Source organism: Novosphingobium sp., assembly GCF_020852455.1.
Taxonomy (GTDB): Bacteria; Pseudomonadota; Alphaproteobacteria; order Sphingomonadales; family Sphingomonadaceae; genus Novosphingobium.
In genome coordinates this window covers 1-103199 of sequence record NZ_JADZAT010000017.1, presented here as the reverse complement: position 1 = coordinate 103199, position 103199 = coordinate 1, and the positions used below count along the sequence as shown (strand labels likewise).

Sequence of the window (103199 nt, the reverse complement as noted above, 5' to 3'; positions counted from 1 at the left end):
GCATCAGGAAGGCCGCTGGCGGCGTCGCGTCGCTTGCAGGGGCAACCAGCCCCTGCTGCACGCCGCTCCTATCCAGCGGCCTTCCTGATGCGATGACGATGCCTCCACCTAATCAGGACAGGCTCTAGCCTGCGAGCTGGCTGAAATCGGTCAGCGCGGCATCCTTCAGGCCGCGCCAGATCCGCACGGCCTGCACGGTTTCGGGCACGTCGTGGACGCGCAGCAATTGCACCCCGGCGTCCATCCCCTTGACCGCCAGCGCGACACTGCCCCCCAGCCGCTGGTGCGCGGGGGCCTCGTTCGACAGCGCGCCGATCATCCGCTTGCGGCTGGCGCCCAGCAGGATCGGCTGGCCCAGCGCATGGAACAACGGCAGGGCATTGAGCAGGGCCAGATTGTCTGCCACCGATTTGCCGAAGCCGATGCCGGGATCGAGCACGATCTTCTCGCGCGCGATCCCCGCCGCCAGCGCGGCATCGCGCCGCGCGGCCAGCCAGTCGAACACGTCGAGCGCCACATCGGCATAGGCCGCGTTGGCATGCAGGTCCTCACCCTCGCCCGGCGCGTGCATCAGCACCACCGGCGCGCCGCTGCGCGCGGCAAATTCCAGGCTGCGCGGATCGTGGCGCAGCGCCGAAACGTCATTGATCACATGGGCTCCGGCCTTGAGCGCGGCCTCCATCACCCCCGGGCGGCGCGTATCGATGCTGATCGCCGCGCCGGCAGCAGCCAGCCGCTCGATCGCCGGGATCACGCGCTTCAGCTCGTCACCTTCCCACACTGCGGCCGCGCCCGGCCGGGTGCTTTCGCCGCCAACGTCGATCAAGGCCGCGCCAGCCTCAAGCATGGCGGCGGCATGGGTATTGGCAACTTCGGGATCGTCCATGAACTGCCCGCCGTCCGAAAAACTGTCGGGCGTGACGTTGAGGATCCCCATCACTTGCGGCTGGTCGAGCCGGATCGTGCGTTCCCCGCATTGCAGCGGGGCATGGCTGTGCTGGAGGTCTTCAAATTGTTGCTGCACCGCATCGGGCAGGCCCGGCAGCGCGGCGCGCAGTTCGCCCAGCGAATAGCGCGTGCGCGCGGCAACCTTGCCGCCGCTGCGTTCGATCAGCGCGAACCGGCTGGCATAGACCAGCCCGCCCGCCAGCCGCAGCGCCTCGCCCTCTTCGGACTGCGGCGATTCAGCCAGCGCGATGGGGCGGAGGTAGTGGGTAATAGTCATGTGCCTGCCTTACCAACCAATCTCGTCACCCTGAACTTGTTTCAGGGTCCATCGTGAGGCCAGCTCCTTGGCCAAGAGAGACAGCAAACCGTGAGGATAGCATCCTTACACCGGGCTTTGAACGATGCTGAACCATGGACCCTGAAACAAGTTCAGGGTGACGATGACTTTCAGAGGTGAAAATGACCTCAATCCTCGGTCGCCAGCAGATAGAGCTGCCGGATCGCGTCGATCGGCTTGAGCTCGCCCTCGTGCTCGATGTGCCAGAAGGTCCAGCCGTTGCAGCTGGGCGCGCCTTGCAGCTTGGCGCCAAGCCCGTGGATTGAGCCGCTGTCGGTACCGCTGACCAGCGAGCCATCGGCCCGCACGGTCGCTTTCATCCGCCGCTTCTTGTCGGTGATGATCGTGCCGGCAGCGATCCAGCCGGTTTCGATCAGCGTGCCGAAGGCCACCTTGGGCGCGGCCTTGGGGCTTTGCATGGTGGTCAGCGCGCTTTCGTCGAGCGGCAGCGCCAGTTCGATCCGTTCCAGTGCGGCTTCGCGGTAATTGCTCTCACGCTCGCAGCCGATCCATTCGCGGCCCAGCCGCTTGGCCACCGCGCCGGTGGTGCCGGTGCCAAAGAACGGATCGAGCACCACATCGCCCTTGTTGGTGGTGGCCAGCATCACCCGGTAGAGCAGCGCCTCAGGCTTTTGGGTCGGGTGGACCTTGGAGCCGCCCTTCTTGAGCCGTTCCTGGCCCGAGCAGATCGGCAGCACCCAGTCCGAGCGCATCTGCAGCTCGTCATTGAGCGTCTTCATCGCGCGGTAGTTGAAAGTGTACTTGGCCTTTTCCCCCATCGAGCACCAGATCAGCGTTTCATGCGCGTTGGTGAAGCGGGTACCCTTGAAATTGGGCATCGGGTTGGACTTGCGCCAGACGATGTCGTTGAGGATCCAGAACCCCATGTCCTGCATCATCGCGCCCAGGCGGAAGATGTTGTGATAGCTGCCGATCACCCAGATCGAGCCATTGGGCTTCAGCACCCGGCGCGCTTCGGTCAGCCATTCGCGGCTGAACTTGTCATAGGCGGCAAAGCTGTCGAACTGGTCCCAGTGATCGGTCACGGCATCGACATGGCTGCCATCCGGACGCGAAAGATCGCCGCCCAGCTGCAGGTTGTAGGGCGGATCGGCAAAGATCATGTCAACGCTGTCGGTCGGCAGTGAGCGCATCGCCTCCACGCAGTCGCCATCGAGGATCCGGCCGACCGGCAGATCGGGCCGCACCACCTCTTTCGCGGCGCGCAGGCGCGCCTTCTCACCGACCAAAAGCTGTCCCATAGTACTCTGCAATTCCCCAAAAGTTATCCACAGGGTGAGTCCTCGGGAGTCCCGCGTCAAGCGGAAACTCGCTGGAATCCTAGGGATTCATGGTCACCAAAAGGTTAACAAGGGGCGGAACGGAACGGGACCGGCACAGGATGTGGAGTCTCTGGATTCGCGCGGGACTCTAGATGTGGTGGTGTGGCTTTGCGGACTCGATCTGCATTTTTCTTCACCTCCCCCTTGATGGGGGAGGGATACCATAGCTTGGCAGCTTGCTGCCTAGCGCAGGTTGGGTGGGGGTGATTTGGCGAACGAGCGCAGGGCCTGTCGGCGAAATCACCCCCATCCAGGCTACGCTAGCGGGCAAGCCCGCAAGCTGCGCCATCCTTCCCCCATCAAGGGGGAAGGAGACTTAGAACATCACCAGTTGCGCCACCGGGGCAAAGCTCTTGCGGTGAAGCGGCGTCGGCCCATGCCGGCGAAGCGCCGCCAGGTGTTCGGCGGTGCCATAGCCCATGTTGCGCTCCCAGCCGTAGTGCGGATGCGCCAGCGCGGCGGCCTGCATCACCCGGTCGCGGTGCTCCTTGGCCAGGATCGAGGCGGCGGAAATGCACGGCTCCAGCGCATCCCCGCCAACGATCGCGCGGGCTTGCCAGCGCCATTCGGGCACCCGCCCGGCGGGGGTCTTGTTGCCGTCGATCAGCACTTCGCCGGGTTCATCCCCCAGCTCGGCCACCAGCGCGCCGACCGCGCGGGTCATCGCCAGCATGGTCGCGGCGAAGATGTTGATCCGGTCGATCTCGTCCGCCTCGATCACCCCCAGCGCCCAGCGGCAGCTCTGCTGGATCAGCGGCTCAAGCCGCGCGCGCTTTTTGGCCGACAGCTTCTTGGAATCGTCGAGCCCGGCGGGCGCATCGGGACCGAGCAGACAGGCAGCCGCCACCACCGGCCCCGCCAGCGGCCCGCGCCCGGCCTCATCGACGCCGATCACATATGCCCCCTTGGCAAGCGATTGAATGTGACCCAGATTGGCAGCCATGCGCAGCAAACTCCTGACCGCCCTATCCCCCCTCGCCCTCTTCGCCGCAAGTTGCGGCCAAAGCGCCGCCGGGGATAGCCCGCCCGTGGTGCGCGTTGAGGAAGACGCCTTCAAGGTTGAGGTGCTGGGCACTTTCGATGAGCCATGGGCCATGGCGGTTCTGCCGCGTGGGACGAATATCCTGGTCACCGAAAAGGCCGGCAGACTAAAGCACTGGGACGGAAGCCGCGTAGCGACCACGCTGGAACTTCCCGGCATCGACTATGGCGGCCAGGGCGGACTGGGCGACGTTGCCCTTGCTCCGGATTTCGAACGCAGCGGCCTGATTTACCTCAGCTGGGTCGAAGCCGGGCCGGACAATACGCGCGGCGCCGTTGTTGCGCTGGCCCAGCTGGACAAGGATCGGCTGGCCTGGCTCCAGCCGCCCAGGATCATCTGGCGCCAGACTCCCAAGGTTACCGGCAAAGGCCACTATTCGCACCGCATCGCCTTTTCGCCCGATGGCAAATACCTGTTCGTCTCCTCGGGCGATCGGCAGAAGTTCACGCCTGCCCAGGATCTCTCGGTCAACCTGGGCAAGATCGTCCGCCTCAATCTCGACGGCACGCCTGCCCCCGGCAATCCCTTTGCCGACAAGGGCGGGGTTTCGGCTGAGATCTGGTCCTATGGCCACCGCAACGTGCTGGGCCTGCAGTTCGATGCCCAAGGCCGCCTGTGGGATCTTGAACATGGTCCGGCGGGCGGGGACGAGCTCAATCTGGTCAAGCCCGGGCAGAACTATGGCTGGCCGCTGGTTTCGGACGGTGATCATTATGACGGCAAGCCGATCCCGCGCAATGCCACCCGCCCCGATCTGGCCCAGCCGGGGATCAGCTGGAACCCGGTGATCGCACCGGGCGATTTCATCTTCTATTCGGGCAAGATGTGGCCCGAATGGCAAGGCCAGGCTCTGATCGCGGGCCTGGGCAGCGGCGGTCTGGTCCGGGTGCGGATCGATGGCGAGAAGGCCAGCGAGCAGGCGCGCTATCCGCTGGGCAACCGGATCCGCGAAATTCGCGAGGCGCCCGATGGCTCGCTCTACGTGCTGGAAGACGGCAAGGGCGGCCGCCTGCTGCGGCTTTCGCGCAAATAGCATCGACAAAGCCCCCCCGTGCCCCTAACGCGCGCGGCCAATGTCCCAGGCCACGCTCATCCCGCTCGACAATGTCGATCCCGCGCTGATCGAAGCGCTGCTCGACCGTGCGTTCGAGCCGGAGCGCCGCCAGCGCACCGCCTACAAGCTGCGCGACGGGGTGGACTGGCTGCCCGGCCTGTCATTCGCCGCGATCGATGCGAGCGAACACCTGGTCGGCACGATCCAGTGCTGGCCGGTGGCGCTGACCGATCCCGAAGGGCGCCGGCATCCGCTGATCCTGGTCGGTCCGGTCGCGGTCGATCCGGCGGCGCAGGGCGCGGGCTATGGCAAGGCGTTGATGAGCGCGAGCCTTGCCGCGCTCGATCCGCGCGCGCCCTTGCCGCAGGTGATGATCGGCGATCCCGAATACTATGGCCGCTTCTGGGGCTTTACTGCCGAACATACCGGCGGCTGGCAGCTCCCCGGTCCGTGGGAGCCGCGCCGCCTGCTGGTGCGCTGCGACAATCCGGCGGTGCTGCCGCGCGAAGGCGCGCTGGGGCCCTGGGTGGGTTAGAGAATACTCGCACAAAGACACAAAGGCACAAAGAAGACTGCCGCGACCGAAGGTTGCCGTCAGCATCTGCTAAAGGCCAGCAATGGATTGGAAACCGGCTTCGCCGGATCGCCTTTGTGCCTTTGTGTCTTTGTGTCTTTGTGCGAGTATCATTGTCCCCAGCGCAACGATCTGGCATCGCCCTTTCGTGCCCTATGAACCGCCGCCCGAACTTGCCTCGCTTTCGCTGGAGGAAATTGCCGCGCTGCAGGCGCAGCGCAAGCTGCCGCCGGTCGAGCAGTGGCGGCCCACGAATGTCTCGGACAGCCTGATGACGATCCGCGCCGATGGGCGCTGGTTTCATGATGGCGGCGAGATCAGGCGCGCGGCGATGGTTCGCGCTTTCGCCAGCCTGCTGTGGCGCGACCCGGAGGGGCAGCACTGGCTGGTCACCCCGCACGAAAAACAGGCGATCGCGGTCGAGGACGCGGCCTTCATGGCCACCGATGTGATGCGCCAGGGTGATGCGCTGGCCTTTCGGCTCAACACCGACGATCTGGTGCTGGCCGGGCCCGACCACCCGCTGGTGGCGCGCGGCGATCCCGAGCTGCCGGCGCTTTACCTGAGCGTGCGCCACGGCACCGATGCCCGGATCAACCGCAGCACCTGGCTGCAACTGGTCGAACTGGCCGATGCCGATCTGGCAGTCACCAGCCAGGGCGCAACCTTTTCACTGGTTCCGGCATGAGCCTGATCGAACGCCTCACCCGGCTCCACGCCGAAGGCCATGCCGCGCCGATCGAGCACCGCGACGAGGTGGAGTTTGCCGCCGAAACGCTGCGCCCCGCCGCCGTGCTGGCAGCGATGACCGAACGCGACGATCGCCCTGGCTTCCTGCTGATCCACCGTCCGTCCAACATGCGCTCGCACCCCGGCCAGGTCGCCTTTCCCGGCGGCAAGATCGATCCCGGTGAAAGCCCGGAGGAGGCCGCGCTGCGCGAAGCCTATGAGGAACTGGGCATCCGGGAGCGCGACGTGACCGTGATCGGCACCAGCGATACCTATCGCACCGGATCGGGCTATGCGATCACTCCGGTACTGGCGGTGGTCCCGCCCGATATCGAACTGCACCCCAGCCCGACCGAAGTGGCGGCCTGGTTCGAGGCCCCGGTCGATTTCGTGTTCGATCCCGCCAACCACACGCATCATTCGGGATTTTGGCAGGGTCGAACAAGAAGCTATATCGAGATCCTATGGCAGGAACACCGGATCTGGGGCGTGACCGCGGGGATCATCGCCAACCTGGCGAAAAGGATCGCGTGGTGATGGAATTAGTGCACGCGGAGACGCGGAGACGCGGAGGCTTCCTTGTCGCGGCGGAGCCGCTTGAAATTCATCTGACGTCGCCTGATCAACCAGTCCATTCGGGTAGAGGCCTGCGGCCAGCCCCAAACCCTCCGCGCCTCCGCGCCTCCGCGTGAACCCGCCCATGACCATCCTCCCCCCCGCCCCCTGGCGCGAACGCAAGGATCTGGCCGCGCTGATCGCTGCATTGGGCCCGGGCCAGGCGCGCTATGTTGGCGGGGCGGTGCGCGATACCCTGCTGGGCCAGCCGGTGAAGGACATCGACGTCGCGACCCCGCTGGAACCCAAAGAGGTTATGCGGCGGCTCAAGGCGCATGCGATCCAGGCGATCCCCACCGGGATCGAACACGGCACCGTCACCGCGGTACTGCCTGAGGGCAATGTCGAGATCACCACGCTGCGCCATGACGTTTCAACCGATGGCCGCCGCGCCACGGTGGCCTTCGCGCAGGACTGGCAGGACGACGCCGCCCGGCGCGATTTTACCATCAACGCGCTCTATGCCGATCCCGCCAGCGGCGAGCTGTTTGACTGGTTCGGCGGTCTCGCCGATCTTGAAGCACGCCGGGTGCGCTTCATCGGCGATGCCCATCAGCGGATCCGCGAGGATCACTTGCGGATCCTGCGCTACTTCCGGTTCCAGGCGAGGTTTGGCTCGCAACCTGCCGATGCAGAAGCGGAATTGGCGATTTCAAACCTCAAGGCCACGCTCAAGGGCCTGTCGCGCGAGCGCGTGGGCATGGAGATGATGAACCTGCTCGGCCTGCCCGATCCGGCCCCCACCGTGGCGCGGATGGCGCAGCTGGGGGTGCTGGATGTGGTCCTGCCCGAAGCTGATGTTGCCGCACTGGCCGCGCTGACCGCCGAAGAACGCAAGCAGGAGATCGCGCCCGATGCGCTGCGCCGCCTGGCCGCGCTGTTGCCGCCCGAGGCGCCGCTGGCCGAGGCCGTCGCCAGCCGCTTTCGCCTGTCCGGCGCGCAGAAAAAGCGTCTGGCCCTGGCGGCAGGGCGAAACTCAGATCCTCCCCCTGTGGGGGAGGTGGCATCGCGCAGCGATGACGGAGGGGGCAAGCCGGGCAACACTCCCACTCCGTCAGGCCTGCGGCCTGCCACCTCCCCCACAGGGGGAGGATCGATCGATCCCCGCGCCCTGGCCTATCGCCTGGGCCGCGACGCCGCGCTTGACCGGCTGCTGCTCGCGGGCGCCAGCGTGGCCGCGCTGAAAGACTGGCAAATTCCCGCCTTCTCCCTGAAGGGCGGCGCGATCGTCGCGCGCGGGGTCAAGGCCGGACCCGAAGTGGCCCGCGTCCTCCAGGCGGTCGAAGCGCGCTGGGTGGCCGAAGGCTTCCCCGATGACACCCGCATCGCCGCGTTGCTCGATGCCGAACTGGAAGGCCGAAAATGAAGGGCGAACCACCGCTCCACGAATGGCTGCTGGGCCAGCCGCTGGTGCTGCTGGCACTGGCCGGACTGGTCATGGCCGCGCTCGGCTGGCGGCTTGAGGCGCGGCAGAGCCGGCTGGGCGATCACCTGCGCACACTGGGCTTTGGCGCGCTGGGGCTGGCCGTGGCGCTGATCGTGATCGACGCCGCGCGCAGCACCAGGGGTTCGGACTTTGCCCTGCAGCTGACCCCGGCCAGCGAGGTGCAGGTGGTGGGCCAGGAAACCGTGATCCCGCTGGGACCGGACGGGCATTACCGCGCCATCGCCCGGATCAACGGCCACGACATTGCAGTGATGATCGATACCGGTGCGACCTTCACCAGCCTTGAGGAAAGTCAGGCCGCGCAGCTGGGCCTGGCTCCCAATCCCGGGCGGCTGCCCAGTCAGATGGAAACCGCCAACGGCACGGTTTTTGCCCGTTTTGGTCTGGCGCAGGACTTCCAGCTCGGCTCGATCAAGGCGCGCAATCTTGATGTGGCGATCATGCCGGATACCAACAGCACGCTGGCAGTGGTGGGGATGAACCTGCTCTCGCAGCTATCCACCTGGCGGGTCGAGAACGACCGGCTGGTGCTGACCCCCAAGCGCTAGGCTTGCCTAGCCGAACTTGTTATCCCGCGGGAAGCCGGTCGGCGGCAGGCGTCCCGCTGCGCCGCGGGCGACCTTCCACAACCGCATGTCGCTTTCGGTGCGGGTCCGGCCGCTGTCGCCGCCCATCTTCCAGCTGAGCCCGTCTTCCAGCTTGAGCGTGGTCGCATCGGCCAGTCCGCCGTCGCGGTAACGCTGGAGCGTGACGCCCTGCCCCTTGGCCAGCACCGGCAGCTCCTCAAGGCTGAAGATCACCAGCTTGCGGTTGTCGCCCACCACGGCGACGTGATCGTGCTCGGCGGGGACTTCGCGCACCACCGCCAGCTTGACCCCCGGCTTGGTGGTCATCACCCCCCGGCCCTTGCGGGTTTCGGCCAGCAATTCATCCGCCTCGGCGGCAAAGCCGCGGCCCATGTTGCTGGCCAGCAGCAGCTGCGCCTTGGGCCGATAGACCAGCAGCGCGACGATTTCCGCGCCGGCATCGATATCAAGCATGGTCCGGATCGGCTCGCCAAAGCCGCGTGCCGAGGGCAGCTTGTCGCAGCCCAAGGTATAGAACCGGCCGTTGTCGCAGGCGACCAGCAGCTTGTCGGTGGTCTGCGCGTGCAGCGCATAGGCCGGGCCATCGCCTTCCTTGAACTTGAATTCCTTGTCGAGCGCTTCGTGCCCCGAAGCGCCGCGGATCCAGCCCTTGGCCGAAAGGATCACCGTGACCGGCGCCTTTTCGATCATCGCGTCCATGCTGAATTCGACCGTCGGCGCGGCTTCGGCAATGGTGGTGCGGCGGCGGCCCAGCGCGGTATCCTCGGCATAGTCCTTGCGCAGCGTCGCCAGGTCGCGCTTCAGCCGGGTGCGCTGGCGGGCCGGGCTGTCGAGCAGCTTCTGCAGCTCTTCCTGTTCGGCCAGCAGTTCGCTGTGTTCGCGCCGCAGTTCCATTTCCTCAAGCTTGCGCAAGCTGCGCAGCCGCATGTTGAGGATCGCTTCGGCCTGGCGATCGGTCAGCATGAATTCGGCCATCATCACCGGCTTGGGCTCATCCTCGGTGCGGATGATCTCGATGATCCGGTCAAGGTTGAGGTAGGCGATGATATAGCCGTCAAGCAGTTCGAGCCGCGCGGCGATCTTGTCCAGCCGGTGCTGGCTGCGACGGATCAGGATGTCGATCTGGCTCTTGATCCATTCGAGCAGCAGCAGCCGCAGCGAAAGCACGCCGGGGGTACGGGTATCATCCAGCACGTTGAGGTTGAGCCCGAAGCGGCTTTCAAGGTCGGTCAGCTTGAACAGCGATTCCTTGAGCAGTTCGGGATCGACGTTGCGGCTTTTGGGGACGAAGACGATGCGGATCTGCTCGTCGCTTTCGTCGCGCACGTCTTCCAGGATCGGCAGCTTCTTGTCCGCAATCAGCTGGGCGACCTGCTCGATCAGCTTGCCCTTGGCCAGCTGATAGGGGATTTCGGAGATCACCAGCTGCCACTGGCCGCCGCCCAGCCGCTCGATCCCGGTCTCTTCCCAGCTGCCATCGGGATTGCGCCCGGTCGAGAAGCGCCCGCGCACGCGCAGCGCGCCCTTGCCGGTTTCGTAGGCCTTCGAAATCGCCGCAGCGCTTTCCACCACCAGCCCGCCGGTGGCGAAATCCGGCCCCTTGAAGTGCTGCATCAGCTCTTCGTGTTCGGCGCTGGGGTTGTCGATCAGCAGCAGCGTGGTGTCGATGATCTCGGCCACGTTGTGGCTGGGGATGTTGGTGGCCATGCCCACCGCGATCCCGCTCGATCCGTTGGCGAGCAGATTGGGGAACAGCCCGGGGAAGATCTCGGGCTCTTCCTCCTCGCCGTTGTAGGTCGGGATGAAATTGACCGTGCCTTCATCCAGCCCGGCCATCAGCTGGATCGCGGTCTTGGTCAGCCGCGCTTCGGTATAGCGATAGGCGGCAGCGTTATCGCCGTCGATGTTGCCGAAGTTGCCCTGCCCCTCGACCAGCGGATAGCGCAGGCTGAAATCCTGGGCGAGCCGGACCATCGCGTCATAGACCGAGGCATCGCCGTGCGGGTGGTACTTGCCGATCACGTCGCCAACCACGCGGGCCGACTTCTTGAAGGCATCGTTGGGGTTGAGCTTGAGCTGCCGCATCGCCCACAGCAGGCGGCGGTGCACCGGCTTCAGCCCGTCGCGCAGATCGGGCAGCGAGCGCGCGGTGATCGTCGAAAGCGCATAGACCAGGTAGCGCTCGGACAGCGCCTTGTCGAAGGAGACGGGTTCGATCGGATCTGAATCGGAGGGGGTGTCGGCAGTCATTGGCCAAGGCCCCTAGCAGGAGCGGATTCCCGGCCCAAGCGGGACTTGGCCCTTTTCCATAGGGAATTGGTGGCACCGGCCTGCTTGCATCACAATCTCAACTAATGTAATAGTATCTCATTACATAACTACAGGAGGGATGCGATGAGAGCCAAATTGATTGGAGGATTGGTGGCGCTGGGTGCGGTTTCGGCAATCGCGCTGGCCTTTTCGAGCAGCTTTCGCCCGGCAGAAGCCCCGCAGATGATGCGCGCGGCCACGATGGACGTTGCCGCGCCGCAGAACAAGTTCGGCTTTGCCGAGGCAATGAACCCCGTCTCTGCCCCCCCGGCCGTGGCCGCGCAGGCAGCGGCAGCCGATGCCACTGCTGCAGCAGAGGAAGCCGCGGCGGCGCTCGATATTCCCAAGAGCGACATCCCCAAGGGGATCGAACCGGGTTCCCTCGTGAGCGGACTGCCCAGGATCGCCTACACCTACAACTATGCCTACCGCCTCGGCACCGACGAGATTTCCGGGGTCCAGCGCCGCCATGCCGATCTGTGCGAACGGCAGGGGCCGCGGGTCTGCCGGATTCTGGCGCTCGAACAGGGCGGCGATGAAGGCGACTATGCGCGCGGCACCTTGGTGCTGGCGGTCGCATCCGATCGGGCGCGCGGTTTTGGCAGCGAACTGGCGCGCAGCGTCGAAGCGGCGGGCGGCAAGGAAGTGGGCGCTTCGATCAGCGGCGAAGACCTGTCGAAGCAGATCGTCGATACCCAGGCCCGACTGCGCGCCCGCACGCTGCTGCGCGACCGGCTGATGGAAGTGCTGGCCACCCGGCGCGGCACGGTTGCCGAACTGGTCGAGGCCGAGCGCGGCGTTGCCCAGGTCAACGAGGAGATCGACGAAGCCCGCAGCTGGCTGACAGAGATGCAGGGCCGGGTCGAATTCAGCCGGCTGACGATCGCCTATTCCGCCACAGTCCCCAGCGAGGGCGGGTTCGCCGCGCCGGTGCGCAGCACGCTTGGCTCGCTTGGTTCGATCCTGGGCACCATGCTGGCCATGGCGATCGTGCTGGCGACAGTTCTGGTCCCGGTCGGCCTGGTCGTCTGGGGCGGTCGCAAGCTGTGGCTGCGCTATCGTCCTGCGCCGGTGGCCGTGGCCGAGGGCTGATCAGCGCCGCTGCATGTCGCGGCTTTCGCCGGGGATCCGCACTTCCAGTCCGTCCAGCGCCTCGCCCAGCACGATCTGGCAGGCCAGCCGGCTGGTCGGGCGGACCCCGGCGGCCAGATCGAGCATGTCTTCCTCGTCCTCGCTGGCGGGGTCCAGCCGGTCAAACCATTCGCGCAGGACGATGACGTGGCAGGTCGAGCAGGCCATCTGCCCTTCACAGGTGCCCTCCAGCGGCATGCCGGCGGCCTGCGCCACCTCGAGCAGCCGGTCACCCGCGCGGCCCTCGGCCTCGACGCGCTGCCCTTCGGCGGTGACGAATGCAACCTTGACCATCAGACCCCCTGTGCCTCTGCTGCCGCCTCAATCGCACGGCAGGCCGTTTCGACTTCCTCGGCCGTGGTATAACGCCCGAAGCCCAGCCGGATCGAATTGCGCGCCTGCCTGGCCTCCAGCCCGATCGCGCTCAGCACCCGGCTCGGCGCGCCGGTGCCGCTGCCGCAGGCCGATCCGGCCGAGAACGCCAGATTGCGGCAATCGCTGAGCAGGCGCGGAAAATTGAGTCCATCGAGCCGCAGGTTGAGATTGCCCGGCCAGCGCGACTGTTCGCTGCCGTTGACGGTCCAGCGCTGCAGGACCGAACGGGCCAGCGCCGCCAGCCCCGCAAGGTGCTGGAAATCGAGCCCCATCCGTTCCTGCGCCAGCCTGGCCGCCGCGCCGAACCCGGCACAGAGCGCGGGGCTGAGCGTGCCCGAACGCAGCCCGCCTTCCTGGCCGCCGCCGTGGATCAGTTCGCCGATCTTCACCCCGTCGCGCACCCACAGCGCGCCGATCCCCTTGGGACCATAGAGCTTGTGCGCGGTCACCGCGATCAGGTCGGCCCCTTCCGGCGGGGCCAGCTTGCCCGCGCCCTGCACCGCATCGCACAGGAACAGCGCGCCCACCGCATGCGCGCGTTCCGCCAGCCGATCGACCGGCTGGATCGTGCCGATCTCGTTGTTGACCTGCATCACCGCGACCAGCCCGGTCCCTTCGGCGAACGCGACCTCGGGATCGACCAGTCCTTCCGCGCTGACCGGCAGCACCTGCACCGGCGCGCCGGTTGCGATCGCCGGATTGACCACCGCCGAATGTTCGATCGCCGAATAGGCGATTGGTCCGCGCGGGACCGAGCGAATCGCCTGGTTGAGCGCTTCGGTCGCGCCGCTGGTAAAGATCACCCGCCCGCCCTTGGGCAGCAGCGCGGCAACCTGTTCGCGCGCTACCTCTACCGCGGCGGCCGCCGCGCGGCCCGCGCGGTGCATCGAATGCGGGTTGGCAAAGCCCAGACTTTCCGGCCCGGACAGCCACGGCAGCATCGCATCGCGCGCTTCGGGAGCGAGCGGTGTGGTGGCCTGATGGTCAAGATAGATGGAATCGGCGGGCATTGTTCACAAAAGTTGCTTTTCGGACCAGCGTTTCTATATAGCGCCTCTCTCCCGATCCTAGCCCTAAGCGGCCCGGCATCCGCGAAAATCTCGCGGCGCCGCGCAACGGGCGCAGAGCCAGGTGCCAAGACAATGCCCGCAGTGATCTTTCCCGGCCCCGAAGGCCGCCTCGAAGGCCGGTTCCAGCCCGCTTCGCGTCCGCGCGCGCCGGTGGCGATGATCCTTCATCCGCACCCGCAGGCCGGGGGCACGATGAACGAGCGGATCACCCAGTCGCTCTACAAGACCTTTGCGAACCGCGGCTTTGCCACGCTGCGCTTCAATTTCCGCGGGGTTGGCCGCAGCCAGGGCAGCTTTGACAACGGGATCGGCGAACTGTCCGATGCCGCCGCCGCGCTCGACTGGGTCCAGTCGATCCACCCCGAAGCCAGCACCACCTGGGTCGCGGGCTTCAGCTTTGGCGCGCTGATCGGCATGCAGCTGCTGATGCGCCGTCCGGAAATTCGCGGCTTCATCTCGGTCGCTCCGCCGGCCAACATGTACGATTTCAGCTTCCTGGCCCCGTGCCCGGCCTCTGGCATCCTGATCCAGGGCGCCAGCGATACGGTGGTGACGCCCAATTCGGTGCAGAAGCTGGTCGACAAGCTGCGCACGCAGAAGCACATCACGATCCACCACGAGGAAATCCCCCGGGCCAACCATTTCTTCGAAAGTGAAATGGGCGATCTGATGCGCTCGGTCGATAATTACCTCGACATGCGGCTCTCACCGGACTGCCCGATCAGGTAAATCCTCCCCCTTGGGGGAGGACCTACTTCAGCTCCTGCTTGACCGGGGCCTGACCGCCGCCATCCGGCACCAGCCAGATCGCGACATTGCCCGCCAGCACCAGCGCCAGGACCAGCATCAGCCAGACCTGGCGCGTGGCGCCGCGCCTGCGCCACAGCGCAAAGGCGCCCAGCACCATGGCCAGGCAGCCCAGCACCATGATCGACAGGACGGTGTCGAGCGTCATCAGCGCGCCAGCTTGCCGGCCATGCCCAGGATATCGTCAAGCGGGTTGCCGTCGCCGTCCATGTCGAGCAGCGAGCCCAGGCCGCCCAGCCCGCCGCCGCCAGCCGGAGCAGCCTGCTGGCCGCCGCCGCCCAGCACCGAACCCAGCACCGAGCCCAGTATTCCGCCGGCACCGCCTTGCTGACCGCCGCCCAGGACCGAACCGAGTACCGAACCGAGCATGCCGCCGGCACCGCCCTGCTGACCGCCGCCCTGATGCGAGAGGTAACCACCCACCAGCATGGCCAGGATCGGCAGCATCTTCTTGAGGATCGACGGATCGATCCCGGTCTGGCTGGCGGCGTGACCCGCCACCGTGCGGCTGACGTCCTTCGATCCGAAAATCTGCCCCAGCACGTCATTGCCCTTGCTGACGTCGGTCGGTTCCGGGCCCAGCACATTGCCGGCCAGGCCGCCGCCGCCCAGCGAGCCCAGGATATCCATCAGCCCGCCCAGCCCGGCTTCGCCCTCAACCTGGGCCTTGGCCTTCTTGTTGAACCCGCCGACCACCGCCGGCAGCAGCGCCCCGGCGCCGGCCTGGGCCTGTTCGGGCGAGATGCCCAGTTGTTCGGCGATGGCGGAAATTCCGCCGCTTTGTTGCAGCATGCCCATCAGATCGGCTGACATCGACTTTGACCCTCCAGCGGCCGGGACTGGCCGCGAACCGCACGGGTCTAGCCCCATGCCAACGCGGCGAACAGACCAATAATTTGGGCGTTTGACTTGCCGCGCGCCACACCGCATCACTTGGCCCATGTTCGATCTGACCTCTCCCACCCGCCGCCAGGCGCTGGCCCTGCTGGGCGGCGCTGCCACCACCTTCGCGCTTGACGCCCAGCCCGCGCTGGCTGCGGCCAAACGCCTGAAAAGTGCCGAGCTGTTTCTTGATGAGGTTGCCTGGCAGATGCTGGGTCTTTCCCCCGAAAGCGCGACTTCGCTGGGGGTTGATACCGGCGCGCGGGCGGCGCTGCGTTACAAGCTGGGCGATCGTTCGCAGGCCGGGCAGGACCGCGTGGCCGCGCTGCTGCGCACGACGCTGGGGCAGCTGGGCCGGTTCCCGGTGGACAAGCTCGATCCCGCCACCCGCACCAGCCTGGCAGTGGTCAAGAGCGCCTTTTCGACCGCGCTGGATGGCTTTGCCCTGCCCTATGGCGACATCGCGGTGGGGGGCTGGCGCAACACGCCCTATGTGGTGATCCAGAATGTCGGCGGCTATCTCGACATTCCGCGCTTCCTTGACAGCGAGCATCCGGTTCGGAACCGCGCCGATGCCGAGGCCTATCTGGCGCGGCTGGCCAGGTTCCCCGCGCTGCTCGATGGGGAAACCGCGCGGATCCGTGCGGCGCGGGGCAAGGGTCTGGTGCCGCCGGCCTTCCTGCTCGACAAGGCGATCCGGCAGCTTGAACTGACGCTCAAGGATGCGAGCGCGGGCGGCGGGCTGGTGTCATCGCTGGTCGGCCGGACCAAGGCGATCCCCGGCAACTGGGGCGCCCGCGCCAAGGTGCTGGCCACCGGGCCGGTCGCCGCCGCGCTGGCACGCCAGCTGCGCGAACTGAAGACCCAGCGCCAGGTGGCGACCATGGACGCCGGGCTGTGGGCGCGTCCGCACGGCGATGAATGGTATGCCTGGGGCCTGCGCGCCAGCACCACCACCCGCCGCACGCCCGAGGAAATCCACCAGATCGGGCTGGAAGCACTGAAGGACCTGCAAGGTCAGATGGACCCGATCCTGCGCAGTCTGGGCTTCACCCAGGGCACGGTGGGCGAACGGATGACCGCGCTGGGCAACGATCCGCGTTTCCTGTTCAGCAACGATGACAAGGGCCGCGCCGAAGTGATCGCCACCATGCAGGGCAAGATCGACTTCATCCGCACCAAGCTGCCCCAGGCGTTCCGCACCCAGATGCCGGGCAACCTTGAAATCCGCCGGCTGCCGATTGCCGAGGAAGACGGCGCGCCCGGTGCCTATGGCGGCGCGGGATCGAAGGATGGCAAGATCCCCGGCAAGATCTGGCTGAACCTGGGCGATGTGAACCGCCACAGCCGCTATTCGCTGGCCACGCTGGGCTTCCACGAAGGCATTCCCGGCCACGTCTGGCAGGGCGAATATGCCAATGCCCTGCCGATGATCCGCACCTTGCTGGCCTTCAACGCCTATAGCGAAGGCTGGGCGCTTTATGCCGAGACGCTGGGCGATGAACTGGGTGCCTATGAAGGCGATCCGGTCGGGCGGCTCGGCTATCTCCAGTCGATCGCGTTCCGCGCCTGCCGGCTGGTGGTCGATACCGGCCTCCACGCCAAGCGCTGGACCCGCGAGCAGGCGATCAAGTGGTTTGCCGAGACCAACGGTTCGGGACTGTCCGAGGTCACACCAGAGGTCGATCGCTATTGCTCATGGCCGGGCCAGGCCTGCGGCTACAAGATGGGTCACAGCGAAATCCTGGCCCAGCGGGCGCGGGCCAGGGCCGAACTGGGCGCGAAGTACGACCTGCGCGATTTTGACGATGCGGTGGTGGGCGGCGGCAACGTGCCGCTGGATGTGCTGGGCGACAACGTCTCGCGCTATATCGCCGAGACCAAGGCCCGCTGAGCCAAGGCCACCCGCTAAAGCAACGGGGCTCCGCGCCATCCGGCCCGGAGCCCCGTTTTGTCTTGCCCTTGCGGGCTTACTTCTTGCCGAACAGGCCCGATGCCATCCCGGCAATATCGTCGAGCGGATTGCCGTCACCGTCACGGTCAAGCATGCCGGTCAGCCCCGACAGCGCCGAATTGCCCTGGAGCATTTCCGACAGCTTGCCCAGGCCGCCTTCGCCGCCCAGCTGCTGGGCCATCTGGCTCAGCGTCGAAGCGTCGAGCCCGGTCTTGGCCGCCGCCCCTTCGATCGTGTCACCCGGTTCGGCATGGCTCTGCCCCAGCGCGGCCACGGCCTTTTCAGCCATTTCCGGCGGCAGGCCGAACTTTTCCGCCAGACCGCCGATATCGGCTCCGCCCAGCTGGCTCATGATTCCGTCAAGCATTCCCATAGTAGCGACTCCTAACTGCGAAGCAGAGAACATGGACCCTGCCCTGCCCTCCACCAAGTCAAATCGCCGCAAGGTCCGGTTCAACCCAGCCCCGCCGCGCGGCGAGCGAAAACAGCACTGCGCGTGAGTAGAACCTGAACGGCCAGTCGCGCGGGGCCATGTCGCTGGCCAGCAGGGCGTTGACCTTGGACAGCAGCCCGGCCTCGGCGCAGCCATCAAGGAAGCGCCGCACGCCGATGATGTAGAGCTGGGTCAGCGTTTCATGATAGCCGGCCGTATCGGTGTTCTCACCGCCGGCCGCGATATTATAGCTCGAAATGATCCCGGGCAGTTCGCGCTCCAGCGCGATCTGCGGACGTTCCAGCACCAGCCAGGCACAGGCGGCCAGATGCGCCTCGTGGGTCCATTCAGCCTTGGGCAGGGTGCGGGCCAGCAGCCCTTCGCCGACGTGGCGAATGGCCTCTTCAGAAGCAAACAAGCGGATCGGATGGTCGGTCATGATCGGAAACTCCCGGGTCAATGGCGACCCGGGGTTTCCGGGTCAGGTCAGGCGGCCTTGGGGGCCGATTCGAGCACGCCCTGATCGACGTAGTCGACGAACTGGGCGAAGTTGGCGACGAACTTGCCGACCAGTTCCTGCGCGGTCGCATCGTAGGCCTGCGGATCGGCCCAGGCGCTGCGCGGATCGAGCAGCTTGCTGTCCACGCCCGGCACCGCCACCGGCACTTCGAAGCCGAAGTTGGGATCGCGGACGAATTCGGCATTGTTCAGGCTGCCATCCAGCGCGGCGTTGAGCAGCGCGCGGGTGGCCTTGATCGGCATGCGGCTGATCCCCTCATCGGTGGCCTTGCCGCCGCTCCAGCCGGTGTTGACCAGCCAGCACTGCGCCCCGCCATCGGCGATCCGCTTCTTGAGCAGGTTGCCATAGACGCTGGGGTGACGCGGCATGAAGGCCGCGCCGAAGCAGGTGCTGAAGGTCGCTTCGGGATGGGTCACGCCGATTTCGGTACCGGCGACCTTGGCGGTATAGCCCGACAGGAAGTGGTACATCGCCTGGTCCGGGGTCAGCCGCGCGATCGGCGGCAGCACGCCAAAGGCATCGGCGGTCAGCAGGATGATGTTCGAGGGCGGCGGGCCGAGGTTCTTCTCGCTGGTGTTGGGGATGAACTCGATCGGATAGGCGCCGCGGGTGTTCTCGGTCTTGCTGGCGTCGGTGAAGTCCAGTTCACGCGTCGCTTCGTCCATCGCCACGTTTTCCAGGATCGTGCCGAACATCTGCGTCGTCGCGTAGATTTCGGGCTCACCCTCGGCCGAAAGGTTGATCATCTTGGCGTAGCAGCCGCCTTCGAAGTTGAACACCGCCTGGTCCGACCAGCCATGCTCGTCATCGCCGATCAGCGTGCGGCTGGCATCGGCCGACAGCGTGGTCTTGCCGGTGCCCGACAGGCCGAAGAAGATCGCACTCTTGCCATCGGCGCCGATATTGGCGCTGCAGTGCATCGGCATCACGCCCTGCGCGGGCAGCAGGAAGTTGAGCAGGCCGAACACGCCCTTCTTCATTTCGCCCGAATATTCGGTGTTGCCGATCAGGATCAGCTTTTCGGTGAAGTTGACCGCGATCACCGTATCGCTGCGGCAGCCGTGGCGTTCCGGGTTCGCCTTGAAGCTGGGCAGGTTGATGATGGTGTATTCGGGCACGAAGCCGGCCAGCTCTTCGGCCGAGGGGCGCACCAGCAGGGTACGCACGAACAGGCTGTGCCAGGCCATCTGCGTGACCACGCGCACGTTGACGCGGTATTCCGGCTGGCTGCCGCCGAACAGGTCGGCCACGAACAGCTCGTCCTTGTCCTTCAGCGCGGCCAGGAAATCGGCCTTGAGGTTGGCCCAGTGCTCACCGGTCATCGGCTGGTTGATCGCGCCCCAGTTGATCTGGTCTTCGGTGATGGCATCGCGCACCACGAACTTGTCCTTGACGCTGCGCCCGGTGAACTTGCCGGTATCGACCAGCAGCGCGCCGTGCTTGGTCAGCTGCCCTTCACCGCGCTGCAGCGCATGCTCCACCAGCGGCGCGGTGCCGAGGTTGGCAAAAATCGTCGCATTGGTGGCGAAACCCTGCTTGTCGAGCGGGTAGGAAAGCGAAGCGGTCAAGGTTTTCTCCGTATCAGCGCGGGGGCCGTTGAGTTTGTTCCGCATACGAATGCGGAGGAATCGCCCGGCGCGCATAGAGGTTGCAGCCGATTCCGTCAAATCGGCCCGATTGCGGATAAATCCGGCGTATTATCATACCATTAAACGCCTGTTCTGGCACGATTGCACCGCTGCGCGTAACCGGCTAACCCCATATTCCCGCCAGGCAGCCCGGAAAAAGCCGCAAGTCGCGCCATGATCGATCCCGCCACCCCCGCTCCGCCCGCGCAGCAAGTGATCGCGCTGGTTGACGATGATCGCAACATCCTGACCACGGTTTCGATCGGGCTGCAGGCCGAAGGCTTTGCAACGCGGGTCTATTCGGACGGCGCAACCGCACTGAAGGCGCTGCTCGAAAATCCGCCGGATCTGGCGGTCTGCGATATCAAGATGCCGCGGATGGACGGGCTCGAACTGCTCCAGAAACTGCGCGCCAAAAGCGTGCTGCCGGTGATCTTCCTGACCAGCAAGGACGAGGAACCGGACGAGGCGCTGGGCCTGGCGATGGGCGCTGACGACTATATCACCAAGCCGTTCAGCCAGCGCCTGCTGGTCGCGCGGATCAGGGCGATCCTGCGCCGCAGCGAACTGGTGAAGGGCGAGGCCGAGGCGCAGGACAGCATGCCCGCCGGCGAAGTGCTGCAACGCGGGCGGCTGAGCATGGACCCGGCGCGCCATGTGGTGAGCTGGGCCGGCGAGCCGGTTTCGCTGACCGTCACCGAATTCCTGATCCTGGAAGCGCTGGCCCAGCGCCCCGGGGTGATCAAGAACCGCAACCAGCTGATGGACGCGGCCTATTCGGACGACGTCTTCGTCGACGATCGCACCATCGACAGCCACATCAAGCGCCTGCGCCGCAAGTTCCGCGCGGTCGATCCGCAGTTCGCCGGGATCGAGACGCTTTACGGCGCCGGCTATTCCTTCACCGATGGCTGATCCGCACGCCACCGGCAGCGCGCGCCGCCAATGGACCCGGCGGACCTCGCTGACGGTCCGGATCCTGGCGGTCAACGTGATCGCGCTGGGGCTGATGGCGGGCAGCCTGTTCTACATCGACAGCTATCGCAAGGGCCTGCTGGCCGAACGGTTCCAGCTGGCCCGGGCCGAAGCCGAGATCGCCGCCGAGGCGATGGCCGCCGCCGCGCCGCGCCAGCGCGCGCCGCTCGCCGGGCGGATCGGGCTGGACCAGAACCTGCGGCTGCGGCTTTACGATCCCACCGGCAAGCTGCTGATCGACAGCTTCAAGGTGACCGGGCCCTCGTTCATCCTGGCCGATCCCAATGCCGATCCCCGGCTGATCAAGGCCGCGCGCACGCTGGATCACACGATGAACTGGATCCTGGGCAGCGCGGCGATCCCGCCCTACCGCGATCCGGCGATCGACAACTCGCAGGCCTGGCCCGAGCTGGCGCGGTCGGTACAAAGCGACGAGACGATCATCGTCCAGCGCGCTGCGCCCGATGAAACCCCGGTGATCAACGCCGCCACCCGGGTGGGCAATACCGGCGAAGTGCTGCTGCTGACCCGCAACGCACCCGACATTACCCAGGCGGTGCGCGATGCACGCCAGACGCTGGCGATCGTGCTGGCGGTGACCTTCCTGATCTCGATCCAGCTCAGCCTGTTCCTGGCCCGCACGATCGTCCAGCCGCTGCGCGCGCTGGTCCGCGCGGCGGTGCGGGTGCGACTGGGCCGCGACCGCGCGGTTGAGGTTCCGCGCCTGCCCGAACGCCGCGACGAAATCGGCCTGCTGGCCCGCGCGCTGTCCGACATGAGCGGCGCGCTGCGCCAGCGGATCGACGCGGTCGAGCACTTCGCTGCCGATGTCGCGCATGAAATCAAGAACCCGCTGGCCAGCCTGCGCAGCGCGCTGGAAAGCCTGGAAAAGGTCAAGGACGACGACCTGCGCAAGGAATTGACCGCGATCGCCGCGCATGACGTCAAGCGGATCGACCGGCTGGTGACCGAGATCGCCGAAGCCAGCCGGATTGACGCCGAGCTGAGCCGCACCCAGTTTGACGAACTGGATCTGATGACGCTGGCCCAGACGCTGGTCGCCGCCCGCAGCGAACGCGGCGACAACCTGGGCTGCAAGGTCAGGGTGGAACCGCACGATGCCGGCCCGTGGAGCGTACGTGGCGATGCGGCGCGGCTGGAGCGGGTGCTGGTCAACCTGCTCGACAACGCCTGCACGTTCTCACCGCCGGGCGGCGCGGTGACCGTGGCGATCGAACGCAGCGGCGATCGGATCGCGCTGTCGGTCAGCGACGAAGGGCCCGGTATCCCGGTGGAAGAACGCGAAAAGATCTTCGACCGCTTCCACTCGCTGCGACCCGAAGGCGAACAGTTCGGCAGCCATTCGGGGCTGGGCCTGGCGATTGCCCGGACCATTGCCGAAGCGCACGACGGCACGCTGACCGCCGAAGACCGCCCCGATGGCAAGCCCGGCGCCTGCCTGGTGCTGGAACTGCCGCTGCCCGATGACGGGGAAGAGGAAGAGTGAGGCCGGACTTGCTGACTCAAGCTCTCTCCGACCCCCGTCACCCTGAACCTGTTTCAGGGTCCATCGTGCCGCCCGCTCTGCCCTTTGCCGGGCCGAACCGAATAGTCGCTCCGGTGCCCGATGCGCCGGGCCAAGCCGGGAAATGGACCCTGAAACACGTTCAGGGTGACGAATTTGGAATGACGGGGATCGGATGACCGCTGCGTTGCTCCATCAGGCCAGCTGCGTTGCGATCGGCGGGCGGGCGCTGCTGATCGAAGGCGCGCCGGGCAGCGGCAAGAGCACGCTGGCGCTGGCGCTGATCGATCGCGGGGCCGTGCTGGTCGGCGATGATGGCGTGGCTCTGGCGGCACGCAGCAGCCGCCTCTACGCCAGCCCCCCGCCCCGGATCACCGGCCTGCTTGAAGTCCGCAACCTGGGGCTGATCGAATTCCCGGTTTCGGGCGAAGTCCCGGTCGGCCTCGTGCTGCGGCTCGATCCCGACGCCGAACGCTTCATCGACGCCGCCGAACAGACCGAACTGGCCGGCGTAACGCTGCCGCTGATCCGGATCTGGCCGGGCGGCAGCGAAGCGGTGCTGAAGGCCGAACTGGCGCTGCAGCGCTACGGACTGGGCTGACCCGGCAAACTCCCGGTCTGCCGCAGCGCCTCACCCAGCGCCAGTCCGGCTGCCATGGCGAGGTTCATCGAGCGGACCTCGGCCCGGATCGGCAGGCGGATCTGCTCGCTGCAGGCGGCGGCCACTTCGCCCGGCACCCCGGCGCTTTCCTTGCCGAACAGCAGAACGTCGTCGGCGCGGAAGGCAAAGTCATAGGCCGAGTGGCTGGCCTTGGTGGTGAACAGCACCAGCCGGCGCTGGCCCAGGCCGGCCTGAAAGGCGGCGAAGCTGGCGTGGCGGGTCACCTCGACATGGTCGATATAGTCCATCGCCGCGCGGCGCACCCGCTTGTCATCCCAGGTGAAGCCCAGCGGCTCGATCAGGTCCACGCCCACCCCCAGGCAGGCCCCCAGCCGCAGCACGGCGCCGACGTTTCCGGCGATTTCGGGTTCGAACAGGGCAATCCGCATCGGGCCTGCTTGGCGCGGGCCATGGCCGCTGGCAAGTGGGCGGGGTCGCTTCGGCCCGCTTTCCTACACTTGCGCGATCTGTCATCGTGCCGGGATGACCCGAAAAGCCCGCGCGCGATGATCCGCGCCTGCCCCCTTCCCGCCCCTGCAAGGCCGCGCCCAGTGCGCGGCCTTGGCGCATCCGGGGACCGCCTGTATGGCTCTTTCAACAAGCCCGCAGGATGTGTTTCATCAACTAACCCGGCCAGCCGCATCCGTCCCGGCGGTGGACACCCCGGCCCCGGCGCTTCACATTCCGGCCATCTCACCCCATCTATGCCGGTGAAGCGATGACCGAATCTGCCGCCCCTCCTCGCCAACGCCTGCTGCTGGTCACCGGCCTGCTTGGCGCGGGCAAATCCACCGCGCTCAATGTGCTGGAAGACCTGGGCTGGGAAGTGATCGACAATTTCCCGATCCGCCTGCTCGACCGGCTGATCGACAAGGCCGATGCCCCGGCCAGCGACATGCGCACCCCGCTGGCGATCGGGTTTGACAGCCGCACCCGCGAATTCGATCCGAACAAGGTGATCCAGCGGGTCAAACTGCTCAACCAGCGTGCCGACTTGGAAGTGACCACCCTGTTCCTCGACTGCGCCGGGCGCGAGCTGGAACGCCGCTATAACGAGACCCGCCGCCGCCATGCCCTGGCCCAGGACCTGCCGGTGGCCAGCGGGATCGCCGCCGAGCGCGAGCTGATGGAACCGCTGCGGCGCTGGGCCGACATGGTGATTTCGACCACCGACTTCACCAGCAACGACCTGCAGCAGGCGATCCGTGAGCGGTTTGGCAGCGAGGCGCCGGCCGATACCACGGTCAGCGTCACCAGCTTTGGCTTTGCCCGCGGCATGCCGCCGATCGCCGATCTGGTGTTCGACATGCGGTTCCTCGACAACCCGCACTGGGACCCTGAACTGCGCGAGCAAACCGGCAAGGACCCGGCGGTGGCCGCGCATATCCGCCAGGATCCCGCCTGGGACGAGGCCTTTGCCCGGATCCGCGATCTCGTGCTGCTGCTGCTGCCGCGCTACAAGGCGCAGGGCAAGGCCTACGTCAATGTGGCCTTCGGCTGCACCGGCGGGCGGCACCGTTCGGTCTTCACGGCCGAGCAGCTGGCCGAAGCGCTGCGCGCGGCGGGCTATGCCCCCAGCGTGCTCCACCGCAACCTGTCCGCGCGGGCGGCGGACATGGTCGAAGGAAAGCATTGACCGTGAGGACGCATGGCGTCATGGCGCTCCGCCATTGTCCCGCGCGAATCGCGGCAACAGGGATTCGGAGCGCACCCCCCTCATGATCGGCATGATCCTGGTAACGCACGGCAAGCTGGCCGAGGAATTCGTCAGCGCGATGACGCATGTCGTCGGCCGGCAGGACAACGTCGCCACCGTCTGCATCGGCCCCAACGACGATATGGAAGCCCGCCGGGCCGAAATCGGCGCGGCGGTGGCTGCGGTCGATAGCGGCGCGGGCGCGATCATCCTGACCGACCTGTTCGGCGGCACCCCTTCGAACCTGGCGATCTCGCTGATGAAGAAGGGCAAGGTCGAAGTGATCGCCGGGATCAACCTGCCGATGCTGATCCGCCTTGCCAAGGCCCGCGGCTGCATGGATCTGGAAAAGGCCGTGACCGCCGCGCGCGATGCGGGCCGCAACTATATCACCGTCGCCTCGGAGTTCCTTGGCCAGGACGCATAACCATCAGGGGACCAGGGAGCAGCATGACCGAGCAGAGCGCCAGCGTAGAGATCGTCAACAACCGCGGACTCCACGCGCGTGCCAGCGCCAAGTTCGTCAACGCCGTCACCAAGCTGGGCGATGCCGTGCAGGTCAAGGTGCTGAAGGACGGCAACGAAGCCGCCGGCGCTTCGATCCTTGGGCTGATGATGCTGGGCGCGGCCAAGGGTGACAGCGTTGATATCGTGGTCTCGGGCGAAGGCGCGGATCTGGCGCTGCTCAAGCTGGTGGGCCTCGTCAAGGACGGGTTCGGCGAGGATTGAGCCGTGGCTGAGCGCCGCCTGATCACCGGGTTTTCCAACCCCACCGTCAAGTTCCTGCGCAGCCTGCGCGAAAAGAAGCACCGCAAGGCCGCCGGAAAGTTCCTGGCCGAAGGGCTGCGCCTGCTGACCGATGCCCGCGAATGCGGCCGCCTGCCCGAACTGCTGGTGATGGCCAGCGGGCGCGAGAGCCATCCGCTGCTCGATGCGCTGGAGGCCGAGGTTGCGCGGGCCGGCGGCGAAGTGATCGAAATGGCGCCCGACCTGCTCGCCAAGGTCACCGGCAAGGACAACCCGCAGGCGGTCTGCGGGGTCTTCGCCGAATTCGATACCTGCCTGGCCGCACTCGATCGGTCCGGCGCGAAGATCTGGCTGGTCGCCCAGGCGCTGCGCGATCCGGGCAATCTGGGCACCATGCTGCGCACCGGCGACGCGGTGGGTGCTGGCGGGCTGATCCTGATCGACGACTGCGCCGATCCGTTCAGCGTCGAAGCCGTCCGCGCCAGCATGGGCGCAGTCTTCACCCAGGCGATTGCCCAGGCGCGCTGGGAAGAATTCCTGCCCTGGCTGCGCTTGGGCGCAGGACAACTGGTCGCCGCATCATTGCGCGATGCGGTGGACTACCGCGGCGCTCCGTATCAAGCGCCGTGCTTCGTGCTGGTCGGCAACGAAAGCCGCGGCCTGCCCGAGGACTACGAACGGGCCTGTGACCTGCGCGTCACCATGCCGATGAAAGGCCGCGCCGACAGCCTCAACGCCGCTGTGGCGGGCGCCGTGCTGGCATACGAAGTGCTCGCCGCGCTCGACTGATTCGTTCAGCCTGCGATCAGATGCGAATTGCCATCAGTTCGTCATGATCAACCGTCTTTCCTTACCCCTGCTGGTCCTCCTGGCCGCCTGTTCAGCCACCACGCCGATCGCGGCCGAACCGGGCAGCAGCAGTTGGACCTTCGTTGCCATCGACGGCAAGCCGCCGGTGTCCTCGAAGACTTCGCTGACACTCAGCGAAACGCGGATCGGCGCAAACGTCGGCTGCAACGGCATGGGCGGCGACCTCAAGTTCGAACCGGGCCGGCTGGTGACCAGCGGGATCTTTTCGACCATGATGTACTGCGACGGACTGATGGAACAGGAACGCGCGGTGGTCGAACTGCTCGAAGCCTCGCCGACCTTCTTCATCGAGGGTGACCGGCTGGGGATCAAGTCCGACCAGCACAGCGCCCTGCTGGTGAAAAAGCGGGACTAGCCCTCGGCCGTTTCGTCCGAACTCTCGATCGCCAGCGCCCCGCCCTCGGCATGGCGCGGCAGGGATTCGACCAGGGGGACGTCTTCGATCTCACGCTTGCCGATCTCGATCCCCTTGTCGCGCAGCCGCCGTCCCGAAGTCAGCACATTGCGTTCAAAACTGCCGACGAAATCATTGTACTTGCGCACTGCCCGATCAAGCCCGGCGCCCATCCCCTTGAGGTGATCAGCAGCAACCGCCAACCGGTCGTACAATTCGGCACCGGACTTGCCGATCTCGACCGCTTCACGTGCCAGCTGATCCTGCTTCCAGACCATTGCCACGGTCCGGGCAATCGCCACCAGATTGGTCGGTGTTGCGAGCAGAACCTTGTTGTGAAACGCGAAATCCCACAGTTCGGGATCGTGTTCCAGCGCAGCGGCAACGAAGTGCTCGCCCGGAACGAACATCACCACATAGTCGGGCGCTTCATCGAACTGGCTTTGATAACTCTTCGCCCCAAGCGTCTGCACATGGTTGCGCATTGATCGCGCATGCAGATCGAGATGGCGCTTGCGTTCGGCATCGTCGCTGCTTTCAAACGCCGCCTGATAGGCGTTGAGCGAGACCTTGGCGTCGATCACCAGCTTTTTCTGGCCCGGAACGTGGACCACGGCGTCGGGCCGCAATCGCCCCTCTTCGGTTTCAAGCGAATGTTCGAGATTGAAGTCTGTATGCTCGCTAAGGCCGCACTGCTCGAGCACGTTCTGCAGCGCCCGTTCACCCCAGCGGCCGCGCGCCTTGGGCGCATTGGTCAGCGAATTTCCCAGTCGCGCCGCTTCGGCCCGGACCTGTTCCTGCCCTTCGCGCAGCGACTGGATCAACCCGCCCAGCTGGCCAAAGGCATCGACGCGTTCCTTCTCCAGCTTGCTGACCTGCGCTTCATAGCTGGCGAGCCGCTGGCCCACCGGATCGAGCAGCGCCTTGATCCGCGCCTCGCTTTTCTCCTCGGAATGCGAAAAGCGCTGCTGCGCCTGGGCCAGGAACTGCTCCTGCGCCTGTGCCAGCACTTTCGCCCCGGCGTTCTCGAACTCCTTCTTCAAACTCTCCTGCGCAGCGATCAGCGCAGCCTTCTGTTCTTCGAAATGGCTTTCGTTCGCTTCCAGCGTGGCCACCCGGATCGAGGCTTCGCCCAGATCCTTCACCGCCTGGCGAAAGCGCGCATCAAGCTCCTTCGCCTCCGTCTCGGCATCGCTCAGCCGTGCCCGCAGTTCCTCTGCAGGACGCGAGCCCGCAAACCAGCCGCCCAAGGCGCCCAGCGCCAAGCCCAGCAAGAGCAATACAATCGCGAGAATCTGTCCGTCCATTCGGACACGCTAACCGGAACGGAGCAGGAACACCAGCCCTATCAAGCTGCCTTGCGCAGCTTTTCCAGCTTCTTGAGCGCCATGCCGCGCTTGAGCCGGCTGAGGTGGTCGATAAACAGGATCCCTTGGAGGTGGTCCATCTCGTGCTGCAGGCAGGTTGCCAGCAGGCCTTCGATCACCTCATCAAAGTGCTTGCCGTCAAGATCCTGCCACTGCGCGCGGATCCGCGAAGGGCGCTCCACGTCGGCGTAGATCTCCGGCACCGAGAGGCAGCCTTCCTGATAGACGGTGTGTTCGTCCGAAGGATCGGAGAGCACCGGGTTGATGAACACCCGGGGTTCCTTCTTGGTCGGCTGGTGGTGGTGGTGATGGCCGTCATGGTTGCACGGCTCGGGCTCGGCGTCCTCGTCCTCGGGCTGGAGGTCGATCACCAGCACCCGCAATGGCACGCCAACCTGGATCGCAGCCAGGCCTATGCCGGGCGCATCGTACATGGTCTCGAACATATCCTCGACCAGCGTGCGCAGTTCAGCGTTGAACTCGGTGACGGGGGCCGAGACCTGCTTGAGCACGGGATCGGGAACTTCAAGGATTTCGAGGATAGCCATGGAGGGGCAGATAGTCGCGATGTCGGCGATTCTCAACCCACCGGCCGCCGGGCGCGCAAAGCCTGCGCCAAAGTCCCTTCGTCGAGGTAGTCCAACTCTCCCCCCACGGGCAGGCCGTGGGCCAGCTGGGTGATCCGTACCGGATAGTTTTCCAGCCGTTCGGCTATGTAGTGCGCAGTGGTCTGGCCTTCGAGGGTGGCGTTCATCGCCAGTACCACTTCGTCGATCCCGCCTTGCGAAACGCGTTCGATCAGGCGGCCGATCGTCAGGTCTTCGGGCCGCACGCCTTCCAGCGCGGAAAGCCGCCCGCCCAGGACGTGATACTTGCCGGCAAACAGCTTGGCCCGGTCAAGCGCCCAGAGATCGGCCACGTCCTCCACCACGCACAGCGCGCGGGCATCGCGGCGCGGATCGGCGCAGATCCCGCAAGGGTTTGCGGTATCGACATTGCCGCAGGTGGCGCATTCGACCAGGCTTTCGCGCACCGCGCCCAGCGCATCGAGCAGCGCGACCAGCGAAGTCTCGCGCCGCTTGATCAGCCACAGCACCGCACGCCGTGCCGAACGCGGGCCAAGGCCGGGCAGGCGGCTGAGCGCGGTGGCGAGTGCTTCGATCTCTTGCGATGCCATGACGCGACAGATAGGGCGCGGTTTCAGGAAAGGCAAAGCCACCATGCGCGTGATTTTCATGGGAACCCCGGATTTCGCTGTCCCGGCGCTCAAGGCGCTGGTCGCGGCGGGGCATGATGTGGTCTGCGCCTATACCCAACCGCCCCGCCCCGGCGGCCGGCGCGGCAAGGAGCTGACCCCCACTCCGGTCCACAAGGCGGCGCAGGAACTGGGGATCGCGGTGCGCCATCCGACAAGCCTGAAGGGCACGGACGAACAGGCCGCCTTCGCCGCGCTGCAGGCCGACGTCGCGATAGTCGCTGCCTATGGCCTGATCCTGCCGCAAGCGGTGCTCGATGCGCCCAAGCATGGCTGCCTCAACATCCACGCTTCGCTGCTGCCTCGCTGGCGCGGCGCGGCGCCGATCCATCGCGCAATCCTGGCCGGGGACGAACAGACCGGCGTCACCATCATGCAGATGGAGGCCGGGCTCGATACCGGGCCGATGCTGGCAACGGTGAGGACACCGGTGGATAGCAAGACCACCGGCGAACTGACCGAGGAACTGGCCGAACTGGGCGGCAATCTGATGGTCGAGGTACTGGCCGACCTGCCTAACTACGCGGCGGTGGTCCAGCCGGACGACGGCGTCACCTATGCCCACAAGATCGACAAGGTCGAGACGCGGATCGATTGGGGCCTGAGTGCCGCAGAGATCGAACGTCAGGTCCGCGCCTTCGCCCCGGCACCCGGCGCATGGTTCGAATACGACAGTGAGCGCTGCAAGGTTCTGGCGGCGGAATTGGCCGAGGACGAAGGGGTGCCGGGCGAGGTGCTGGACGACAACCTGACCATCGCCTGCGGTAGCGGCGCGCTGCGCCCCACGCTGGTCCAGCGCGCCGGGCGTCCGGCGATGGCGGCCCGCGACATGCTGCGCGGCTGGGCGATGGCGGCAGGAGCCGTGCTGGCTTGACCCGCTTCGCCCTCACCCTTGAATTCGACGGTACCCCGTTCTTCGGCCTGCAACGCCAGGCCCATGGACCCAGCGTCCAGCAGGCGGTCGAGGAAGCCGTCCATGCCACCACCGGCGAGACGGTGACGCTGCATGCCGCCGGGCGCACCGATGCCGGGGTCCATGCGCTTGGCATGCGGGTGCATGTCGATGTTGCGAAGGACATCGATGCGTTCCGGCTGATGGAAGCGCTCAACCACCACCTCCGCCCCGATCCGATCGCGGTGCTGGACTGCGTTGTCGTGCCGGATGACTGGCACGCCCGGTTCAGCTGCATCGGCCGCGAATATCTCTACCGGATCGCCAACCGCCGTGCACCGCTGACGCTGGATGCCAATCACCTGTGGCAAGTGCCGCAGCCGCTTGATGCAGAGGCCATGCACCGCGCAGCGCAGGCTTTGGTCGGGCGGCACGATTTCACCACCTTCCGCTCGGTCCATTGCCAGGCGCAGAGCCCGGAAAAGACGCTCGACCTGCTCAGCGTTGAGCGGCTGGGCGATGAGGTGCGGATCCGGGCCGCGGCGCGCTCGTTCCTGCACCATCAGGTCCGTTCGATGGTCGGCTGCCTGGCACTGGTCGGCATGGGCCGCTGGCGCGAGGAGCAGGTGGGTGAGGCCCTGGCCGCGCGTGACCGGCAGGCGCTCGGCCTCAATGCCCCCAGCGAAGGGCTCTATTTCGTTCGAGCGCTTTACCCCGGCGAATGAGTGACTAGGTTGCATTCCGAAACGATAGATTCGGGAGACGACCAATGACCTTCACCGGCAAGCAGCTCACCACCCAGCTCGATGCGGACGGCACGCTGACCGTTCAGCTCAACGACAAGACCTGGGAAGCGCCCACGGGCACGCAGGTGCTGGTCAAGGTCGAAGCAACCCCGATCAACCCGTCAGACCTGGGCCTGCTGTTCGCCAGCGCCGATACCGACAATGCGCAGTATTCGCCAGGCAAGGTGGTGGCACAGATGCCCGAAGCCGCGACCCGCGCGTTCAAGGCGCGTCACGGCATGGCCATGCCCGCCGGCAACGAGTGCGCCGGGATCGTGGTTGCCGCGGGTGAGGCCCCGGCGGCGCAAGCGCTGCTGGGCAAGCGCTATGCCTGTGTACCCGGCACGGCCTATGCCAGCTATGCCTATGGCGATGCCAACATGGGCTTTGCGGTGGATGACAGCGTGACTGCCGAACAGGCCGCAAGTTCGTTCGTCAACCCCATGACCGCACTGGGTTTTGTCGAAACCATGAAGATGGAAGGCTACAGCGGCATCGTCCACGCGGCGGCTGCATCGAACCTGGGCCAGATGCTGGTCAAGATCTGCCTTGAGGACGGTATCCCGCTGGTCAACGTGGTCCGCAGTGAAGCCCAGGTACAGCTGCTCAAGGATCTTGGCGCTACCCATGTGCTCAACATGACCGACGCCGATTACATGCCCAGGCTGATCGACGCGATCGCTGAAACCAAGGCGATGATCGGGTTCGATCCGATTGGCGGTGGCACGGTGGCAAGCCAGATGCTGACCGCGATGGAAGCCGCCGCCAGCCGCGGCGCGGCCTTCAGCCGCTATGGCTCGTCCGAACCCAAAAAGGTCTGCATCTATGGTGCACTCGATCTTGGCCCGACGATCCTCAACCGCGCCTTCGGCCTGACCTGGGATCTCTCCGGCTGGCTGCTGACCCCGTTCATGATGAAGGCCGGGATGGAAGTGGTCGGGCGGATGCGCGCGCGGGTGATGAAGGACCTGACCACCACCTTTGCCAGCCACTATGCCAGGAAGGGCAACCTTGAGGACATGCTAACCAAGGACGCGGTCAGCATGTACAACGCCCGCCGCACCGGCGAGAAGTACCTGGTGACGCCACACGACTAACGCTTCGTCCAGCCGTAAAGTCGTTCACCGAACGATTGATTGACAGCGCGGCTTCTCCCTCGATGGTCGCGCCACGATCCTTGGGGGAGAATTTTGCGATGAAGTCACCTGCACGCACCGCCTCACGCCTGGCTCTGGCACTGAGCCTGGCCGCCCTGCCCGCCACGGCGCAGGCCGAAGATGCCGCAAAGTGGGATGTCGCCAATCCTCCGGGAATGACCCAGCGCCAGGTCCCGATCAATGTCGATGAAGGCACCTGGATGAATCTCGATGTCAGCCCCGATGGGCAGACGATCGTGTTTGACCTGCTGGGCGATATCTACACCATGCCGATCACCGGCGGCACCCCGGCCCGGATCGCGGAAGGGCTGCCCTATGAAACGCAGCCGCGCTTCTCGCCCGATGGCAGGCGGATCGCCTTCACCTCTGATCGCGGCGGCGGCGACAACATCTGGATCATGAACCGCGATGGCAGCGACAAGCGGCAGCTGACCAAGGAAGACTTCCGCCTGCTCAACCAGCCAAGCTGGAGCCCGGACGGCCGCTTCATCGTTGCCAAGAAGCACTTCACCACCCAGCGCTCGCTGGGCACCGGTGAGGTCTGGCTCTACCACGTTTCAGGCGGCGACGGGGTCCAGCTGGTCAAGAAGCCCAGCGAGCAGCACCAGAAGGAACTGGGCGAACCGATCTTTGCCCCCGATGGCAAGCATGTCTATTTCACCCGCAACACCACTCCCGGACCGATTTTCCAGTACGCACAGGATTCGAACGGCCAGATCTTTGCGATCGATCGCTATGATCTTGAGACCGGCAAGACCGAACGGGTGATCGGCGGCGAAGGCGGCGCGGTGCGCCCCACCCCGTCACCCGATGGCAAGAAGATTGCCTATGTCCGGCGCGAGCGGACCCGCTCGAAGCTCTACGTGCGCGATTTGGCGAGCGGCGAGGATCGCAAGGTCTTCGATATGCTGGATCAGGACGTACAGGAAACCTGGGCGGTGACCGGGGTCTATCCGAACATGGCCTGGTCGCCGGATTCGGCCAGCGTGGTGGTCTGGGCTGGCGGCAAGCTCAACCGCGTGGATGTGACATCGGGCAAGAGCCAGGTGATCCCGTTCCGCGTCAGCGACAGCCGCGCGGTGATCGATCCACCGCGTCCGGCGATTGCTGTGGCGCCGGACAGCTTTGAAACCAGGATGCCGCGCGGCGCGGCGGTTTCGCCCGATGGCCGTCAGGTGGTGTTCGAAACATTAGGCAAGCTGTGGGTCAAGTCGATGGCCGGCGGCGAACCGCGCCGTCTGACCGCTGACGATGCCGCGATGGAAGCCTATCCATCGTGGTCGGCAGACGGCAAGCGGATTGCCTTTGTGCGCTGGACCGACGCCGGGCTGGGCGAGATCCGCACGATCGCACCCGCTGGCGGCAAGGCCAGCACGGTCACTGCGGCGCCCGGTCACTATGCCCGCCCGCGCTTTTCGCCCGATGGCAAGACCATCGTGTTCGAACGCCTGGGCGGCGGCGGGCTGACCAGTCCGCGTGGCGGCGGCGATACCGGGATTTACCGCGTGCCGGCCGCCGGCGGTGCGGCGGTTCAGGTGGCCGATAGCGGCGCGGTTCCACAATTCGCCGGATCGAACGACCGCCTGTTCGTGGTCGAGGGCAATGGCAAGGAAACCCAGCTGGTCAGCATGGATCTGAACGGCGAAGCACGCCGGGTTCATGCCAAGGGCGAACTGGTAACCGATTTTCGCGTTTCGCCCGATGGGCAATATCTAGCTTTTCGCCAGAACTATCAGGCATTCGTGATGCCCTTGTTGCCCGGCACGCAGGAAGTCTCGGTTTCCCCGCGGGGCGGCGCTCTGCCAGTGACCAAGGCCAGCGGCGACGGCGCGGAATGGATCCACTGGAGCGGCAATGGCCAGCAGCTGCACTGGTCGCTTGGCCCGACGCTGTTCAGCGCGAACAGGGCGGCGATGTTTGCCGATGCACCGCTGGCAAAGGATGGCAAGCCGGCCAAATTCGAACCGCCCAAGACCGGCGTCTCGCTGTCGATGCGCGTAACCGCCGATAAGCCTGCTGGCAGCATAGCGATCGTCGGTGCGCGGATCGTGACGATGAAGGGCACCGATGGCGGCGCGATCGATGACGGCGTGATCCTGATCGAGGGCAACCGGATCAAGGCCGTGGGCAAGCGCGGCGAAGTAGCGCTGCCGGCCGGTGTGCCGACGCTGGACGCCGCCGGCAAGACGATCATCCCCGGGCTGGTCGATGCCCATGCCCACGGCCCCTATGGCGTCGATGAACTGACCCCGCAGGCCAACTGGGCCGAAATGGTCAACCTGGCGCTGGGCGTCACCACCCGGCATGATCCGTCATCCAGCGCAACCACCGTGTTCCCCGCGCTGGAAATGGTCCGCGCCGGCAAGCTGATCGGTCCGCGCAGCTTTTCGACTGCCGAGATCGTCTATGGCGCCAAGGCGCCCGACGTCTATGCCCAGATCGACAGCTATGACGATGCGCTGGCGCATGTGCGCAGGCTCAAGGCGCAGGGCGCGCATTCGATCAAGAACTACAACCAGCCGCGCCGCGAACAGCGCCAGCAGGTGACCCGGGCCGCGTTGGCCGAGGGCATGCGTTCGGTGGCCGAGGGCGGATCGCTCTATGGCTTTGACATGACGCTGATCGCCGATGGCAACACCACGGTCGAACACAATCTGCCGCTGGGCGTGTTCTATGAAGATGTGCTGCAGTTCTTCAGCCAATCGAAGACCGGCTACACCCCGACCCTGGTGGTGACCTATGGCGGGCCGGCCGGCGATCCCTATTGGCGTTCGCATACCGAAGTGTGGAAGCACCCGCTGTTGCAGAAGCACGAACCCGCCGCCGCGCTGACCGCCGGCAGCGCCCGCCGCGAAATCGCGCCCGAGGAAGACTATCGTGACGGCGAAAGCGCGCGCGAAGCCGCCAAGCTGGCCCGGCGCGGGGTGCCGGTCGCGATCGGTGCGCACGGGCAGGAACCCGGTATCGCCGCCCATTGGGAACTGTGGTCGTTCGTGCGCGGCGGGATGAGCCCGGTCGAAGCGCTGCGGGCGGGTACGATCGAATCCGCGCGTTCGCTGGGCTATGATGCCGATATTGGCTCGCTCGAACCGGGCAAGCTGGCCGACCTGGTGGTACTAGATGCCGATCCGACCAAGGACATCCGCAATTCGGACAAGATCTCGAAGGTGATGATCAACGGCCGGCTCTATGACGCCGCGACGCTCAACGAGGAACTGACCGGCACCCGCAAGCGCCCCGCCTATTGGTGGGAGGGCAAGGACGGAACATCAGGCTATACCGGACCGACCGGCGGCGGCATCACCGCCCATGCCGATCAGGACGATGGCTGAACGGAGGACAGGATGAGCAATCACGTGGAAGGCAAGTCGATCGTCATCACCGGCGGTGGCGGCGGGTTTGGGAAACTGGTGGCCGAAAGGTGCGCCCGGCTGGGCGCGGCGATCACCCTTGGTGATATCGACGGGGCTGCTGCCGAGGCTGCCGCTGCGGCCATTCGTGACGGCGGTGGCCAGGCCCAGGCGCTCGCAACCGACGTGACCCAGCCCGATCAGTGCAAGGCGCTGGTCAAGGCAGCGGTTGACCGGTTCGGCCGGATCGACGTGATGGTCAACAATGCCGGGATCATGCCACTGGCCTTCTTTGCCGATCACGAAGCCGCCCATCCGGCCTGGCTTCGCTGCATCGACATCAACATCAAGGGCGTGCTCAACGGCATGGTCGCGGCCTATGATCCGATGATCGCGCAAGGCCGCGGCCAGGTGATCAACATCAGTTCGATCTATGGCAACTTCCCGGTGGTGGGTGCGGCGGTCTATGGCGCCAGCAAGGCCGCGGTGAACACGCTGGGCGAAAGCCTCCGGCTTGAATCGCGCGGCAAGATCAAGGTCACCACGATCAAGCCCACCGGCGTTCCCGCCACCGGCCTGTCAGCCAGCGTGGTCAATCCGGCGGCCAGTGTCGGCATTCTGGGCCAGAACGCGCCGGATTTCATGGCGATGGTGGCCGAGTTGCAGGCCGGGACCTTCCCCCCTGCACGGCTTGATCCCGAAAATATCGACTATGCCAGCCTGGCGCCCGAGCACATCGCTGACGCGGTCGTGTACGCAATCAACCAGCCCTGGGGGGTGTCGCTGGGTGAGATCACGGTCCGCGCTGCGGGCGATCATTTCATCCTCTAGGCGGGCTAGTCCGGATTAGTAATAGATGTAGACCACCTGCGGCGGGTACTGGATCACGAAGCCTGAGCGGGTCCAGTCCCGCTCAAGCTTGACCGTGCCGACCTTGCGGGCCTTGTCGAAGGCCAGAACCCTGATCCGGGTTGGGCCAAAGCCAAGCAGCTGGGGCAGTTTCTTTTCCTTGAAGCCCTGATACGGCAGGACGCGCATCCGCCCGGCCAGGCCGAAGCGATTCAGTTCAAACATGTGGAGCGCGGCGAAACCCACGTTGCCGCCATTGATCCGCAGCACCAGGCCCAGGCTGGGCCCAGACAGCACGCCGCCATCATAGAAGCGGACCTGCAGATAGCTGTCGCCCGCCACCGGATCGAACCGAGTCACGGTGTACTTGACCGGCGTCACATCGACCATGTGCCGATCGGGCGCCTTCTTCGTGCCGACGATGAACCCCTTTTCGAAGTCGCCGTTGGCATCGCCGTCAACCAGACAGACCTGCATCTCCTTGGCCAGCCGGGATCCCAATGCCGACAGCCCCAGCGTGGCCAGCTGGCCGAGCGCCTTCAGCCGGTCAGTCCGCAATTCGTCGCAATAGGTGATCGCACCGCGCCCCAGTGTGGCCAGATCTCCGCCGGTTGCACTGGCCGCCAGGCGCAGCGTGGTCTCCTTGGCAACCGGGAAATCGGTGTCAACCGCGTGCACTGTTGCCGGTGCTTCCAGCTTGGCTGTGGCAAACCAGCTGAGCTTGCCCTGCGCGATCACGTCGTGCTCCTTGACCTCGCGCTCTTCGCCGACCGGGAGCGATTTACCGTCGGGTTCAACCACCAGTCCGGTCAGGGTGACGTCAAACTTTTGCGGATCCCCCGCCGCAGCTATTGCCGAACTGGACGGTGCAAGCAAAGATGCGCTCACCGCGACGGCGACAAGCGTTCTGGTCCGACAAAAGAATTTCATAGCGCGCCCCGATTGATCCCTGAATTGCCGCCAGCACTACTTCGGCCAAGACAGCAATTGCAAGTACCTGTCCTAATTGGCCTTTGCGGGCGCGCTCGCGGCGGGTTTGAGATCGTAGAAATACCGCATGATCGACAGGATTGGGCGATCCCCGGCATTGCGCCAACTGTGGGCATCCTCGATCGAATTGATCGGTTTGCCATCCTTGCCGATCACCAGCACTTCGGGAGTCCCGGTCATCTTCTCGATCCCGTAGCGAGCTATCAGGTCCTGGTTGCGTCCATCGCCCTTGGTCGGGCGGTTCACGTCGATGAAGGTCACGCTGTAGCGATTGCCAAGGTAGCCCTTGAACATGTCGGAAGTCAGCACTGCAGCCAGCGCGGTGCTGTCACTGCACCAGTCTGCCCCGAACACCAGGATTGCCTGGCGCCCGCCAGCCTTGGCCTCGGCCACCGCGCCTTCAACCTGCGCAGCGGCATTGGCATCGCGGCGATAGTAATTGGTCATGATCTGCGGCGCGGACGCAGCCGGCGCGACGGTGATGGCAGGCGCCGGTTTGGCCGCCGGCTCAGGAGCGGCGGCCGGCTTGGGCGCGGTCTGGCCAGACGCCATCAGGCCGGCAACAATTGCTGTAACGATTTTTGCCGATTGGGTCATGGCTCTGCTCACTTCGTCTGTGCCAGTCGCTTCAGAACTTCCTTCTGCTCGAACTGGTCGATCACCAGCTGGTCCGGCTTGGCACGGCATTTCGAAATCGCCTTGTTCCATTCCTTGTCCGACTGCGCGATCAGGTTCTTGAGGCCATCGGCAGTGCGGGCGGCGGGGTTGGTGACGAACCTCAGGCCGACCAGCACTTCGCGCAGGGAAGGCTTGGCCTTGGGCGTATCCGCATAGGCGGTTTCCCACCACTGGTTCTCACGAACGAAATCGGCGCAGCGATAAGTCAGCAGGTTGCCGCCCTTGCCATCGTCTGTCCACCGCTCAAATTCGACCGGGGCGCGGAAAGTGTATTCGATCGGCTTGCCCGCCGCATCGAGTGCGGGCGAAAATTTCGTTCCGGCCAGCAGATCGCCCGCCGCCTTGTCGAGCACGGCGGAGCGCGAGGAGGTAATCAGCTTGATCTCGCGGATCGAACCGTCAGGGTTGAGCGTGACCGCATGAACCGGCGTCCCATGATGGCCCTGCGCCAGTGCCTCTTCCGGGAACACGAACTTCGGCGTTTCAAGCGTTTTGGGCCGGGTAATCCTGGGCGGTGCGGGTAGCGGCGCAGGCTTGGCCGGCGAAGCGGCCGGATCCTGCGCCAGCGCGGGCCGCGCGGTCGGCAGAGCGAGCGCCAGGGCGATCAGCGCCAGGCGCGTCTTCACCCCTTGGCCACCACGCTCTCGGGCAGGTCGGTGCCGAACACCCGCTGGTAGTATTCAGCCACCAGCATCCGCTCGGTCTCGTCACACTTGTTGAGGAACGAGAGCCGGAAGGCGAAACCGGGATCCTTGAAGATCGCGGTGTTCTGCGCCCAGGTGATCACGGTGCGCGGGCTCATCACGGTCGAGATATCGCCGTTGATAAAGCCGTGGCGGGTAAGGTCCGCGACCTTGACCATATTGGCAACCAGTTCGGGTGCCGTGTCCGTCACCTTCTTGAGCACGATCTCGCTCTCCACCTGGGCAGGCAGATAATTGAGCGCGACGACGATGTTCCAGCGGTCCATCTGTGCCTGGTTGATCGCCTGGGTGCCGTGGTACAGGCCCGAGGTATCGCCCAGCCCCACCGTGTTGGCGGTGGCGAACAGGCGGAAGAACTTGTTCGGGCGGATCACCCGGTTCTGGTCAAGCAGGGTCAGCTTTCCTTCGGTTTCCAGCACGCGCTGGATCACGAACATCACGTCGGGCCGGCCCGCGTCGTATTCGTCGAACACCAGCGCCACCGGGTGCTGCAACGCCCAGGGCAGCAGCCCTTCGCGGAATTCGGTGACCTGCAGCCCATCGCGCAGCACGATCGCATCGCGCCCGATCAGGTCGATACGGCTGATGTGCGCGTCCAGGTTGATCCGCACGCAAGGCCAGTTCAGCCGCGCGGCAACCTGTTCGATATGGGTCGATTTGCCGGTGCCGTGATAGCCCTGGACGATCACCCGCCGGTTGAAGGCAAAGCCGGCCAGGATCGCCAGCGTGGTATCCGGATCGAAGACATAGGCCTCGTCCACATCGGGCGTGCGTTCGTCGGGCTGGCTGAAGGCCGGAACCTTCATGTCGATATCGATCCCGAACATCTCGCGCACATCGACTTCGGTGTCGGGCGCGGGCAGGATCGTGTGGCCGCTGGTATCGAGCTGGATGTTCGGAATATCGGTCATGACCCGCCCCGCCTATACGGCACGAGGCGGCGGCGCAATATGGATTGGTTGCATTTCGCGACCAGAATGGTCAGGCGGCGCCCACAGCGGCAAAGTCGGTCGCACGGCAGGCCCGGTCGCGGCCATCGGCCTTGGCACGGTAGAGCGCGGCATCGGCCAGTCGGTACAGCCGTTTCCAGTCCTCTTCGCTGGAAACCTTGCCATCGGCAAAGCCCAGACTGACTGTAACCTTCCAATCAAGCGGCATGGCCTTGGCGCGGATCGCAGCAAGGATGCGTTCGGGCGGACAATCGCGCTGGTGCTGCAAGGGCACCAGCAGCGCGAATTCCTCTCCGCCCAATCGCACGGCCAGGCTTTCGGGCGGGCGGCAGTCCTGCAGCACTTCGGCAACCGCACGCAGCACATCGTCACCGGCATCGTGGCCCAGCCGGTCGTTGATCGCCTTGAAGTGATCGATATCGACCAGAAACAGGCGATGCGCCGCCGCCCGACCGACGGCCTTGTGGATGAACGCGCGCCGGTTGAGCAGCCCTGTCAAAGGATCGGAATTGGCCAGCCGCAGTGCCGATTGCTCGCTCGCCCGGGCCTGATCGCGTTCGCGCGCCAGATCGCGCAGGCGGCCAACGATCAGCATTGTCGAGAGCACCGATTCGATCGAAAGCGCGATCATGTTGCCATTGTCGAGCCAGAAGCTGTAGCCAATCAGACCCAGGCCATGAGCCGACCGCAAGATCGACACCCCGATCGGTGCCGACCAGGCAAGCATGAACAGCCAGAAGTAATGCACCCGCGCCCGCCAGGCCGACCAGATCACCGGGAATAGCAAGACCAGCAGGGCGCCGCCCGAAACGAAATAGAGCTTGTCGAGCAGGCGGCCGTAGGTCGGCGCCAGCACGGCAAAGGCCAATGCGGTCAGCAGGCTGGCAATCGAAGCAATTGCCACCAGCCGTCGCAGCCGCGCCGAGATCACACGCGGCCCGAAGAAGTCCTGCAGGAACCGAAGTCCGCAAATCGCTGCCAGCGACAGCAGGATATAGTTGATCCGCAAGCGGTCGTTGTTGTCGAGCCAGGGAAAGACCATCATCACCACCGCACTGGAGGTGAAAGTGTAGGCCGCCAGCGAACCGACCATTGCGCAATAGGTCAGCTGGAAACGATGGCGCAGCGCGCGCCACAGCGCCAGGTTATAGCCAAGCAAGGCAAACGAAAGACCGGCAAACCCGGCATAAAGCGCAATCAGCCAATCCTCGAGCCGGTCCGCCTCGCTGCGCTTCATCAATTCTGCGCCCAGCACCACTCCGCGCCAGTTGGCGCTGCCAGTAACCTCGATGTAGGCGCCTTCGAGCGCGGCAGGCCGGGCCGGGACCGGAAATTCGAAGATCGCCCCGATACTCAGAAATTGTGCAGCTTGGGCCGAACTGAACCGATGGGTCACGGTGGTGCCATCAGCATAGCGAAACACGATCCGTTGAGACTGCTGCCAGACGCTGGTGGTGCGCAGGATCAGCGGATCTGCGGCTTGCGAAACCTGCGGCGCGAACCGCAGCTGGACAGCAAAATCGCCCGATCCGTAGCGGCTCTGCGATCCCTCGCAGTCAAAGTGCGGCAACAGTGCGCGGTTTTCGGAAAGCGGGGCAATACAGGTTTCGACCGGCGTCGCAGCCCGCGCCGGTGCGCTCGCAACGAAAGCGAGTGACAGCGCCAGGCACAGCCTGATCAGGATCCTGCGGAGAGCCCCCATGGATCGATCATAGTCCGCCAAGGACAATTAGGCGTTAACGCGCGCCGATCTTGTCAACATACCAACCGGTCGGTATGTTGTTGGGCATGATCCCGAATCAGCCCTTCCGCCCGGCGCCGGTTTCAGCGCGTGACAAGCTGCTCGAAGCCGGGGTCTATCTGGTTCGAAAACAGGGATTTTCGGCTACGTCGGTGGATCAGCTGTGCGCCCGGGCCGGGGTCACCAAGGGGGCGTTCTTTCACCACTTTGAGTCGAAGGAGGCGCTGGGTGTGGCGCTGGCGCAGTACTGGTCGGCCAGCACCGGCGCATTTTTTGCCAGCGCGCCGTTCCATCACCTGCCCGATCCGCTCGACCGGGTGCTGGGCTACATCGACCTCAGAATCGCCCTGCTGGCGGGACCGGTCGAAAGCTTCAGCTGCGTTGCCGGGACCATGGTGCAGGAAGCGTTCCTGACCAGCGATCCGATCCGCGCTGCCTGCCAGGCCAGCATTATGGGCAACGCCGCCGCACTGGAACAGGACCTGGCCGCAGCCCTTGCCCGCAGCGGCGCAAAGGGCGTGACAGCCGCCAGCCTGGCCCGGCATGTTCAGGCGGTTCTCCAGGGCACCTTCATACTGGCCAAGACCGAAGGTGGCGAAAGCGCAGCCGAGACCGCCCGCGAAGAGCTTGGCCACTTGCGCCGATATTTCGAAATTCTTCTTAAACCACTGAATTAAAACAAATTGGGAGAATGGCCGTGAGCCGCATGATATTCGTGAACCTGCCGGTGGCGAACCTGCCACGGGCAATGCGGTTCTATGCCGCGCTGGGTTTCACCAACAATCCGAAGTTCTCTGACGAGAACGGCGCCTGCATGGTCTGGTCTGATGCGATCTATGTCATGCTGTTGACCCACGCCAAGTGGAGCAGCTTTACCTCGCGGCCGATCTGCCCGCCGGGATCCAGCGAGGTTTCGCTGGCGCTTGCCTGCGATGACAGGGCTGAAGTAACCCGACTGGTCGAGGCTGGCGCGGCCGCTGGCGGCAGGGCCGATGTCAATCCGCCTGAAGATCACGGCTTCATGTACCAGCGCACGATCGCCGATCCAGACGGCCACATCTGGGAACCGTTCTGGATGGATCCGGCGGTGGCTGCGGGCGATGCGCAAATTTCGGAAGCGAGCGCCTGACCGTGACCGACCCGATCGTCGCCTACCATCGCAGTCTGACTACTGTAGATCAGGCAATCTGCGAAGCCCTGCGGGCCGAGATCGAAGCCGCGCTGCCCGATGCCGAAGGCAAAGTCTGGCATGCCCACCCTGTCTGGTTCCTGGCCGGGAATCCGATTGTCGGGTATTCGAAACTGAAGGGTGATGTGCGCCTCTTGTTCTGGAGTGGGCAGGATTTTTCCGAGCCAGATCTCAAGCCAGAGGGCAAGTTCAAGGCTGCCGAGGCGCGATTCGGGCATGCCGGAGAAATCGAGATCGAAGACCTGCGCCGCTGGCTCCAAAAGTCACGCGAAATCCAGTGGGATTACAAGAATATCGTCAAACGTAAGGGTGTGCTTGAGCGCCTGTTGTGATCGGGAGAAGACAATGAGTTATGTTGACGGGTTTGTCCTGCCCGTTCCCAAGGGCAACAAACAGCGCTTCATCGAATTCGCCAACTACACCGATTCGATGTTCATCGAACTCGGCGCGACCCGCATTCTGGAGTGCTGGGCCGATGAGGTGCCGGACGGCACGGTCACCGACTTTCGCATGGCGGTAAAGGCAGAACCCGATGAGGACGTGGTTTTCGCCTGGGTCGAATGGCCCGACAAGGAAACGCGCGACGCGGCCATGGCCAGGATGATGGAGCCGGACAATCCTGACCCGCGGATGGACCAGGACAAGAACCCGGTCCCGTTTAACGGCAAGCGCATGATTTTCGGCGGGTTCCGTCCCGTCGTGCACCTCGAGAAATAGGATAGACCGATGGCCACCCTGCAAGGCAGCTGGATCTGGTATGAACTGATGACCCCCGACGTGGCGGGGGCAAAGGCCTTCTATGACGCGGTGGTCGGCTGGTCGATGGCCGCCGGCACGCCCGAAACCAACGGTTACGGCTTCATCACCGCCGCTGATGGCGCGATGATCGGCGGGGTGCTGGAATTGACCGGCGACATGACCGCCAACGGCGCACGGCCCTGCTGGCTGGGCTATGTCGGGGTCGATGATGTCGATGCCAGCGTTGCCGCGATCGAGGCGTCGGGCGGCAAGGTGCTGATGCCAGCCCGAGACGTGCAGATGGCCGGCCGCATCGCCATGATGGCCGACTGCTGCGGTGCGCCGTTCTATGTCATGACCCCGACCCCGACCCCCGGCGGCGGCGAGAGCACGAGCTTTGCCGCCCTGCCCAACCCCGGCCATTGCGGCTGGAACGAGCTGCTGGCCGGCAACCAGCAGAACGCGATCGGGTTCTACACCGGCCAGTTCGGCTGGACCCTGCCCGATCCGATGGACATGGGCCCGATGGGCACATACCAGTTCATCGCCCATGACGGGGTGATGGTCGGCGCGATCATGGCCAGGCCCGAAGCGGTGCCCGCGCCGCTGTGGTGCCACTATTTCTGGGTTGACGGGATCGAGGCCGCGAAAGGCCGGATCGAGGCTGCCGGCGGTCAGATCGTCAACGGCCCGCATGAGGTTCCGGGGCCACTGTGGGTCGTGCAGGGCGTCGATCCGCAGGGCGCCTTGTTCAGTCTGGTAGGCCCGCGTTAGCAAGGCTTGACCAGGCCTGACGCAAAGCGCATGTTCAACATTTGTTCCATTTTGCATGCGGAGTTGATCCATGGCTGCCTACACCTTCTTCACCAATCCGATGAGCCGCGGCCAGATCGCGCGCTGGGCCCTGCACGAAGCGGGCGCCGATTACGATCAGGTGCTGGTTGACTGGGCCGACAAGCCCGCAGCGCTGCTGGCGGCCAATCCGATGGGCAAGGTACCGACAATCGTCCACCACACCCCCGGCGGTGAACGGGTGGTGACCGAATGCGCGGCGATCTGCGCCTATCTTGGCCATGTCCACCCAGAGGCCGGCCTTGCCCCGCTGGAGGACGAGGCTGCGGACTATTACCGCTGGTTGTTCTTCGCTGCCGGGCCGGTCGAGCAAGCGGTGGTCGGCCGCTCGATGGGCTGGGAAGTGCCCGCCGACCGGCAGGGCATGGTCGGCTTTGGCAGCTACGAGCGGGTCCTCGATGCTTTGGAAGGCCATTTCTCGGACCATGCCTTCACCTGCGGCGAGCGGTTCACCATGGCCGACGTCTATGTCGGCAGCCAGATCGACTGGGGGCTGACTTTCGGATCAATTCCCCCGCGCCCGGCGTTTGTTGCCTATACCGAACGGCTGCAGGCACGCGATGCCTACAAGGCCGCCAAAAGCATCGACAACGCCCTGATCCAAGAGCAACGGAAATGAGCAAGGCGACCCTGTGCCTGTGGTATGATGGGGCGGCAGAAGCGGCCGCCGCCTTTTATGCCGCGACCTTTCCCGAAACCGCGATCGGCAAGGTCAATCGCGCTCCGGCCAGCAACCCATCGACCAGTGAAGGCGCGGTGCTGGTGGTTGAAATGACGCTGCTGGGGATGCCCGCGATCCTGCTCAACGGCGGGCCGATGTTCAAGCACAGCGAGGCCTTCTCGATTCAGGTCCACACCGATGACCAGGCCGAAACCGACCGGCTGTGGAATGCGATCGTCGCGGATGGCGGCGCGGAAAGCATGTTCGGCTGGTGCAAGGACAGGTGGGGGATCAGCTGGCAGATCACCCCGCACGCGCTGACCCGCTGGATGTCGCACCCTGATCCTGCCGCACAGAAGCGCGCGTTCGAGGCGATGATGACGATGAAGAAGATCGACATTGCCGCGATCGAAGCAGCGATGGCGGGCTAACGTCATGCTCAGGCTCTATGGCCACCCCTTTTCCAGCTACACCTGGAAGGTACTGATCGCGCTCTATGCCAATGGGACCGCGTTCGAATTTGCCGAACTCGGCCCGGATGCCGAAGTGCACACCAAGTTCGTCGCCGCTGCCAGTCCGCAGGGCAAGTTCCCGGTGCTGGTCGATGGTGAGGCAGTGGTGTTCGAGGCGACCGCGATCGTCGAACACCTCCATCTCCATCACCCCGGCCCGGCCCCGCTGCTGCCCGCCGATCCCGCCGAGGCGGTGCAGGTGCGGATGTGGGACCGGGTGTTCGACAACTATGTGATGGCGATCATGCAGGAAAGCGTGGCCGAAGCGATCCGCACCGGCACGCTGTCCGCCGCCACCCGCACCGATGTCGAGATGCGGCTTGATCGGTCTTATGCCTGGATCGATCACTGGCTGGCCGGCTATGGCCAGCCGGAGGCGATCAGCCTGGTCGAATGCGCCGCTGCGCCCAGCCTGTTCTATGCCGACTGGGTCTGTCCGATCCCCGATCACTACCCGCGCCTCAAGGCCTGGCGCGCGCACCTGCTGGCGCTGCCGGCAGTTTCGCGTTGCGTCGAAGATGCCAGGCCCTATCGTCAATTCTTCCCGCTCGGCGCGCCAGACCGGGATTGAGAGAGGACCAAGAATGTACGAGCTTTCCGTTACCCGCCTGATCGATGCCGCACCGGACAAAGTCTGGCAGGTGATGACCGAGCGCACCAACGAGTGGTGGTGCCCGAAGCCGTGGCGGGCCGAGGTCAACTGGGGTGAGCGCAAGCCGGGTGGCAAGACCCACACCACGATGCATGGCCCCAACGGAGAAAAGAACGAGCATCCCGGGTTTATCCTGGCATGGGACGAAGGCCGCCGGATCGCCGTGACGGACGCGATCGAGGGCGATTTGCAGCCCGCAGGCCCCTTCATGCTGGGCATCTGGGAAATCGCACCCGAAGGCACCGGCACGCGCTATACGGGCCGCGCCCGACACTGGACACCCGAAACGATGGCGCACCATCGCGAAATGGGTTTCGACGAAGGCTGGGGGATCATGGCCGACCAGTTCAAGGCGCTGTGCGAGGCAGGCTGAGATGTTGCGTCGGCTGTTCATGCAGCTGTGGCTGCTGTGCGGCACGCTTGACGCACTCTACGCCAGCGCACTGACGCTGCTGCGCGGCAACGGCGATGTCGCCGCGATGTGGCGCGGGGTCGCTGCCGGGCCGTTTGGTGCAGGCGCCGATGGCTGGGGCCTGGCCGGTAGCCTCACCGGCCTTGCCGTCCACTTCGCAATCATGGCCGTGATGATCGCAGTGGGGATCTGGCTGGCGCGGCAGACCATGCTGGGCGAAGTCGCGCCGTGGAAGGCCGGCACGCTCTATGGCCTGATCCTCTACGCGGTGATGTACGGGATCGTGCTCCACCTGCGCTTCGGCGCGCCCTTCCCTAACCCGGACCGGGTCAAGCTGGCGCTCGGCCTGTTCCCGCACGTGTTCTTCGTTGGCCTGCCGATCTTCTACCTGGTCAGGCGAACGCCGCGGCCTTCCTGAGCAGCTGGTAGGCCTCGACCACCGCCTGCAGCCGCTTTTCGCTCGATCGGTCACCGCCGTTGCGATCGGGATGCAGCGCGTGGACCAGTTCGCTGTAGCGCTTGCGCAGCGCCTTGCGGTCGGCCTCAATCTCCAGTCCCAGCACTTCGAGCGCGCGGCGTTCGTCGGGGGTGAACACCTTGCCATCGGCGCGGCTGACCGGACGCCGGGCCCGCGCCCGGCCGCTGATCGCTTCCAAGGGATCCTTGAAATCGGCCCAGCGCGGCGCGGCATCGATCCCGGCGGTGGGCGAAAAGGCCCGCGTCTGCCGGTCCCAGCCGTGGATCGGGTTCTGCGCGGCCATGATCTCTTCGGCGCTCATCCCCTCGAACCAGTCGTAGCCGGCGTTGAATTCGCGGACATGATCGAGGCAGAACCAGCGGTATTGGCCCGGCCCATCAAAACTGGCGCCGTTTGAACCAGGCGCGCGAAACTCCCCCGGCGCGGGGCAGCCCGGCCATTCGCAGGGGCGCCGCGCATCCCGCACCCGGCCATGAAATCGATCCTGCTTCACCGCTTCCCCATGCCGCCAGTTCGGCTAGAAGGGAAGGCATGACCGGAACAATCGCCTCTGAAATCGAAGCGCTGCTTCGCGCCGCCTTCGCCCCAACCAGCCTGGCCGTGATCAACGACAGTGCCCGCCACCACGGCCATGCCGGCGATGACGGATCGGGCGAAAGCCACTTCACGGTCGAGATCGAAAGCGCGGCCTTTACCGGGGTTTCGCGGCTGGAACGCCAGCGCATGGTCAACCGCGCGCTGGGCGACATCCCGGGCCAGCGGGTCCACGCCCTGGCGGTCAAGGCGCGGGCCCCGGGCGAATGAGCGGCGCGATCCTGCGCACGGTCACACCAGTCCAGCATGACCTTGGCGGGATGTACGTGCGCCGCGCCCTGCCCGCACCGGGGGTGGGCATGGTCGGGCCGTTTATCTTCGTTGACCAGTTCGGCCCGGCCGAATTTATCGCCGGATCAGGCATGGCGATCACCCCGCATCCGCACGCCGGCCTGTCCACGGTGACCTGGCTGTTCGACGGCGCGATCCACCACCGTGACAGCCTGGGCACCAGCGCGCTGATCCGCCCGGGGCAGGTCAATCTGATGACCGCCGGCAAGGGCATCACCCATTCCGAACGCAGCCCCGAAGACCTGCACGGCCAGCGCCAGCGGGTCTGGGGCATACAGACCTGGCTGGCCTTGCCCGACGAACTGGAAGACATGCACCCGGCCTTCGAACAGGTTGCCGATCTGCCGGTGATCGAGGAGCGCGGGGCCCGCGCCACCGTGATCATGGGAACGCTGTGGGGGATGCGCGCCGCAACCACCTGCCATGCGCCAACGATCTATGCCGATATCGCGCTGGAGCCGGGCGGGGAAATCCCGATCAACCCCGATGCCACCGAACGCGCGGTGATGCTGGTCAACGGCGGGGCGAGCCTGGATGGCCAGCCCTTGCGCCCCTATGACCTCAACCTGCTGGACGCGGGCGACCAGTTGCGACTGACCTCCGATCATGGCGGGCGGGTGATGCTGCTGGGCGGAGAGCCGCTTTACACGCCGCGCTACATCTGGTGGAATTTCGTTTCATCCTCGCCCGAGCGGATCCGCCAGTGGACCCGTGACTGGCAGGACGGAAAGTTTCCGCCGGTTCCCGGCGATCCGGACAACTAGACGAGACAAGTGGAGAGCATGACCATGGATTACGCAGGCAAGGCAGTCTGGATTACCGGCGCTTCATCGGGAATCGGCGCGGCGCTGGCGCGGGCCTATGCCAAACGCGGGGCGCGACTGATCCTTTCCGGCCGCAACCACGCGGCGCTGGACGAGGTGGCGGCGGCCTGCGGCGTCGATCACCTGATCCTGCCGTTCGACACCGCCGACTTTGCCGCTGCGCAAGCCGCCGCCGACCAGGCCTGGGACTGGAGCGGCGGGATCGACGTGCTGGTCAACAATGCCGGGATCAGCCAGCGCAGCCTGGCGATCGACACCGATTTCGCGGTTTACCAGAAGATGATCGACATCGACCTGCTGGGTCCGATCTGCCTGACCCAGGCGCTGGTCAAGCGGATGGCCGGGCGCAAGACCGGGCAGATCATCATGATCTCCAGCCTGGCGGGCAAGATCGGCTCGCCGCTGCGCACCGCCTATTGCGCGGCCAAGCACGGGCTGATCGGCTATGCCGACGCGCTGCGGCTGGAATTGAGCCCGCACAACATCACCGTGATCGGGGTCACCCCGGGATCAATCCGCACCGATGTTTCGCGCAATGCGATCACCGCCGATGGGGGCCGCCGCGGCGAAAGCGACAAGGCGATCGACAACGGGATCGATCCCGACGATTTCGCACAGCGGATGATCGGGATGATCGATGAAGGCCAGCGAGAAGTGATGATCGCCGATGCGCCGACTGAAAAAATGATCGGCGAAGCCCGCCGCACCCCCGAAGCGCTGATCGACCAGATGATCGCGATGTTCCAATCGGGCTATGCCGCCCAGATGGGGGTCCGCGAGCAATGAGCATGGCGCAGACCCGCATAACGCTGGCCAGTGGAATCGAACTCGACGTGGTCGATGCGGGGCCGCGTGATGCTCCGGCGCTGATCTTCCTGCACGGCTTTCCCGAAAGCCACCGCACCTGGCGCCACCAGATCGCGCACCTGTCTGGCCGCTATCGCTGCATTGCGCCTGACCAGCGCGGCTATCGCGGATCGTCGAAGCCGCAGGATGTCGCGAGCTATACCCCGGACAAGCTGATCGGTGATGTGTTCCAGCTGGCCGATGCGCTGGGTGTGGGCACGTTCACGATAGTCGGGCACGATTGGGGCGGCGCGATTGCCTGGGGCACGGCCCTGATGGGCCAGTTGAACGGGCGGGTGACGCGGGCGGTGATTGCCAATGCTCCGCACCCGGTCGGCTTTTCGCGGCTGGTCTGGACCAACCGCCACCAGCGCGAATCGAGCCAGTACATGCGCGTTTTCCGCGATGTGGCGAATGACCAGCTGATCCGCGATTTCGGTCTGGCCGGGATGCTGATGAAGGGCTTCGAAGGCCGCGAAATGGGCGAGGACAAGATAGAGCCCGCCGAACGGGAGCAGCTGACCCGCGAGTGGGAAAATCGCGACGCCGCCTTCGCGATGATCAACTGGTACCGTGCCAGCCCGCTCTATGTCCCGGCGATGGATGAACCCTATGAAATGCCGGCCGACAAGGCACCCCCGGTGCTGCCGCCGCTGACCATCCCGACACTGGTGATCTGGGCGCTGGAAGACCTGGCCCTGCCGCCTGAAAACCTTGATGGCCTGGCGGACATGGTGCCCAACATGACGCTGGTTGAAGTGCCGGACTGCGGCCACTTCGTGCCGTGGGAGGCACCGGGCGCGGTCAACGCGGCGCTGGACGAGTTCCTTGGCCGGACCGAGTGAACCCGGGCGACCGCACGGCGGGATCGGCGCGGCGCTGGCCGCCGCCGAAGCGCGCCAGCGCCGCTCGTTGCTGCGCAACCATGGTGGCGGACATGCCCCGGTCACCAACCTTGAACTGTTCTTCGACCTGGTGTTCGTCTTCGCGATCACTCAGCTTTCGCATTACCTGATCGCCGAGCTGACCCCGCTGGGGGCGCTGCGCACTGCGGTGCTGTTCGGTGCGGTCTGGTGGGCCTGGATGTGGACCACCTGGGCCACCAACTGGATCGATCCTGACAAGGTCGAGGTGCGCCTGCTGCTGGGGGTGCTGATGCTGCTCAGCCTGGCCATGGCGGCGGCGATACCGCAGGGGTTCGGCGCCGGTGCGTTGTTGTTCGCGGCCGCCTATGTGACCTTGCAGGTTGGCCGCTGCCTGTTCGTGGCCTGGGCGATGGAGCGCGAGGATCCGGGCCGCGGACGCAACATGATCCGGGCCGCTGCCTGGTTCCTGACCGCCGCGCCATTCTGGCTGGGCGGCGCGCTGATCGGCGAGCCTGGCTGGCAATTGGGACTGTGGCTGGCTGCGCTGGCAATCGAATATACCGCGCCGATGGTGTTCCTGCGCTATCCGGGGCTGGGCCGTTCAAGTCCGGCAGACTGGATCATTTCGGGCGCGCACATGGCCGAACGCTGCAGCCTGTTCATCATCATCGCGCTGGGCGAAGGGCTGGTGATCACTGGAGCGACCTATTCGGCGGCCCGGTCGCAGAGCTGGCTTGATGCTGCGCTGGTCATGGCCTTCGTCAGCTCGTTCATGATGTGGTGGCTCTATTTCGACATGGGCGCCAAGCGCGGAGCCCGGCATATCGAGAGCCACAGCCTGCCCGGCCTGGTTGGGCGGCAGGCGTTCACCTATTGGCACATCCCGATCGTAGCCGGGATCATCGTGCTGGCGGTAGCCGACGAACTGGTGCTGGCCCATCCGCATGAGCCCCTGCACCTCGACCTGCTGGCGATCGTGATCGGCGGCACTGTACTGTTCCTGGGCGGACTGGCCGGCTTCAAGCGGATTTCCAGCGGCAACCCGTGGTTCCCGGCCAGCCATGCCTATGGCCTCTATGCACTGGTCCCGCTGGCCCTGTGGGGCTGGCTGGCGCATCCGCCTGGCCTGATCTTCTTTGCTGCGCTGGTGGCGATCTTTGCGGTGATCGCGGTGTGGGAATGGGGCAGCTTCAACGGCGGCTGGCTGGAACGCATGGAGCGCCGCAACTGGTGGCTGGGCCGCGCGATGCGCCGCGAGCTGGAGCGGCGGCGCGACAAGCGGCTGGCACGCGAAGTGGCCAAGGGGCGCTAGATCATTCGGTCGCTGCCGCCCCAGCCGATCCACGCGCCATGCGGATGCGCCCGGGTGACTACCACGCCCGCCTCGCCGCCGGGCCAGTAGCGCACCACCATTTCGTGGATGTGCAGCACCCGGTTGGCTTCCAGCGCGACCCAGGCAAGCGGCTGGTCGGGTGTCGCCCTGGCCCCCGCCGCTTCCATCGCCGCAGTCACCCGCGCCTGCTGTTCTTCCGGCACATATTGCCAGACGATCGAATGCATCAGCATTCGGGTGGTTCCGGGTGTTTGAGGCTTGGCTAGCTCGGCCTCGATGAAATCGGCGGCGTTCATCTGCACCAGATCGGGCGGGCGTTTCTTCGCTTCGGCAATCGCGGCCTCCATCCGCTCGAACCGCACCGTGTGTTCGGGCCAGATATAGGCCCTGAGCCGCAGGGCCTCGTCCGGATCGGTCAGATCGACCGGAGCGACATCGCAGCCTTTGGTTGAGGTGAGCTCGATCGCATGGCGCGGCGGGGCATCGCCCTGCCATTCGGGCTTGAACCGCATCGCACCGGGATCTGGCCCAACCTCGGTCCCGCCCAGATTGTAGTGATAGCGATCGAGCATCAGGTTGATTCCGGCGCTCGATCCGATCTCAAGGCATTCGAACCGGGCGGGCAGTCCCTTGTCGGCCAGCCACAGCATTGCAGCAATGAAGTTGGCCGAACGCCCGGCTTCGTTGGTTTGTGGCGGGCTATCAAGCCAGGGCAGCAGCTCGGTCTCGTGGGTGTGCAGTGCACTGGCGACGATCTGTGCGTCGTCCGCCCCTTGAGTGTCATTGTAGATACATCCAAGTGACGGTTGAGTGCCCTTGAGGTGCAGCGCATGGAGCCCCCCTGCCAGGCGCAGCGGCAGGGCATCGGCAAGCGGTGGACCAGACCAGTTGCGCACTCGGTCGAGCACCGCGCCGCCCTCACCCGCTTCGATCAGATCCCGCAGTGCAGCACAAATTCGTGCGGTCACCGTGGCGCCGGATGCGGTGCAATAGGCCACCTGGTTGTCGAAGGCTGCGGCTATGATGCCCGGACCGGTCGCATTTATGTCGATAAACTGGTAGTTCTCCGCCATCGCGTGTTCTCCTGCTTATTGTTGCAGATGCGAACAGGCTGCGCCTCTTTGCTGCATTGCACAAGAGAAATCCGCTTGGCTTCTTGCCCTTTTGGCCCCCGCGCCGTAAGGGCCGCAGCCGATGGCCAAGCCGCTGACCTTTGCCGTGCCCAAGGGCCGTATCCTCGACGAGGCGCTGCCGCTGATGGCGCGCGCCGGAGTGGTTCCCGAGGCTGCCTTTCACGACAAGAAAAACCGTTCACTTTCATTCGGTTGCGAAGGATCGGAGATCCGGATCATCCGCGTCCGGGCGTTCGATGTGGCGACTTTCGTGGCCCACGGTGCGGCGCAGGCGGGGATTGTCGGGTCCGATGTGGTCGAGGAATTCGGCTATCCCGACCTCTACGCACCGGTCGATCTGGACATCGGCCACTGCCGTCTGTCGGTCGCAGAGCCACACGACAGCGTCACACAACAGGCCCACAACAGTCACTTGCGGGTGGCCAGCAAGTACCCAAACCTCACCCGCAGGCACTTCGAGGCACAGGGCGTGCAGGCCGAGGTCGTAAAGCTCAACGGCGCGATGGAACTGGCCCCCGGGCTGGGCCTCGCCAGCCGGATCGTTGACCTGGTTTCCTCGGGCCAGACGCTCAAGGACAACGGCCTGGTCGAGACCGCAACGATCCTGCAAATCTCGGCCCGGCTGATCGTCAACCGCGCCGCGCTCAAGACCGACGAACGGGTCGCCGCACTGGTCGAGCGGTTCCGCGCGCTGGTCGCAAAGCGGGAAGCAGCCTGATGCTGCGCCTCAACACCCGTGATCCGGGCTTTGAGCAAGCCTTCCGCCGGCTGGTCGCCGACCGGCGCGAAAGCGATGAAAACCTGGCCCGCGACGTCCAGGTGATCCTGAGCGACGTCAAGAACCGCGGCGATGCAGCGCTGGTCGAAATGACCTCGCGCTGGGACCAGTATGCGCTGGCGCAGGACAGTGACTGGCAGGTGTCGAAGGAAGCCTGCCGCGAAGCCTTCGACGCGCTCAAGCCCGACCTGCGCGCCGCGCTGGAACTGGCCGCCCAGCGGATCCGCGCCTTTCACGAAAAGCAGGTTCCCAAGAACCGCGACGAAACCGACGAACTGGGCGTCCGCATGGGGGCCAAATGGCGCCCGGTCGATGCCGCCGGGCTCTATGTCCCGGGCGGCCGCGCGGCCTACCCTTCGTCACTGTTGATGAACGCTATCCCGGCCAAGGTTGCCGGGGTCGAGCGACTGGTGGTGGTCACCCCCACCCCCAAGGGCGCGCTCAACCCGCTGGTCATGGCCGCCGCGCACCTGGCCGGCGTGGACGAAATCTGGCGGATCGGCGGGGCCCAGGCCGTGGCGGCGCTGGCCTATGGCACGCAGCGGATCAGCCCGGTCGATGTCGTGGTCGGCCCCGGCAATGCCTGGGTCGCCGAGGCCAAGCGCCAGCTTTACGGCGTGGTCGGAATCGACATGGTCGCCGGGCCCAGCGAGATCCTGCTGATCGCCGATGGCCAGAACGATCCCGAGTGGACTGCGGCCGACCTGCTGAGCCAGGCCGAACACGATCCCTCCGCCCAGTCGATCCTGATCACCGACGATCCGCTGTTCGCCGATGTGGTGGCCGACCGGATCGGGGTGGAGCTGGCCATGCTGCCAACCGCGCGGGTCGCGAACGAAAGCTGGAACACCCACGGCACGATCATCGAGGTGGCGAGCCTTGATGAAGCCCCGGCGCTGGCAAATGCGCTGGCCGCCGAACATGTCCAGATCGCCACCGATAAGCCCGAGGCACTGTTCAAGCAGATCCGCCACGCCGGCTCGGTCTTCCTGGGCCGGATGACCCCCGAAGCGGTCGGTGACTATGTCGCCGGGCCCAACCACGTGCTGCCCACGGGGCGCCGCGCGCGGTTTTCTTCGGGTCTGTCGGTACTCGATTTCATGAAACGCACCAGCTTCATTCAGCTTGACGAAGCGGCGCTGAAGGCCATCGGCCCGGCCGCGATCGAGCTGGCCGAAGCTGAAGGCCTGCAGGCCCACGCCCGCTCGATCGAAGTGAGACTAGGAATATGAAGGCCAGAAGCCAGGCCCGCGCCGCCGCGCGGCTCGCCGCCGTCCAGGCGCTCTACCAGCTTGAGATGGAAGGCACCGCCCTCGCCCAGCTGATTGACGAGTTCCACCGCCACCGGCTTGGCGCAGAGATCGAGGGCGACCAGTACGCCGAGGCCGAACAGGCCTTCTTCGACGACACCGTCAAGGGCGTCGCCGCGCGCCGCGACGAGATCGATGCGCTGCTCGATGCCAAGCTGGCCGAAGGCTGGAAGCTGGAGCGGCTCGACAAGACCATGCTCCAGGTGCTGCGCGCCGGCGCCTGGGAACTGATGGCCCGTGCCGACGTGCCGACCGCCAGCACGATCAGCGAATACGTTGATGTCGCCCACGCCTTTTTCGAAGCGCGCGAGGCCAAGTTCGTCAACGGCGTGCTAGATGCCGTGGCGAAGGAAGTGCGATCGTCGTAAGATCGGCCCCATCAAGGGGGAAGGTGCTGATATCTGTTCCTTCCCCCTTGATGGGGGAAGGATACGGAAACTTGGTCGCAAAGCGACCTAGTTGCAGTTGGATGGGGGTGATCCATCAGCTATGACAAACCCCCGTGAAAAAGCACCCACCTGCGATATCTGTCATTCGGGCACGCAGTTTAAGGCGTAACCCGACAGATGCTGCCAAGCGAATGTGGCAACTTCTGCGCGAATTCTATCCTCATGCCCGATGGCGCAGAGAGGTTCCCATCCGGCATTTCATCGTCGATTTCATCAGCCATCGGTACAAGCTGGCAATTGAAGTTGATGGCGGTCAGCATGATGCCGACAAAGATGCACAGCGCAGTGCCATGATTGAGAAAGAAGGCTATCGGGTGGTTCGCTTCTGGAACAACGAGGTTCTTACGAACGGTGAAGGCTGTATGATCCGACTAGGGCAGCTTGTGTCGCATGATCACCCCCTTCCAACTTCGACTAGGCGTTCTTCGAACGCCAAGTCTGCGTATCCTTCCCCCATCGAGGGGGAAGAAGAGTCATGATCGAACATGCCTTCATCAACGCCTTGCAAGCCCTCGCCACCCACCCCTCTGCCCGTGGCCTGCAGGATGATTGCGCAGTGCTGGATCTGGGCGGTGAAACACTGGTCCTGACCCACGATGCGATGGCCGAAGGGCTGCATTTCCTGCCCGGGCAGGATCCGGCTGACGTGGCCTGGAAGCTGGTCGCCACCAACCTTTCAGACCTGGCCGCCAAGGGTGCCGAGCCATTGGGCGTGCTGCTGGGTTATCAGCTGGCACAGGATGACCTGCGCTTTCTCGAAGGACTGCGCGAGGTGCTGGAGCATTACCAGGTCCCTTTGCTGGGCGGCGACACGATCGGGCGCAGCGGCCCGCAGGTGCTGGGCCTGACTGCGCTGGGCCGGGCAACGCATCGTCCGGTTCCGTCGCGCAGCGGTGCGCGGGCGGGCGACCGGGTGTGGATCACCGGGCCGGTCGGCGGCGCGATGCTGGCCCTGGAAGCACTGAAGGCCGGATCGGGAGATAGTCTGGCCTATCGCCGCCCGCAGGCCTTGCTGCGCGAGGGACAAGCGCTGGCACCGGTGGTCAGCGCGATGATGGACATTTCGGACGGGCTGCTGCTCGATGCCAGCCGCCTTGCCGTGGCTTCGGGCGTGACATTGGCGCTCGACAGCCTTGCCGTTCCGATCGCAGCTCCTGAGGCACGCCGCGACGCGGCACTGCGCTGGGGCGAGGACTATCAACTGCTGTTTACCGCGTCCGCAGAAGCCGTGATTCCGGTCCCTGCGGAGCCGATCGGCACGGTCCTGACGGACGGCGGGGAACCGCTGCTGCTCGACGGCGTACCGCCAGCGGGACACCTGGGCTACGAACACGGCTGATTGCACGGCAAAAGTGGCTTTCCGGCGTTGCATTGCCGCGAATCCTGCCTATAGCTCTGCCCGGCTGCCCCGCGGATGAGCGGGGCTTTCGCTATGGGAACAACAAGAGGGGGAGCGTCCCGTGAATCTTGTCACGATCGCAATTCTGCTGGGACTTTTGGCCATCGTCTATGGCTTCGTCACCAGCCGCCAGGTGCTTGGCGCACCGGCAGGTAATGAAAAGATGCAGGAAATCGCTGCGGCAATTCAGGAAGGCGCACAGGCCTACCTGAAGCGCCAGTACACCACCATCGCCGGTGTCGGCGTGGTCGTGGCGGTGATTGTCGCCTGGGCGCTGGGGCCGATTTCGGCTTCCGGCTTCCTGATCGGCGCGGTGCTTTCGGGCGTTGCGGGCTTCATCGGGATGAACATCTCGGTCCGCTCGAACGTGCGTACTGCTGCTGCGGCGCAGAAGGGCCTGCAGGCCGGCCTGACCCTGGCGTTCCGCGCCGGCGCGATCACCGGCATGCTGGTGGCCGGCCTTGCGCTGCTCGCCATCGCGGTATTCTACTGGTACCTTACCGGTCCAGCCGGCTACAGCGTCGGCGGCGAAGACCGCACCGTGGTTGACGGCCTGGTGGCCCTCGCCTTTGGCGCTTCGCTGATTTCGATCTTCGCGCGTCTGGGCGGCGGGATCTTCACCAAGGCTGCCGACGTCGGCGCCGACCTGGTCGGCAAGGTCGAAGCGGGCATCCCCGAAGACGATCCACGCAACCCGGCCGTGATTGCCGATAACGTGGGCGACAACGTGGGTGACTGCGCCGGCATGGCTGCCGACCTGTTCGAAACCTATGTCGTCACCGTCGGTGCCACCATGGTGCTGACCGCGCTGCTGCTGAAGGGCGCGGGCGACCTGCTGCCCAACCTGATGGCGCTGCCGCTGCTGATCGGCGGCGTCTGCATCGTCACCTCGATCGTCGGCACCTACTTCGTGAAGCTGGGTTCGTCGAACAACGTCATGGGCGCAATGTACAAGGGCTTCCTGGTTTCCGCCGTGCTGGCCATTCCGGCCATCTGGTGGGCCACTGGCCACGCGCTGGGCGGTATGGAAACGGCAATCGCGGGAACCGACATCACCGGTCGTGACCTGTTCTACTGCTCGTTCCTGGGCCTGGCGCTGACCGGCCTGATCATCTGGATCACCGAGTATTACACCGGCACCAGCTATCGTCCGGTCCGCTCGATCGCCAAGGCTTCGGAAACCGGCCACGGCACCAACGTGATCCAGGGCCTGGCAATCAGCCTTGAATCGACCGCGCTGCCGACCCTGGCAATCGTGGTCAGCATCATCGTTGCGTTCCAGATCGCGGGCCTGATGGGCATTGCCTATGCCGCCACTGCCATGCTGGCACTGGCCGGGATGGTCGTTGCGCTCGACGCCTACGGTCCGGTCACCGACAATGCCGGCGGCATTGCCGAAATGGCTGGCCTTGATGACAGCGTGCGTGAAAAGACCGACCTGCTCGACGCAGTCGGCAATACCACCAAGGCTGTGACCAAGGGCTATGCCATCGGTTCGGCCGGTCTGGCCGCGCTGGTGCTGTTCGCTGCCTACACCACCGACCTCAGGGAATTCTTCCCGCTGCTGTCGGATGGCGACCTGAGCAACGGTGAAGTCAGCTTCAGCCTGGAAAACCCCTATGTCATCGTTGGCCTGCTGCTCGGCGCGCTGCTCCCGTACCTGTTCGGTGCGATGGGCATGACCGCCGTGGGCCGCGCCGCGGGTGACGTGGTGGTCGACGTGCGCGACCAGTTCGCCAACGACAAGGGGATCATGGCCGGCACTTCGAAGCCGAACTATGCCCGCACCGTTGACCTGGTCACCAAGGCCGCGATCAAGGAAATGATCATCCCGTCGCTGCTGCCGGTGCTGGCACCGATTGCTGTCTATTACCTGGTCAGCATGGTCGCCGGTGAAGCCAATGGCTTTGCCGCGCTGGGTGCGCTGCTCCTGGGCGTGATCGTTGGCGGTCTGTTCGTCGCGCTGTCGATGACGGCCGGCGGCGGTGCCTGGGACAACGCCAAGAAGTACATCGAAGACGGCAACCACGGCGGCAAGGGTTCTGAAGCCCACAAGGCCGCAGTGACCGGCGACACCGTGGGCGATCCCTACAAGGATACCGCGGGTCCGGCCGTGAACCCGATGATCAAGATCACCAACATCGTGGCGCTGCTGCTGCTCGCCGCGCTGGCCAGCGCCCACTAAGCGCCAGCCTTTGGTGAAATCGAATCCCCGCCCGGAGCATTCCGGGCGGGGTTTTCATTTGCGGTCAAGCCACACTGACCATTGCACTGAAATGACAATGCGTTAGAACTTGGGATCAGTCAGGAATACCTGAACCAAGGGGCTAAAACGTGTTGAAGACCAAAATCTTTTCGTGCGGCCTTGCCGCGATTACGCTCAGCTTTGCGCTTGCCGCGGCTGCACCCGCACAGCAGGCCAAGACTGACTTGGTGGTGACCGGGATCAAGGGCCGCGTCCCGACCGAAGTGTTCGGCAAACGCCCGTTCATGCGCAGTCCGCAGATCTCGCCCGATGGCACCAAGATCGCCGTGATGATGAGCCGCAACGGCGTCGACAACCTGGGGATCATCGACCTGACCAAGCCGGGTTCGCCGCCCAAGTTCTTCGTCCGCGCCGAAGAATTCCGTGAGGCAGGCGATCGCACCGTTGGCTCGTGGAATTGGGTTGGCAACCGTACGGTTATCTTCACGCTGGCATCGCGCGAACATATCTTCGGTCAGCTCCGCGACTTGCGCCGGCTGGTCGCCTATGACCTCGAAAGCGGCAAGCTGACCCCGCTGGCCTGGGAAGATGCCTCGACCGACGCCGGCGATGTGATCCACCGGGACCACAAGAAGGAAACGATCCTCCTCCAGCGCCGCTCGCTGCGCAACAAGCAGATGGAATTCGATCCCGAGGTCGTCTCGGTCGATGTGCGCACCGGCAAGTTCACCACCGTGGTCCGGCCGAATGTGTTGGTCGATGACTGGATTCCGGACGGCAACGGGGTGATCCGGGTCGGCCTGGGCAGCAGTGAGGATGGGAAGCAGCGCCTGATGTATCGTTCGAATGAGAACGAGCAGTTCAAGACCATCTCGAATGAGAAGGACACAACCTATACCGGTGCCCAGATTGTCCCGGAGATCTTCACCAAGGAACCCGACATTGTCTATGCGACCAGCAACCGCGACAATTATCGCCGGGTTTACCGCTTCAATATCAAGACGATGGAAGTGGTTGGCAATCCGGTCTTCCAGGTCCCCGGTTATGACGTGGGCGATCTGGTGGCCAGCAAGGATGGCAGCCGCCTGATCGGCGTGCGTTACACCTCGAACAAGGAACGCACTAAATGGTTCGATCCGCGCCTGGCTGAAATCCAGAAGTTCTTCGATGAAGACTTCGGCGTCGGCGATGCGCAGATTCTCTCGACCAGCGAGGATGAAACCAAGCTGACCCTGCATGTCGGCAAGACGTCCGATCCGGGCGCCTACTATCTATTCGACACGGTAAGCGGCAAGCTGACCGTGCTGGGGTATTACCACCCCGAGCTCAAGGACGCACAGATGAACCCGACCGAGACGGTCCGGTACAAGGCATCGGACGGGCTTGAGATCGAAGCGATCATCACTTACCCGCGCCACCGTCCGCACCGCAAGAATCTGCCGGTGATCGTCATGCCGCATGGCGGTCCATTCGGGGTGCGTGATCAGGAAGAGTTCGGGTTCTTCCCCTGGCACCAGTCCATGGCCGAACTGGGCTATGTCGTGATCCAGCCGAACTATCGCGGTTCGGGCGGATATGGCCGTGATTTCGTCAAGGAAGGCCGCAAGTCGAATGGCTATGGCCTGCGGATGCAGGACGACCTCAACGATGCGCTGACCTGGTTCGGGCAGAAGGGCCTGATCGATCCCAGCCGCGCCTGCATCATGGGCTGGTCTTACGGCGGCTATGCCACGGCCCGCGGTGCGCAGCGCGATCCCAAGCTGTGGAAGTGCGCGATCGCCGGCGCCGGGGTCTATGACTTCCCGATGATGAAGGCCTACGATACCGATCAGTTCGGCAGCTTCGGAGCCAGCTATCAGGCAACTTCGGACAACCTGGTGGCGATCTCGTCGGCCCGCAACACCGATGGCCCCTGGTCGCCGATCCTGATCCTGGCGGCCGAACGCGATGCCCGCATCCCGATGAGCCAGTCGAAAACGCTGGTCTCGCGCCTCAAGGGTTCGGGCAAGGTCGAAGGCAAGGACTTCCGCTATGTCGTCCAGCCCAAGGGCACGCACAACCTGCCCTACGAGGACGTCCATATCGAATGGCTGGTCGAAGCCGAAAAATGGTCGGACCGGTTCAACCCGGCCTATATCCCCTCGGATGTGGACTATGCCACCAAACCGGCGATCGACCCGCGGTTCCAGAGCGGCGCCAGCGCAGCGAAGCGCTGATACCGCGCGTTAGCCATTCCTTGGCTTTTCGCGGCTAGAGCTTTCACCCGGCGGCCAGGTGCCGCCGGGTTCGAAAGGTTCAGCTTTGGCCAGCAAGGCACTGCCCGGGAACAGCGCAGCGCGGCATTCCGCCGCGCCTGTTGCCGTGCCCGCCGCGCGGATCCAGGCGGTTTCCTGGCAGGCCTTTGAAGCGCCCGAGAGCCGACTGGCCTGGGATGCGCTGGCGCAATGTGCGGCCGAGCCCAACCCGTTCCACGAAAGCTGGTACCTGCTGCCCGCGCTGCGCGCGCTCGATCCGGCGGGTGAAGTCAGGGTACTGCGCTTCGAAGCAGGCGGCGAACTGGCCGGACTGCTGCCGGTGCGGCATGAGAAGCGCTATTACCGCTGGCCAATCCGGCAGCTGTGCACCTGGATCCACGGCAACTGCTTCCTGGGAGCGCCGCTGGTCGCCCGCGGGCTGGAGCGCGAGTTCTGGCGCGCAATGCTCGACTGGGCCGATCGCAATGCCGGCGGCGGGCTGTTCCTACACCTGGCCCAGGTTCCACTCGAAGGGCCGCTCCATGCCGCACTCCAGGCAGTGCTGGCCGAACAGGGCCGCCTGGCCGCGCTGGTTCACCGCGAGGAACGGGCCATGCTCGCCTCTGACCTTTCCGCCGAGGCCTATTTCGAAGCCAGCCTTTCGGGCAAGAAGCGCAAGGAACTGCGCCGCCAGTTCGCCCGGTTGTCCGAACAGGGCGAGCTGACGTTCGAACGCAGCACGGATGATGACCGGCTGGCCCGCTGGATCGAGGACTTCCTCGCGCTGGAACATTCCGGCTGGAAGGGCTCGCAGGGCTCGGCCCTCGCCTCGCACCAGGCCACCACCCGATTGTTCAAGGAAGCGCTGTTTGGCGCCGCTAGCCAGGGAAAACTTGAACGCCTGACGCTCAGCCTCGATGGTGAGCCGATCGCGATGCTCGCCAACTTCCTCACCCCGCCCGGCGCCTTTTCCTACAAGACCGCCTTTGACGAGCGCTTTGCCCGCTTTTCCCCCGGTGTGCTGGTCCAGCGCGAGAACCTCGCCCTGCTCGACCGAAGCGAGATCGCCTGGTGTGACAGCTGCGCCGCCGCCGACCATCCGATGATCGACCACATCTGGCGCGAGCGGCGCGCCGTGGGCCGCATCTCGGTCGCGATCGGAGGCAAGCTGCGCCGCGCGCTGTTCGCCCGGGTCGTTCGCGCCGAACTGGGCCGCAATCCCGCCGGGATCTAGCCACGGTTGACGCGTTCGCTTTTGCAACGCAAAGGCAGGCGCGATGGACAACCAACGCACCCCCGAACAGATGGTCGCCGGCCTGGTCAAGCTGCTGGAACCGACGCCCAATGGTGACGATCACTTCACCGGCCGCAAGAAGCGCGGCGGGGTGGGCCGCGTGTTCGGCGGGCAAGTGATCGCCCAGGGGCTGCTGGCGGCCGAATGCACTGTCGATCCCGATCGCCCCGCGCATTCGCTCCACGCCTACTTCCTGCGCGGCGGGAGCGAGGATTTCGAGATCGACTACCAGGTGATGCGCGACTTTGATGGTGGCTCGTTCTCCAACCGCCGGGTCGTGGCGAGCCAGCAGGATCGGCCGATCCTGAACCTTACCGCCAGTTTCCAGAAGCAGCAGCCGGGTCTGCATCACGTCGATGCCGAAATGCCCGATGTGCCCCCACCCGAAGAGCTTGAGCCCGAGGTCGAAGTGCGCCGCCGTTTTGCCGAACAGGCCCGGCCCGAAGCGCGCCACCATTTCCTGTCGGAACGCCCGGTGGAAATGCGCGCGGTCGAAGGACGGCACTGGATGAACCCCAAGCCGGCCCCGCCGCGCAGCCATTCGTGGTTCAAGACCGTGGCCCCCCTGCCCGACGATCCCCGCATCCACCGCGCCGTACTGGCCTTTACCAGCGACATGACACTGCTGGGCACCTGCGCCCTACCCCATGGCCTGTCGTGGGCGCGCGGCGAGGTGGTCAGCGCCAGCCTTGATCATGCGGTGTGGTTCCATGAAGAGTTCCGGGCCGACGAATGGCTGCTTTATGCCACCGACAGCCCGTGGAGCGGTGGCGGGCGCGGCTTCAATCGCGGCCGGATCTTCACCCGCGATGGCCGCCTGGTGGCCAGCGTCGCGCAGGAAGGCATGATCCGCAGGGTCGCCCCCAAGGTCTAGCACCACTCGACATCTTCGGTTCCGGGTGCTTCAATGCCCTCTTCAGGGAGGGACACAGGATGCGCAAACGGACCATTGCATTGGGCGCGGCGGCAGCACTGCTGGCGGCAGGTGGCGGCTGGTATGCCAGCCTCGACAAGGAAACGCGCGGGCTGCTGGCAGCGATGCCAACCGACCGCGACGTGCTGATGTGGAAACAGGACCAGCGCGACGCCGCCTTCCGGGCGATGGACCGGCTGCCGGTGCTGGCCGAAGCGCGGACCTTCCCGGCCGCCAAGACCCCGACCCCGCTGCCGGCTGGCAAGCCGCTTTCCATTCCCGGGTTCGACAAATACGCGAAGGACCAGCGGTTGGCCGGGATCGTGATCCTGCAGGACGGTAAGGTTCGCTTCGAACACTATGGCCTGGGTTTCGACGCCAAGGGCCGCTGGACCAGCTTCTCGGTCGCCAAGAGCTTTACCTCGACGCTGGTCGGAGCGGCGATCAAGGATGGCAAGATCAAGAGCCTAGAGGACAAGGTCAGCCAGTACGTGCCGGGCCTGCGCGGTTCGGCCTATGATTATGTAACCGTCCAGCAGCTGTTGATGATGAGTTCCGGCGTCAAGTGGAATGAAGACTACGAAGACCCGCAGGCCGACGTTGCCAAGTTCAACAATGCCAAGCCCGAAGCCGGGATGGACGCGACGGTCAGCTACCTGCGCCACCTGCCGCGCGCGCATCCGCCGGGTGAAGTCTGGCACTACAACACCGGCGAAACCAACCTGATCGGGGTGCTGGTTTCCTCCGCCGTCGGGCGTCCCTTGTCAGACTACATGGCCGAAAAGATCTGGGCGCCGGCCGGGATGGAGCAGCAAGGCACCTGGCTGCTGGGCCAGACCGGGCACGAAATCGCCGGCTGCTGCATCCAGGCCGCGACCCGCGACTTTGCCCGCTTCGGCCTGTTCGTGCTGAACGGTGCCAAGGGCCCGGACGGGGTCAGCATTGTCCCTGATGGCTGGTTCGGCCAGGCCACGGTCAAGCAGAAGTACTATGGCGAACCCGGGCGCGGCTATGGCTTCCAGTGGTGGACCTATGACGACGGCAGCTTCGCCGCACAGGGCATCTTCGGCCAGGGCATCTTCATCGATCCCAAACGCAAGCTGGTAATCGCCAGCAATGCCGACTGGACCCGCGCGACCGAGGGCCCCGAAGGCGAATGGCGCGAGGCGTTCTACAAGCAGGTGCAGGGGCTGATCGACGCGGGTGGGTGAACGGGTGACATCGATCAAGCTGTTGTGCGTTTGCGGAGCAATTGCAATTCAGGCCGAGCGCAAGCCCGACTACATCTTCGAGTGTAATTGCTCACTGTGCAGCAAGACAGGCGCTCGTTGGGGTTACTACCGGCCCGACGAGGTCGACGTCACTGGCGAGACAAGGACATTCACGCGTCCAGATAAGGTCGATCCCGCAACCGCAGTTCATTTTTGCCCCGATTGCGGCTGCACGACGCATTTCACCCTTACTCCGTCGGCGGCAGCACGACATGGCAATACCTTGCTCGGGATCAACATGTGGCTGGCGGAGCCGAGCGATCTGGCAGGATTGGAAGTCCAATTTCCCGATGGCCGTGCCTGGTCGGGAGATGGACCCTTCGGCTTTGTTCGGGAACCGGTAATTCTGGGCTAGGAATACTCAGGCGATCTTACCCACCCGGATGGTAGAAATCATAAACCGCCTGCGCCACCGCGGCTGACACGCCTGGAGCGCGCTGCAAATCCTCCAGCGCGGCCGCCCTCACCTTGCTGGCGGTGCCGAAATGCAGCAGCAGCGCGCGTTTCCGCGCCGGCCCGATCCCGGGGATTTCGTCCAGCGGACTGGCCGAGATCGCGCGGCTGCGCTTTTCGCGGTGGGCTCCGATCGCGAAGCGGTGGACTTCGTCGCGCAGGCGCTGAAGGTGGAAGAGCAGCGGGGAATTGATCGGCAGCATCCGCTCGCGCCCATCAGGGAAATGAAACACCTCGCGTCCATCACGCCCGTGGTGTGGGCCCTTGGCGATGGCGATCAGGGGAACGTGCTCGATCCCCATTTCCTCCAGCGTATCGCGCGCCGCGCTCATCTGGCCCTTGCCGCCGTCGATCAGCACCAGATCGGGCCACATCCCGCCGTCACGATCGGGGTCTTCTTCAGCCGCGCGGGCGAAGCGGCGGGTGAAGACTTCGCGCATCATACCAAAATCGTCGTTGCTCTGGGCCTGCTTGATGTTCCACTTGCGGTATTGGCCCTTGATGAAGCCTTCGGGCCCGGCCACCACCATTGCGCCCAGGGCATGTGCGCCCTGGACGTGGCTGTTGTCATAGACCTCGACCCGCTGCGGCTCTTCACCCAGTTCGAAGAATTCGGTCATCTCACGCCAGATCCGCGCCTTGGCGCCGCTTTCGGCCTGGCGGCGTTCGAGCGCTTCGATCGCGTTGCGGCTAGCCTGCTCCATCAGCCGTCGCCGGTCGCCGCGCTGCGGCACCGAAATCTCGACCTTGCCGCCCGCCGGCCCGGCCAGCGCTTCGGCCAAAAGGTCGCCTTCGGGCAGTGCGCGATCGACCAGCACCAGCCGGGGCGGCGGCACCTCCTCATAGAACTGGGCAAGGAAAGCGGTGAGTACTTCGGCTTCGTCCAACCCGTCGGTATGACTGGGGAAGAAGGCGCGGTGCCCCCAGTTCTGCCCGCCGCGAATAAAGAAGGCCTGCACCCCGAACTGCCCATTGCGGCTGGCAATCGCGAAGACATCGGCATTGCCTACCCCTTCGGCGTTCACTGCCTGGCTGCCCTGGATGAAAGTTGCGGCGCGGAGGCGGTCACGCAGCATCGCGGCGCGTTCGAAATCGAGTGCCTCGGCGGCCTCGGCCATCTGCGCCTCGATCTTCTTCTGGACCGCGCTGGAGCGTCCGCCAAGGAAGTCCTTGGCCTCGCCCACCAGTTCGGCATAGCCGGGTTCGTCGATCCTGCCCACGCAGGGCGCCGAACAGCGCTTGATCTGATAGAGCAGACAGGGCCGGTCGCGTCGGCTGAAAAAGCTGTCTGTGCAGCTTCTTAGCAGGAACAGTTTCTGCAGCGCGTTAATCGTGGTGTTGACCGATCCGGCACTGGCGAAGGGGCCATAGTAATAGCCCTTGGCCTTGCGCGCGCCGCGATGCTTGGTGATCCGGGGATAGGCATGATCGGCGCGCAGCAGGATGAAGGGAAAGCTCTTGTCATCGCGCAGCAGCACGTTGAAGGCCGGGCGGAACCGCTTGATCAGCTGCGCTTCCAGCAGCAGCGCCTCAGCCTCGCTGTTGGTGGTGACGATCACCATCGACCGGGTCTGCGCCACCATCCGCTTGAGCCGCAGCGGCAGCCGCTCGACCTGGGTGTAATTGGCCACCCGGTTGCGGAGCACCCGCGCCTTGCCGACATAGAGCACGTCGCCGCGCGCATCGAGCATCCGGTACACGCCCGGCTTGGGCTTGAGCGTCGCCAGCACCTCGCGGATCGCGGCCACCCCGGCTCCCAGATCGGGCTGCCCGGCCTTGACCGCATAGGTCGCCCGCTCCTCGTTGAAGCGTTCGGCGGCATTGGGCTGGTCGGGGCGGCCACTCTTGGACATCACCTGCCCGAATACAGACCGTCCCGCATGTGCGAAAGGTGCTTGTTGACGCCCATCCCCACTGTGTTACGCTGCACCGCACAAGACCCGTAACAGCGGGCGGCAGGAGGGGAGAGAGATCGCTTGCGCCAGCTGCAGGGAATGGATGCATCGTTCGTTGCGTTGGAAACACGCACTTCGCCGATGCACATCGGCTCGATCCTGATCTATAACCCCGCAACCGCGCCAGGCGGCTTTGTCCGCTACAAGGATATCCTGCGCTTTTTCGAAAGCCGGATGCAGCTTTCCAAGACCATGCGGCAGAAGCTGGTGCGGGTGCCGTTTGACCTCGACTATCCCTATTGGGTCGAGGACAAGGATTTCGACCTCGAATACCATGTCCGTCACGTTGCCCTGCCCAAGCCCGGGGACTGGCGGCAGCTGTGCATCCAGGCGGCGCGGATCTTTGCCCGCCCGCTCGACCTGTCGCGTCCGCCGTGGGAATTCACGATTGTCGAAGGGATCGACAATGTGCCTGGCGTGGCACCCGGCAGCTACGCCATGGTCACCAAGGTGCACCACGCCGCGATCGACGGGATGAGCGGGATCGACCTGATGGAGGCGCTCCACACGCTCGATCCCAATGCCCCGCCGCCGAACGAGCCCGATACCTGGAAGGGTGAAGAGGTTCCCAATTTCGCCGAGCTGCTGGCCAAGAGCTGGGTCAACAACGTCGCCAACCCGCTGCGCCAGCTTGACGTTGCCGCCAAGGCGATGCCCGGTGTGGCCAAGGCGATCAAGGGACTGGTCAGCAAGGACTTCAAGCTTCACGGCGAGATGCTGGCCCCGCGCACCCGGTTCAACGCGGTGATCTCTCCCAACCGGGTGGTTGAGGGACGCTCGATCCCGCTGGCCGATATCAAGGCGATCCGCGAGGCGGTGCCCGGCGCCAAGGTCAACGATGCCTTCCTCGCGATCATCGGCGGGGCACTGCGCAAGTACCTTGCGGCGCATGGCGACCTGCCCGACAAGACGCTGACCGCGATGGCGCCGATTTCGGTCCGCTCGTCGGGCGAAAAGGGCGACATGGGCAACCAGGTCGCCGCAATGATCGCGCCGCTGGGCACGCATATCGCCGACCCGCTGGAGCGGCTGGCCTATGTCCACGGCCAGACGGTCAATTCCAAGGCGATGACCGACGCGATCGGGGCGCGCAACATGACCGAGATCAGCAAGATTTCCCCTGCGCTGTTCATGGCGCTGGGTGCGCAGCTCTATACCCGGCTGGGGCTCGCCAACCGGGTCGGTCCGCCCTTCTCGACCGTGGTGACCAATGTCCCCGGTCCGCCGGTGCCGATCTATTCCAGCGGCGCGCGGCTGGAAAGCATGATGGGCCTGCTGTGCCTGACCGACGGGCTGGGCCTGGGCCACGTGGTGCAAAGCTATTGCAAGGAAGCCACGATCACCTTCACCGCCTGCCGCAACCTGATGCCCGATCCGGACTTCTACGCGCAGTGCATGGAAGACAGTTTCACCGAATTGCGCGATGCTGCCAAGGCGGCTCCCGCACCCAAGGCAGCCGAAGCTGCCGAAAAGCCATCCAAGAAAGCCGCCAGGAAGAGCGGCGCCAAAACCGGGAAGAGCAAGAAGAAATGACCGCAACCACCGCCGCGCGCGAAGCGCTGGAAATCGAAGCCCGCCCGCCGCACCCTCTGCTGGCGTTGACCGAGGGCCGCGCCGTGTTCGAACTGGCCGCCTTCTATGCCACCCGGCACCTGCTGGGCATGCTGCCCAAGGGCGATGGGCATCCGGTGCTGGTGCTACCCGGGTTCCTCGCCTCTGACAGTTCGACCAAGCCGATGCGCCGGCTGCTGAACCAGCTGGGCTATGACGCCTATGGCTGGAAGCTGGGTCGCAACGTCCGGGTCGATCTGGCCCGCGTGCATGAAATGGAGCGCCTGCTGCTAGACATTCATGCCAAGACCGGCCGCAAGGTCTCGATCGTCGGGTGGAGCCTGGGCGGGGTCTTTGCCCGCGAACTGGCCAAGCTGCATCCCGAAGCGGTGCGCCAGGTGATCTCGCTTGGCAGCCCGATCCATGACGATCGCCGTCACACCAATGCCAGCCGCCTGTTCGAAATGCTCAACGGCAAGGAACCCGAGCCGATCAAGCACGGCCGGTTCACCGGGCTCGACGAAGCACCGCCGGTGCCGACCACCTCGATCCTCACCCGCACCGACGGGATCGTCCACTGGCGTGGATCGGTCCAGCACCCGCAGGCCGGCAATCAGCAAACCGAGAATATCGAGGTTCATGCCAGCCACTGCGGGCTTGGCGTCAATCCCAGCGTGATGGTCGCGCTGGCCGATCGGCTGAAGCAGCCCGAAGGCGAATGGACCCCGTTCAAGCCCAGGCTGTCACAGCGCTGGATGTTCCCGCAGTCGCGGCTGCATTGACGGGCACGCCCTCCGCACTAGACAGGCTGCCATGTCCACCCGCCACCTGATCGCGCCCGATCTGCTGCCGCTGCTCGAAATGATGCCGGCGGCCACGTTCAATGCCGAAACCCTGCCGCTGATCCGGCAGATGTCGGAAGGCCGGTTCGACATTCTGGGCGAGCCGGCGATGCGGCCCGAGGTGAAGGTGATCGAAGGCCCGGCAGGCCCGCTTGAGGTGCTGTGGTACGATCCCGCGCCGGGCGGCAGGGATCGCCCTGCGCTGCTCCACATCCATGGTGGCGGGATGATCATCGGTTCGGCCAAGTCGATGCAGCATGGCCCGGCGGCGATGGCCAAGGCGCTGGGCCTGCCGATCGCCTCGGTCGAATATCGGCTGGCCCCGGAGCACCCCTTCCCCGCCCCGCAGGAAGATTGCCTGGCCGGGCTCAGCTGGCTTGCGGCCCATGCGGATGAACTGGGCGTCGATCCCCTGCGGATCGGGATCATCGGCGAGAGTGCTGGCGGCGGACTGGCAGCGGCGGTGGCGCTGATGGCGCGCGATCAGAGCGGGCCGCAACTGGCAGCCCAGTTCCTGGTCTTCCCGATGCTCGATCATCGCACCGGCGGGCCGCAGTGCCGTTACAACAATCCCTGCACGGGCGAGTTCGTCTGGACCAAGGACAGCAACCGGTTCGGCTGGGCCAGCCTGCAGGGCAGCTATGCGCCCGATGACCACCGCAAGGGCTGGTTCTCGCCGGCATTGGCCGAGAGTCTGGATGGTCTGCCCCCGACGTGGATCGGCACTGGCGCACTTGACCTGTTTGTCGATGAGAACCTCGACTACGCCCGGCGCCTGACTGCAGCCGGTGTGCCGGTTGAACTCCACGTCTATACAGGAGCGCCGCACGCGTTCCAGCTGGTGGCTGAATCGCGCGCGGCGCAAATGTTCTACCGCGACTTGTTCGGCGCAGTTTCAGCCTGGCTTGCTCAATAGGCCTTGCCGTCGACGCTCACGTCGCGAACCCGGCCTGAACCGTCAACCGCGCAGGCGAAGTCTCCGCCCTTGATGGTCTTGCCCTGCACCCGCCAGCCCTGGCCTTCACGATTGACCTGATCCACCGCTTCGACCCGAGCCGAACCGCGCGCGACTTCATCAATGCAGGCGTTGACCGCATCGTCGATGTTCACACCCGATGCCGAACCGGTGCCCGACCGCTCGCGCCATTCGGGGCGGTTGTCCTGGCCATAGTCGGCCGAGCGCTGACGCGGATATTCCTGATCGGGGTACCGGCGTTCCTCAACCCGGCGGCGATCGTTCTTGTTTGAATTGCTGGCCGCGCTGGCGATGGCTGCGATCCCGCCGATGATCAGGATCCCGGTCAGGATGTCGCCGGCGTCAACCCGGTCGCGATGACGATAATGATGGCCACCCCAGCCGCCACCCCAGCCCCAGCCCTGGGCCATGGCGGGCGTTGCTGCCATTGAAAATGCGGCGACTGAAGCCAGCGCCGCAGCGATGCGTGAACTCTTGCGGGTCATGTCCCATATCTCCAGCGGGCTAGCCCACCGGCCCGGTGCCGACGCATGCATTGCCCCATTGCACGACAGACTAGGCGGTCCAGGCTTGCTGGGGCCTGAACCGCCTGTCTTCATTGGATCTTTGGCTTAGAAGCCGCGGATCCCATCGATATCGACATCGACCACCCGGCCGCGTTCATACTTGCACTTGAACGAACCGCTGTCATAGCCGCGCATCGACTGGTTCCAGCCGCGGTAGTCACCGCCCCAGCCCTGGCCGTAGGCGTTGTCGCCACGGTTCCAGCCACGACCCCGGGTGTTGACCGCGATCCGGCCCTTCACTTCGAAGCCATAGCGGGTGTCCTTGACCTGCCGGATATCGACCACATCGGCCCGGCCATAGCTGTACTGGCTGCCGTACTGTTCAGCCGCACGAACGCACTGTTCCACAGCCTGACGGGGGTTGCCGCGCCAGCGGGCATCATTGTCGTAGCCGCGGTCATAGCCGTAGTCACCGGGGTAGCCGCGGTAATCGCGATAGTTGCGATCGTTCTTGCTTGCAGCCGAGGCAATCGCGGCGATCCCGCCGATCACCAAGGCGCCGGCAATGACGTCGCCCGCGCTGATCCCGTCGCGGTCACGATGACCGGCATAGGCAGGGGTCGCCGAAGAGATCGCCATCGCGCCAGCCGCGATGCTGGCAATAGTGCCCTTGGCCAGAGCTTTGGAGAGGGTCTTCATGACTTTCATCCTTCACAGTTCCGAACGGGGATGTCCGGGTATGAGGATGGTCTACCGATTCGCCCTTGGCCCAAGCCTGAACTGTGCAGACAGGAACTGTTCAGCTAACAGGCGCGTTTTCTGAACAGTCGCTCAGTCCCTATTTCACTGTCAGGCCGGTCCATTGTGCCAGGAAGCTGAGCACGTCAGCGCCTTCGGCCACCACCTTGTCGGTCGGCTTGCCCGATCCGTGCCCGGCCCGGGTTTCGATCCGGATCAGGTGCGGCTTGCTGCCGGTTGCGGCGGCCTGCAGCGCGGCGGTGTACTTGAAGCTGTGTCCAGGCACCACCCGGTCATCGGTATCAGCGGTCGTCACCAGCATCGCCGGATAGGCCACCCCGGTGCGGATGTTGTGATAGGGTGAATAGGCGCGCAGCACCTTCCAGTCGGCCTCCTTTGAGGGATAGCCATAGTCATCCACCCAATAGCGTCCGGCGGTGAAACGATCGAAGCGCAGCATGTCCATCACGCCCACGGCGGCGTTGCCGGCGGCAAACAGGTCTGGCCGCTGGTTGACTACTGCCCCAATTAGCAGTCCGCCATTGGACCCACCCTGGATCGCCAGACCATCCCTTGGCGTGATCCCCTGGGCGATCAGGTATTCCCCCGCCGCGATAAAATCGTCGAACACGTTCTGCTTGTTTTGCAGGCGTCCGGCGTCGTGCCAGGCCTTGCCGTATTCGCCCCCGCCGCGCAGGTTGGCCATGGCGAAGGCCCCGCCCGCTTCCAGCCAGGCCATCCGGGTGGCGGAGAAGCTGGGGGTCATCGCGACATCGAACCCGCCATAGCCATAGAGCAGCGTCGGCACGGCTGTTCCGGCTGCGGCGACGCTCTTCTTGCGAACCAGGAACATGGGCACCCGGGTGCCGTCTTTCGAGGTGTAGAAGCGCTGTTCGACCAGGTAGTCGTCGGGATTGAAAGTGAGCTTGGGTTTGGCAAACGGCGTGCTCTGGCCAGTCTCGCTGTCGAATCGATATATCGCCGCCGGCTGGTTGAAGCTGGTGAAGGCATAGAAGGTTTCCGGATCGCCCGGCTTGCCCGAAAAGCCTGCGGCCTTGCCGATCGCATTCAGTGTGATCTCACGTACCGGCTTGCCATCGAGCGACAGGACCTGCGCAGTCGAACTGGCGTCCTTGAGGTAGGACAAGATCAAACGGTTACCGACGATCTTGGCGCTTTCGAGGGTTTCGGCGCGCTCGGCGACGATCGTCTTTGAGATCGCGGGATAGATCAGGCAGGGTTGGCCTTGCTGATCGGTGCACGGGGTTGGCTCGTGCGCCTTGGGCGAAAGGTCAAACTTCACAACCTTCAGCTTGGGCGCATCCTTGTTGGTCATGAAGTAGAGTGTGTCACCCACGCCTTCGATCAGCCGCCAATCATTCTCCAACCCTGAAATCAACCGGTACGCTATCCAGTCGCGGGTGACCTTTCTGCGCTTTGGGGCATCGAATATCGGCAGGTTTGCAGGCGCCGCCAGATGCGGAGGTGGCACCTGGCCCACCAAAGGTATCAGATGCACTTCATATTTGCTGTCGGTCCCCTCGGCCGTGGTGATTACCATCCAGCGGCCATCGTGTGTCACTTCGGCGCTGTGGCCATAGTCCGGGCTTTGCGGTGTGGAGTAGACCAACTCATCGGCGCTCTGCGGTGTGCCGATGCGGTGGAAGCGTACTTCCTGGTTCTTGTTGAGCTGCTGGAATGCCTGCCCCTCCACCGGCGCGGGGAAGCGTGAATAGAGGAATCCCGTGTCGCCGATCCAGGCGATGTTGGTGAACTTGGCCCATTTGATCTCGTCCTTCAGGACCTTGCCGCTGGCTACATCGAGCACCTTTATCGTGCGCCAGTCGCTGCCACCATCCTGCACCGCATAGGCCAGCAGCTTGCCGCCCTTCGAAGGTTCCCACGCGTCGAGCGCAGTGGCGCCATCCTTGGCCCAGGTGTTGGGATCAATCAGCAGCCTGGCTGTGCCGTCGAGCCCCTTGCGCACGAACAGCTGCGACTGGTTCTGCAATCCCGAATTGCGGGTGTAGAAATAGAACTTGCCGGCCTTCTGCGGCAGACCAAAGCGTTCATAGTCCATCAGCGCCCGGATCCGCTGGGCAAACCAGCCGCGCTGCGGCAGCGTGGCGAAGTACCCTTGGGTCACGCGGTTCTGTTCCGCCACCCAGCCAGCGACGTCCTGATCGGTGCGTACGTCGTTTTCGAGCCAGCGATAAGGATCGGCGACCTTTTCGCCAAACTGCTCTTCAACCACATCGCCCTTGCGCGTGGCGGGGTAAGTCAGCTTCATATCTTCAGCCAGTACGGAAACGGCACACAGGCCAAGCAGGGCGCCAAGGGCGGCGCGGGCGCGACGGGTCACTTATGGTTCTCCCCCAAGAATGCAAAAGGCGGCGACAGGGTAGAGCCTGCCGCCGCCTTTGCAATTCGTCGTTCGACGAACGTCAGCGATTATTCGCCGTCGTCCTCCGAGAAGACCGGGCCCGAATCCTGACCCTTGGCCGACACATCGCGATCGACCAGTTCGATCACCGCCATCGGCGCAGCGTCCGAAGCGCGGATACCGGCCTTGATCACGCGGGTATAGCCACCGGCACGGTCAGCGTAACGCGCGGCCAGGACGTCGAACAGCTTCACCAGCTGGGCATCGTCGAGCAGGCGGGCATGCGCCAGACGGCGGTTCGACAGGCCGCCATGCTTGGCCAGCGTGATCAGCTTTTCGACATAGGGACGCAGTTCGCGCGCCTTGGGCAGCGTGGTGGTGATCTGTTCGTGCTTGATCAGCGCCGCGGCCATATTGCGGAACAGGGCCTTGCGGTGGCTGGAAGTGCGGTTGAGCTTACGCCCGCCAAGTTTGTGACGCATTTGTCTTTCCTTCGTTCGTTAAGGGCCCGTGTGAGGTAGCCCAGACCTGGCAACACTTGCGGTGGCCGCCGGTACCGTGGCGGGGCGCCCGAAGGCGCCCCGGATTGCTTAGCCCAGCAGCTCCTGTTCGAGCTTCTTGGCCATTTCCTCGATGTTTTCAGGCGGCCAGCCGGGGATGTCCATGCCCAGACGCAGGCCCATCGAGCTCAGGACTTCCTTGATCTCGTTGAGGCTCTTGCGGCCGAAGTTCGGGGTGCGGAGCATCTCGGCCTCGGTCTTCTGGACCAGGTCGCCGATGTAGATGATGTTGTCGTTCTTGAGGCAGTTGGCCGAACGCACCGACAGTTCCAGCTCGTCCACCTTCTTGAGCAGGTAGCGGTTGAGCTGGTTGGTGTCGCCTTCTTCGGCAGCCGGAGCGGCCATGCCGATCATCGGCGAGGAGCCCATCGGCACTGCATCTTCGAAGTGGACGAACAGCGAGAGCTGGTCCTGCAGGATCCGCGCGGCATAGGCCACGGCGTCTTCCGGCGTGACGGTGCCATCGGTTTCGACCGAGAGGCTGAGCTTGTCATAGTCAAGCTCCTGCCCGATGCGGGCGTTCTCGACCTTGTAGCTGACCTGGCGGACCGGCGAATAGAGCGAGTCGACCGGGATCAGCCCGATCGGCGCATCAATCGGACGGTTGCCGACGGCCGGGACATAGCCCTTGCCGGTGTCAGCGGTCAGTTCCATGTTCAGCGTCGCGCCTTCGTCGAGATGGCAGATCACCAGATCCTTGTTCATCACCTCGATGTCGCCCGAAACGGCGATGTCACCGGCGGTCACTTCGCCCGGACCGGTGGCCGAGAGCTGGAGCCGCTTGGGGCCTTCGCCCTGCATCTTGAGCGCGATCTGCTTCACGTTGAGCACGATGTCGGTCACGTCTTCGCGCACACCGGCCAGCGAGCTGAATTCGTGCAGCACGTTCTCGATCTTGATCGAGGTGATCGCGGCGCCCTGCAGCGACGAGAGCAGAACGCGGCGCAGCGCGTTACCCAGCGTCAGACCAAAACCACGCTCAAGCGGTTCGGCCACGAAGGTCGCGCGGCGCTTGGCGTCGCTGCCGCTCTTCACTTCGAGGCTGTTGGGCTTCTTCAGTTCCTGCCAGTTCTTGATATTGACGGACATATGGTTCCCCTTGGGGTTTTGTTCTGGCGGGAACGGCTGCTTTGCCTGCAGGCTGGGCAGCCGATCCGAAAGCGCGGGCGGGAAAGCCCCACCCGCGAACGGCAAATCAGACGCGGCGACGCTTTGAAGGACGGACCCCGTTGTGCGGGATCGGCGTCACGTCGCGGATCGAAGTGATGGTGAAGCCGACCGCCTGCAGCGCACGCAGTGCGCTTTCGCGGCCCGAGCCCGGGCCCTTCACTTCAACCTCAAGGGTGCGCACGCCGTGTTCGGCGGCCTTCTTGCCGGCGTCGTCCGCAGCCACCTGGGCGGCATAGGGGGTCGACTTGCGGCTGCCCTTGAAGCCCATCATGCCGGCGCTCGACCAGGAAATCGCATTGCCCTGGGCGTCGGTGATGGTGATCATGGTGTTGTTGAAGCTGGCATTCACATGCGCGATGCCGCTGGTGATGTTCTTACGCTCGCGGCGCTTGATGCGCTGGGGTTCGCGTGCCATTTTTCTCGTCCTACTCGAATTCGGGAAGGGAAAGCCTGAGGGGTTACCCCTGGCTTACTTCTTCTTGCCGGCGATCGGCTTGGCCTTGCCCTTGCGGGTGCGGGCGTTGGTGTGGGTGCGTTGACCGCGGACCGGCAGGCCCTTGCGGTGACGCAGCCCGCGATAGCAGGCCAGGTCCATCAGGCGCTTGATGTTCATCGCGGTTTCGCGGCGCAGGTCACCCTCAACGGTGTGATCGGCGTCGATCGCTTCGCGGATGTGCAGCACTTCCTGATCGCTCAGATCGGACACGCGGCGCGTGTGATCGATACCAAGCTTGTCAACGATCTGGCGGGCCTTGAACGAGCCAATGCCGTGAATGTAGGTGAGCGCGATGATCACGCGCTTGTTGGTGGGGATATTGACCCCGGCAATTCGAGCCACTTAATTCTCCATGCTCCACGGAAGGCAGCGGGTGCGAACCTTCCATCTCAACGCTTCAACCGGCAAAACGGCAAAAAGCCCGGCTGGCGAGTGCAATGACTTACGCCTTCCGGACGACCCCTTTGTTCGGTTGAGCGGCGCGCTTAGGGCGATTCGCCATACATGTCAACGGCCCGCACCAGATATGGGCGGGCACGGGCGCGGCCTAGGGGGCAATGCATATCGCGGCGCGGGTTCGTGGTCAAAGCGATTAGCGACAGCAGGAGTGGATTGGGCGGTCATCCGGGGCATTTTTGTTCATACTCAGGCCTGTGAAGCGCATGATCGGGGAAACGCCCTCTCTGAAAACAAACGACAATTCCGAGCTAGTTGATAAAACCCATGCGCGGAGCTTCCTTCAACCAGCATAAAGCGGCCAGGCTAGGGCGATTTCGGGCGAACAATCGACGATGTCAAAGAACGCGGTGGCTGTGAGGATGACAGGTCGTCGGCCTGTAGGAAAGGTCCCGGACAGGCCCGGGAGGCGCACTACCCCCCGGCCGCCTTCGCCAGCCCCGCCAGCTGCCCGCTCAACATGCCGTCAACCGCGGGCGCGATTTCCTCGCCCTTGAAGCGCATGTAGCCGCCGACCACGTATTCGAGCTCGATCCGGGTTCCGGTATCGGTCTTCTTGAGCGCGATCGTCAGCGTTCCGTTGAGCGCCTCGCCCTGCAGCGGGCCCAGCGCGCCGGACATGCGGAGCAGGCCGCGCTGGGGATCGGCGAAAATCACGTGCATGTGCTCGACGCTGCCCATGCGCTGGTCGGCTGGGGCATCGGCGGGCTTGGGCAGCTTTTCGCAGAAGCAGCCGGTGGCCTGGGCATCGATGTAGAGGTTGGCGGCGTCCTTCGACCAGGTGTGATCGCTTGACCACCACCTGGCCGGAGCGATCAGCACCTTCCAGACCGCCATCTGATCGGCCGGAACCTCGGCGCTGTGGCGAACGACAAATCCGGTATCGCCTTGCTGGACGACTTCGGCGCGGGCCGGTGGCGCCTGGACGATTGCCAGTGCGCAGGTCGCGGCGCCCACAATGGTTCGAAACATGGCTGCCTCCCCAATCGCCGCGCGATCGGTCGGCGGCGTGTCAGCCCTTGATAATGCGTTCGATCGCCGCTGTCACATGGTCGATTTCGGCCATGCCGTTAACCCGGGTCACAATCCCGCGCGCATCATAGATCGGCAGGATCGGCGCGGTCTTGGCGCGATATTCGGCCATGCGGGTGCGCACGGTATCCTCGTTATCGTCGGGCCGGCGCTTGAATTCATGGCTGCCGCACTTGTCGCAGACGCCCGGCTGGCGGGGCTGTTCGAACTTGTCGTGATAGCCCTTGCCGCAATTGGCGCAGGTGAAGCGACCGCAGATCCGTTCGACCAGTGCGTCTTCATCGACTTCAAGCTCGATCACGTGTTCAAGCTTGCGGCCACGCGCGGCCAGGATCGCATCAAGGCTTTCAGCCTGGGCGGCAGTACGCGGATAGCCATCGAAGATCGCGCCCTGCCCGGCGCCCATCGCGTCCAGCTCTTCACCGATCAGCGCGGAAACGATCTCGTCCGAAACCAGTTCGCCCCGGTCCATCACCGCCTTGGCTTGCAGACCCACCGCAGTCCCGGCCTTGACGGCCGCGCGCAGCATGTCTCCGGTCGAAAGCTGGCGCATGCCGTGCGCTTCGACCAGACGCTGGGCCTGGGTGCCCTTGCCCGCTCCGGGCGGTCCAAGCAGGATGATGTCCACGTTCAAACCCCCGTTCGCCGGTTAGCGCAAGCGCCCCTTCAGCTTCGCCTTCTTGATCAGGTCACCATACTGGTGGGCCAGCAGGTGCGACTGTATCTGCGTGATTGTATCGACCGTGACGTTGACCACGATCAACAGGCTGGTGCCGCCCAGGAACAGCGATCCGATCCCGGTCTGGGCGATGACATATTCCGGCAGCACGCAGACGATGGTGATGTAGATCGCGCCAATCACGGTGATCCGGGTCAGCACGTAATCAAGGTAGGTCGCGGTGTTCTTGCCGGGACGGATGCCCGGAATGAACCCACCGTTGCGCTTGAGGTTGTCCGCCGTCTCTTCCGGATTGAACACCACAGCGGTGTAGAAGAAGCAGAAGAAGATGATCCCCAGCGCATAGAGCAGCATGTAGAGCGGCTTGCCGTGGCCCAGGTACTGGTTGATCGACACCAGCACGTTGCCCATCGTCGAATCCGGCGAAACCGAATTGCCGGCAAACTGGCTGATCGTCAGCGGCAGCAGCAACAGCGAGCTGGCGAAGATCGGGGGGATCACGCCGGCAGTGTTGATCTTCAGCGGCAGGTGGCTGCGATCGGCCTGCATCATGCCGTTCTGGCTGGCCCGCTTGGGATACTGGATCAGCAGGCGGCGGGTGGCGCGTTCCATGAAGCAGATCATCAGCACCAGGCCGACGATCATCCCGATCAGCGCGGCGATGGTGAAACCGCTGATTGCCCCGGTGCCGTACTGGGTGAACATGTTGGAGAAGAAGGTCGGCATGCCGGCCACGATCCCCGCCATGATGATCAGCGAGGTGCCGTTACCGATCCCACGGCTGGTGATCTGTTCGCCCAGCCACAGCAGGAACATGGTGCCGCCGACCAGCGAGATCAGCCCGGCCGCATAGAACAGCGGGCCGGGATCGATCGCGAAGCCCTGGATATCGGCGTTGCGCAGCGCGGCGTAGCCCTGCAGCACGCTGAGGAAGACCGCGCCATAGCGGCTGTACTGGTTGAGCTTGCGCCGCCCGCTTTCGCCTTCCTTTTTGAGGCTGGCGAGCGATGGATGCAGCGAAGCGGCCAGCTGGACCACGATCGAGGCGGTGATGTAGGGCATCACGCCAAGCGAGATCAGGCTGTAGTTGGCCAGCGCGCCGCCCGAGAACATGTTGAAGAAATCGAGGATCCCGCCCGAGCTGCGTTCCATGAACGCCTTCAGCGCCAGCGGGTCGATCCCGGGCAGCGGCACGAAGCTGAGGAAGCGGAACACGATCAGTGCACCGATTGTGAACCAGATGCGCTTCTTGAGCTCGGTCGCCTTCGAGAAGTTGGCGAGGCTCAGGTTGCTCGCGAGATTGTCGGCGCGTGATGCCATGCTCTGAAAATGCCTATGCTGGGCGTCCGGAGCGATCCGGACTGCCGCGTCCCCTGTAAATCAGACGTCCATATAGGGTTCGGGCGGAGATTGGTAACCCCCGCCCGAACATGACTGTCGATTTATTCGCTGGCAGCGGCCTTTTCGGCAGGCACTTCGACCGAACCGCCGGCCTTTTCGACCGCGGCCTTGGCCCCGGCTGAAACCCCGGCAACCACGAACTTGGCCTTGGCCTTCAGTTCGCCCTTGCCGAGCAGGCGGACGCCGTCCTTGCCGCCACGGGCCAGGCCAGCGGCCTTCAGCGCGGCGTGATCGATGTCCTTCTTGGCATCAAGCTTGCCGGCGTCGATCGCCTTCTGGACCATGCCCAGGTTCACTTCGGCATAGTCTTTGGCGAAGATGTTGTTGAAGCCGCGCTTCGGGATCCGCATGTGCAGCGGCATCTGGCCGCCTTCAAAGCCGTTGATGCTGACGCCCGAACGTGCCTTGGCACCCTTCTGGCCGCGGCCGGCAGTCTTGCCCTTGCCCGAACCGATGCCGCGTCCGACGCGCATGCGGGACTTGCGGGCACCCTGATTGTCACGGATATCGTTCAGTTTCATGATTTGCACTCGCTTTCGCTTTTAGTCGCGCTGATAGGAGGCGCGCCCTTAGGCGAAGCGGCGGGCGATGTCACCCCCCTATTTGCTGCGCCCCCGCCCGGGCCGCCAGACGGCGGCGCCAGGCCTCGATCCGGGCATCGACAAAGCGCACCACCACCCAGGCGAGCGCCAGGCTGACCAGCGCGACCGCCACGGTCCGCACGGAGGCATTCGCGCCCAGCGCCGGCCAGCCTGCCAGCAGGCCCAGAACCAGCAACTGATTGAGATAGAGCGGATAAGACAGCTCACCGATCTGGCGATCGAGCACCGAATTGCGGCTCCACTGATGGACCGCGGGCAAGGCGCAGGCGATCAGCAGCAGATAGAGGATCCGCGGCGGGGTAAAGAACGCCGTTTCGGGCCAGTCCCCCAGCAGCAGCGGATAGGCCAGCGTCGCGGCCGGAACCGCCAGTGCGAGCGCCCTCGCCCCGGCCCCGTCCCAGCGCTGGTGATTGGCCGCCCAGGCCTTGTAGGCCAGCACCCCGGCCAGGAACAGTGCCAGCTCGAACGGGAAGAAGCGGTAGCTGAACGGATCGGCGGTGAAGCCCAGCCCGGCCGCGCTCAGTCGCAGCATGACCGATGCGGCGAACAGCGCGGCAATCTGCTGCCAGCTGCGCCGGGCGATGAACGGCGCGATCAGGTAGAAGCACAGCTCAAGGCTGAGCGACCAGGCAACCGGGATCGCCATGAAGTGGAACACGTCAAGCGGCCCGGTGCCAAAGGCCTGGGTGGTCCAGGCGAGCTGCCCGTCCTCGATCCGCAGCCACAGCGGCAGGTCCTGCCCGATCACCGTCAGGTTGAGCAGCGCCAGGCCCAGCTTTTCCGGCCATGTGACCAGGCTGGAGAAATACGGATCGAGCGGCGAATGCCCGGTCTGCCACTGCGCCAGCGCAAAGACCGCCAGATAGAGCGCCAGGAACAGGAAATAGATCGAATAGATCCGGATCGCCCGGTTGAGGTAGAAGGCGCGGTTGAGCGCGGGGCGATCGTACCGCTCGTTCAGCACCAGCCCCATGTAGAAGCCCGAAATGACGAAGAAGGCCTGCACCGCCAGCGGCCCGCCGATCATCCAGTAACCGCCCCGCTCGTCGCCAAGGCCGCCGGTGTGCTCGAACAGCACGGCTAGCGCCAGCAATACCCTGAGCAGTCCCATTGCGCCCCCTTTGGTGCCAGGCGCGGTCTAGCCCAGTCCAAACAAAAAGTCCCGGCTTTCGCCGGGACTTCTTGTGTATACTGCCGCTGGAGGATCGCAGGACTAACCGGATCGCCTCTTTACCGACAGGCGGACAAACTACCCTGCCGCAGCGGCAGGGCAATGTACCATCAATCGACCACAGCCACCATATGCGGCAGCTTGGCGATCGCGCCACGCACTTCGGCGGTGTCTTCAAGTTCGACAACGCGGTGCATCTTGCCCAAGCCAAGACCGATGAGGATCTTCTTCTGGCTTTCCGGGCGACGGATCGGCGAACCGATCTGCTTGATCTTGATCTTGGCCATCGCGTGTTACTCCGTAATGGCGCCGGCGGCAGCTTCAGCTTCCGCTGCGCTTGCACCGCCGCGACCCAGCAGGTCGGCAACCTTCTTGCCGCGGCGCTGAGCCACCGACTTCGGCGAAGTCTGGCTCACCAGCGCGTCAAAGGTGGCGCGGATCATGTTGTAGGGGTTCGAAGTGCCGACCGACTTGGTCACCACGTCGGCAACACCCAGGCTTTCGAAGACGGCGCGCATCGGGCCGCCCGCGATGATCCCGGTCCCGGCCGGAGCCGAGCGGACGTTGACCTTGCCGGCGCCGAAACGGCCCTTGCCGTCATGGTGCAGGGTGCGGCCTTCCTTGAGCGGAACGCGGACCATCTTCTTCTTGGCCGAAGCGGTTGCCTTGGTGATGGCTTCCGGCACTTCGCGTGCCTTGCCATGACCGAAGCCCACGCGGCCCTTGCCGTCGCCGACCACGACCAGCGCCGCGAAACCGAAGCGCTTGCCGCCCTTCACGGTCTTCGAGACACGGTTGATGTGGACCAGCTTTTCGATCAGCTCTTCGCCGCCGTCCTCGTCGCCGCCACGGCCGCGACGATCGTCACGTCCGCGACCACGGCCACCGCGGTCGCCGCCACGATCACCACCGCGGCCACGGCCACGGCCGCGCGCTTCGCGCTGCTCGCCTTCGGGAGCCGCTTCGACAACGGCGACTTCGGCTTCAATGTTGGTTTCGTCAGCCATCTTAGAACTCCAGCCCGCCTTCACGCGCGGCGTCAGCCAGCGCCTTGACGCGGCCATGGAACAGGAAGCCGCCGCGATCGAACACGACGGTGGTCACGCCAGCCTTCTTGGCGGCTTCGGCCAGAGCCGAACCAACCTTGGCAGCGGCTTCGACATTCGAGCCACCCTTGGTGCCCAGCGTGCTGGCAGCAGCCACGGTGCGCCCGGCGACATCGTCGATGATCTGGGCGTAGATGTGACGGCCCGAACGGTGCACCGAAAGCCGCGGACGGCCACCGGCGCGCGCCTTGAGCGCGGTGCGAACGCGCCGACGGCGGCGCTCGAAAAGGTTCAGCTTGGCCATTACTTCTTCTTCCCTTCCTTGCGGAAGATGTACTCGCCGCGGTACTTGATGCCCTTGCCCTTGTAGGGTTCAGGCTTGCGCCAACGGCGAATCTCGGCCGCAACCTGGCCGACCTTCTGCTTGTCGATGCCCGAGATCTCGATCGTGGTGTTGTCGGGCGTCTTGATCTCGATACCTTCCGGCACCGCGAAATCGACGTCGTGGCTGTAACCGAGCTGCAGCTTCAGGTTCTTGCCCTGAGCGTTGGCACGATAGCCGACACCGGTGATCTCGAGGACCTTGGTGTACCCTTCGGTCACCCCGGTCACGAGGTTCTGCACCAGGGTGCGCTGCATGCCCCAGAACGAGCGGGCGCGCTTGGTGTCGTTGGCGGGCTGCACCGAGATGCTGCCTTCCTCGACCGCGTAGGTCACGTCGTCAGCGAGGCTCAGCGTGAGGGTGCCCTTGGGGCCCTTCACGGTGAGGGTGCCGTCGGCGATCGCGGCGGTCACGCCGCCGGGAACAACAACCGGCCTTTTACCGATGCGGCTCATCAGAACACCTCCGCCAGCACTTCGCCACCGACGTTGTGGGCGCGCGCTTCGGCATCCGAAAGCACGCCGCGCGGCGTCGAGACGATGGTGATACCCAGGCCATTGCGGATCACCGGGAGTTCCTTCGAACCCGAGTAGACCCGGCGGCCAGGCTTGGAGACGCGGGCGACATGCTTGATCGCGGGTTCGCCCTCGAAATACTTCAGTTCAATCCGCAGCTGCGGGTGGGCGCCGGTGGCGTCCTCCGAATAACCACGGATATAGCCTTCGCGCTGCAGAACTTCGAGCACGCGAGCGCGCAGCTTCGAAGCCGGCGAAAGGACAGAGTCCTTCTTCGCACGCTGGCCGTTGCGGATGCGGGTGAGCATATCACCCAGGGGATCGGTCAGTGCCATCGCTTGATCCTTACCAGCTCGACTTGGTCACGCCCGGGATCATGCCCTTGTTGGCAAGATCACGCAGCTCAACGCGGCAAAGGCCGAACTTGCGATAGTAGCCGCGCGGGCGGCCGGTGGTTACGCAGCGGTTGCGAACGCGGGTCGGGTTCCCGTTGCGGGGAACTTCGGCCAGCTTCAGCCGGGCGATCAGGCGCTCGGTTTCATCGAGCGACTTGTCGTCGGCAACAGCCTTCAGCTTCGCATACTTGGCCGCATACTTCTTGACGAGCTTCTTGCGACGCTCGTTCTTGTTCACGGAACTCAGTTTCGCCATGGACTTAAGCTCTCTCTAACTCAGGCCGCTTGCGCGGCTTCGGCTTCCGCCGGGAACGGGAAACCGAACAGGCGAAGCAGCTCGCGCGCTTCCTCGTCGGTCTTGGCAGTGGTGGTGACGATGATGTCCATCCCACGCACCTTCTCGATCTGATCGTAGCTGATCTCGGGGAAGATGATCTGCTCCTTCAGGCCCATGGCATAGTTCCCGCGGCCGTCGAACGACTTGGGATTGAGGCCACGGAAGTCGCGGATGCGGGGCATTGCGACGGTGATCAGGCGATCGAGGAATTCGAACATGCGTTCGCGGCGCAGGGTGACCTTGCAACCGATCGGCATGCCTTCACGCAGCTTGAACTGCGCGATCGACTTCTTCGCCTTGGTGATCACGGGCTTCTGGCCCGAAATCAGCGCCATTTCCTCGGCAGCGGTCTGGACCTTCTTCTTGTCCTGGCTGCCTTCGCCCACGCCCATGTTGAGCGTGATCTTTTCGATCTTGGGCACTTCCATCGCATTCTTGTAGCCAAACTTCTCGGTCATCGCCTTAGCGATTTCCGCGTCGTACTTGGCCTTCATGCGGGGCGTGTACTTAGCCATCGATCTTCTCCCCGGACTTGGCGGCCACGCGGACCTTCTTGCCGTCCTTCGACGTTTCGAAGCGCACGCGGGTGGCCTTGCCGGTCTTGGGGTCGGCCAGGCCGACCTTCGAAATGGCCATCGGAGCCTCGCGGCGGTCGATGCCGCCCTGCGGGTTCACCTGGCTCGGCTTGCGGTGACGGGCAGCCACGTTCACGCCTGAAACGAGGACCTTGCCCTCTTTCGGCATGACCTGCAGGACGGTGCCGGTGCGGCCCTTGTCCTTGCCCGAACGGACGACGACGCTGTCGCCCTTCTTGATCTTCGCGGCGGCCATTACAGCACCTCCGGAGCGAGCGAAATGATCTTCATGTAGCCCTTGCCGCGCAGTTCGCGGACCACGGGGCCGAAGATACGGGTGCCGATGGGTTCGGCGTTCTTGTTGATCAGCACGGCAGCGTTGCTGTCGAAACGGATCACCGAACCGTCGGGACGACGGACGTCCTTGCGGGTGCGGACGATAACCGCGCGGTGCACGTCGCCCTTCTTCACCTTGGTGCGCGGCTGGGCTTCCTTGACCGACACCACAATGATGTCGCCCACACCGGCCGTGCGGCGCTTGGATCCGCCCAGCACCTTGATGCACTGGACGCGCTTGGCGCCGCTGTTGTCAGCGACATCAAGCTGGGATTGCATCTGGATCATTGATCCGGTTCCTTCCTAATGGCTTGCCGAAACCAGTCCGGCAGTTCCAAGAAAACTTAGGCGTCGGCCCTGAGCGCGAAGGCGCTCAAACGTCTGCCTCTACAGCGGCGGTCTTGCCGGCGGTGACGCGCTCGATGACCTTCCAGGTCTTGAGCTTCGACATCGGGCGGGTTTCCTCGATGCGAACGGTCTCGCCAGTCTTGAACGCGTTGTCTTCGTCGTGGGCGTGATACTTCTTCGAACGACGGATGATCTTCCCGTAGAGCGGGTGCTTCACCTTGCGTTCGACCTTCACGACCACGGTCTTGTCGGTCTTGTCGGAAACCACGGTCCCGATCAGGATACGCTTGGGCATCGTGGGCTCCTTACTTGCTGCTACGGGCGCGTTCGCCCTGCAGCGTCTTGATCCGAGCGATATCGCGGCGCACTTCCTTGATGCGCGCCGGACGCTCGAGCTGGTTGGTGGCAGCCTGGAAGCGCAGGTTGAAGGCCTCGCGCTTCAGGTCGGCAAGGTCACCGGCCAGCTGGTCGTCGCTCTTGGTGCGCAGGTCAGCAGTCTTGGCCATTATTCGCCTCCCAGGTGGCTGGTGTCACCCAGACGGGCAACGACCTTGGTCTTGATCGGCAGCTTCATCGCGGCGCGGCTGAAGGCTTCAGCGGCGAGCGGACCGGCAACGCCGTCCAGCTCGAACAGGATCCGGCCCGGCTTGACCCGAGCAGCCCAGTATTCGACCGAACCCTTGCCCTTACCCTGACGGACTTCGGCAGGCTTCTTCGAAACCGGCACGTCCGGGAAGATACGTATCCACAGGCGTCCCTGACGCTTGATGTGGCGGGTGATAGCACGGCGGGCTGCTTCGATCTGGCGCGCGGTGACGCGTTCCGGTTCCATGGCCTTGAGGCCGTAGGAACCGAAGTTCAGATCGGTGCCGCCCTTGGCGTCGCCCTTGATCCGGCCCTTGAAGGCCTTGCGGAACTTGGTTTTCTTCGGTTGCAGCATGATTAGTTCCTGCGATCTTCACGCGCCGGACGCACGCCCGAGGTCTGGGCTTCCAGCATCAGGCGGTCCTGCGCCATCGGATCGTGACCGAGGATCTCACCCTTGAAGACCCAGGTCTTGATGCCGATGATGCCGTAGGTGGTCAGCGCTTCCGCTTCGGCATAGTCGATGTTCGCGCGCAGCGTGTGCAGCGGAACGCGGCCTTCGCGGTACTGCTCGATACGGGCGATTTCCGCACCGCCGAGACGGCCCGAGCAGGTGATCTTGATGCCTTCGGCACCAAGGCGCATGGCCGACTGCATCGCGCGCTTCATCGCCCGGCGGAACGCCACGCGGCGGATCAGCTGATCGGCAATGCCCTGGGCAACCAGCTTGGCATCGATTTCCGGCTTGCGGATTTCAACGATGTTCAGCTTGACGTCGCTGTCGGTCATCTTGGCGATCTGCGAACGCAGCTTTTCGATGTCCGCGCCCTTCTTGCCGATGATCACACCGGGACGGGCAGCATAGATCGACACGCGGCAGACCTTGGCCGGACGCTCGATCACAACCTTGCTGATCGCAGCCTGCGGCACGGTTTCAACCACGAACTTGCGGATCTTGAGGTCTTCCTCAAGCATCTTGCCGTAGTTCTTGCCTTCGGCGTACCAGCGGCTGTCCCAGGTCCGGTTGATCTGGAGGCGCAGGCCGATGGGGTTTGACTTGTGACCCATGGATCAGGCCTCCTCGACTTCGCGGACCACGATGCGCAGCCGGCTGAACGGCTTGAGAATGCGCGTGGACTTGCCACGGCCGCGCGTGTGGAAACGCTTCATGGTGATCGACTTGCCGACCGAAGCCTCGCTGACGACCAGAGCGTCGACATCGAGGTTGTGGTTGTTTTCCGCATTGGCGATCGCCGAGGCGAGCACCTTGCGGGCATCAACCGCCATCGCCCGCTTCGAGAAAGCGAGGATGTTCATGGCTTCTTCGGCCTTCTTGCCGCGGATCAGCGCGGCAACCAGGTTGAGCTTCTGGGCCGAACCACGGATCGTGGTGCCGACCGACAGGGCTTCCTTATCGCCAACCCGGCGCGGAGCTTTTGCCTTGCCCATTAGCGCTTACCCTTCTTGTCGGCAGCGTGACCGGGGAACGTGCGCGTGGGCGCGAATTCACCGAGCTTGTGGCCGACCATTTCTTCGTTGACCGAAACGGGGACGAACTTGTGGCCGTTGTAGACGTTGAACGTCAGGCCGACGAACTGCGGCAGGATCGTCGAACGACGCGACCAGGTCTTGATCGGTGCGGCGCGAGCGCCCTGATCCTGCATGGCTTCCGCCTTCTTCAGCAGGTGCAGGTCGACGAAGGGGCCTTTCCAGACGGAGCGTGCCATGGTGGCTTACCTCTTCTTCTTGGCGTGACGCGAACGGATAATCATCTTGTCCGTCTGCTTGTTGTTACGGGTCCGGGCGCCCTTGGTCGGCTTGCCCCACGGGGTGACCGGGTGACGGCCGCCCGAGGTGCGGCCTTCACCACCGCCGTGCGGGTGGTCGACCGGGTTCTTGGCGACACCGCGGGTCAGCGGACGACGGCCCTGCCAGCGCGTACGCCCGGCCTTGCCGAAGTTCTGGTTCTGGTTGTCGGGGTTCGAAACCGCGCCAACCGTGCCCATGCAATCGCCGCGCAGGTAGCGCTGCTCGCCCGAGTTCAGGCGCACGATCACCATGCCGCGGTCGCGGCCGACGATCTGCACATAGGTGCCCGCCGAACGTGCGATCTGGCCGCCCTTGCCCGGCTTCATCTCCACGTTGTGGCAGATGGTGCCGACCGGCATCTGGCTGAGCAGCATCGCGTTGCCCGGCTTCACGTCGGTCTTTTCACCGGCAACAACGCTGTCGCCAACGGCGAGGCGCTGCGGCGCGATGATATAGGCCTGTTCGCCGTCCGCATACTTGATGAGGGCGATGAACGCGGTGCGGTTGGGATCGTATTCCAGGCGTTCGACAGTCGCGGGAGCATCCCACTTGCGACGCTTGAAATCGATGAAGCGGTACTTCTGCTTGTGACCGCCGGCGATCCCGCGCGAGGTGACGTGGCCCTTGTTGTTACGGCCACCGGTCTTGCGCTTGCCTTCGGTCAGAGCCTTGACAGGCTTGCCCTTCCACAGCGCCGACTTGTCGACCAGGATCAGGCCGCGACGGGCCGGGCTGGTCGGGTTGTAGTTCTTGAGTGCCATGGTGCGCCTCAGATCCCGCTGGTGACGTCGATCGACTGGCCTTCAGCCAGACGGACGACCGCCTTCTTCACGTCCGAACGGCGATAGGGTTTGCCCTTCCACCGCTTGGTCTTGCCCTTCTGGGTCAGCGTGTTCACGCTCACGACCTTCACGTCGAACAGCGCTTCGACCGCAGCCTTGATCTGCGGCTTGGTTGCGCTTTCCGTTACCTTGAAGACCACGGCGTTGTGCTCGCTGGCCAGCGTCGCCTTTTCGGTGATGTGGGGAGCCACGATCACGTCATAGTGACGCGTGTCGATTGCTGTCTTAGCCATTGAAACGTGCCTCCAGCTTTTCGACCGCGGCGCGCGTCAGCACCAGCGTATCATGCTTCAGGATGTCGTAGACATTGGCGCCGATCGCGGGGAGGACGTTGACGCCCACCAGGTTGGCCGAAGCGCGGGCAAAGTCCGCGTTCACGGCGTCACCGTCGATCACCAGCACCTTCTTGCCCCAGTTCGCCTTGGCGAGCTGTTCGGCAACGGCCTTGGTCTTGGCGTCCTTGACGTCAAGGCTGTCGACCACGACCAGGCCCTGCTTGGCCTTGGCCGAGAGCGCCATCTTGAGGCCGAGTGCACGGACCTTCTTGTTCAGCGACACGTCGAATTCACGCAGGCGGGCACCGTGGGCCTTACCGCCGCCGATGAACACCGGCGCCTTGCGATCGCCGTGACGAGCCGTACCGCCGCCCTTCTGGCGACCGAACTTCTTGCCGGTGCGGGCCACGTCCGAACGCTCACGCGTTGCACGGGCGATGCCGCGGCGGTTTTCGAGCTGCCAGGTGACGACCCGGTGGAGGATGTCAGCGCGCGGTTCGAGACCGAACACCGCATCGTTGAGTTCGACTTCGCCCTTGGCGGCCGAACCATCGAGGTTGAGGACCTTGACCTTCACGACTTAGCCCTCCTGACCTTCGCCGGCTTCCGGAGCTTCAACCACCTCGGCGGGGGTTTCAGCGGGAGCGGCGGCATTGCTGTTGGCGGCCTGCTTGAGACCGGCCGGATACGGCGCTTCGGCGTGACGGTTGACCTTGACCGCGTCCTTGACGGTCAGCCAGCTGTTCTTCGCACCCGGGACCGAGCCCTTGACGAAGATCAGGCCGCGTTCGTCATCGACGCGCACGACTTCCAGGTTCTGCTGGGTGCGCTGGCGATCGCCCATGTGGCCGGCCATCTTCTTGTTCTTGAAGACCTTGCCCGGATCCTGGCGGTTACCGGTCGAACCGTGGGCACGGTGGCTGATCGAAACGCCGTGGGTGGCGCGCATACCGCCGAAGCCCCAGCGCTTCATGGCGCCCTGCATGCCCTTACCCTGGGTGTGACCCGAGATATCGACCATCTGGCCAACCGCGAAGTGCGATGCGGCGATCGTCGAACCGACTTCCAGCGTCGCATCGTCGGCGACGCGGAATTCCGCGACACGGGCCTTCAGCGGCACTTCAGCCTTGGCGAAATGTTCACGCTGCGGCTTGGCAACGTTCTTCTGCTTGGCAACCCCGGCGCCCAGCTGCACCGCGACATAACCGTCGCGATCAGCGGTACGAACCGAGACCACCTGGCAATCTTCCAGGGCCAGAACGGTAACCGGCACGTGCCGACCGTCTTCCTGGAACAGGCGGGTCATCCCCACCTTCTTGGCGATCACGCCGGTACGCATGATCAGTCTCCTCACAGAGGCCCAAGGGGACCATCCCCAGGGGCGTGTCCAACCCGATGTGTGATACGAGCCCCGTCCGGGCTGGGTGCCACTTGCCCGAAGGCCAGAGGCGAGACGGGGGACGCATGCCCGGTGATCGGCCCCGAAAGGCTGGCACCGGAGGTATCCCTTATGTCCCCGGCCTGTGCCGGGGCTCTGTCTCGTCGCGGGTATTTCCCGCTAGGAGCCGGGCCGAAGCCCGCTAAGGTTGTGGCCCATAGGGCCGAGCAGGCAATTAAGCCAGCTTAATCTCGACGTTCACGCCGGCCGCCAGGTCGAGCTTCATCAGCGCGTCCACGGTGGCGGCGTTGGGCTGCACGATGTCGAGCAGCCGCTTGTAGGTGCGCACTTCGAACTGCTCACGCGACTTCTTGTCGATGTGCGGCCCGCGGTTGACGCAGAACTTTTCGATTCTCGTCGGCAGAGGAATGGGGCCCCGGATAAGCGCGCCGGTACGGCGGGCGGTTTCCGCGATTTCGCCGGTCGCCTGATCAAGCACGCGGTGATCGAATGCCTTGAGGCGAATGCGAATATTCTGAGCTTCCATTGTGTCCTACCGATGAGAAAGAGCCTCGGGGAGTCACACCCCGACCAAATTCGAGCCGCGCCCCTACATCGCATGTTGGATTCGCGCAAGCCCCTTTTAGCGCGCAAATTCGGCATTTTCGAAGGCCCGCCGCCGCCCCCTGCCCTGGCGCAAGATAATATCCCGATCGCTGGCAGTTACGTAACAGATCGGCACCCCGGCCCTCAGCGCTGCTTCTTCTTGCCCAGCGCCGCGTTGAAGTCCGGATCCTTGTTTGCAACCCAGGCAACGAACCGTTCGACCCTGGGCTCGATCCGCAGCAGGCTGGCATCCATGCCATAGCGCTGCAGTTCGGAATTGCTGAAGGTGGTGATCAGCATGTTCTGGCAGATCGGGTGCATCGGCACGGTATCGCGGCCACCGCGGCTTTTGGGCACGGGGTGGTGCCAGATCACCGATTCGCCGCAGGGCCGCTCGCACAACCAGCAATCGGGCGGAGGCGGGGCTTCGGCAACGTCCTCGTCGTCGCGCCACAGGTCTTCACGCGGACCATGTTTGGAATATTTGCGTGCCATCTTGCCCCCCCCTTGAAAACGAAAAGCCCGGCCTCCTCACGGAAGCCGGGCCTTTCAATTCGGTTTCCCGAGGATCGACGAATTACTTCGTGATCTTGGCAACCACGCCCGAACCAACGGTGCGGCCGCCTTCACGGATGGCGAAGCGCAGGCCTTCGTCCATCGCGATCGGAGCGATCAGCTTGACGGCGAGGCCGACGTTGTCGCCCGGCATCACCATTTCGGTGCCTTCGGGAAGGATCACTTCGCCGGTCACGTCGGTGGTGCGGAAGTAGAACTGCGGACGATAGTTGGCGAAGAACGGCGTGTGACGGCCACCTTCGTCCTTCGACAGCACGTAAACTTCGGCCGAGAATTCGGTGTGCGGGGTGACAGAGCCGGGCTTGGCCAGAACCTGGCCGCGCTCAACGTCTTCACGCTTCAGGCCGCGCACCAGGGCGCCGATGTTGTCGCCGGCTTCACCCTGATCGAGCAGCTTGCGGAACATTTCAACGCCGGTCACGACGGTCTTCTGGGTGTCCTTGAGGCCGATCACTTCGACTTCGTCGCCAACCTTGACGATACCGGTTTCGACGCGGCCGGTCACAACCGTACCACGACCCGAGATCGAGAACACGTCTTCGACCGGCATCAGGAACGGCTTGTCGGTCGGACGCGGCGGCTGCGGGATCGCGGTGTCGACGGCGTTCATCAGAGCGACGATCGAGTTCTTGCCGATTTCTTCGTCACGGCCTTCGAGAGCGGCCAGAGCCGAACCCGGGACCACCGGAATGCTGTCGCCGTCGAAGCCATACGAGCTGAGCAGTTCGCGGATTTCGAGTTCGACGAGTTCCAGGATTTCCGGATCGTCAACCTGGTCAACCTTGTTCATGTAGACGACCAGCGCCGGCACGCCGACCTGACGGGCGAGCAGGATGTGTTCGCGGGTCTGCGGCATCGGGCCGTCAGCGGCGTTCACCACGAGGATGGCGCCGTCCATCTGCGCCGCGCCGGTGATCATGTTCTTCACATAGTCGGCGTGGCCCGGGCAGTCGACGTGGGCATAGTGACGCGCAGCGGTTTCGTACTCGACGTGAGCGGTCGAGATGGTGATGCCACGCTCGCGCTCTTCGGGAGCCTTGTCGATGTTCGCGAAGTCAACCGCTTCACCGCCGTTGATTTCAGCCATGATCTTGGTGATCGCGGCGGTCAGCGTGGTCTTGCCATGGTCAACGTGACCGATGGTGCCGATGTTGCAGTGCGGCTTGGTCCGCTCGAATTTTGCCTTTGCCATTGTCTCAAACCTTCTTTCGCTTGAATATGAATTCGCGGGGTTTGGACGGCGCCCGCTGAATCAGGCGCCGCCCCTAATATCATCTCGCCGATTAGGCAAGCTTCTCCTTGATCTCGGTCGCGACATTCGCCGGGACCTCGTCATAGTGGTCGAAGAACATCGAATAGTTCGCCCGGCCCTGCGTGAATGAGCGCAGCTGGTTGACGTAACCAAACATGTTCGCAAGCGGCACCATCGCCGACACGGCCTGCGCGTTTCCGCGCGAATCCGTGCCCTGGATCTGGCCACGCCGCGAGTTGATGTCGCCGATCACGTCGCCGAGGTATTCCTCAGGCGTGATCACTTCGACCTTCATGATCGGCTCAAGCAGCTTGATGCCCGACTTCTGGGCAACTTCGCGCATCGCACCGCGTGCGGCGATTTCGAAGGCCAGGGCCGACGAGTCGACGTCGTGGTACGCACCGTCATAGAGCAGCACTTCGAAGTCGATGATCGGGAAGCCGATGAGCGAGCCGGTTTCGGCCGTTTCACGGAAGCCCTTTTCGATCGCCGGGATGTATTCCTTCGGAATGTTGCCGCCCTTGATTTCGTCCTTGAAGACGAAGCCCGAACCGCGCTCACCCGGAGTGACCTTGACCTTCACGCGGCCGAACTGACCGGTACCACCCGACTGCTTCTTGTGGGTGTAGTCGATGTCCACCGGCTTCGCGAGGTATTCGCGATAGGCCACCTGCGGCGCACCGACGTTGGCCTCGACCTTGAACTCGCGCTTCATGCGGTCGACCAGGATTTCGAGGTGCAGTTCGCCCATGCCCTTGATGATCGTCTGGCCCGATTCATGATCGGTCGAAACGCGGAACGAGGGATCTTCGGCGGCCAGGCGGTTGAGCGCGATGCCCATCTTTTCCTGGTCGGCCTTGGTCTTGGGTTCAACCGACAGTTCGATAACCGGCTCGGGGAATTCCATCCGCTCGAGGATGATCGGCTGCCGTTCGGCGCAGAGCGTATCCCCGGTGGTGGTTTCCTTGAGGCCGGCCAGCGCAACGATGTCGCCCGCATGGGCTTCTTCGATGTCTTCGCGGCTGTTGGCATGCATCAGCAGCATGCGGCCAACCTTTTCCTTCTTGCCCTTGACCGAGTTCAGGTAGCTGCCCTTGGTCAGCGTGCCCGAATAGATCCGGGTGAAGGTCAGCGAGCCGACGAACGGGTCGTTCATGATCTTGAACGCCAGTGCCGAGAACGGCGCATCGTCAGCCGTGGCGCGGCTGTCGGGTTCGTCGGTGTCGGGATTGATGCCCTGGACGTCTTCGATGTCGAGCGGCGAAGGCAGGTAGTCCACCACGGCGTCGAGCAGCGGCTGAACGCCCTTGTTCTTGAACGCCGAACCGCACAGCACCGGAACGAAGGCCTGGCCCAGCGTGCCCTTGCGGATCAGCGCCTTGAGCGTCGCCACGTCGGGCTCGTTGCCTTCAAGATAGGCTTCCATCGCATCGTCGTCCTGTTCGACGGCGAGTTCGATCAGCTTTTCGCGGTATTCCGCAGCCTTGTCAGCCAGGTCGGCGGGGATTTCCTCGTAGAAGAATTCAGCGCCAAGGCTTTCGTCCTTCCAGATGATCGCCCGGTTCTCGACCAGATCGACCAGACCCTTGAAATCGCTTTCGGCGCCGATCGGCAGATAGAGCACCGCCGGGGTTGCACCGAGGCGATCGATGATCGTCTGGACGCAGTAGTAGAAGTTGGCGCCGGTGCGGTCCAATTTATTGATGAAGCACATCCGGGGGACTTTGTACTTGTCCGCCTGGCGCCACACCGTTTCCGACTGGGGTTCGACGCCGGCGACGCCGTCAAAGGCGGCGACCGCGCCGTCGAGCACGCGCAGCGAGCGTTCGACTTCGATGGTGAAGTCAACGTGGCCCGGGGTGTCGATGATGTTCAGCCGGTGGTCGTTCCAGATGCAGGTCGTCGCGGCCGAGGTGATCGTGATCCCGCGTTCCTGTTCCTGTTCCATCCAGTCCATGGTCGCGGCGCCGTCGTGGACTTCGCCGATCTTGTAGGACTTGCCGGTGTAGTAGAGGATCCGCTCGGTCGTGGTGGTCTTGCCGGCGTCGATATGCGCCATGATACCGAAATTGCGGTATTTTTCAAGAGGATGGCTGCGTGCCATGATAGGGGGTATCCTTTACCAGCGGTAGTGGCTGAACGCGCGGTTGGCGTCGGCCATGCGGTGGGTGTCTTCGCGCTTCTTGACCGCATTGCCGCGGTTGTTGGCAGCGTCGAGCAGCTCGGCCGAAAGGCGCGCGCTCATGGTGGTTTCGCTGCGGTTGCGCGCGGCGGTGATCAGCCAGCGGATCGCGAGCGCCTGGGCGCGTTCGGGGCGAACCTCGACCGGCACCTGATAGGTCGCACCACCCACGCGGCGGCTGCGCACTTCGATCTGCGGCTTCACATTGTTCAGCGCATCATGGAACAGCTGGACCGGATCGGCCTTGGCGCGGGTTTCCATGGTTTCGAGCGCACCATAAACGATGCTTTCGGCAACCGACTTCTTCCCGTCGAGCATGAGGTTGTTCATGAACTTCGACAGGATCTGATCGTTGAACTTCGGATCAGGCAGGATTTCCCGCTTCTCGGGACGACGACGACGTGACATTTCGTTTAACTCCTTCGGAGTGCGGCCAGGCCATCCGGCCCGTCCTTGCGGCTCCGGCCCACTCCCCCTCCCGGCCACCCGGATGCTACCTTCGCAAAGGTGGCCGGGAGGGGGAGCGGTCCTGCGCCGCCGCGTTAAACCTTACTTCGGACGCTTGGCGCCGTACTTCGAGCGGCTCTGCTTGCGATCCTTGACGCCCTGGGTATCCAGCACGCCGCGCAGCACGTGATAGCGCACGCCCGGAAGGTCGCGCACACGGCCGCCGCGGATCAGCACCACCGAGTGCTCCTGCAGGTTGTGGCCTTCACCCGGGATGTACGAAATGACTTCGCGGCTGTTGGTCAGACGGATCTTGGCGACCTTGCGCAGCGCCGAGTTCGGCTTCTTCGGGGTCGTGGTGTAAACACGGGTGCAAACGCCGCGCTTCTGCGGGTTCTGCTCCATCGCAGGAACCTTGCTCTTGGCCTTCTGCGGCTCGCGACCCTTGCGGATCAGCTGGTTGATCGTAGGCATGAAGTACTCTTCACCTTGTTTGATGGCCCAAACCGGAAGGAGAAGAGCAAGCGAATCGCGAATGCGCAAAACGCGGGGCAGGCCCCGCCAGCGATCAATCGCGAGCCGAAAACGCTCCACCCGCCTGAAAAGACCGGGTTACTTTGACGGATTACACCTTGAAAAGGCACGCACCGGCAATGTTCAGCTCAACCGGGAAGGCCTAAGCCTTGGCCCCGGAAGTGCGCGCCGTTAGCGGGGATGTTGGATTTGGTCAAGGGAAAGCGGGCGGTTTGGCGCTTAGCCAAGTTGTAGGGCCAAGTCCTTCAAACCAGTCCCGGCAGTGTCATATCCAGGAATGTTACAAGCTCGCGCGAAATCTGCTCCGGGCTTTCCTCGGGTGCGCCATGCCCTACACCGGGCAACAATGCCTTGCGAACCAGCCCGGGATAGATTTCCTCCATCCGATCATACAGCGACTGCATCGCGGTCAACGCCGGGTCGGCAGCCCCGCCGACGAACAGCGACGGCTGGGTGATCGCCTGGCCCGCCCAGGCGGCGGTCAGCTTCCAGTTGAGGTCTCGGCAGCGGTAATGCGCCAGCGGCGGGGTGAAACCCCCAGCCACATAGTGCCGGACATATTCCGCAAGCGCATGCTCGCCCAGCCAGGCCGGGGCATGGCCGGGATCGGGCAGAGTATCCAGCGCGGTTTCGCCCGGCATCACGATCAGCCGCCAGCGCTCCGCCTCGCTCGCCGTGCCGGAAATGGCGTTGTAGATACTGCGCAGGCTGACTGCGGGATCCTGGTCGAACTGGACATCGGCCAGGCCCGGTTGCTGGAAGTAGTGGTGATAGAACCGCCCTCCGGTGCGAGCCTCTATCTCGGCCCAGCCTTCCGACGGCCGCTGCGCCTCACGCGGAGGGACAACGGTGCTGACCAGCACCAGCGCCGGGAACAGGGCGGGCCTGAGCCGCGTCGCTGCGGCTGCCACCCAAGCGCCCAGATCGTGTCCGACCAGCACCGCTCGCCGCTCACCCAGCGCCGCCAACAAGGCGACGACATCGCCTGCACAGTGCAGGATCGTATAGTCTTCGGTGTTGGCTGGTTTTCCGCTCTCACCAAATCCGCGAATATCGGGTGCGATCACGCGGTAACCTGCGTGTGCCAGCGCAACAATCTGATGGCGCCATTCGAACCACGTGTAAGGAAAGCCGTGCAGTAGAATGACCAGTGGTCCGCTGCCCTCATCAACGTAGTGGATCTGAATGCCATTGGCTTGAAGCAGGTGATGACCGAAGCTGGCCGGATCGGTGGCTAATGGCATTGGATCAGTTTCCTCGCACCTAGTGTTTGCGTCCAGGCTGATTGATCGCTTGTCCTGCGCGATAGGTCGCGCACTGATGCACCAAATGCCGTGCAGCCTAGGTGATGAGTTGCAACAGCGGGATGAACGGAACCAACCTCACCGGAATTCAGTCCGGCGTCGCCGTCACGCCACGGCTTTGAGCGCCGGGGTGTCATTCCCGGTCCAGGCTGTCGGCGTCACGCTTTCCGACCATGAAGCAACCCGGTGGAGTTCACGCGGGTGGTTGCCGATAACCGCCGAAACGCCGTAGTGCGTGGTGCCGAAATTGTCCCACATCGCGATGTCGCCGGGCTCCCACTGATGCCGGACCTGAAATTCGGGCATCTTGCTCATATCGGTGACGATCTTGATCAGCGCTTCGCTGGCATCGGTTGGATAGCCCTTGATCCGCTGGACATAGGCATTGCCGACGAACAGGCACGGCTCGCCCGTGACGTGGTGGGCGATGACTGCCGGATGGATCGCGTGTTCACGGTTGGCGGCGATCCGATCGAGAATCTCCGGGGTCCCAAAGTTGTGGCGCATGGCGAGATAGAGCGAGTCATGCTCGACCTCGACGCTGGCATAGAAGCGCTTCAGTTCCTCGGGCAACCAGCGATAGGCCGCCGTCATGCTGGACCACAGGGTATCGGCGCCGAACGGCACTTCCGATGCTTGCAGCACCGACATGATGTTGGGGTGTTTGCGCGCCGTTACATCGTGGTGCCAAACGTCGGTGGTGGACGTGGTGTCGGCCGTGTTACGGCGGCGGATGTGCATCACTTCGGGGTGCCCCTGCGCGGCCATTGTCGGCGCAAAGGTGTGCTCTTCAAGCCGGTCGCCAAAGCCCAGGGCGACCTGCTTCATCTGGTCGAAGCTCAGATTCTGCTTGCGGGCGAACAGCGCGCCATAAGTCCACAGCGCCTCGCGCAGATCTGCCATCCCCTGCCCGTTCAGTTCGGACAGATGGCAGCCTTCGATCCAGCCGCCGATCACCGGAGTCCGGGGCACGATGCGGAACTGCGAATAGTCACGGGTTTCGAGGGCGTTGGACATTGTTCTCTCCAGACTGTTTTGCTTATGCTGCCGTTCTAATCGCGCATGCCACATGTCATTTGACATTCTGGGACAAATCTTGAACATTTTGGGACATGATGCACGATTCCATCCCGATGGCTCGCAGCGCTGTCCTTGATGGTTTCGAGGTCACTGCGCGCAGCTTCGGGCTTGACCCAGCAGGCTTGCTGCGCGCGGCCAGGATCCCCGATGCTAGCCTGCGCGATGCCGACCTGCCGATCCCAACCGCCAGTGTCATCACCTTGCTCGAACAGGCCAGCGCGGCAGCGGGCACGCCCTCGTTCGGACTGTTGATGGCGCAGGCCCGCGCGATTTCGGTGCTGGGGCCGGTTGCGCTGCTGATGCGCGAGCAGCCTGATTTGCGTGGCGCACTGTCCAGCCTGACCCGGCTAGGCTGGGCCCAGGCCGAAGCCCTGGAGTCCGCGCTCGAAGATGATGGCGAAACCGCGATCCTCAGCTTCAGCATGGCGCCTGGCCTGCCGTACCCGGCCAACCAGACCATCGAACTGACAATTGCCGCGATTGTTCGGCTGCTGCGTCACTTCCTGGGGCCGGACTGGTCGCCACAGATGCTAACCTTCAGCCATCGCCGTCCTGCCGATACCGGTCCCTATGTCCGACTTCTGGGACTGATGCCGGTGTTCCGGCTGGAACGGAACTCAATTGTCATGCTTTCGGCCGACCTGGACCGACCGATCGCCCACGCCGACCCAGCCTTCGGCCGCCAGCTTGAAAGGTTGGTCGAAAAAGCCGTTCGCCAGCGCGGTGCGGCGCGCAGTCAGCAGGTCAGCGATGCCATCCGCCGGATGCTTCCGACCGGCCTCTGCTCGGCCCCCCGGGTTGCTGACATGTTCGGAATTGATCGCCGCACGCTGCATCGCTGGCTCGCTGCTGAAGGTCAGAGCTACTCGCAGCTGCTGGACCAGATCCGCGCCACCCTGTGTCTGCAGTATCGCAGCGAAGGCAGTCATTCACTGACCGAAATTGCCCAGTTGCTTGGCTTCTCCAGCCTCAGCGCCTATTCCCGCTGGCGGCGCATCAGAGAGAGTTCGACCTGCTGATTGGGCCGCCTGAATCATCAATTTTGATACAAGGTGATCAACTCCTTTGCACACAGCGCATGCAAATTTTGTCGCTCAGCGAACAGACGCCTACTTTTCATAGTGGATCGCAAGAGCGTCGGACGACAGATAAATACAAGGCAGCTACAGATCAGCGGCTTTGCGTCTGCGAGTGGCAAATTTGGCGACTATTTCCGTCAAAAGCTTCCCTCGCACCCCACAAAAGCATTTTCCTACACACCCCCGCCTCGTGTAGCGCTGTCCCTCCACCTGGGGGGCGTTTCCTACATGAGGAGCCTTTTGGGTCATGTCTTCCCGCCAGTCTGCTGACCGGTCGCCCGGTCGATCCCCTGCCCCGCCTGCCGTGCCGCCGATCGGCCTGGCGTTTGCTGCCTGCCTTGGGGCTTCATCGCTGCGGGTGAGGTCTTGCGCGGGCGTTGACTGTTTCGGCGGTTGTGATCAGCGGCGCGTACCCCTCCACCATGCCTTGCATGGTCCCGCTGGCGCAGAGCGCCCTCTTCGAGTCCCCCGTTTCGGGGAGGAATTGCGGTGCGCTTCCGCCCGGCCATCGCGGCGCACTTCGCGCACCGCATTCACCGATCTGCCACCCGATCCGGACGATCCGCTGCTGGGCTTTACCCCCTATCTGCACAAGGCGCCGCGGCGCAATTCGATCACGCCGGATCGGCAGCGCGCGTTCATTGCCATGCTGGCGGCGACCGGGATCGTCACGCAGGCGGCGCGGCATATCGGGGCTTCGTTGGAGGCGCTTTACCGGCTGCGCAACCTGCCCGGGGCCGAGCATTTCGCGCGGGCCTGGGAAATGGCGATCGATCGCGGGATCGCCCGGCTGGAGGACTGCGCGCTGGAGCTGGCGATCCAGGGCGAGGAACTGCCGATCGTTTCGGCGGGCAAGCTTCTGGGCAGTTATCGCAAGCACAATTTCGGGCACATCCGCTTCGTGCTGCAGCAGCGGCGATCGTGGCGTTACGGGCTGGGCCCGGGCGGCGCGCGGCGCGATGGCTGGAACGGCGAGGAGGAGGTGAGCGAGCAGGAAGCGCTCGACGCCCTGGACGCGATGCTGGAGCAGATGCGCCAGCGCCAGCTTGCCACCCAGGCGCTGCTGGCCGCCGAAGTGGCGGAGGATGCGGAGGACGAGGGTGATCCGCAATATCTGCCCGAATAAAATCACCCTACCCCCCAAACGGGGATATGACCGGCGCGGCAGGCGGCTATTGCGGTGGTTGTACCGGTCAGGGGGCAACCGTTTGCCGGTAACGGACATCTGCGCAGCTTGCTCGCACCACTGCGCGGTGACTGGATTGCCGCTGGGCGCCTGGCAAGAGCGACCCGTCAGGTCAGCCCGGCGGCAACTATCCCGGGACATTGCAGGTGCAGCAGCCGCCCGGCTTCCGGCACCAACCGTACTTTCAACCCCGGCCAGGCCGCCTGAAGCCGCGGGATCGTGTCTTCGGGGCGGTACATCTTGTCCTGCAGCCCGCAGATCGCGGTGATGTGGCTGCCATCCGCCACCCGGGCCAGCTGGAAATCGGCACCCGCCAGGCCCACCGCGGCCAGCCCCTTGCCCCCCTGCAGCGCCGCCAGCCGGTTGGAATGGACGTGCGCGCGGCGGACTTCGGGATCGGCCAGCACCGCCTGATCGGCCGGGCTGCCGGCCATGAACTTGTCGATCAGTTTTTCGATCGCCTGATCGCTGATCCGGTTGGCCAGCTGGTTGGCCAGCGGCACGATCAGCCGGGGCAGCGAATAGAACACGCGTTTGTAGGCGCCCTGGATCCCGCCAAGCGTGCGGTCGGCCGCGGGATCGCTTTCGGGATTGACGATCACCACCCGGCCCAGCCGTTCGGGGCAATGCTTGAGCAGGTAGGAAACCTGCCGCGCCCCGCGCGAGATCACGTTGAAACGTTTGGCCCCCAGCGCGTCGGCGGCGGCGATCACATCGAGCGCGCTTTTATCGAAATAGCTGCCCTCGACCATGTCGGTCAGGCCAAAGCCCGGGCTGTCGAGCGAGACCGGGCGCAGGCCATGCGCCTGCAGCGCGGCGATGTAGCTGCGCGGCAGGTAGCGGCTGGTGGTGGCGGTGTGGAAATGGAAGGTCGGGATCCGGTCGGCCGGGCCATAGTCGGCAAAGGCGATCCGCCCGGCCTGATGCGGGCGCGGAATCATCCGCACCGGTTCGGAACTGGCGGCCAGGTCAACCGCGCCAAGATCCTGCGCGGCGAGCATCCGCGCGGCCAGCCCGATCTGCGCGGCGATTGCGGCCAGCGCGGTGGCATTACCCACCCCCAGCGCCAGGTAAACCACCTTGAGCTCGACCTTGACCGTCTCCAGGCTGAGGCCCAGCTGCCCCGCCACTTCATCGCGGGTGCAGCCACGCGCGAACAGGCAAGCGACCGCGCCTTGCCGGCGGGTCAGCCCGAAGACCGTGCGCAGCGCTGCTTCGGCCTCAAGCTCAAGCACCTCGTCGAGCGCGCCCAGCCGCAGCGCGGCGCCGACCAGCGCGGGCTGGCGCGGGTGGCCGCTCTTGCCCAGGGCCTCTTTCAGCACCGAGCGCGCGGTCTCGTATGTCACCCCTTCGCGCGCCGCCGCCGCGCGCAGCGTGCCGGCCTGGGCCAGGCGGCACAACAGCCGCTCCTCGGCGGCGGTCAGCCGGAAGATCGAGCGGGCGCGGTTGAAGCGGTCCTGCCGGGGATCGAGCGCGGCCAGCCGGATCGCGGCGTGGCTCACCCCGCGCGCCCCGCCCCCTGCCGCCTGCCAGCGCGCGACCATCGGCCAGTGCGCGAACTCGCGCAGCGGCAGCACCAGCACCAGCACCGGGCTGCCCTCGTCCGGATGGAGAAAGCGGACCAGCGGCTCGGCCCCGGCGGCGAGCTGGCCGGCGTGCAATTCCTCGCGTTCGGCCGGGGTGAAGGCCTGTTCCCAGTCATCCGCCAGTTCGCCGCGCGCGGCATCGAAACCGCAGGTCAGCCAGGCCTCGGCAAAGATCACCGCGGGCCGCGCGGGCATGGCCACCGGCTGATCGGCAAGCGCGCTGTCACGCTCAACCAGATGGTTGAGCCCGCGTTCCAGCGCCTCGAAATCGTCAGCCAGCAGAACGTCCGCAGCGTCATCGCGCGCACCGTCCACAGCGTGCCCTTCATCGACCATTGGCGACCCGTTCCCAGCAACACCGGGCCCGCATCGCACCGAGCCCGCGCAGGCGCGTTAGCAGAAATGCCGGGCCATTGCGCGCCTCTTTCAGGCCTGTCCCGAATTTTGACGGTGTCTAGAGCACCGCCCAGTCCTGCCCGAGGTAAGGTTCAGCCCAATAGCCATGGCCCGGCGCCGCCGGATCGGCCAGCAGCGGTTCGTCCTGCCACGCCGGGGCTTCCATCACCGCCAGCCCCTTGGGTGCAGCCTCGCCCGCCGGGGCGAAGACGAAATCGCCGGCGGTCAGCGTGGACATGGTCGTGCCCAGCAGCACGATCAGGTTACCCCCGCCCAGATCGATCGCGCCATCATTGCCCACCTGGATGAAGTGCGATTGCAGGCTGGCGAAATCGGCATAGATCCCGTTCAGCTGGATCTTGTCGGTCCCGTGCAGGAAATCGCCGATCACGTCGGCGCCGCTGCCCGCGCCGAACACGAAGGTATCCGCCCCGCCCTCGCCAAACAGCACGTCGTTGCCGGCCATGCCATTGATCGTATCGGCACCCAGCCCGCCCAGCAGCCAGTTGCCGCTGGCGCTGCCGGTCAGCTGGTTATCGAGCTCGTTGCCGACGCCAAAGGCAGTCGTGC

At 64.7% G+C, this 103199-nt stretch carries 116 protein-coding genes and 1 pseudogene; 53 read left to right on the top strand and 64 right to left on the bottom strand.

The window, feature by feature from the left end; translation table 11 throughout:
- Positions 1-124 precede the first annotated feature (124 nt).
- From folP to IT549_RS09560, 3 genes are all read right to left on the bottom strand, one after another.
- A complete protein-coding gene (gene folP, locus IT549_RS09570; RefSeq protein ID WP_292972496.1) occupies positions 125-1225 on the bottom strand; it encodes a dihydropteroate synthase in 1101 nt (366 codons plus the stop codon).
- Between the two features lie 188 nt (positions 1226-1413).
- Entirely contained in the window at positions 1414-2547 is a 1134-nt protein-coding gene (locus tag IT549_RS09565) for a site-specific DNA-methyltransferase (RefSeq protein ID WP_292972494.1), read from the bottom strand.
- Between the two features lie 397 nt (positions 2548-2944).
- Positions 2945-3571 carry a ribonuclease HII gene (locus IT549_RS09560; protein WP_292972492.1) on the bottom strand — a complete coding sequence of 209 codons (627 nt, stop codon included), beginning with the start codon at positions 3569-3571 and terminating at the stop codon, positions 2945-2947.
- Here IT549_RS09560 and IT549_RS09555 point away from each other — a divergent pair.
- From IT549_RS09555 to IT549_RS09530, 6 genes are all read left to right on the top strand, one after another.
- On the top strand, positions 3570-4703 hold the full coding sequence (locus tag IT549_RS09555) for a PQQ-dependent sugar dehydrogenase (RefSeq protein WP_292972490.1): 1134 nt from the start codon (positions 3570-3572) through the stop codon (positions 4701-4703). The genes IT549_RS09560 and IT549_RS09555 overlap by 2 nt on opposite strands.
- Positions 4704-4743: 40 nt before the next feature.
- Positions 4744-5259, top strand: a complete 516-nt coding sequence (locus IT549_RS09550; protein WP_292972488.1) for an N-acetyltransferase — start codon at positions 4744-4746, stop codon at positions 5257-5259.
- 187 nt (positions 5260-5446) lie between these two features.
- Positions 5447-5986 carry a DUF1285 domain-containing protein gene (locus IT549_RS09545; RefSeq protein ID WP_292972486.1) on the top strand — a complete coding sequence of 180 codons (540 nt, stop codon included), beginning with the start codon at positions 5447-5449 and terminating at the stop codon, positions 5984-5986.
- Complete coding sequence (locus IT549_RS09540; RefSeq protein WP_292972483.1) at positions 5983-6564, top strand: CoA pyrophosphatase; 582 nt, start codon at positions 5983-5985, stop codon at positions 6562-6564. The genes IT549_RS09545 and IT549_RS09540 overlap by 4 nt, the downstream gene beginning before the upstream one ends.
- A 163-nt stretch (positions 6565-6727) precedes the next feature.
- Positions 6728-8008: a CCA tRNA nucleotidyltransferase gene (locus IT549_RS09535; protein WP_292972481.1), complete on the top strand. Its 1281-nt coding sequence runs from the start codon at positions 6728-6730 to the stop codon at positions 8006-8008.
- Positions 8005-8637 carry a TIGR02281 family clan AA aspartic protease gene (locus IT549_RS09530; protein ID WP_292972479.1) on the top strand — a complete coding sequence of 211 codons (633 nt, stop codon included), beginning with the start codon at positions 8005-8007 and terminating at the stop codon, positions 8635-8637. The genes IT549_RS09535 and IT549_RS09530 overlap by 4 nt, the downstream gene beginning before the upstream one ends.
- Positions 8638-8643: 6 nt before the next feature.
- Here the strand turns inward: IT549_RS09530 and parC are convergent, their stop codons facing one another.
- A complete protein-coding gene (gene parC / locus IT549_RS09525) occupies positions 8644-10926 on the bottom strand; it encodes a DNA topoisomerase IV subunit A (protein ID WP_292972477.1) in 2283 nt (760 codons plus the stop codon).
- 144 nt (positions 10927-11070) lie between these two features.
- On the opposite strand from parC, the gene IT549_RS09520 reads away from it, so the two are divergent.
- A complete protein-coding gene (locus IT549_RS09520; RefSeq protein WP_292972475.1) occupies positions 11071-12078 on the top strand; it encodes a DUF4349 domain-containing protein in 1008 nt (335 codons plus the stop codon).
- On the opposite strand, the gene IT549_RS09515 is transcribed toward IT549_RS09520, so the two are convergent.
- A complete protein-coding gene (locus IT549_RS09515; RefSeq protein ID WP_292972473.1) occupies positions 12079-12411 on the bottom strand; it encodes a 2Fe-2S iron-sulfur cluster-binding protein in 333 nt (110 codons plus the stop codon).
- On the bottom strand, positions 12411-13502 hold the full coding sequence (locus IT549_RS09510; protein WP_292972471.1) for a cysteine desulfurase family protein: 1092 nt from the start codon (positions 13500-13502) through the stop codon (positions 12411-12413). Before IT549_RS09510 ends, IT549_RS09515 begins: the two co-directional genes overlap by 1 nt.
- A 132-nt stretch (positions 13503-13634) precedes the next feature.
- Here IT549_RS09510 and IT549_RS09505 point away from each other — a divergent pair, with 132 nt between their 5' ends.
- Complete coding sequence (locus tag IT549_RS09505) at positions 13635-14291, top strand: alpha/beta hydrolase (RefSeq protein ID WP_292972469.1); 657 nt, start codon at positions 13635-13637, stop codon at positions 14289-14291.
- Between the two features lie 22 nt (positions 14292-14313).
- Here IT549_RS09505 and IT549_RS09500 read toward each other — a convergent pair whose 3' ends face one another.
- Positions 14314-14517 carry a hypothetical protein gene (locus IT549_RS09500; RefSeq protein ID WP_292972467.1) on the bottom strand — a complete coding sequence of 68 codons (204 nt, stop codon included), beginning with the start codon at positions 14515-14517 and terminating at the stop codon, positions 14314-14316.
- The gene (locus IT549_RS09495) at positions 14517-15182 is read right to left on the bottom strand and encodes a DUF937 domain-containing protein (protein ID WP_292972465.1); all 666 of its coding nucleotides are present in this window, start codon (positions 15180-15182) and stop codon (positions 14517-14519) included. Before IT549_RS09495 ends, IT549_RS09500 begins: the two co-directional genes overlap by 1 nt.
- A 277-nt stretch (positions 15183-15459) precedes the next feature.
- Here IT549_RS09495 and IT549_RS09490 point away from each other — a divergent pair, with 277 nt between their 5' ends.
- Complete coding sequence (locus tag IT549_RS09490; protein WP_292972500.1) at positions 15460-17145, top strand: DUF885 domain-containing protein; 1686 nt, start codon at positions 15460-15462, stop codon at positions 17143-17145.
- A gap of 76 nt (positions 17146-17221) precedes the next feature.
- Here the strand turns inward: IT549_RS09490 and IT549_RS09485 are convergent, their stop codons facing one another.
- The 3 genes from IT549_RS09485 to IT549_RS09475 form a co-directional block, all read right to left on the bottom strand.
- Positions 17222-17572: a hypothetical protein gene (locus IT549_RS09485; RefSeq protein WP_365776679.1), complete on the bottom strand. Its 351-nt coding sequence runs from the start codon at positions 17570-17572 to the stop codon at positions 17222-17224.
- A gap of 64 nt (positions 17573-17636) precedes the next feature.
- On the bottom strand, positions 17637-18077 hold the full coding sequence (locus IT549_RS09480; protein ID WP_292972462.1) for a hypothetical protein: 441 nt from the start codon (positions 18075-18077) through the stop codon (positions 17637-17639).
- A 47-nt stretch (positions 18078-18124) separates the two neighbouring features.
- Positions 18125-19726: a phosphoenolpyruvate carboxykinase gene (locus tag IT549_RS09475; RefSeq protein WP_292972460.1), complete on the bottom strand. Its 1602-nt coding sequence runs from the start codon at positions 19724-19726 to the stop codon at positions 18125-18127.
- A gap of 234 nt (positions 19727-19960) precedes the next feature.
- Here IT549_RS09475 and IT549_RS09470 point away from each other — a divergent pair, with 234 nt between their 5' ends.
- From IT549_RS09470 to IT549_RS09460, 3 genes are all read left to right on the top strand, one after another.
- Entirely contained in the window at positions 19961-20701 is a 741-nt protein-coding gene (locus IT549_RS09470) for a response regulator transcription factor (RefSeq protein ID WP_292972458.1), read from the top strand.
- Positions 20694-22268, top strand: a complete 1575-nt coding sequence (locus IT549_RS09465) for a stimulus-sensing domain-containing protein (RefSeq protein ID WP_292972456.1) — start codon at positions 20694-20696, stop codon at positions 22266-22268. The genes IT549_RS09470 and IT549_RS09465 overlap by 8 nt, the downstream gene beginning before the upstream one ends.
- A gap of 193 nt (positions 22269-22461) precedes the next feature.
- Positions 22462-22887: an HPr kinase/phosphatase C-terminal domain-containing protein gene (locus IT549_RS09460; protein WP_292972454.1), complete on the top strand. Its 426-nt coding sequence runs from the start codon at positions 22462-22464 to the stop codon at positions 22885-22887.
- Here the strand turns inward: IT549_RS09460 and IT549_RS09455 are convergent.
- Positions 22872-23336: a tRNA (cytidine(34)-2'-O)-methyltransferase gene (locus IT549_RS09455; protein WP_292972452.1), complete on the bottom strand. Its 465-nt coding sequence runs from the start codon at positions 23334-23336 to the stop codon at positions 22872-22874. The two genes, IT549_RS09460 and IT549_RS09455, sit on opposite strands and share 16 nt — an antisense overlap.
- Positions 23337-23665: 329 nt before the next feature.
- On the opposite strand from IT549_RS09455, the gene rapZ reads away from it, so the two are divergent.
- From rapZ to IT549_RS09430, 5 genes are all read left to right on the top strand, one after another.
- Positions 23666-24583 (top strand): RNase adapter RapZ, encoded by a 918-nt coding sequence (gene rapZ / locus IT549_RS09450; RefSeq protein WP_292972450.1) that lies wholly within the window; start codon positions 23666-23668, stop codon positions 24581-24583.
- Positions 24584-24665: 82 nt separating this feature from the next.
- Positions 24666-25070: a PTS sugar transporter subunit IIA gene (locus tag IT549_RS09445; RefSeq protein WP_292972448.1), complete on the top strand. Its 405-nt coding sequence runs from the start codon at positions 24666-24668 to the stop codon at positions 25068-25070.
- A gap of 23 nt (positions 25071-25093) precedes the next feature.
- On the top strand, positions 25094-25372 hold the full coding sequence (locus IT549_RS09440) for an HPr family phosphocarrier protein (protein ID WP_292972446.1): 279 nt from the start codon (positions 25094-25096) through the stop codon (positions 25370-25372).
- Positions 25373-25375: 3 nt separating this feature from the next.
- Positions 25376-26179 carry an RNA methyltransferase gene (locus IT549_RS09435; protein WP_292972443.1) on the top strand — a complete coding sequence of 268 codons (804 nt, stop codon included), beginning with the start codon at positions 25376-25378 and terminating at the stop codon, positions 26177-26179.
- A gap of 43 nt (positions 26180-26222) precedes the next feature.
- Positions 26223-26615, top strand: coding sequence for an META domain-containing protein (locus IT549_RS09430; protein ID WP_292972440.1), 393 nt, complete (start codon positions 26223-26225; stop codon positions 26613-26615).
- Here the strand turns inward: IT549_RS09430 and rmuC are convergent.
- Genes rmuC through recR form a run of 3 tightly spaced genes read right to left on the bottom strand, consistent with a single transcriptional unit; the run spans position 26612 to position 29198 of the window.
- Positions 26612-27961 (bottom strand): DNA recombination protein RmuC, encoded by a 1350-nt coding sequence (gene rmuC / locus IT549_RS09425; protein ID WP_292972437.1) that lies wholly within the window; start codon positions 27959-27961, stop codon positions 26612-26614. The two genes, IT549_RS09430 and rmuC, sit on opposite strands and share 4 nt — an antisense overlap.
- Positions 27962-28002: 41 nt before the next feature.
- Positions 28003-28569, bottom strand: coding sequence for a peptide deformylase (locus tag IT549_RS09420; protein ID WP_292972434.1), 567 nt, complete (start codon positions 28567-28569; stop codon positions 28003-28005).
- 32 nt (positions 28570-28601) lie between these two features.
- Positions 28602-29198, bottom strand: a complete 597-nt coding sequence (gene recR, locus IT549_RS09415) for a recombination mediator RecR (RefSeq protein WP_292972431.1) — start codon at positions 29196-29198, stop codon at positions 28602-28604.
- 43 nt (positions 29199-29241) lie between these two features.
- Here recR and fmt point away from each other — a divergent pair, with 43 nt between their 5' ends.
- The 5 genes from fmt to IT549_RS09390 all read left to right on the top strand — a co-directional run bounded on the left by fmt (position 29242) and on the right by IT549_RS09390 (position 36291).
- On the top strand, positions 29242-30150 hold the full coding sequence (gene fmt / locus IT549_RS09410; protein ID WP_292972428.1) for a methionyl-tRNA formyltransferase: 909 nt from the start codon (positions 29242-29244) through the stop codon (positions 30148-30150).
- The gene (truA, locus tag IT549_RS09405; RefSeq protein WP_292972425.1) at positions 30147-30893 is read left to right on the top strand and encodes a tRNA pseudouridine(38-40) synthase TruA; all 747 of its coding nucleotides are present in this window, start codon (positions 30147-30149) and stop codon (positions 30891-30893) included. The genes fmt and truA overlap by 4 nt, the downstream gene beginning before the upstream one ends.
- Positions 30894-30937: 44 nt before the next feature.
- Positions 30938-32050: a zinc-binding dehydrogenase gene (locus tag IT549_RS09400; protein ID WP_292972422.1), complete on the top strand. Its 1113-nt coding sequence runs from the start codon at positions 30938-30940 to the stop codon at positions 32048-32050.
- A gap of 98 nt (positions 32051-32148) precedes the next feature.
- Positions 32149-35442, top strand: a complete 3294-nt coding sequence (locus tag IT549_RS09395; RefSeq protein WP_292972419.1) for an amidohydrolase family protein — start codon at positions 32149-32151, stop codon at positions 35440-35442.
- A 12-nt stretch (positions 35443-35454) separates the two neighbouring features.
- Positions 35455-36291, top strand: a complete 837-nt coding sequence (locus IT549_RS09390) for an SDR family NAD(P)-dependent oxidoreductase (RefSeq protein WP_292972416.1) — start codon at positions 35455-35457, stop codon at positions 36289-36291.
- Between the two features lie 15 nt (positions 36292-36306).
- Here the strand turns inward: IT549_RS09390 and IT549_RS09385 are convergent, their stop codons facing one another.
- From IT549_RS09385 to IT549_RS09365, 5 genes are all read right to left on the bottom strand, one after another.
- Positions 36307-37197 carry a hypothetical protein gene (locus IT549_RS09385; RefSeq protein ID WP_292972413.1) on the bottom strand — a complete coding sequence of 297 codons (891 nt, stop codon included), beginning with the start codon at positions 37195-37197 and terminating at the stop codon, positions 36307-36309.
- Between the two features lie 114 nt (positions 37198-37311).
- Positions 37312-37896 carry a thioredoxin family protein gene (locus IT549_RS09380; RefSeq protein WP_292972410.1) on the bottom strand — a complete coding sequence of 195 codons (585 nt, stop codon included), beginning with the start codon at positions 37894-37896 and terminating at the stop codon, positions 37312-37314.
- Between the two features lie 8 nt (positions 37897-37904).
- Positions 37905-38603 carry an energy transducer TonB gene (locus IT549_RS09375; protein ID WP_292972408.1) on the bottom strand — a complete coding sequence of 233 codons (699 nt, stop codon included), beginning with the start codon at positions 38601-38603 and terminating at the stop codon, positions 37905-37907.
- On the bottom strand, positions 38600-39592 hold the full coding sequence (gene cobS / locus IT549_RS09370) for a cobaltochelatase subunit CobS (RefSeq protein WP_292972405.1): 993 nt from the start codon (positions 39590-39592) through the stop codon (positions 38600-38602). The genes IT549_RS09375 and cobS overlap by 4 nt, the downstream gene beginning before the upstream one ends.
- Positions 39593-39662: 70 nt before the next feature.
- Positions 39663-41333, bottom strand: coding sequence for a diguanylate cyclase (locus tag IT549_RS09365; RefSeq protein WP_292972403.1), 1671 nt, complete (start codon positions 41331-41333; stop codon positions 39663-39665).
- Between the two features lie 86 nt (positions 41334-41419).
- Between IT549_RS09365 and IT549_RS09360 the strand changes: the two genes are divergently transcribed.
- The 10 genes from IT549_RS09360 to IT549_RS09315 all read left to right on the top strand — a co-directional run bounded on the left by IT549_RS09360 (position 41420) and on the right by IT549_RS09315 (position 46806).
- Positions 41420-42049: a TetR/AcrR family transcriptional regulator gene (locus IT549_RS09360; protein WP_292972401.1), complete on the top strand. Its 630-nt coding sequence runs from the start codon at positions 41420-41422 to the stop codon at positions 42047-42049.
- Between the two features lie 29 nt (positions 42050-42078).
- Complete coding sequence (locus IT549_RS09355; RefSeq protein ID WP_365776692.1) at positions 42079-42501, top strand: VOC family protein; 423 nt, start codon at positions 42079-42081, stop codon at positions 42499-42501.
- A 2-nt stretch (positions 42502-42503) separates the two neighbouring features.
- Positions 42504-42893 (top strand): DUF1801 domain-containing protein, encoded by a 390-nt coding sequence (locus IT549_RS09350; protein WP_292972396.1) that lies wholly within the window; start codon positions 42504-42506, stop codon positions 42891-42893.
- 13 nt (positions 42894-42906) lie between these two features.
- Positions 42907-43278 (top strand): DUF1428 domain-containing protein, encoded by a 372-nt coding sequence (locus IT549_RS09345; RefSeq protein WP_292972393.1) that lies wholly within the window; start codon positions 42907-42909, stop codon positions 43276-43278.
- A 9-nt stretch (positions 43279-43287) separates the two neighbouring features.
- Positions 43288-44073: a VOC family protein gene (locus IT549_RS09340; protein WP_292972390.1), complete on the top strand. Its 786-nt coding sequence runs from the start codon at positions 43288-43290 to the stop codon at positions 44071-44073.
- A 70-nt stretch (positions 44074-44143) separates the two neighbouring features.
- On the top strand, positions 44144-44770 hold the full coding sequence (locus IT549_RS09335) for a glutathione S-transferase family protein (RefSeq protein ID WP_292972388.1): 627 nt from the start codon (positions 44144-44146) through the stop codon (positions 44768-44770).
- Entirely contained in the window at positions 44767-45243 is a 477-nt protein-coding gene (locus IT549_RS09330) for a VOC family protein (protein ID WP_292972386.1), read from the top strand. Before IT549_RS09335 ends, IT549_RS09330 begins: the two co-directional genes overlap by 4 nt.
- A gap of 4 nt (positions 45244-45247) precedes the next feature.
- Positions 45248-45895, top strand: coding sequence for a glutathione S-transferase family protein (locus IT549_RS09325; RefSeq protein ID WP_292972383.1), 648 nt, complete (start codon positions 45248-45250; stop codon positions 45893-45895).
- Positions 45896-45908: 13 nt separating this feature from the next.
- Positions 45909-46349: an SRPBCC domain-containing protein gene (locus IT549_RS09320; RefSeq protein ID WP_292972381.1), complete on the top strand. Its 441-nt coding sequence runs from the start codon at positions 45909-45911 to the stop codon at positions 46347-46349.
- Between the two features lies 1 nt (position 46350).
- Positions 46351-46806 carry a hypothetical protein gene (locus tag IT549_RS09315; protein WP_292972379.1) on the top strand — a complete coding sequence of 152 codons (456 nt, stop codon included), beginning with the start codon at positions 46351-46353 and terminating at the stop codon, positions 46804-46806.
- Here IT549_RS09315 and IT549_RS09310 read toward each other — a convergent pair.
- Positions 46781-47359, bottom strand: a complete 579-nt coding sequence (locus tag IT549_RS09310; protein ID WP_292972364.1) for a J domain-containing protein — start codon at positions 47357-47359, stop codon at positions 46781-46783. The two genes, IT549_RS09315 and IT549_RS09310, sit on opposite strands and share 26 nt — an antisense overlap.
- A 38-nt stretch (positions 47360-47397) precedes the next feature.
- On the opposite strand from IT549_RS09310, the gene IT549_RS09305 reads away from it, so the two are divergent.
- From IT549_RS09305 to IT549_RS09285, 5 genes are read left to right on the top strand one after another with little or no spacing between them, the layout of a single operon-like run.
- Entirely contained in the window at positions 47398-47670 is a 273-nt protein-coding gene (locus IT549_RS09305; protein ID WP_292972362.1) for a BolA family protein, read from the top strand.
- Positions 47667-48515, top strand: coding sequence for a pirin family protein (locus IT549_RS09300; protein ID WP_292972360.1), 849 nt, complete (start codon positions 47667-47669; stop codon positions 48513-48515). Before IT549_RS09305 ends, IT549_RS09300 begins: the two co-directional genes overlap by 4 nt.
- A 24-nt stretch (positions 48516-48539) precedes the next feature.
- Entirely contained in the window at positions 48540-49361 is an 822-nt protein-coding gene (locus IT549_RS09295; protein WP_292972358.1) for an SDR family NAD(P)-dependent oxidoreductase, read from the top strand.
- Entirely contained in the window at positions 49358-50266 is a 909-nt protein-coding gene (locus tag IT549_RS09290; protein WP_292972355.1) for an alpha/beta hydrolase, read from the top strand. The genes IT549_RS09295 and IT549_RS09290 overlap by 4 nt, the downstream gene beginning before the upstream one ends.
- Complete coding sequence (locus tag IT549_RS09285) at positions 50250-51599, top strand: low temperature requirement protein A (protein WP_292972352.1); 1350 nt, start codon at positions 50250-50252, stop codon at positions 51597-51599. The genes IT549_RS09290 and IT549_RS09285 overlap by 17 nt, the downstream gene beginning before the upstream one ends.
- On the opposite strand, the gene IT549_RS09280 is transcribed toward IT549_RS09285, so the two are convergent.
- Positions 51596-52693 carry a DUF2332 domain-containing protein gene (locus IT549_RS09280; RefSeq protein WP_292972349.1) on the bottom strand — a complete coding sequence of 366 codons (1098 nt, stop codon included), beginning with the start codon at positions 52691-52693 and terminating at the stop codon, positions 51596-51598. The genes IT549_RS09285 and IT549_RS09280 overlap by 4 nt on opposite strands.
- Positions 52694-52814: 121 nt before the next feature.
- Here IT549_RS09280 and hisG point away from each other — a divergent pair, with 121 nt between their 5' ends.
- The 11 genes from hisG to IT549_RS09225 all read left to right on the top strand — a co-directional run bounded on the left by hisG (position 52815) and on the right by IT549_RS09225 (position 64962).
- Entirely contained in the window at positions 52815-53471 is a 657-nt protein-coding gene (gene hisG, locus IT549_RS09275) for an ATP phosphoribosyltransferase (protein ID WP_292972346.1), read from the top strand.
- Positions 53471-54763, top strand: a complete 1293-nt coding sequence (hisD, locus tag IT549_RS09270) for a histidinol dehydrogenase (RefSeq protein ID WP_292972343.1) — start codon at positions 53471-53473, stop codon at positions 54761-54763. The genes hisG and hisD overlap by 1 nt, the downstream gene beginning before the upstream one ends.
- Positions 54760-55209 carry a transcription antitermination factor NusB gene (gene nusB, locus IT549_RS09265; RefSeq protein ID WP_292972340.1) on the top strand — a complete coding sequence of 150 codons (450 nt, stop codon included), beginning with the start codon at positions 54760-54762 and terminating at the stop codon, positions 55207-55209. The genes hisD and nusB overlap by 4 nt, the downstream gene beginning before the upstream one ends.
- A gap of 134 nt (positions 55210-55343) precedes the next feature.
- A complete protein-coding gene (locus tag IT549_RS09260) occupies positions 55344-55769 on the top strand; it encodes an endonuclease domain-containing protein (RefSeq protein ID WP_292972338.1) in 426 nt (141 codons plus the stop codon).
- The gene (gene thiL / locus IT549_RS09255) at positions 55766-56629 is read left to right on the top strand and encodes a thiamine-phosphate kinase (RefSeq protein ID WP_292972336.1); all 864 of its coding nucleotides are present in this window, start codon (positions 55766-55768) and stop codon (positions 56627-56629) included. The genes IT549_RS09260 and thiL overlap by 4 nt, the downstream gene beginning before the upstream one ends.
- A 121-nt stretch (positions 56630-56750) precedes the next feature.
- Complete coding sequence (locus IT549_RS09250; protein WP_292972334.1) at positions 56751-58874, top strand: sodium-translocating pyrophosphatase; 2124 nt, start codon at positions 56751-56753, stop codon at positions 58872-58874.
- A gap of 149 nt (positions 58875-59023) precedes the next feature.
- On the top strand, positions 59024-61111 hold the full coding sequence (locus IT549_RS09245) for a prolyl oligopeptidase family serine peptidase (RefSeq protein WP_292972331.1): 2088 nt from the start codon (positions 59024-59026) through the stop codon (positions 61109-61111).
- A gap of 85 nt (positions 61112-61196) precedes the next feature.
- Positions 61197-62363, top strand: a complete 1167-nt coding sequence (locus tag IT549_RS09240; RefSeq protein WP_365776649.1) for a GNAT family N-acetyltransferase — start codon at positions 61197-61199, stop codon at positions 62361-62363.
- 43 nt (positions 62364-62406) lie between these two features.
- Positions 62407-63297: an acyl-CoA thioesterase domain-containing protein gene (locus IT549_RS09235; RefSeq protein WP_292972328.1), complete on the top strand. Its 891-nt coding sequence runs from the start codon at positions 62407-62409 to the stop codon at positions 63295-63297.
- 59 nt (positions 63298-63356) lie between these two features.
- On the top strand, positions 63357-64547 hold the full coding sequence (locus tag IT549_RS09230; RefSeq protein ID WP_292972325.1) for a serine hydrolase: 1191 nt from the start codon (positions 63357-63359) through the stop codon (positions 64545-64547).
- Positions 64548-64551: 4 nt separating this feature from the next.
- A complete protein-coding gene (locus IT549_RS09225) occupies positions 64552-64962 on the top strand; it encodes an aldehyde-activating protein (RefSeq protein ID WP_292972323.1) in 411 nt (136 codons plus the stop codon).
- Positions 64963-64978: 16 nt separating this feature from the next.
- On the opposite strand, the gene uvrC is transcribed toward IT549_RS09225, so the two are convergent.
- Positions 64979-66913 carry an excinuclease ABC subunit UvrC gene (uvrC, locus tag IT549_RS09220; RefSeq protein WP_292972321.1) on the bottom strand — a complete coding sequence of 645 codons (1935 nt, stop codon included), beginning with the start codon at positions 66911-66913 and terminating at the stop codon, positions 64979-64981.
- 141 nt (positions 66914-67054) lie between these two features.
- Between uvrC and IT549_RS09215 the strand changes: the two genes are divergently transcribed.
- From IT549_RS09215 to IT549_RS09205, 3 genes are read left to right on the top strand one after another with little or no spacing between them, the layout of a single operon-like run.
- A complete protein-coding gene (locus IT549_RS09215; RefSeq protein WP_292972319.1) occupies positions 67055-68548 on the top strand; it encodes a wax ester/triacylglycerol synthase family O-acyltransferase in 1494 nt (497 codons plus the stop codon).
- Positions 68545-69348: an alpha/beta fold hydrolase gene (locus IT549_RS09210; protein WP_292972317.1), complete on the top strand. Its 804-nt coding sequence runs from the start codon at positions 68545-68547 to the stop codon at positions 69346-69348. The genes IT549_RS09215 and IT549_RS09210 overlap by 4 nt, the downstream gene beginning before the upstream one ends.
- 31 nt (positions 69349-69379) lie before the next feature.
- Positions 69380-70324, top strand: a complete 945-nt coding sequence (locus IT549_RS09205) for an alpha/beta hydrolase (RefSeq protein WP_292972315.1) — start codon at positions 69380-69382, stop codon at positions 70322-70324.
- Here the strand turns inward: IT549_RS09205 and IT549_RS09200 are convergent.
- The 39 genes from IT549_RS09200 to IT549_RS09010 all read right to left on the bottom strand — a co-directional run bounded on the left by IT549_RS09200 (position 70318) and on the right by IT549_RS09010 (position 98319).
- Entirely contained in the window at positions 70318-70869 is a 552-nt protein-coding gene (locus IT549_RS09200) for a hypothetical protein (RefSeq protein WP_292972313.1), read from the bottom strand. The genes IT549_RS09205 and IT549_RS09200 overlap by 7 nt on opposite strands.
- Positions 70870-70995: 126 nt before the next feature.
- Positions 70996-71589: a hypothetical protein gene (locus IT549_RS09195; RefSeq protein WP_292972311.1), complete on the bottom strand. Its 594-nt coding sequence runs from the start codon at positions 71587-71589 to the stop codon at positions 70996-70998.
- A 139-nt stretch (positions 71590-71728) separates the two neighbouring features.
- A complete protein-coding gene (locus IT549_RS09190; RefSeq protein ID WP_292972309.1) occupies positions 71729-73918 on the bottom strand; it encodes a prolyl oligopeptidase family serine peptidase in 2190 nt (729 codons plus the stop codon).
- A 161-nt stretch (positions 73919-74079) separates the two neighbouring features.
- Complete coding sequence (gene rplQ, locus IT549_RS09185) at positions 74080-74493, bottom strand: 50S ribosomal protein L17 (protein WP_292972306.1); 414 nt, start codon at positions 74491-74493, stop codon at positions 74080-74082.
- Between the two features lie 108 nt (positions 74494-74601).
- Positions 74602-75660: a DNA-directed RNA polymerase subunit alpha gene (locus IT549_RS09180; RefSeq protein WP_292972304.1), complete on the bottom strand. Its 1059-nt coding sequence runs from the start codon at positions 75658-75660 to the stop codon at positions 74602-74604.
- Positions 75661-75766: 106 nt separating this feature from the next.
- Complete coding sequence (gene rpsK, locus IT549_RS09175) at positions 75767-76156, bottom strand: 30S ribosomal protein S11 (RefSeq protein WP_088307824.1); 390 nt, start codon at positions 76154-76156, stop codon at positions 75767-75769.
- 54 nt (positions 76157-76210) lie between these two features.
- Positions 76211-76579, bottom strand: coding sequence for a 30S ribosomal protein S13 (gene rpsM, locus IT549_RS09170; protein WP_292972301.1), 369 nt, complete (start codon positions 76577-76579; stop codon positions 76211-76213).
- 528 nt (positions 76580-77107) lie between these two features.
- Positions 77108-77665 carry a hypothetical protein gene (locus IT549_RS09165; RefSeq protein ID WP_292972298.1) on the bottom strand — a complete coding sequence of 186 codons (558 nt, stop codon included), beginning with the start codon at positions 77663-77665 and terminating at the stop codon, positions 77108-77110.
- Positions 77666-77705: 40 nt separating this feature from the next.
- Positions 77706-78353 (bottom strand): adenylate kinase, encoded by a 648-nt coding sequence (locus IT549_RS09160; protein ID WP_292972295.1) that lies wholly within the window; start codon positions 78351-78353, stop codon positions 77706-77708.
- A 21-nt stretch (positions 78354-78374) separates the two neighbouring features.
- Entirely contained in the window at positions 78375-79724 is a 1350-nt protein-coding gene (gene secY / locus IT549_RS09155; protein ID WP_292972292.1) for a preprotein translocase subunit SecY, read from the bottom strand.
- A 122-nt stretch (positions 79725-79846) separates the two neighbouring features.
- The gene (gene rplO, locus IT549_RS09150) at positions 79847-80326 is read right to left on the bottom strand and encodes a 50S ribosomal protein L15 (protein ID WP_292972289.1); all 480 of its coding nucleotides are present in this window, start codon (positions 80324-80326) and stop codon (positions 79847-79849) included.
- Between the two features lie 70 nt (positions 80327-80396).
- Entirely contained in the window at positions 80397-81518 is a 1122-nt protein-coding gene (locus tag IT549_RS09145; RefSeq protein WP_292972286.1) for an acyltransferase, read from the bottom strand.
- Positions 81519-81688: 170 nt separating this feature from the next.
- Entirely contained in the window at positions 81689-81865 is a 177-nt protein-coding gene (gene rpmD, locus IT549_RS09140; RefSeq protein WP_088307932.1) for a 50S ribosomal protein L30, read from the bottom strand.
- A gap of 6 nt (positions 81866-81871) precedes the next feature.
- Entirely contained in the window at positions 81872-82585 is a 714-nt protein-coding gene (rpsE, locus tag IT549_RS09135; RefSeq protein ID WP_292972282.1) for a 30S ribosomal protein S5, read from the bottom strand.
- A gap of 1 nt (position 82586) precedes the next feature.
- A complete protein-coding gene (rplR, locus tag IT549_RS09130; RefSeq protein WP_292972280.1) occupies positions 82587-82928 on the bottom strand; it encodes a 50S ribosomal protein L18 in 342 nt (113 codons plus the stop codon).
- Complete coding sequence (rplF, locus tag IT549_RS09125; RefSeq protein ID WP_292972278.1) at positions 82928-83461, bottom strand: 50S ribosomal protein L6; 534 nt, start codon at positions 83459-83461, stop codon at positions 82928-82930. The genes rplR and rplF overlap by 1 nt, the downstream gene beginning before the upstream one ends.
- Positions 83461-83856: a 30S ribosomal protein S8 gene (gene rpsH / locus IT549_RS09120; RefSeq protein ID WP_292972276.1), complete on the bottom strand. Its 396-nt coding sequence runs from the start codon at positions 83854-83856 to the stop codon at positions 83461-83463. The genes rplF and rpsH overlap by 1 nt, the downstream gene beginning before the upstream one ends.
- A gap of 10 nt (positions 83857-83866) precedes the next feature.
- The gene (rpsN, locus tag IT549_RS09115; protein ID WP_292972274.1) at positions 83867-84172 is read right to left on the bottom strand and encodes a 30S ribosomal protein S14; all 306 of its coding nucleotides are present in this window, start codon (positions 84170-84172) and stop codon (positions 83867-83869) included.
- 20 nt (positions 84173-84192) lie between these two features.
- Positions 84193-84768 carry a 50S ribosomal protein L5 gene (gene rplE / locus IT549_RS09110; protein ID WP_292972272.1) on the bottom strand — a complete coding sequence of 192 codons (576 nt, stop codon included), beginning with the start codon at positions 84766-84768 and terminating at the stop codon, positions 84193-84195.
- A complete protein-coding gene (gene rplX / locus IT549_RS09105; RefSeq protein WP_292972270.1) occupies positions 84761-85084 on the bottom strand; it encodes a 50S ribosomal protein L24 in 324 nt (107 codons plus the stop codon). The genes rplE and rplX overlap by 8 nt, the downstream gene beginning before the upstream one ends.
- Positions 85084-85452 carry a 50S ribosomal protein L14 gene (gene rplN, locus IT549_RS09100; protein ID WP_292972268.1) on the bottom strand — a complete coding sequence of 123 codons (369 nt, stop codon included), beginning with the start codon at positions 85450-85452 and terminating at the stop codon, positions 85084-85086. The genes rplX and rplN overlap by 1 nt, the downstream gene beginning before the upstream one ends.
- Positions 85453-85537: 85 nt before the next feature.
- A complete protein-coding gene (gene rpsQ / locus IT549_RS09095) occupies positions 85538-85807 on the bottom strand; it encodes a 30S ribosomal protein S17 (protein ID WP_100866242.1) in 270 nt (89 codons plus the stop codon).
- Positions 85808-85817: 10 nt separating this feature from the next.
- Entirely contained in the window at positions 85818-86018 is a 201-nt protein-coding gene (gene rpmC, locus IT549_RS09090; protein ID WP_292972264.1) for a 50S ribosomal protein L29, read from the bottom strand.
- Complete coding sequence (gene rplP / locus IT549_RS09085) at positions 86018-86452, bottom strand: 50S ribosomal protein L16 (protein WP_292972262.1); 435 nt, start codon at positions 86450-86452, stop codon at positions 86018-86020. Before rplP ends, rpmC begins: the two co-directional genes overlap by 1 nt.
- Before the next feature lie 2 nt (positions 86453-86454).
- A complete protein-coding gene (gene rpsC / locus IT549_RS09080) occupies positions 86455-87165 on the bottom strand; it encodes a 30S ribosomal protein S3 (RefSeq protein WP_292972259.1) in 711 nt (236 codons plus the stop codon).
- A gap of 3 nt (positions 87166-87168) precedes the next feature.
- Positions 87169-87546: a 50S ribosomal protein L22 gene (gene rplV / locus IT549_RS09075; RefSeq protein WP_292972257.1), complete on the bottom strand. Its 378-nt coding sequence runs from the start codon at positions 87544-87546 to the stop codon at positions 87169-87171.
- The gene (rpsS, locus tag IT549_RS09070; protein ID WP_292972254.1) at positions 87546-87824 is read right to left on the bottom strand and encodes a 30S ribosomal protein S19; all 279 of its coding nucleotides are present in this window, start codon (positions 87822-87824) and stop codon (positions 87546-87548) included. Before rpsS ends, rplV begins: the two co-directional genes overlap by 1 nt.
- A 6-nt stretch (positions 87825-87830) precedes the next feature.
- Positions 87831-88667, bottom strand: a complete 837-nt coding sequence (gene rplB / locus IT549_RS09065; RefSeq protein ID WP_292972252.1) for a 50S ribosomal protein L2 — start codon at positions 88665-88667, stop codon at positions 87831-87833.
- Between the two features lie 8 nt (positions 88668-88675).
- Positions 88676-88981 (bottom strand): 50S ribosomal protein L23, encoded by a 306-nt coding sequence (locus IT549_RS09060; protein WP_292972249.1) that lies wholly within the window; start codon positions 88979-88981, stop codon positions 88676-88678.
- Complete coding sequence (gene rplD, locus IT549_RS09055) at positions 88974-89600, bottom strand: 50S ribosomal protein L4 (protein ID WP_292972247.1); 627 nt, start codon at positions 89598-89600, stop codon at positions 88974-88976. The genes IT549_RS09060 and rplD overlap by 8 nt, the downstream gene beginning before the upstream one ends.
- A gap of 3 nt (positions 89601-89603) precedes the next feature.
- Positions 89604-90362, bottom strand: coding sequence for a 50S ribosomal protein L3 (gene rplC, locus IT549_RS09050; protein WP_292972245.1), 759 nt, complete (start codon positions 90360-90362; stop codon positions 89604-89606).
- 274 nt (positions 90363-90636) lie between these two features.
- Entirely contained in the window at positions 90637-90948 is a 312-nt protein-coding gene (rpsJ, locus tag IT549_RS09045) for a 30S ribosomal protein S10 (protein WP_008067253.1), read from the bottom strand.
- Between the two features lie 203 nt (positions 90949-91151).
- Positions 91152-91502: a hypothetical protein gene (locus IT549_RS09040; RefSeq protein ID WP_292972238.1), complete on the bottom strand. Its 351-nt coding sequence runs from the start codon at positions 91500-91502 to the stop codon at positions 91152-91154.
- Between the two features lie 82 nt (positions 91503-91584).
- Complete coding sequence (gene tuf, locus IT549_RS09035) at positions 91585-92775, bottom strand: elongation factor Tu (RefSeq protein ID WP_292972235.1); 1191 nt, start codon at positions 92773-92775, stop codon at positions 91585-91587.
- 91 nt (positions 92776-92866) lie between these two features.
- Positions 92867-94939: an elongation factor G gene (gene fusA / locus IT549_RS09030; RefSeq protein WP_292972232.1), complete on the bottom strand. Its 2073-nt coding sequence runs from the start codon at positions 94937-94939 to the stop codon at positions 92867-92869.
- Between the two features lie 15 nt (positions 94940-94954).
- Complete coding sequence (rpsG, locus tag IT549_RS09025) at positions 94955-95425, bottom strand: 30S ribosomal protein S7 (RefSeq protein ID WP_147091459.1); 471 nt, start codon at positions 95423-95425, stop codon at positions 94955-94957.
- Positions 95426-95566: 141 nt separating this feature from the next.
- A complete protein-coding gene (gene rpsL / locus IT549_RS09020; protein WP_169492430.1) occupies positions 95567-95938 on the bottom strand; it encodes a 30S ribosomal protein S12 in 372 nt (123 codons plus the stop codon).
- A 305-nt stretch (positions 95939-96243) separates the two neighbouring features.
- A complete protein-coding gene (locus tag IT549_RS09015) occupies positions 96244-97242 on the bottom strand; it encodes an alpha/beta hydrolase (RefSeq protein ID WP_292972224.1) in 999 nt (332 codons plus the stop codon).
- A gap of 165 nt (positions 97243-97407) precedes the next feature.
- A complete protein-coding gene (locus IT549_RS09010) occupies positions 97408-98319 on the bottom strand; it encodes a TauD/TfdA family dioxygenase (RefSeq protein WP_292972221.1) in 912 nt (303 codons plus the stop codon).
- 95 nt (positions 98320-98414) lie between these two features.
- Between IT549_RS09010 and IT549_RS09005 the strand changes: the two genes are divergently transcribed.
- Positions 98415-99401 (top strand): AraC family transcriptional regulator, encoded by a 987-nt coding sequence (locus IT549_RS09005; RefSeq protein WP_292972218.1) that lies wholly within the window; start codon positions 98415-98417, stop codon positions 99399-99401.
- A gap of 544 nt (positions 99402-99945) precedes the next feature.
- Complete coding sequence (locus IT549_RS09000) at positions 99946-100587, top strand: hypothetical protein (protein WP_292972215.1); 642 nt, start codon at positions 99946-99948, stop codon at positions 100585-100587.
- A gap of 167 nt (positions 100588-100754) precedes the next feature.
- Here IT549_RS09000 and IT549_RS08995 read toward each other — a convergent pair whose 3' ends face one another.
- The gene (locus IT549_RS08995) at positions 100755-102569 is read right to left on the bottom strand and encodes an alpha/beta fold hydrolase (protein ID WP_292972212.1); all 1815 of its coding nucleotides are present in this window, start codon (positions 102567-102569) and stop codon (positions 100755-100757) included.
- Positions 102570-102687: 118 nt separating this feature from the next.
- Positions 102688-103199, bottom strand: a pseudogene (locus IT549_RS08990) (hypothetical protein); the annotation flags it as partial.

Bases quoted from the DNA above. Each gene is read 5' to 3' on its own strand.
- rpsN (WP_292972274.1), bottom strand. From the start codon at position 84,172: ATGGCGAAACTGAGTTCCGTGAACAAGAACGAGCGTCGCAAGAAGCTC.
- recR (WP_292972431.1), bottom strand. From the start codon at position 29,198: ATGGCATCGCAAGAGATCGAAGCACTCGCCACCGCGCTCAGCCGCCTG.
- rpsH (WP_292972276.1), bottom strand. From the start codon at position 83,856: ATGGCACTGACCGATCCCCTGGGTGATATGCTCACCCGCATCCGCAAC.
- IT549_RS09500 (WP_292972467.1), bottom strand. From the start codon at position 14,517: ATGACGCTCGACACCGTCCTGTCGATCATGGTGCTGGGCTGCCTGGCC.
- rpsG (WP_147091459.1), bottom strand. From the start codon at position 95,425: ATGTCACGTCGTCGTCGTCCCGAGAAGCGGGAAATCCTGCCTGATCCG.
- uvrC (WP_292972321.1), bottom strand. From the start codon at position 66,913: ATGTCCAAGAGTGGCCGCCCCGACCAGCCCAATGCCGCCGAACGCTTC.
- rplB (WP_292972252.1), bottom strand. From the start codon at position 88,667: ATGGCACTCAAGAACTACAACCCGACCAGCCCGGCCCGTCGCGGCCTG.
- IT549_RS09280 (WP_292972349.1), bottom strand. From the start codon at position 52,693: ATGGCGGAGAACTACCAGTTTATCGACATAAATGCGACCGGTCCGGGC.
- rmuC (WP_292972437.1), bottom strand. From the start codon at position 27,961: ATGGACGGACAGATTCTCGCGATTGTATTGCTCTTGCTGGGCTTGGCG.
- rpsJ (WP_008067253.1), bottom strand. From the start codon at position 90,948: ATGGAAGCTCAGAATATTCGCATTCGCCTCAAGGCATTCGATCACCGC.
- IT549_RS09430 (WP_292972440.1), top strand. From the start codon at position 26,223: ATGATCAACCGTCTTTCCTTACCCCTGCTGGTCCTCCTGGCCGCCTGT.
- rpsQ (WP_100866242.1), bottom strand. From the start codon at position 85,807: ATGCCCAAGCGTATCCTGATCGGGACCGTGGTTTCCGACAAGACCGAC.
- IT549_RS09315 (WP_292972379.1), top strand. From the start codon at position 46,351: ATGTTGCGTCGGCTGTTCATGCAGCTGTGGCTGCTGTGCGGCACGCTT.
- rpmD (WP_088307932.1), bottom strand. From the start codon at position 81,865: ATGGCCAAGATCAAGATCAAGCAGATCGGTTCGCCGATCCGTCGCCCG.
- rpmC (WP_292972264.1), bottom strand. From the start codon at position 86,018: ATGGCCAAGACTGCTGACCTGCGCACCAAGAGCGACGACCAGCTGGCC.
- IT549_RS09390 (WP_292972416.1), top strand. From the start codon at position 35,455: ATGAGCAATCACGTGGAAGGCAAGTCGATCGTCATCACCGGCGGTGGC.
- IT549_RS09060 (WP_292972249.1), bottom strand. From the start codon at position 88,981: ATGGCTAAGACAGCAATCGACACGCGTCACTATGACGTGATCGTGGCT.
- IT549_RS09005 (WP_292972218.1), top strand. From the start codon at position 98,415: ATGATGCACGATTCCATCCCGATGGCTCGCAGCGCTGTCCTTGATGGT.
- IT549_RS09395 (WP_292972419.1), top strand. From the start codon at position 32,149: ATGAAGTCACCTGCACGCACCGCCTCACGCCTGGCTCTGGCACTGAGC.
- IT549_RS09420 (WP_292972434.1), bottom strand. From the start codon at position 28,569: ATGGCTATCCTCGAAATCCTTGAAGTTCCCGATCCCGTGCTCAAGCAG.
- IT549_RS09485 (WP_365776679.1), bottom strand. From the start codon at position 17,572: ATGCTTGACGGAATCATGAGCCAGCTGGGCGGAGCCGATATCGGCGGT.
- IT549_RS09550 (WP_292972488.1), top strand. From the start codon at position 4,744: ATGTCCCAGGCCACGCTCATCCCGCTCGACAATGTCGATCCCGCGCTG.
- IT549_RS09205 (WP_292972315.1), top strand. From the start codon at position 69,380: ATGTCCACCCGCCACCTGATCGCGCCCGATCTGCTGCCGCTGCTCGAA.
- rplX (WP_292972270.1), bottom strand. From the start codon at position 85,084: ATGGCCGCCGCGAAGATCAAGAAGGGCGACAGCGTCGTCGTCCGTTCG.
- IT549_RS09560 (WP_292972492.1), bottom strand. From the start codon at position 3,571: ATGGCTGCCAATCTGGGTCACATTCAATCGCTTGCCAAGGGGGCATAT.
- IT549_RS09495 (WP_292972465.1), bottom strand. From the start codon at position 15,182: ATGTCAGCCGATCTGATGGGCATGCTGCAACAAAGCGGCGGAATTTCC.
- tuf (WP_292972235.1), bottom strand. From the start codon at position 92,775: ATGGCAAAGGCAAAATTCGAGCGGACCAAGCCGCACTGCAACATCGGC.
- IT549_RS09305 (WP_292972362.1), top strand. From the start codon at position 47,398: ATGACCGGAACAATCGCCTCTGAAATCGAAGCGCTGCTTCGCGCCGCC.
- rpsC (WP_292972259.1), bottom strand. From the start codon at position 87,165: ATGGGTCACAAGTCAAACCCCATCGGCCTGCGCCTCCAGATCAACCGG.
- IT549_RS09165 (WP_292972298.1), bottom strand. From the start codon at position 77,665: ATGTTTCGAACCATTGTGGGCGCCGCGACCTGCGCACTGGCAATCGTC.
- rplC (WP_292972245.1), bottom strand. From the start codon at position 90,362: ATGCGTACCGGCGTGATCGCCAAGAAGGTGGGGATGACCCGCCTGTTC.
- IT549_RS09565 (WP_292972494.1), bottom strand. From the start codon at position 2,547: ATGGGACAGCTTTTGGTCGGTGAGAAGGCGCGCCTGCGCGCCGCGAAA.
- rpsE (WP_292972282.1), bottom strand. From the start codon at position 82,585: ATGGCTGACGAAACCAACATTGAAGCCGAAGTCGCCGTTGTCGAAGCG.
- IT549_RS09365 (WP_292972403.1), bottom strand. From the start codon at position 41,333: ATGGGGGCTCTCCGCAGGATCCTGATCAGGCTGTGCCTGGCGCTGTCA.
- IT549_RS09555 (WP_292972490.1), top strand. From the start codon at position 3,570: ATGCGCAGCAAACTCCTGACCGCCCTATCCCCCCTCGCCCTCTTCGCC.
- IT549_RS09190 (WP_292972309.1), bottom strand. From the start codon at position 73,918: ATGAAGCTGACTTACCCCGCCACGCGCAAGGGCGATGTGGTTGAAGAG.
- nusB (WP_292972340.1), top strand. From the start codon at position 54,760: ATGAAGGCCAGAAGCCAGGCCCGCGCCGCCGCGCGGCTCGCCGCCGTC.
- IT549_RS09490 (WP_292972500.1), top strand. From the start codon at position 15,460: ATGCTGGGTCTTTCCCCCGAAAGCGCGACTTCGCTGGGGGTTGATACC.
- IT549_RS09195 (WP_292972311.1), bottom strand. From the start codon at position 71,589: ATGAAGACCCTCTCCAAAGCTCTGGCCAAGGGCACTATTGCCAGCATC.
- IT549_RS09295 (WP_292972358.1), top strand. From the start codon at position 48,540: ATGGATTACGCAGGCAAGGCAGTCTGGATTACCGGCGCTTCATCGGGA.
- rplR (WP_292972280.1), bottom strand. From the start codon at position 82,928: ATGGCCAAGCTGAACCTTTTCGAGCGCCGCCGTCGGCGCGTTCGCACC.
- rplN (WP_292972268.1), bottom strand. From the start codon at position 85,452: ATGATCCAGATGCAATCCCAGCTTGATGTCGCTGACAACAGCGGCGCC.
- IT549_RS09535 (WP_292972481.1), top strand. From the start codon at position 6,728: ATGACCATCCTCCCCCCCGCCCCCTGGCGCGAACGCAAGGATCTGGCC.
- IT549_RS08995 (WP_292972212.1), bottom strand. From the start codon at position 102,569: ATGGTCGATGAAGGGCACGCTGTGGACGGTGCGCGCGATGACGCTGCG.
- rpsS (WP_292972254.1), bottom strand. From the start codon at position 87,824: ATGGCACGCTCCGTCTGGAAAGGCCCCTTCGTCGACCTGCACCTGCTG.
- IT549_RS09200 (WP_292972313.1), bottom strand. From the start codon at position 70,869: ATGACCCGCAAGAGTTCACGCATCGCTGCGGCGCTGGCTTCAGTCGCC.
- IT549_RS09515 (WP_292972473.1), bottom strand. From the start codon at position 12,411: ATGGTCAAGGTTGCATTCGTCACCGCCGAAGGGCAGCGCGTCGAGGCC.
- IT549_RS09235 (WP_292972328.1), top strand. From the start codon at position 62,407: ATGGACAACCAACGCACCCCCGAACAGATGGTCGCCGGCCTGGTCAAG.
- IT549_RS09210 (WP_292972317.1), top strand. From the start codon at position 68,545: ATGACCGCAACCACCGCCGCGCGCGAAGCGCTGGAAATCGAAGCCCGC.
- hisG (WP_292972346.1), top strand. From the start codon at position 52,815: ATGGCCAAGCCGCTGACCTTTGCCGTGCCCAAGGGCCGTATCCTCGAC.
- IT549_RS09230 (WP_292972325.1), top strand. From the start codon at position 63,357: ATGCGCAAACGGACCATTGCATTGGGCGCGGCGGCAGCACTGCTGGCG.
- secY (WP_292972292.1), bottom strand. From the start codon at position 79,724: ATGGCATCACGCGCCGACAATCTCGCGAGCAACCTGAGCCTCGCCAAC.
- folP (WP_292972496.1), bottom strand. From the start codon at position 1,225: ATGACTATTACCCACTACCTCCGCCCCATCGCGCTGGCTGAATCGCCG.
- IT549_RS09330 (WP_292972386.1), top strand. From the start codon at position 44,767: ATGAGCAAGGCGACCCTGTGCCTGTGGTATGATGGGGCGGCAGAAGCG.
- IT549_RS09510 (WP_292972471.1), bottom strand. From the start codon at position 13,502: ATGCCCGCCGATTCCATCTATCTTGACCATCAGGCCACCACACCGCTC.
- parC (WP_292972477.1), bottom strand. From the start codon at position 10,926: ATGACTGCCGACACCCCCTCCGATTCAGATCCGATCGAACCCGTCTCC.
- IT549_RS09540 (WP_292972483.1), top strand. From the start codon at position 5,983: ATGAGCCTGATCGAACGCCTCACCCGGCTCCACGCCGAAGGCCATGCC.
- rplF (WP_292972278.1), bottom strand. From the start codon at position 83,461: ATGAGCCGCATCGGTAAAAGGCCGGTTGTTGTTCCCGGCGGCGTGACC.
- fmt (WP_292972428.1), top strand. From the start codon at position 29,242: ATGCGCGTGATTTTCATGGGAACCCCGGATTTCGCTGTCCCGGCGCTC.
- rplQ (WP_292972306.1), bottom strand. From the start codon at position 74,493: ATGCGTCACAAACTTGGCGGGCGTAAGCTCAACCGCACTTCCAGCCAC.
- rapZ (WP_292972450.1), top strand. From the start codon at position 23,666: ATGACCGAATCTGCCGCCCCTCCTCGCCAACGCCTGCTGCTGGTCACC.
- IT549_RS09455 (WP_292972452.1), bottom strand. From the start codon at position 23,336: ATGCGGATTGCCCTGTTCGAACCCGAAATCGCCGGAAACGTCGGCGCC.
- rplV (WP_292972257.1), bottom strand. From the start codon at position 87,546: ATGGGCAAGGCAAAAGCTCCGCGCCGGGTTGGCGATAAGGAAGCCCTG.
- IT549_RS09290 (WP_292972355.1), top strand. From the start codon at position 49,358: ATGAGCATGGCGCAGACCCGCATAACGCTGGCCAGTGGAATCGAACTC.
- IT549_RS09040 (WP_292972238.1), bottom strand. From the start codon at position 91,502: ATGGCACGCAAATATTCCAAACATGGTCCGCGTGAAGACCTGTGGCGC.
- IT549_RS09440 (WP_292972446.1), top strand. From the start codon at position 25,094: ATGACCGAGCAGAGCGCCAGCGTAGAGATCGTCAACAACCGCGGACTC.
- IT549_RS09380 (WP_292972410.1), bottom strand. From the start codon at position 37,896: ATGACCCAATCGGCAAAAATCGTTACAGCAATTGTTGCCGGCCTGATG.
- IT549_RS09180 (WP_292972304.1), bottom strand. From the start codon at position 75,660: ATGTCCGTCAATATCAAGAACTGGCAGGAACTGAAGAAGCCCAACAGC.
- IT549_RS09145 (WP_292972286.1), bottom strand. From the start codon at position 81,518: ATGGGACTGCTCAGGGTATTGCTGGCGCTAGCCGTGCTGTTCGAGCAC.
- IT549_RS09015 (WP_292972224.1), bottom strand. From the start codon at position 97,242: ATGCCATTAGCCACCGATCCGGCCAGCTTCGGTCATCACCTGCTTCAA.
- rpsL (WP_169492430.1), bottom strand. From the start codon at position 95,938: ATGCCTACGATCAACCAGCTGATCCGCAAGGGTCGCGAGCCGCAGAAG.
- IT549_RS09360 (WP_292972401.1), top strand. From the start codon at position 41,420: ATGATCCCGAATCAGCCCTTCCGCCCGGCGCCGGTTTCAGCGCGTGAC.
- IT549_RS09480 (WP_292972462.1), bottom strand. From the start codon at position 18,077: ATGACCGACCATCCGATCCGCTTGTTTGCTTCTGAAGAGGCCATTCGC.
- rplE (WP_292972272.1), bottom strand. From the start codon at position 84,768: ATGGCTAAGTACACGCCCCGCATGAAGGCCAAGTACGACGCGGAAATC.
- IT549_RS09300 (WP_292972360.1), top strand. From the start codon at position 47,667: ATGAGCGGCGCGATCCTGCGCACGGTCACACCAGTCCAGCATGACCTT.
- IT549_RS09505 (WP_292972469.1), top strand. From the start codon at position 13,635: ATGCCCGCAGTGATCTTTCCCGGCCCCGAAGGCCGCCTCGAAGGCCGG.
- IT549_RS09465 (WP_292972456.1), top strand. From the start codon at position 20,694: ATGGCTGATCCGCACGCCACCGGCAGCGCGCGCCGCCAATGGACCCGG.
- IT549_RS09520 (WP_292972475.1), top strand. From the start codon at position 11,071: ATGAGAGCCAAATTGATTGGAGGATTGGTGGCGCTGGGTGCGGTTTCG.
- fusA (WP_292972232.1), bottom strand. From the start codon at position 94,939: ATGGCACGCAGCCATCCTCTTGAAAAATACCGCAATTTCGGTATCATG.
- thiL (WP_292972336.1), top strand. From the start codon at position 55,766: ATGATCGAACATGCCTTCATCAACGCCTTGCAAGCCCTCGCCACCCAC.
- IT549_RS09215 (WP_292972319.1), top strand. From the start codon at position 67,055: ATGGATGCATCGTTCGTTGCGTTGGAAACACGCACTTCGCCGATGCAC.
- IT549_RS09470 (WP_292972458.1), top strand. From the start codon at position 19,961: ATGATCGATCCCGCCACCCCCGCTCCGCCCGCGCAGCAAGTGATCGCG.
- cobS (WP_292972405.1), bottom strand. From the start codon at position 39,592: ATGACCGATATTCCGAACATCCAGCTCGATACCAGCGGCCACACGATC.
- IT549_RS09340 (WP_292972390.1), top strand. From the start codon at position 43,288: ATGGCCACCCTGCAAGGCAGCTGGATCTGGTATGAACTGATGACCCCC.
- IT549_RS09530 (WP_292972479.1), top strand. From the start codon at position 8,005: ATGAAGGGCGAACCACCGCTCCACGAATGGCTGCTGGGCCAGCCGCTG.
- IT549_RS09325 (WP_292972383.1), top strand. From the start codon at position 45,248: ATGCTCAGGCTCTATGGCCACCCCTTTTCCAGCTACACCTGGAAGGTA.
- IT549_RS09355 (WP_365776692.1), top strand. From the start codon at position 42,079: ATGATATTCGTGAACCTGCCGGTGGCGAACCTGCCACGGGCAATGCGG.
- IT549_RS09010 (WP_292972221.1), bottom strand. From the start codon at position 98,319: ATGTCCAACGCCCTCGAAACCCGTGACTATTCGCAGTTCCGCATCGTG.
- rplO (WP_292972289.1), bottom strand. From the start codon at position 80,326: ATGAAACTGAACGATATCCGTGACAATCAGGGTGCCCGCAAGTCCCGC.
- IT549_RS09445 (WP_292972448.1), top strand. From the start codon at position 24,666: ATGATCGGCATGATCCTGGTAACGCACGGCAAGCTGGCCGAGGAATTC.
- rpsK (WP_088307824.1), bottom strand. From the start codon at position 76,156: ATGGCACGCGAACCCCAGCGCATCAAGCGCCGCGAGCGTAAGAACATC.
- IT549_RS09345 (WP_292972393.1), top strand. From the start codon at position 42,907: ATGAGTTATGTTGACGGGTTTGTCCTGCCCGTTCCCAAGGGCAACAAA.
- IT549_RS09320 (WP_292972381.1), top strand. From the start codon at position 45,909: ATGTACGAGCTTTCCGTTACCCGCCTGATCGATGCCGCACCGGACAAA.
- rplP (WP_292972262.1), bottom strand. From the start codon at position 86,452: ATGCTGCAACCGAAGAAAACCAAGTTCCGCAAGGCCTTCAAGGGCCGG.
- hisD (WP_292972343.1), top strand. From the start codon at position 53,471: ATGCTGCGCCTCAACACCCGTGATCCGGGCTTTGAGCAAGCCTTCCGC.
- IT549_RS09400 (WP_292972422.1), top strand. From the start codon at position 30,938: ATGACCTTCACCGGCAAGCAGCTCACCACCCAGCTCGATGCGGACGGC.
- IT549_RS09335 (WP_292972388.1), top strand. From the start codon at position 44,144: ATGGCTGCCTACACCTTCTTCACCAATCCGATGAGCCGCGGCCAGATC.
- IT549_RS09460 (WP_292972454.1), top strand. From the start codon at position 22,462: ATGACCGCTGCGTTGCTCCATCAGGCCAGCTGCGTTGCGATCGGCGGG.